The 110113-nt window shown below is 66.5% G+C and carries 121 protein-coding genes (2 of these 121 running past the window's edge); 41 read left to right on the forward strand and 80 right to left on the reverse strand.

Annotated features, from left to right (window positions below; translation table 11 throughout):
• The 16 genes from Tchl_RS13855 to rpsB all read right to left on the reverse strand — a co-directional run.
• Positions 1-496, reverse strand: the 5' portion of a protein-coding gene (locus tag Tchl_RS13855; protein WP_075148923.1) for a TrmH family RNA methyltransferase. It extends 311 nt beyond the left edge of the window; 496 of the gene's 807 nt are visible here — the first part of the coding sequence; its start codon is at positions 494-496; the stop codon falls past the left edge of the window.
• Positions 493-1131, reverse strand: coding sequence for a ribonuclease HII (gene rnhB / locus Tchl_RS13860; protein WP_075148924.1), 639 nt, complete (start codon positions 1129-1131; stop codon positions 493-495). Before rnhB ends, Tchl_RS13855 begins: the two co-directional genes overlap by 4 nt.
• Entirely contained in the window at positions 1128-2279 is a 1152-nt protein-coding gene (gene lpxB / locus Tchl_RS13865) for a lipid-A-disaccharide synthase (protein ID WP_075148925.1), read from the reverse strand. Before lpxB ends, rnhB begins: the two co-directional genes overlap by 4 nt.
• A gap of 13 nt (positions 2280-2292) precedes the next feature.
• Positions 2293-3063, reverse strand: a complete 771-nt coding sequence (gene lpxA, locus Tchl_RS13870) for an acyl-ACP--UDP-N-acetylglucosamine O-acyltransferase (RefSeq protein WP_075148926.1) — start codon at positions 3061-3063, stop codon at positions 2293-2295.
• Positions 3060-3494, reverse strand: a complete 435-nt coding sequence (gene fabZ, locus Tchl_RS13875) for a 3-hydroxyacyl-ACP dehydratase FabZ (protein WP_075148927.1) — start codon at positions 3492-3494, stop codon at positions 3060-3062. The genes lpxA and fabZ overlap by 4 nt, the downstream gene beginning before the upstream one ends.
• A gap of 9 nt (positions 3495-3503) precedes the next feature.
• A complete protein-coding gene (gene lpxD, locus Tchl_RS13880; RefSeq protein WP_075148928.1) occupies positions 3504-4538 on the reverse strand; it encodes a UDP-3-O-(3-hydroxymyristoyl)glucosamine N-acyltransferase in 1035 nt (344 codons plus the stop codon).
• Between the two features lie 12 nt (positions 4539-4550).
• A complete protein-coding gene (locus Tchl_RS13885) occupies positions 4551-5051 on the reverse strand; it encodes an OmpH family outer membrane protein (protein ID WP_075148929.1) in 501 nt (166 codons plus the stop codon).
• 35 nt (positions 5052-5086) lie between these two features.
• A complete protein-coding gene (bamA, locus tag Tchl_RS13890) occupies positions 5087-7447 on the reverse strand; it encodes an outer membrane protein assembly factor BamA (RefSeq protein ID WP_075148930.1) in 2361 nt (786 codons plus the stop codon).
• 8 nt (positions 7448-7455) lie between these two features.
• Complete coding sequence (gene rseP / locus Tchl_RS13895; protein ID WP_075148931.1) at positions 7456-8820, reverse strand: RIP metalloprotease RseP; 1365 nt, start codon at positions 8818-8820, stop codon at positions 7456-7458.
• Positions 8820-10019: a 1-deoxy-D-xylulose-5-phosphate reductoisomerase gene (ispC, locus tag Tchl_RS13900; RefSeq protein ID WP_075148932.1), complete on the reverse strand. Its 1200-nt coding sequence runs from the start codon at positions 10017-10019 to the stop codon at positions 8820-8822. The genes rseP and ispC overlap by 1 nt, the downstream gene beginning before the upstream one ends.
• Before the next feature lie 63 nt (positions 10020-10082).
• Positions 10083-10904 carry a phosphatidate cytidylyltransferase gene (locus Tchl_RS13905; protein WP_075148933.1) on the reverse strand — a complete coding sequence of 274 codons (822 nt, stop codon included), beginning with the start codon at positions 10902-10904 and terminating at the stop codon, positions 10083-10085.
• Entirely contained in the window at positions 10897-11682 is a 786-nt protein-coding gene (uppS, locus tag Tchl_RS13910; RefSeq protein WP_075148934.1) for a polyprenyl diphosphate synthase, read from the reverse strand. Before uppS ends, Tchl_RS13905 begins: the two co-directional genes overlap by 8 nt.
• A 49-nt stretch (positions 11683-11731) precedes the next feature.
• Positions 11732-12289, reverse strand: a complete 558-nt coding sequence (gene frr / locus Tchl_RS13915; RefSeq protein WP_075148935.1) for a ribosome recycling factor — start codon at positions 12287-12289, stop codon at positions 11732-11734.
• An 18-nt stretch (positions 12290-12307) separates the two neighbouring features.
• Complete coding sequence (gene pyrH / locus Tchl_RS13920) at positions 12308-13021, reverse strand: UMP kinase (RefSeq protein ID WP_075148936.1); 714 nt, start codon at positions 13019-13021, stop codon at positions 12308-12310.
• Between the two features lie 10 nt (positions 13022-13031).
• On the reverse strand, positions 13032-13928 hold the full coding sequence (gene tsf / locus Tchl_RS13925) for a translation elongation factor Ts (RefSeq protein WP_075148937.1): 897 nt from the start codon (positions 13926-13928) through the stop codon (positions 13032-13034).
• Positions 13929-14018: 90 nt separating this feature from the next.
• Entirely contained in the window at positions 14019-14774 is a 756-nt protein-coding gene (gene rpsB, locus Tchl_RS13930; protein ID WP_075148938.1) for a 30S ribosomal protein S2, read from the reverse strand.
• Positions 14775-15096: 322 nt separating this feature from the next.
• On the opposite strand from rpsB, the gene map reads away from it, so the two are divergent.
• Both map and Tchl_RS13940 read left to right on the forward strand, forming a co-directional pair.
• Positions 15097-15918 carry a type I methionyl aminopeptidase gene (gene map, locus Tchl_RS13935; RefSeq protein WP_075148939.1) on the forward strand — a complete coding sequence of 274 codons (822 nt, stop codon included), beginning with the start codon at positions 15097-15099 and terminating at the stop codon, positions 15916-15918.
• A gap of 35 nt (positions 15919-15953) precedes the next feature.
• On the forward strand, positions 15954-18530 hold the full coding sequence (locus Tchl_RS13940) for a [protein-PII] uridylyltransferase (RefSeq protein ID WP_075148940.1): 2577 nt from the start codon (positions 15954-15956) through the stop codon (positions 18528-18530).
• Positions 18531-18537: 7 nt separating this feature from the next.
• Here the strand turns inward: Tchl_RS13940 and Tchl_RS13945 are convergent, their stop codons facing one another.
• Together Tchl_RS13945 and Tchl_RS13950 are read right to left on the reverse strand one after the other, a co-directional pair.
• A complete protein-coding gene (locus Tchl_RS13945; RefSeq protein ID WP_075148941.1) occupies positions 18538-19044 on the reverse strand; it encodes a TIGR00645 family protein in 507 nt (168 codons plus the stop codon).
• Between the two features lie 8 nt (positions 19045-19052).
• The gene (locus Tchl_RS13950; protein WP_075148942.1) at positions 19053-19790 is read right to left on the reverse strand and encodes an S-methyl-5'-thioinosine phosphorylase; all 738 of its coding nucleotides are present in this window, start codon (positions 19788-19790) and stop codon (positions 19053-19055) included.
• A gap of 131 nt (positions 19791-19921) precedes the next feature.
• Between Tchl_RS13950 and typA the strand changes: the two genes are divergently transcribed.
• The gene (typA, locus tag Tchl_RS13955) at positions 19922-21739 is read left to right on the forward strand and encodes a translational GTPase TypA (RefSeq protein ID WP_075148943.1); all 1818 of its coding nucleotides are present in this window, start codon (positions 19922-19924) and stop codon (positions 21737-21739) included.
• Between the two features lie 151 nt (positions 21740-21890).
• On the opposite strand, the gene galU is transcribed toward typA, so the two are convergent.
• The 4 genes from galU to smc form a co-directional block, all read right to left on the reverse strand.
• Positions 21891-22793, reverse strand: a complete 903-nt coding sequence (gene galU, locus Tchl_RS13960; RefSeq protein WP_075148944.1) for a UTP--glucose-1-phosphate uridylyltransferase GalU — start codon at positions 22791-22793, stop codon at positions 21891-21893.
• Positions 22794-22869: 76 nt separating this feature from the next.
• A complete protein-coding gene (gene ligA / locus Tchl_RS13965; RefSeq protein ID WP_083945240.1) occupies positions 22870-24984 on the reverse strand; it encodes an NAD-dependent DNA ligase LigA in 2115 nt (704 codons plus the stop codon).
• Positions 24984-26069, reverse strand: coding sequence for a cell division protein ZipA (locus Tchl_RS13970; protein WP_075148945.1), 1086 nt, complete (start codon positions 26067-26069; stop codon positions 24984-24986). The genes ligA and Tchl_RS13970 overlap by 1 nt, the downstream gene beginning before the upstream one ends.
• 47 nt (positions 26070-26116) lie before the next feature.
• On the reverse strand, positions 26117-29746 hold the full coding sequence (gene smc / locus Tchl_RS13975) for a chromosome segregation protein SMC (RefSeq protein ID WP_075149742.1): 3630 nt from the start codon (positions 29744-29746) through the stop codon (positions 26117-26119).
• Between the two features lie 185 nt (positions 29747-29931).
• On the opposite strand from smc, the gene Tchl_RS18285 reads away from it, so the two are divergent.
• The 6 genes from Tchl_RS18285 to prmB all read left to right on the forward strand — a co-directional run bounded on the left by Tchl_RS18285 (position 29932) and on the right by prmB (position 35581).
• On the forward strand, positions 29932-30066 hold the full coding sequence (locus Tchl_RS18285; RefSeq protein WP_268810534.1) for a hypothetical protein: 135 nt from the start codon (positions 29932-29934) through the stop codon (positions 30064-30066).
• Positions 30063-31256, forward strand: a complete 1194-nt coding sequence (gene dapC / locus Tchl_RS13980) for a succinyldiaminopimelate transaminase (RefSeq protein WP_075148946.1) — start codon at positions 30063-30065, stop codon at positions 31254-31256. The genes Tchl_RS18285 and dapC overlap by 4 nt, the downstream gene beginning before the upstream one ends.
• A gap of 20 nt (positions 31257-31276) precedes the next feature.
• Positions 31277-32098: a 2,3,4,5-tetrahydropyridine-2,6-dicarboxylate N-succinyltransferase gene (gene dapD / locus Tchl_RS13985; protein WP_075148947.1), complete on the forward strand. Its 822-nt coding sequence runs from the start codon at positions 31277-31279 to the stop codon at positions 32096-32098.
• Between the two features lie 29 nt (positions 32099-32127).
• Positions 32128-33303 (forward strand): PilT/PilU family type 4a pilus ATPase, encoded by a 1176-nt coding sequence (locus tag Tchl_RS13990; RefSeq protein ID WP_075148948.1) that lies wholly within the window; start codon positions 32128-32130, stop codon positions 33301-33303.
• A gap of 60 nt (positions 33304-33363) precedes the next feature.
• Positions 33364-34512, forward strand: a complete 1149-nt coding sequence (gene dapE / locus Tchl_RS13995) for a succinyl-diaminopimelate desuccinylase (RefSeq protein ID WP_075148949.1) — start codon at positions 33364-33366, stop codon at positions 34510-34512.
• A gap of 130 nt (positions 34513-34642) precedes the next feature.
• Complete coding sequence (gene prmB / locus Tchl_RS14000; protein ID WP_075148950.1) at positions 34643-35581, forward strand: 50S ribosomal protein L3 N(5)-glutamine methyltransferase; 939 nt, start codon at positions 34643-34645, stop codon at positions 35579-35581.
• A gap of 155 nt (positions 35582-35736) precedes the next feature.
• On the opposite strand, the gene iscX is transcribed toward prmB, so the two are convergent.
• From iscX to Tchl_RS14055, 11 genes are all read right to left on the reverse strand, one after another.
• The gene (gene iscX / locus Tchl_RS14005; protein WP_075148951.1) at positions 35737-35931 is read right to left on the reverse strand and encodes a Fe-S cluster assembly protein IscX; all 195 of its coding nucleotides are present in this window, start codon (positions 35929-35931) and stop codon (positions 35737-35739) included.
• A 1-nt stretch (position 35932) separates the two neighbouring features.
• Complete coding sequence (fdx, locus tag Tchl_RS14010; protein ID WP_075148952.1) at positions 35933-36274, reverse strand: ISC system 2Fe-2S type ferredoxin; 342 nt, start codon at positions 36272-36274, stop codon at positions 35933-35935.
• Positions 36271-38139: a Fe-S protein assembly chaperone HscA gene (hscA, locus tag Tchl_RS14015; protein WP_075148953.1), complete on the reverse strand. Its 1869-nt coding sequence runs from the start codon at positions 38137-38139 to the stop codon at positions 36271-36273. Before hscA ends, fdx begins: the two co-directional genes overlap by 4 nt.
• Positions 38140-38156: 17 nt before the next feature.
• The gene (hscB, locus tag Tchl_RS14020) at positions 38157-38690 is read right to left on the reverse strand and encodes a Fe-S protein assembly co-chaperone HscB (protein ID WP_075148954.1); all 534 of its coding nucleotides are present in this window, start codon (positions 38688-38690) and stop codon (positions 38157-38159) included.
• Between the two features lie 10 nt (positions 38691-38700).
• Entirely contained in the window at positions 38701-39024 is a 324-nt protein-coding gene (gene iscA / locus Tchl_RS14025; protein WP_075148955.1) for an iron-sulfur cluster assembly protein IscA, read from the reverse strand.
• Positions 39025-39062: 38 nt separating this feature from the next.
• Positions 39063-39446 carry a Fe-S cluster assembly scaffold IscU gene (gene iscU / locus Tchl_RS14030; RefSeq protein ID WP_075148956.1) on the reverse strand — a complete coding sequence of 128 codons (384 nt, stop codon included), beginning with the start codon at positions 39444-39446 and terminating at the stop codon, positions 39063-39065.
• An 80-nt stretch (positions 39447-39526) separates the two neighbouring features.
• Positions 39527-40738 (reverse strand): IscS subfamily cysteine desulfurase, encoded by a 1212-nt coding sequence (locus Tchl_RS14035; protein WP_075148957.1) that lies wholly within the window; start codon positions 40736-40738, stop codon positions 39527-39529.
• Positions 40739-40758: 20 nt separating this feature from the next.
• Positions 40759-41955 carry a cysteine desulfurase family protein gene (locus tag Tchl_RS14040; protein WP_075148958.1) on the reverse strand — a complete coding sequence of 399 codons (1197 nt, stop codon included), beginning with the start codon at positions 41953-41955 and terminating at the stop codon, positions 40759-40761.
• A gap of 10 nt (positions 41956-41965) precedes the next feature.
• Entirely contained in the window at positions 41966-42448 is a 483-nt protein-coding gene (iscR, locus tag Tchl_RS14045) for a Fe-S cluster assembly transcriptional regulator IscR (protein ID WP_075148959.1), read from the reverse strand.
• A gap of 163 nt (positions 42449-42611) precedes the next feature.
• The gene (cysE, locus tag Tchl_RS14050; RefSeq protein WP_075148960.1) at positions 42612-43367 is read right to left on the reverse strand and encodes a serine O-acetyltransferase; all 756 of its coding nucleotides are present in this window, start codon (positions 43365-43367) and stop codon (positions 42612-42614) included.
• A gap of 164 nt (positions 43368-43531) precedes the next feature.
• Positions 43532-44272: an RNA methyltransferase gene (locus Tchl_RS14055; RefSeq protein ID WP_075148961.1), complete on the reverse strand. Its 741-nt coding sequence runs from the start codon at positions 44270-44272 to the stop codon at positions 43532-43534.
• A 109-nt stretch (positions 44273-44381) separates the two neighbouring features.
• Here Tchl_RS14055 and Tchl_RS14060 point away from each other — a divergent pair, with 109 nt between their 5' ends.
• From Tchl_RS14060 to Tchl_RS14080, 5 genes are all read left to right on the forward strand, one after another.
• The gene (locus tag Tchl_RS14060) at positions 44382-45194 is read left to right on the forward strand and encodes an inositol monophosphatase family protein (protein ID WP_075148962.1); all 813 of its coding nucleotides are present in this window, start codon (positions 44382-44384) and stop codon (positions 45192-45194) included.
• Positions 45195-45397: 203 nt separating this feature from the next.
• Positions 45398-47986: a DNA mismatch repair protein MutS gene (gene mutS, locus Tchl_RS14065; RefSeq protein ID WP_075148963.1), complete on the forward strand. Its 2589-nt coding sequence runs from the start codon at positions 45398-45400 to the stop codon at positions 47984-47986.
• Positions 47983-48753 (forward strand): spermine/spermidine synthase domain-containing protein, encoded by a 771-nt coding sequence (locus tag Tchl_RS14070; protein WP_075148964.1) that lies wholly within the window; start codon positions 47983-47985, stop codon positions 48751-48753. The genes mutS and Tchl_RS14070 overlap by 4 nt, the downstream gene beginning before the upstream one ends.
• A 159-nt stretch (positions 48754-48912) precedes the next feature.
• Positions 48913-49116, forward strand: coding sequence for a (Na+)-NQR maturation NqrM (nqrM, locus tag Tchl_RS14075; protein ID WP_075148965.1), 204 nt, complete (start codon positions 48913-48915; stop codon positions 49114-49116).
• A gap of 27 nt (positions 49117-49143) precedes the next feature.
• Positions 49144-49551 carry a CBS domain-containing protein gene (locus Tchl_RS14080; RefSeq protein ID WP_075148966.1) on the forward strand — a complete coding sequence of 136 codons (408 nt, stop codon included), beginning with the start codon at positions 49144-49146 and terminating at the stop codon, positions 49549-49551.
• A gap of 51 nt (positions 49552-49602) precedes the next feature.
• On the opposite strand, the gene dnaQ is transcribed toward Tchl_RS14080, so the two are convergent.
• From dnaQ to Tchl_RS14195, 24 genes are all read right to left on the reverse strand, one after another.
• A complete protein-coding gene (dnaQ, locus tag Tchl_RS14085; RefSeq protein ID WP_075148967.1) occupies positions 49603-50328 on the reverse strand; it encodes a DNA polymerase III subunit epsilon in 726 nt (241 codons plus the stop codon).
• A gap of 17 nt (positions 50329-50345) precedes the next feature.
• Positions 50346-50807: a ribonuclease HI gene (rnhA, locus tag Tchl_RS14090; RefSeq protein WP_075148968.1), complete on the reverse strand. Its 462-nt coding sequence runs from the start codon at positions 50805-50807 to the stop codon at positions 50346-50348.
• Positions 50808-51536: a methyltransferase domain-containing protein gene (locus tag Tchl_RS14095; RefSeq protein WP_075148969.1), complete on the reverse strand. Its 729-nt coding sequence runs from the start codon at positions 51534-51536 to the stop codon at positions 50808-50810.
• Between the two features lie 195 nt (positions 51537-51731).
• The gene (locus tag Tchl_RS18290; protein ID WP_075148970.1) at positions 51732-52247 is read right to left on the reverse strand and encodes a DUF4124 domain-containing protein; all 516 of its coding nucleotides are present in this window, start codon (positions 52245-52247) and stop codon (positions 51732-51734) included.
• A gap of 63 nt (positions 52248-52310) precedes the next feature.
• Positions 52311-52526, reverse strand: a complete 216-nt coding sequence (locus Tchl_RS14105; RefSeq protein ID WP_075148971.1) for a hypothetical protein — start codon at positions 52524-52526, stop codon at positions 52311-52313.
• Between the two features lie 32 nt (positions 52527-52558).
• Positions 52559-54571: a hypothetical protein gene (locus Tchl_RS14110; RefSeq protein WP_075148972.1), complete on the reverse strand. Its 2013-nt coding sequence runs from the start codon at positions 54569-54571 to the stop codon at positions 52559-52561.
• A gap of 3 nt (positions 54572-54574) precedes the next feature.
• A complete protein-coding gene (locus Tchl_RS14115; protein ID WP_157110119.1) occupies positions 54575-55987 on the reverse strand; it encodes a WD40 repeat domain-containing protein in 1413 nt (470 codons plus the stop codon).
• Positions 55988-55990: 3 nt separating this feature from the next.
• Positions 55991-56470: a hypothetical protein gene (locus Tchl_RS14120; protein ID WP_075148974.1), complete on the reverse strand. Its 480-nt coding sequence runs from the start codon at positions 56468-56470 to the stop codon at positions 55991-55993.
• Between the two features lie 9 nt (positions 56471-56479).
• Positions 56480-60436: a hypothetical protein gene (locus Tchl_RS18010; RefSeq protein ID WP_075148975.1), complete on the reverse strand. Its 3957-nt coding sequence runs from the start codon at positions 60434-60436 to the stop codon at positions 56480-56482.
• A 4-nt stretch (positions 60437-60440) separates the two neighbouring features.
• Positions 60441-60839 carry a hypothetical protein gene (locus tag Tchl_RS14130; RefSeq protein WP_075148976.1) on the reverse strand — a complete coding sequence of 133 codons (399 nt, stop codon included), beginning with the start codon at positions 60837-60839 and terminating at the stop codon, positions 60441-60443.
• Positions 60836-63514 (reverse strand): phage tail tape measure protein, encoded by a 2679-nt coding sequence (locus Tchl_RS14135; RefSeq protein ID WP_075148977.1) that lies wholly within the window; start codon positions 63512-63514, stop codon positions 60836-60838. The genes Tchl_RS14130 and Tchl_RS14135 overlap by 4 nt, the downstream gene beginning before the upstream one ends.
• 3 nt (positions 63515-63517) lie before the next feature.
• Positions 63518-64000 carry a hypothetical protein gene (locus tag Tchl_RS14140; protein WP_075148978.1) on the reverse strand — a complete coding sequence of 161 codons (483 nt, stop codon included), beginning with the start codon at positions 63998-64000 and terminating at the stop codon, positions 63518-63520.
• Positions 63997-64164, reverse strand: a complete 168-nt coding sequence (locus tag Tchl_RS17805) for a hypothetical protein (protein ID WP_157110120.1) — start codon at positions 64162-64164, stop codon at positions 63997-63999. Before Tchl_RS17805 ends, Tchl_RS14140 begins: the two co-directional genes overlap by 4 nt.
• Positions 64165-64683 carry a glycoside hydrolase family protein gene (locus tag Tchl_RS14145; RefSeq protein WP_075148979.1) on the reverse strand — a complete coding sequence of 173 codons (519 nt, stop codon included), beginning with the start codon at positions 64681-64683 and terminating at the stop codon, positions 64165-64167.
• The gene (locus Tchl_RS14150; protein WP_075148980.1) at positions 64676-64972 is read right to left on the reverse strand and encodes a phage holin family protein; all 297 of its coding nucleotides are present in this window, start codon (positions 64970-64972) and stop codon (positions 64676-64678) included. Before Tchl_RS14150 ends, Tchl_RS14145 begins: the two co-directional genes overlap by 8 nt.
• A 144-nt stretch (positions 64973-65116) precedes the next feature.
• Entirely contained in the window at positions 65117-65908 is a 792-nt protein-coding gene (locus Tchl_RS14155) for a phage tail tube protein (protein ID WP_075148981.1), read from the reverse strand.
• A gap of 15 nt (positions 65909-65923) precedes the next feature.
• Complete coding sequence (locus Tchl_RS14160) at positions 65924-66331, reverse strand: hypothetical protein (RefSeq protein WP_075148982.1); 408 nt, start codon at positions 66329-66331, stop codon at positions 65924-65926.
• Positions 66331-66645 (reverse strand): head-tail joining protein, encoded by a 315-nt coding sequence (locus tag Tchl_RS14165; RefSeq protein ID WP_075148983.1) that lies wholly within the window; start codon positions 66643-66645, stop codon positions 66331-66333. The genes Tchl_RS14160 and Tchl_RS14165 overlap by 1 nt, the downstream gene beginning before the upstream one ends.
• Before the next feature lie 2 nt (positions 66646-66647).
• A complete protein-coding gene (locus Tchl_RS14170; protein ID WP_075148984.1) occupies positions 66648-66848 on the reverse strand; it encodes a hypothetical protein in 201 nt (66 codons plus the stop codon).
• Positions 66849-66862: 14 nt separating this feature from the next.
• On the reverse strand, positions 66863-67876 hold the full coding sequence (locus Tchl_RS14175) for a major capsid protein (protein WP_075148985.1): 1014 nt from the start codon (positions 67874-67876) through the stop codon (positions 66863-66865).
• 14 nt (positions 67877-67890) lie between these two features.
• A complete protein-coding gene (locus tag Tchl_RS14180; RefSeq protein WP_075148986.1) occupies positions 67891-68268 on the reverse strand; it encodes a head decoration protein in 378 nt (125 codons plus the stop codon).
• Positions 68269-68280: 12 nt separating this feature from the next.
• Positions 68281-69636: a S49 family peptidase gene (locus tag Tchl_RS14185; protein ID WP_083945242.1), complete on the reverse strand. Its 1356-nt coding sequence runs from the start codon at positions 69634-69636 to the stop codon at positions 68281-68283.
• Complete coding sequence (locus Tchl_RS14190) at positions 69633-71327, reverse strand: phage portal protein (protein ID WP_075148987.1); 1695 nt, start codon at positions 71325-71327, stop codon at positions 69633-69635. The genes Tchl_RS14185 and Tchl_RS14190 overlap by 4 nt, the downstream gene beginning before the upstream one ends.
• A gap of 2 nt (positions 71328-71329) precedes the next feature.
• Positions 71330-71557 carry a hypothetical protein gene (locus Tchl_RS14195; protein ID WP_075148988.1) on the reverse strand — a complete coding sequence of 76 codons (228 nt, stop codon included), beginning with the start codon at positions 71555-71557 and terminating at the stop codon, positions 71330-71332.
• A 173-nt stretch (positions 71558-71730) separates the two neighbouring features.
• Here Tchl_RS14195 and Tchl_RS14200 point away from each other — a divergent pair, with 173 nt between their 5' ends.
• From Tchl_RS14200 to Tchl_RS18295, 3 genes are all read left to right on the forward strand, one after another.
• Positions 71731-72015, forward strand: a complete 285-nt coding sequence (locus tag Tchl_RS14200) for a type II toxin-antitoxin system HigB family toxin (RefSeq protein ID WP_075148989.1) — start codon at positions 71731-71733, stop codon at positions 72013-72015.
• 38 nt (positions 72016-72053) lie between these two features.
• Positions 72054-73268, forward strand: coding sequence for an ImmA/IrrE family metallo-endopeptidase (locus tag Tchl_RS14205; RefSeq protein ID WP_075148990.1), 1215 nt, complete (start codon positions 72054-72056; stop codon positions 73266-73268).
• 315 nt (positions 73269-73583) lie between these two features.
• Complete coding sequence (locus Tchl_RS18295) at positions 73584-73712, forward strand: hypothetical protein (RefSeq protein WP_268810549.1); 129 nt, start codon at positions 73584-73586, stop codon at positions 73710-73712.
• A gap of 47 nt (positions 73713-73759) precedes the next feature.
• Here the strand turns inward: Tchl_RS18295 and Tchl_RS18015 are convergent, their stop codons facing one another.
• From Tchl_RS18015 to Tchl_RS14265, 13 genes are all read right to left on the reverse strand, one after another.
• Positions 73760-74590 (reverse strand): Rha family transcriptional regulator, encoded by an 831-nt coding sequence (locus Tchl_RS18015; RefSeq protein WP_232311596.1) that lies wholly within the window; start codon positions 74588-74590, stop codon positions 73760-73762.
• Positions 74580-74780: a hypothetical protein gene (locus tag Tchl_RS17815; RefSeq protein WP_157110121.1), complete on the reverse strand. Its 201-nt coding sequence runs from the start codon at positions 74778-74780 to the stop codon at positions 74580-74582. Before Tchl_RS17815 ends, Tchl_RS18015 begins: the two co-directional genes overlap by 11 nt.
• A gap of 1 nt (position 74781) precedes the next feature.
• Positions 74782-75219, reverse strand: coding sequence for a hypothetical protein (locus Tchl_RS17820; protein WP_146060807.1), 438 nt, complete (start codon positions 75217-75219; stop codon positions 74782-74784).
• A gap of 83 nt (positions 75220-75302) precedes the next feature.
• A complete protein-coding gene (locus Tchl_RS14220) occupies positions 75303-76670 on the reverse strand; it encodes an ATP-dependent nuclease (RefSeq protein WP_075148992.1) in 1368 nt (455 codons plus the stop codon).
• A gap of 76 nt (positions 76671-76746) precedes the next feature.
• On the reverse strand, positions 76747-77127 hold the full coding sequence (locus Tchl_RS14225; protein WP_075148993.1) for a hypothetical protein: 381 nt from the start codon (positions 77125-77127) through the stop codon (positions 76747-76749).
• A gap of 306 nt (positions 77128-77433) precedes the next feature.
• Positions 77434-77727 carry a Mor transcription activator family protein gene (locus tag Tchl_RS14230; protein ID WP_160113144.1) on the reverse strand — a complete coding sequence of 98 codons (294 nt, stop codon included), beginning with the start codon at positions 77725-77727 and terminating at the stop codon, positions 77434-77436.
• A 10-nt stretch (positions 77728-77737) separates the two neighbouring features.
• Entirely contained in the window at positions 77738-80893 is a 3156-nt protein-coding gene (locus Tchl_RS14235) for a terminase gpA endonuclease subunit (protein WP_075148995.1), read from the reverse strand.
• A gap of 3 nt (positions 80894-80896) precedes the next feature.
• Entirely contained in the window at positions 80897-81592 is a 696-nt protein-coding gene (locus Tchl_RS14240) for a terminase small subunit (RefSeq protein WP_083945243.1), read from the reverse strand.
• 6 nt (positions 81593-81598) lie between these two features.
• Positions 81599-82456, reverse strand: a complete 858-nt coding sequence (locus Tchl_RS14245) for a ParB N-terminal domain-containing protein (protein ID WP_075148996.1) — start codon at positions 82454-82456, stop codon at positions 81599-81601.
• Between the two features lie 88 nt (positions 82457-82544).
• Complete coding sequence (locus tag Tchl_RS14250; RefSeq protein WP_232311597.1) at positions 82545-83336, reverse strand: hypothetical protein; 792 nt, start codon at positions 83334-83336, stop codon at positions 82545-82547.
• 17 nt (positions 83337-83353) lie between these two features.
• Positions 83354-83653 carry a hypothetical protein gene (locus tag Tchl_RS14255; RefSeq protein WP_075148998.1) on the reverse strand — a complete coding sequence of 100 codons (300 nt, stop codon included), beginning with the start codon at positions 83651-83653 and terminating at the stop codon, positions 83354-83356.
• 331 nt (positions 83654-83984) lie between these two features.
• The gene (locus Tchl_RS14260) at positions 83985-86393 is read right to left on the reverse strand and encodes a VapE domain-containing protein (protein ID WP_075148999.1); all 2409 of its coding nucleotides are present in this window, start codon (positions 86391-86393) and stop codon (positions 83985-83987) included.
• A gap of 42 nt (positions 86394-86435) precedes the next feature.
• Positions 86436-86948 (reverse strand): phage regulatory CII family protein, encoded by a 513-nt coding sequence (locus Tchl_RS14265; RefSeq protein ID WP_075149000.1) that lies wholly within the window; start codon positions 86946-86948, stop codon positions 86436-86438.
• Positions 86949-87153: 205 nt separating this feature from the next.
• Here Tchl_RS14265 and Tchl_RS14270 point away from each other — a divergent pair, with 205 nt between their 5' ends.
• The gene (locus Tchl_RS14270) at positions 87154-87465 is read left to right on the forward strand and encodes a hypothetical protein (RefSeq protein ID WP_075149001.1); all 312 of its coding nucleotides are present in this window, start codon (positions 87154-87156) and stop codon (positions 87463-87465) included.
• A 43-nt stretch (positions 87466-87508) separates the two neighbouring features.
• Here Tchl_RS14270 and Tchl_RS14275 read toward each other — a convergent pair whose 3' ends face one another.
• Both Tchl_RS14275 and Tchl_RS14280 read right to left on the reverse strand, forming a co-directional pair.
• Positions 87509-87757: a DEAD/DEAH box helicase family protein gene (locus Tchl_RS14275; RefSeq protein ID WP_075149002.1), complete on the reverse strand. Its 249-nt coding sequence runs from the start codon at positions 87755-87757 to the stop codon at positions 87509-87511.
• A gap of 28 nt (positions 87758-87785) precedes the next feature.
• Positions 87786-88142, reverse strand: coding sequence for a transcriptional regulator (locus tag Tchl_RS14280; protein WP_075149003.1), 357 nt, complete (start codon positions 88140-88142; stop codon positions 87786-87788).
• 78 nt (positions 88143-88220) lie between these two features.
• Between Tchl_RS14280 and Tchl_RS14285 the strand changes: the two genes are divergently transcribed.
• Genes Tchl_RS14285 through Tchl_RS14310 form a run of 6 tightly spaced genes read left to right on the forward strand, consistent with a single transcriptional unit; the run spans position 88221 to position 91482 of the window.
• Positions 88221-88703: a helix-turn-helix domain-containing protein gene (locus Tchl_RS14285; RefSeq protein WP_075149004.1), complete on the forward strand. Its 483-nt coding sequence runs from the start codon at positions 88221-88223 to the stop codon at positions 88701-88703.
• A 5-nt stretch (positions 88704-88708) separates the two neighbouring features.
• Positions 88709-89254, forward strand: a complete 546-nt coding sequence (locus tag Tchl_RS17825) for a DUF6932 family protein (RefSeq protein ID WP_146060802.1) — start codon at positions 88709-88711, stop codon at positions 89252-89254.
• A complete protein-coding gene (locus Tchl_RS14295; RefSeq protein WP_075149006.1) occupies positions 89241-90215 on the forward strand; it encodes a hypothetical protein in 975 nt (324 codons plus the stop codon). The genes Tchl_RS17825 and Tchl_RS14295 overlap by 14 nt, the downstream gene beginning before the upstream one ends.
• Before the next feature lie 57 nt (positions 90216-90272).
• Entirely contained in the window at positions 90273-90524 is a 252-nt protein-coding gene (locus tag Tchl_RS14300; protein WP_075149007.1) for a type II toxin-antitoxin system HicA family toxin, read from the forward strand.
• Positions 90521-91003 (forward strand): type II toxin-antitoxin system HicB family antitoxin, encoded by a 483-nt coding sequence (locus tag Tchl_RS14305; RefSeq protein WP_075149008.1) that lies wholly within the window; start codon positions 90521-90523, stop codon positions 91001-91003. The genes Tchl_RS14300 and Tchl_RS14305 overlap by 4 nt, the downstream gene beginning before the upstream one ends.
• On the forward strand, positions 90991-91482 hold the full coding sequence (locus tag Tchl_RS14310) for a hypothetical protein (RefSeq protein WP_075149009.1): 492 nt from the start codon (positions 90991-90993) through the stop codon (positions 91480-91482). The genes Tchl_RS14305 and Tchl_RS14310 overlap by 13 nt, the downstream gene beginning before the upstream one ends.
• A gap of 28 nt (positions 91483-91510) precedes the next feature.
• Here Tchl_RS14310 and Tchl_RS14315 read toward each other — a convergent pair whose 3' ends face one another.
• The gene (locus Tchl_RS14315; protein ID WP_075149010.1) at positions 91511-92131 is read right to left on the reverse strand and encodes a BRCT domain-containing protein; all 621 of its coding nucleotides are present in this window, start codon (positions 92129-92131) and stop codon (positions 91511-91513) included.
• Positions 92132-92255: 124 nt separating this feature from the next.
• Between Tchl_RS14315 and Tchl_RS17830 the strand changes: the two genes are divergently transcribed.
• The 14 genes from Tchl_RS17830 to Tchl_RS14380 all read left to right on the forward strand — a co-directional run bounded on the left by Tchl_RS17830 (position 92256) and on the right by Tchl_RS14380 (position 100277).
• Positions 92256-92420: a hypothetical protein gene (locus Tchl_RS17830; protein WP_157110122.1), complete on the forward strand. Its 165-nt coding sequence runs from the start codon at positions 92256-92258 to the stop codon at positions 92418-92420.
• Positions 92421-92426: 6 nt separating this feature from the next.
• Complete coding sequence (locus tag Tchl_RS14320) at positions 92427-92834, forward strand: antA/AntB antirepressor family protein (protein ID WP_075149011.1); 408 nt, start codon at positions 92427-92429, stop codon at positions 92832-92834.
• Between the two features lie 12 nt (positions 92835-92846).
• Positions 92847-93251, forward strand: coding sequence for a hypothetical protein (locus Tchl_RS14325; RefSeq protein ID WP_075149012.1), 405 nt, complete (start codon positions 92847-92849; stop codon positions 93249-93251).
• Positions 93248-93481, forward strand: coding sequence for a hypothetical protein (locus Tchl_RS14330; RefSeq protein ID WP_075149013.1), 234 nt, complete (start codon positions 93248-93250; stop codon positions 93479-93481). The genes Tchl_RS14325 and Tchl_RS14330 overlap by 4 nt, the downstream gene beginning before the upstream one ends.
• A 70-nt stretch (positions 93482-93551) precedes the next feature.
• Positions 93552-93812, forward strand: a complete 261-nt coding sequence (locus Tchl_RS14335) for a hypothetical protein (RefSeq protein WP_146060801.1) — start codon at positions 93552-93554, stop codon at positions 93810-93812.
• The gene (locus tag Tchl_RS18020; protein ID WP_198158956.1) at positions 93809-94876 is read left to right on the forward strand and encodes a DUF3310 domain-containing protein; all 1068 of its coding nucleotides are present in this window, start codon (positions 93809-93811) and stop codon (positions 94874-94876) included. Before Tchl_RS14335 ends, Tchl_RS18020 begins: the two co-directional genes overlap by 4 nt.
• Complete coding sequence (locus Tchl_RS14345) at positions 94873-95310, forward strand: hypothetical protein (protein ID WP_075149015.1); 438 nt, start codon at positions 94873-94875, stop codon at positions 95308-95310. Before Tchl_RS18020 ends, Tchl_RS14345 begins: the two co-directional genes overlap by 4 nt.
• Positions 95307-96113, forward strand: coding sequence for a ParB/RepB/Spo0J family partition protein (locus Tchl_RS14350; RefSeq protein ID WP_075149016.1), 807 nt, complete (start codon positions 95307-95309; stop codon positions 96111-96113). The genes Tchl_RS14345 and Tchl_RS14350 overlap by 4 nt, the downstream gene beginning before the upstream one ends.
• Positions 96091-96366, forward strand: coding sequence for an H-NS family nucleoid-associated regulatory protein (locus Tchl_RS17610; protein ID WP_327360405.1), 276 nt, complete (start codon positions 96091-96093; stop codon positions 96364-96366). Before Tchl_RS14350 ends, Tchl_RS17610 begins: the two co-directional genes overlap by 23 nt.
• A gap of 4 nt (positions 96367-96370) precedes the next feature.
• Complete coding sequence (locus Tchl_RS14360; protein WP_198158957.1) at positions 96371-96931, forward strand: 3'-5' exonuclease; 561 nt, start codon at positions 96371-96373, stop codon at positions 96929-96931.
• Entirely contained in the window at positions 96928-97140 is a 213-nt protein-coding gene (locus Tchl_RS18410) for a DUF4224 domain-containing protein (protein ID WP_075149017.1), read from the forward strand. Before Tchl_RS14360 ends, Tchl_RS18410 begins: the two co-directional genes overlap by 4 nt.
• Positions 97067-98038, forward strand: a complete 972-nt coding sequence (locus Tchl_RS14370; RefSeq protein WP_075149018.1) for a tyrosine-type recombinase/integrase — start codon at positions 97067-97069, stop codon at positions 98036-98038. The genes Tchl_RS18410 and Tchl_RS14370 overlap by 74 nt, the downstream gene beginning before the upstream one ends.
• 27 nt (positions 98039-98065) lie before the next feature.
• The gene (gene gloB, locus Tchl_RS14375; RefSeq protein WP_075149019.1) at positions 98066-98839 is read left to right on the forward strand and encodes a hydroxyacylglutathione hydrolase; all 774 of its coding nucleotides are present in this window, start codon (positions 98066-98068) and stop codon (positions 98837-98839) included.
• 10 nt (positions 98840-98849) lie between these two features.
• On the forward strand, positions 98850-100277 hold the full coding sequence (locus Tchl_RS14380) for a transglycosylase SLT domain-containing protein (RefSeq protein WP_083945246.1): 1428 nt from the start codon (positions 98850-98852) through the stop codon (positions 100275-100277).
• On the opposite strand, the gene Tchl_RS14385 is transcribed toward Tchl_RS14380, so the two are convergent.
• The 3 genes from Tchl_RS14385 to Tchl_RS14395 all read right to left on the reverse strand — a co-directional run bounded on the left by Tchl_RS14385 (position 100278) and on the right by Tchl_RS14395 (position 103478).
• Positions 100278-102317: an ABC transporter ATP-binding protein gene (locus Tchl_RS14385; protein ID WP_408646109.1), complete on the reverse strand. Its 2040-nt coding sequence runs from the start codon at positions 102315-102317 to the stop codon at positions 100278-100280. It lies immediately after the preceding gene.
• A gap of 203 nt (positions 102318-102520) precedes the next feature.
• On the reverse strand, positions 102521-103006 hold the full coding sequence (locus Tchl_RS14390) for an FKBP-type peptidyl-prolyl cis-trans isomerase (protein ID WP_075149020.1): 486 nt from the start codon (positions 103004-103006) through the stop codon (positions 102521-102523).
• Positions 102981-103478, reverse strand: coding sequence for a peroxiredoxin (locus Tchl_RS14395; RefSeq protein WP_075149021.1), 498 nt, complete (start codon positions 103476-103478; stop codon positions 102981-102983). Before Tchl_RS14395 ends, Tchl_RS14390 begins: the two co-directional genes overlap by 26 nt.
• 328 nt (positions 103479-103806) lie before the next feature.
• Between Tchl_RS14395 and lexA the strand changes: the two genes are divergently transcribed.
• Both lexA and Tchl_RS14405 read left to right on the forward strand, forming a co-directional pair.
• Positions 103807-104415 carry a transcriptional repressor LexA gene (gene lexA / locus Tchl_RS14400; protein ID WP_075149022.1) on the forward strand — a complete coding sequence of 203 codons (609 nt, stop codon included), beginning with the start codon at positions 103807-103809 and terminating at the stop codon, positions 104413-104415.
• 11 nt (positions 104416-104426) lie between these two features.
• Entirely contained in the window at positions 104427-104984 is a 558-nt protein-coding gene (locus Tchl_RS14405) for a hypothetical protein (RefSeq protein WP_075149023.1), read from the forward strand.
• A gap of 14 nt (positions 104985-104998) precedes the next feature.
• Here Tchl_RS14405 and Tchl_RS14410 read toward each other — a convergent pair whose 3' ends face one another.
• On the reverse strand, positions 104999-106801 hold the full coding sequence (locus Tchl_RS14410; protein WP_075149024.1) for a M61 family metallopeptidase: 1803 nt from the start codon (positions 106799-106801) through the stop codon (positions 104999-105001).
• 317 nt (positions 106802-107118) lie between these two features.
• Between Tchl_RS14410 and Tchl_RS14415 the strand changes: the two genes are divergently transcribed.
• Complete coding sequence (locus tag Tchl_RS14415) at positions 107119-107844, forward strand: HD-GYP domain-containing protein (RefSeq protein WP_198158958.1); 726 nt, start codon at positions 107119-107121, stop codon at positions 107842-107844.
• 134 nt (positions 107845-107978) lie between these two features.
• Here Tchl_RS14415 and Tchl_RS14420 read toward each other — a convergent pair whose 3' ends face one another.
• From Tchl_RS14420 to Tchl_RS14430, 3 genes are all read right to left on the reverse strand, one after another.
• Entirely contained in the window at positions 107979-109067 is a 1089-nt protein-coding gene (locus Tchl_RS14420; protein ID WP_012585352.1) for a DNA-binding protein, read from the reverse strand.
• Between the two features lie 267 nt (positions 109068-109334).
• The gene (locus Tchl_RS14425; protein WP_004355824.1) at positions 109335-109892 is read right to left on the reverse strand and encodes an ankyrin repeat domain-containing protein; all 558 of its coding nucleotides are present in this window, start codon (positions 109890-109892) and stop codon (positions 109335-109337) included.
• 84 nt (positions 109893-109976) lie between these two features.
• Positions 109977-110113: the end of a hypothetical protein gene (locus tag Tchl_RS14430; RefSeq protein WP_012585353.1), read on the reverse strand. It continues 241 nt past the right edge of the window; 137 of the gene's 378 nt are visible here — the last part of the coding sequence; its start codon lies beyond the right edge, outside the window; its stop codon occupies positions 109977-109979.

A 110113-nucleotide genomic window follows, 5' to 3' on the forward strand; every position in this document is an offset into this window, starting at 1 on the left:
ACTGCGCCCCCATCCCCGCGCGCAAGGCCCGCGGTGACCAGGCCTGGGTGCAGCCCGCGGTGAGCAGCGCGTGGCCGATGCCAGCCGCCGCCGCGGTGCGCAGGATGGTGCCGAGGTTGCCCGGGTCCTGCACCCCGTCGAGCACGATGAGATCCCCGCCCAGCGCCGGTGGCGGCACGGCGGGCGGCAGGTCGATCACGGCGAGCAGCCCGGAAGGGGCGTCGACCGGGCTGACATGGGCGAACAGCGTGTCGGTGAGCAGGATGCGCTCGGCAGCGGACGGCGCGCGCTCGAGCAGGGCGCGATGCTCGGCACGCAGCAAGCCGGATTCGGACACGATCAGGGCCTTCAGCGGCCAGCGCGCGGCGAGCGCAGCATCGACGAGATGGGCACCGTCGAGCACGGTCTCACCGGACTTGCGCCGCTCGCGCGCCGAGTGAGCGAGCGCGTGCAGGCGCTTGACCGTGGGGTTGTCGCGGGCGCGGATCGCCTTCACGGTGCCGGCGGGCTTCCCAGCAGCTTGCGCACCGGGGCGAAGCTGCGGCGGTAGAAGTCGGCGACGCCGTGCGCCTGCAGCGCGGCGAGGTGGGCCGCGGTGGGATAGCCCTTGTGCGCGGCGAGGCCATATTGCGGCCATTGCGCGTCGAGCGTGCGCATCGCCGCATCGCGTGCGGTCTTGGCCAGGATGGAGGCGGCCGAGATCGCCGGTTCGGTGGCGTCGCCCTTGACGATCGCACGCGCCGGGTACGGCAGCGCCGGGCAGCGGTTGCCGTCGATCCGGACTTCGCCGGGGGCGCCGCAGCGCCCCAGGTCGAGTGCCATCACCGCGCGCTGCATCGCCAGCAAGGTGGCGTGGAGGATGTTCAGGCGGTCGATCTCCTCGACGCTGGCTTCGGCCACCGCCCACGCCAGGGCGTGCGTGCGGATCAGCGGCGCGAGGCGGTCGCGGGCGGCTTCGCTGAGCTTTTTCGAATCGGCGAGGCCGGCGATCGGGCGCGCCGGATCGAGGATCACCGCGGCGGCGACCACCGGTCCGCACAGCGGCCCGCGGCCGGCTTCGTCGACGCCGCAGACGAGCACGGGCGCCTGGCCGGCGGCCGGCGGATCCGGAGCGAACAGATCCCGGGTCATGCGCCGGCGCCCTTCAGGTAGGGCAGGATCGCCGCCGCCGCCTTGGCCGCGGTGTCCTGGCGCAGGCTCAGGTGGAGCTCGGCAAAGCGCGCTTCGAGCGCGGCGCGGCGGCGATCGTCGGCGAGCCAGGCTTCAAGCGCGGCGGCGAGTTTTTCCGGCTCGGCCTCGTCCTGCAGCAGCTCGGGGACGATGCCCTCGTTGCACAGGATGTTCGGCAGCCCCACCCAGGGCAGGTAGGCCAGGCGCTTCATCAGCCGGTACTGCCACTTGCCGATGCGGTAGGTGATGACCATCGGCCGCTTGAGCAGCGCGGCCTCGAGGCTGGCGGTGCCGCTCGCCACCAGCACCACGTCGGCGGCGGTCATCGCCTCCACCGCCTGCCCGGGCAGGATGCGGATCGGCAGGTCGGCGGCCTGGGTGCGGCGGATGGCGTCGTCGAACAGCTGGCGCGTTTCCGGCGTCGCCAGCGGAACGAGAAAGCGCACCGCGGGGTTGCGCGCGAGCAGGCGGCGCGCGGTGCCGATATAGGTGTCGGCGAGGTTGCTCACTTCCGACTGGCGGCTGCCGGGGAGCAGCGCGACGACCGGCCCCGCGCCGTCCACCCCGAGCGCAGCGCGGGCGGCGGCACGGTCGGGCTGCAGCGGGAAGACGTCGGCGAGCGGATGGCCGACGTAGCTCACCGCCACGCCGGCGCGCTCGTAGAGGACGGGCTCGAACGGGAACAGGCACAACATGTGCGACACCGCGCGCGCGATGCGCTTGATGCGCCCGCCGCGCCAGGCCCAGATCGACGGGCTGACGAAGTGGATCGCCGGGATCCCGGCGTCCTTGGTCCGGCCCTCGAGCCAGAGGTTGAAGTCGGGGGCGTCAACGCCGATGAAGGCGGCCGGGCGCTCGGCACGGATCTGCGCCAGCAGCGTGCGGCGGATTGCGGACAGTTCGCGGTAGCGCTTGAGCGCATCGACGTAACCATGGACGGCGAGGCGCTCGCACGGCCAGCGCGCATCGAAGCCTTCGGCGACCATCTTCGGGCCGCCGATGCCGAAGAACTCGGCCTCGGGCAGGTGGCGGCGCAGCGCGCGGATGAGGTGGCTGGCGAGCAGGTCGCCGGAAGCTTCGCCGGCGACCATGGCGATGCGGATGGTCATCGCGTCGGGGCGCTCAGCGCACCAGGCCGCGCCCGGATCCGGCGATGAATTCGGCGAACGGCGCGGCTTCGGTATGCCCGGCGACGATCTCGGCGACGCGCGCGCGGGCTTCGTCGAGCGACAGGCCGGAACGGTACAGCGCGCGGTAGGCACGCTTGATCGCGGCGATGCCCTCGGCGCTGTAGCCGCGCCGCTTGAGGCCTTCGCTGTTGATGCCGTGGGGCTTGGCCGGATTGCCGGCGACGGTGACGAAAGGCGGCAGGTCCTGCAGCAGCACGGTGCCGACGCCGCAGAAGCTGTGCGCGCCGACGCGGCAGAACTGATGCACGCCGGTGAAGCCGCCGAGGATCGCCCAGTCGTCGACGTGGACGTGGCCGGCGAGGGTGGCGTTGTTGGCGAAGATGGTGTGGTCGCCAACCTGGCAGTCATGCGCGATGTGCACGTAGGCCATGACCCAGTTGTCGCTGCCGACGCGGGTGACGTGGGCATCCTGGCTGGTGCCGACGTTGAACGAGCAGAACTCGCGGATCGTGTTGCGGTCGCCGATCTCGAGCCGGGTCGGCTCGGCGTCGTACTTCTTGTCCTGCGGGCTGGCGCCGATCGAACAGAACTGGAAGATCTCGTTGTCGCGGCCGATGCGGGTATGGCCTTCGATGACCACGTGCGGGCCGATGCGGGTGCCGTCGCCGATCTCGACATGCTCGCCGACGATCGAGTAGGCGCCGACGCTGACGCCGGCCCCGAGCTTCGCGCCGGGGTGGATGAGGGCGGTGGGGTGGATCATAGGGTCTTCAGCGCGCACATCAGCTCGGCCTCGGTCGCGACGTCGCCATCGACGCGGGCCACGCCCTTGTACTTGTAGATATTGCGCTTGCTCTGGGTGATCTCGACGTCGAAGATCAGCTGGTCGCCCGGCACCACCGGGCGCTTGAAGCGGACGTTGTCGATGCCGGCGAAGTACACCACGGAGTTTTCGTCGGGCTTGACCCCCATGCTCTTGAACGACAGCACCGCAGCGGCCTGGGCCATCGCCTCGACGATCAGCACCCCGGGCATCACCGGGTGATGGGGAAAATGCCCCGGAAAGAAAGGCTCGTTCATGGTCACGTTCTTCAGCGCCTTGATGCGCTTGCCTTCTTCGATCTCGAGCACCCGGTCGATCAGCAGGAAGGGATAGCGATGCGGCAGGTACTCGATGATTTCGTTGATGTTCATGGTGTGGGTTCAGTCTGGTTTGCGGTCGTTCCGACCGTCGTGCCCGTGTTCGAGCGTGCGGACGCGTTCGGCAAGTGCGTCGAGGCGGCGCAGGTGGGAAAAATTGCGCACCCAGTCGGCGTGGCGCTGGAGCGGCACGCTGCCGGTATAGACCCCTGGCTGGGTGATCGACTTGCTCACCAGGGTGCCGGCGGAAATGACCACATCGTCGCAGATGGAAAGGTGGCCGATGAGGCCGGCCTGGCCGCCGATCATGCAGCGCGCACCGATCCGGGTGCTGCCGGCAATGCCGACGCAGCCGGCGATTGCAGTGCATGCGCCGATGTGCACGTTGTGGGCGATCTGGATCTGGTTGTCGAGCTTGCAGCCGTCGCCGATCACGGTGTCGTCGAGCGCACCGCGGTCGATGGTGGTGTTGGCGCCGATTTCGACGTCGTTGCCGATGACGACCCGGCCGACCTGGGGAATCTTGACCCAGCGCCCGGATTTTTCGCGGGCGAAGCCGAAACCGTCGGCGCCGATCACCGCGCCGGCATGGATGATGCAGTCGTCACCGACGACGCAGCCGTGATAAATGGTCACCCGCGGTGCCAGCCGCGTGCCACGGCCGATCCGCGTGCCGCGGCCGATGTGGCAGCCGGCACCGACGACAACGTCTTCGCCAAGTTCGACGCCCTCCTCGAGTGAAGCTCCAGGGCCGATTTCCGCGCTCGGCGGAACCGCGCAGGCCACTGCGGCAAGCGGATGGATGCCCGCCTGCGGCGCCGGCACGGGATTGAACAGCTGGGCGACGCGGGCGAAATACAGGTAGGGGTCGGGAGCAACGATGCGCGGCCGGTCGACGAGCAGGTCGCGCGCGTCCGGCGCGAGGATCACCGCACTTGCCGCGCTGCGTTGCAGCTGTGGCAGGTACTTGCGGTTGGCGAGGAAGGCCAGGTCGCCCTCCCCGGCCTGTTCCAGCGTGGCGACGCGCCGAACCACGACGCCGGCGTCACCGACCAGCACGCCGCCGAGCCGCGCCACCAGTTCGTCGAGACGGAACATGCGGGCGCGGCTTTACTTGGCCTCGGACAGGGCCTTGATGACCTTGTCGGTAATGTCGATCTTCGGGCTGGCGTAGACCGCTTCCTGGAAGATGATGTCGTAGCTTTCGCTCTCGGCGATCTGCTTGACCGTGCGGTTGGCCTTGTCCAGCACCGAGGCGAGTTCCTCGTTGCGGCGCTGGTTGAGGTCCTCGCGGAACTCGCGCTGCTTGCGCTGGAAATCGCGGTTGAGCTCGCCCAGGGTGCGTTCCTTGGTGCGCCGGTCGCCATCGGCCATGGTCGTACCGTTGCGCTCGAGTTCTTCCTGCATGGACTGCAGATCCTTCGCCAGGCGCTGCAGCTCCTGGTCGCGCTTCTCGAATTCCTTCTCCAGTCGCTGTTGGGCGCGCACGGCGGGCGCGGCCTCGCGCATCACGCGATCGGAATTGACAAAGCCGATCTTCGTTTCGGCGACGGCAGCCTGGGAAAAGCCGACCAGCGCGGCGGCCACCAGGGAGAGGGTGCGGACGTTCACTTATGCCTCCGGATGAAGCTTGATGTTGTAGTCGATCAAAACACGCTGCCAAGCTGGAACTGGAAGCGCTGGACTTCGTCTTCCGCTTCCTTTTTCAGCGGATGGCCGAAGCTGAACTTGAGCGGCCCGATCGGCGAACTCCACGAAAAGGCCAGGCCGGTACTGTAGCGCAGGTTGCTGAAATCGAGATCCTGTTCGACGAAACCGGTGCTGCCCTTGACCAGCGGGTCCTGCTGTTCGCCCCAGACGTAGCCCGCGTCGAAGAAGGCCGAGACACGGAAGGTGCGGTCCGATCCCGCGCCCGGCATCGGGAAGTAGAACTCGGCATTGCCGACGAGCTTGCGCGTGCCGCCGGTCGAAGTGATGTCGCCGTCGTTGTCGATGTAGGTCGGACCGACCGAACCCTGCTCGTAGCCGCGCACCGAGCCGATGCCACCGACGAAGTAGTTCTTGTAGAACGGCACGTCCTTGCCGCCGAACCCCTTCGCCCAGCCTAGATCGGCGTTGAGCATCAGCGCGTAGTCCCGTCCGATCGGGAACCAGTGCTGGTACTGGTAGCCGAGCTTGGCGTAACGCAGGTCGCCGGCGGGGACGGTGACTTCGCCATAGACGCGCTGATAGACCCCCTTGCGGGTGTAGATGACGCTGTCACGGCTGTCGCGCGACCAGCCCATCGTCAGCAGCAGGCTGCTGACCGTGGTTTCGCCGACGCCATCGGCGCCGCTGCAGCTGTTATCCCTGCAGAACTCCCGATAGAGGAAAGGGCTTTCTGCGTAGGTCGTGATCTGGGTCCGGTCTGCGGTCAGGCCGAAATTGATCTGGTCGTCTTCCGCGATCGGCCAGCCCAGGCGCAGACCGGCACCGGTCGACACCGTCTTGTACGGCGACACCGAGTCGAGTTCGGTCGGGTCGTAGGTGCGGTGGTACAGATCCCACCCGAGACTGACGCCGTCGACGGTGTAGTACGGGTTGGTGAACGACAAGGACAGGGTGCGACTGGATTTGCTCGTGTTCAGGCCGAGATTGAGCGCGTTGCCGCTGCCGAACAGGTTCTGCTGCGCGACCGATGCCGACAGCACGATGCTCTCCGAACTCGAGAAGCCGGCGCCCAGCATCAGGTTGCCGGTGGGGCGTTCCTTGACGCCGAAGTTCAGGTCGACCTGGTCGGTCGTGCCCGGCACGACCGGAGTTTCGACGTTGACCTCCTCGAAGAAGCCGAGGCGATCGATGCGGGTGCGCGAACGGTTGATCGCCGCCGCGTCGTACCAGCCGCCTTCCATCTGGCGCATCTCGCGACGGACCACCTCGTCGCGGGTTTTGGTGTTGCCGCCGACGTTGATGCGGCGCACATAGACGCGGCGACCCGGGTCGACGAACACGGTGAACGCGACTTCGCGCTTTTCCTTGTCGACTTCGGGGGCGGCGTTGACGTTGGCGAAGGCGTAGCCCTCGTTGCCGAGCCGGTCGGTGATCGCCTTCGTCGTTTCGGTGAGCTTTTCGCGCGAGAACGTGTCGCCGGGGCGGATCTGGGTGAGCGCCTGATACTCGGATTCGGGCAGCACCAGGTCGCCGGTGAAGCGCACCCCGCTGACGGTGTACTTCTCGCCCTCGGTGATGTTCAGGGTGATGTAGATGTCCTGCTTGTCGGGGGTGATCGAGACCTGGGTGGAATCGATGTTGAAGTCGAGGTAGCCCTGGTTCAGGTAGAAGGAGCGCAGGGTCTCGAGATCGGCCGACAGCTTCTGGCGCGAGTACTGGTCGTTCTTCGTGTACCAGGTCAGCCAGCCCGGCGTGGTGAGCTGCATCCGGTCGAGCAGGTCCTTGGCCTTGTAGGCCTTCGCGCCGATGATGTTGATCTGGCGGATCTTGGCCACCCCGCCCTCGTCCACCGCGAAGTTGATTGCCACCCGGTTGCGCTCGAGCGGTGTCACCGTGGTGGTGACGGTGGCTGCATATTTGCCGCGCGACAGGTACTGGCGCTTGAGTTCCTGTTCGGCCCGCTCGAGCAGGGCGCGATCGAAGATGCGCGACTCGGCCAGACCGACTTCGCGCAGTCCCTTCTTGAGGGCGTCCTTGTCGAACTCCTTGACTCCGACGAAATCGATCTGCGCGATCGCCGGACGCTCATCGACGACGACGACGATCATGTCGCCTTCGGTCTCGATGCGCACGTCGTTGAAGAAGCCGGTTGCGAACAGCGCCTTGATGGCTTGGGCAGCCTGGGATTCGTCGAAGGTTTCACCCACCCGCACCGGCAGGTAGTTGAACACTGTCCCTGCCTCGGTGCGCTGTATGCCTTCGACCCGGATGTCCTTGACTACGAAGGGATCGAACGCGAAGGCCGGCGCTGCGGCAAAAAGGGCCACCATGAGCCCGGGCAGGAGCTTGCGATTCATGCGGGAGTTCAGCCGGAAATGAGACGATTGATGTCGTTGTAGAAGGCGAATGCCATTAGCATCACCAGGAGGACAAGACCGATCTGCTGACCGATCTCCATGACGCGTTCCGGGATCGGACCGCCCTTGATGATCTCGACCGTATAATACAGCAAGTGTCCGCCGTCCAGCACCGGGATGGGCAGCAGGTTCAGCACCCCCAGGCTGATGCTGATGAGGGCGACGAACTTCAGGTAATGGCTCAGCCCCAGCTGCGCGCTCTGGCCCGCGTAGTCGGCGATCGTGACCGGGCCGGAAAGGTTTTTCCACGACACCTCTCCGGTGATCATGCGGCCGATCATCTGCAGGCTGAGCACGCTGGTTTCCCAGGTCTGGCGCACCGCTTTTGCCGCCGCCTCGAAGGGACCGTAGCGCACGCTGGCGAACATCGACAATCCACCCGGCGCCGGCTCGGCCACGGCGACGCCGATGCGGCCGATGCGCTCGCCGTTCTCGCTCGCCGCATCGGGGGTGACCAGATATTCCGCCTCTGCCCCTGCGCGCCTGACCCCGAAGCGCAGCGGCAGGCCGGGCGCCTGGCGCACTTTGAGCACCAGCTCGCTCCAGGCCGCGATGGGCTCGCCACCGATGGCGACCACCTCGTCGCCCGCCCGCAGCCCGGCCCGCGCTGCCGCACCGTCCTCGGTCAGGCGTCCGAGCACCGGCCGGATCAGCGGGCGCCAGGGTTTGAGGCCGATACGGGCGATCAGATCCTGGTCCTCGCCATCGATCGAGATCCCGGTAAGATCCAGCCGCCGGAAGGTCTCGACGTCTTCGAGCGTGCGCACCTGGAGCAGCACTTCGCGTTGATCGAGGGCATGGCGCAGCAGGACCCAGCGCAGATCCTGCCAGCTGCGCACCGGCTCCGCGTCCACCGCCACCACCAGATCGCCCTCGCGCACCCCCGCCGCGGCGGCGATCGCTGGCGTATCGGAGAGCGCGAGGCGCGGGCGCAGCTCGTCGGTCCCAACCACGAACAAGCCCCAGTACAGCACGATGGCGAGGAGAAAGTTCGCCAGCGGCCCGGCCGCGACGATCGCAAAGCGGCGATACACGCTCTGGCGGTTGAAGCTGCGGTGCAGCTCGGCCGGCGCGACCGGCGCTTCGCGTTCGTCGAGCATCTTCACGTAGCCCCCCAGGGGGAAGGCGGCGATCGCCCACTCGGTGCCGTCACGCCCGGCGCGCCGGACGTACAGCGACTTGCCAAAGCCGATCGAAAAACGCAGCACCTTTACCCCGCACCAGCGCGCGACGAGGTAATGCCCCATCTCGTGCACCAGGATCAGCAGGCCGAGGGCCAGAGCAAACGGGATCAGGTAGTTCAGCAAGGTCATCAGGCAGCCTGTCGTTGGCGGATCTCGCCGCGGGCCCATTCACGGCCGCAGGCGTCGGCGGCGAACACCGCCTCGAGCGAGTCGACCGCGAGCGCGGCGCTGCGTTCGAGGCAGGCGGCGATCACGCGGGCGATGTCGAGAAAACCGATGCGCCGTTCGAGGAACGCGGCCACGGCCTCCTCGTTGGCGGCGTTGAGCACCGCCGGCGCCGCGCCGCCCGCACGCAGTGCATCGAAAGCCAGCCCCAGGCAGGGAAAACGATGCAGATCGGGACGCTCGAAATCGAGCCGTGCGACTTCGAACAGGTCGAGCGGACGCACCCCGGCATCGATGCGCTCGGGCCAGGCCATGGCATGGGCGATCGGGGTGCGCATGTCGGGGTTGCCGAGCTGCGCGATCACCGAGCCGTCGGCGTACTCGACCATCGAATGGATCACGCTCTGGCGGTGGATGACGACCTCGATCATCTCGGCCGGCACACCGAACAGCCAGTGCGCCTCGATCACTTCGAGGCCCTTGTTCATCATCGTCGCCGAATCGACCGAGATCTTGCGCCCCATCACCCAGTTGGGGTGGGCGCAGGCCTGCTCGGGCGTGACCGCGGCCAGCGCCTCCGGGGCGGCGGCACGGAACGGCCCGCCGGAGGCGGTGAGCAGCACCCGGCGCACCCCCGCCGCCCGCGGCGCGCGTGCATAGCCGGCAGGCAGGGACTGGAAAACGGCGTTGTGCTCGCTGTCGATCGGCAGCAGGGTCGCGCCGCTGGCGGCGACCGCATCCATGAACAGCGCCCCGGACAGGACCAGCGCTTCCTTGTTCGCGAGCAGCACCTTCTTGCCCGCCCGCGCCGCGGCCAGGGTCGGGCGCAGCCCGGCGGCGCCGACGATCGCGGCCATCACCATGTCCGCCTCGGGGGCGGCGGCGATGTGCTCCAGCGCCCTCGCCCCACTCAGCACTTCGGTGGCGCTGCCGGCCGCGCGCAGCCCGGACGCCAGTTGTGCGGCCGCCTCCTCGTCCACCATCACCGCATAGCGCGGGGCGAACTGCAGGCACTGGGCGAGCAGCTTGCCGTGCTGGCGCTGGGCGCTGAGGGCGAACACCTCGAAGCGTTGTGGGTGACGTGCGACCACGTCGAGCGTGCTCTGCCCGATCGAGCCGGTGGCCCCCAGGAGGGTGAGGCGTTGAGGTGCGTGTTCAGCCATGGAAATGAGGCCTTGGAGATCCGGAGCGTCGTCGCTGCGCAGTGCCAAAAGCGTGGGCGGCGGTCAGCGGGCCAGCCACAGGGTGGTGAGCGCCACCAGCGGCAGGGTCGAGGTGAGGCTGTCGATACGATCGAGAATGCCGCCGTGGCCGGGCAGCAGGGAACCGCTGTCCTTGAGACCGGCCTGGCGCTTGAGCAGCGACTCGAACAGGTCGCCGATGACACTGAGCGCGGTCCAGGCGATGAGCGCCGCAGCGATCGCCAGCGCCCCGCCGGCGTGGTCCGCCCCGAGCGCGACCAGCACACCGAAGCCGAACAGCAGCACCGCGAGCGTCGCGCCGACCGCGCCTTCCCAGGTCTTCCCCGGGCTGATCGAAGGCGCCAGCTTGTGCCGTCCGAACGCGCGCCCGGAAAAATAGGCGGCGATGTCCGCGACCCAGACCACCGCCATCGTCCCCAGCAGCACCCAGGGGCCGAGCGCGCGCAACTGCATGAGCGCGAGCGCAGTCGGGATGAGCACGATGAATCCGACCAGCGAGGCGAGCAACGGGCGGGTGAAGGTCCATTTGCGTGCAAGCCAGGGCGGGACGACGAAAACCCAGAACAGGGCACTGATTCCGTACAGCGGAATCAGCAGGACCGCGCCGGCGGGCTCGCCCCGCCCCAGCCCGGTGACAAAGCCGAGCGCGGCGCAGGCGATCCCGAACACGATTGCGGTGGACATGCGCAGGGAGTACTCGAAGCGTGCCAGCCCGCCCCACTCCCAGGCGGCGGCGGCACAGACGGCGGCGCACAGCACCACCCAGCCGGCGGCGGGGAGCAGGAACACGGCCCCCAGCAGGCCGCCGAGGAGCAGGATCGCGGTGACAACCCGGTCCTTAAGCATGGGGCGCCTGTGGCTTGTCGCCTGCTGCAGCGAGCTGCTCGCTGGTGCGCCCGAAGCGGCGCTCGCGGCCGTTGTAGGACTCGATCGCCAGGTCGAGCGCGGTGCCGTCGAAATCGGGCCACAAGGTGTCGGTGAAATACAGTTCGGCATAGGCCAGCTGCCACAGCAGGAAGTTGCTGATGCGCTTTTCGCCGCCGGTACGGATGAAAAGGTCGGGCTCGGGAGCGAAGTGCATCGACAGCTCGCCGGCGAGTTCTTCCTCGCTGAAGCCTTCACCGCGCCCGGGATGGCGCGCCATCAGCCGCGACACCGCCTGCAGGATGTCCCAGCGCCCGCCGTAATTGGCCGCGACGCTCAGGTGAAAGCGGGTGTTGGCCGCGGTCAGCGCTTCGGCTTCGCGGATCACGCCGACCAGTTGCGGGTCGAAGCGCGACAGATCGCCGATGACGCGGAAACGGATGCCGTTTTCGTGGAGGCGGGCCACCTCCTTCTGCAGCGACTTGAGGAACAGCTGCATCAGGAAGGAAACCTCGTCGGCGGGGCGGCGCCAGTTTTCCGAACTGAACGCGAACACGGTGAGATATTCGACGCCGCGCTCGATGCAGCGCCGGATCACCGCACGCAAGGCTTCGACGCCGCGCGAGTGTCCTGCGACCCGGGGCATGAAGCGCTTGCGCGCCCAGCGCCCGTTGCCGTCCATGATGACGGCGACGTGGCGCGGCACCGAGGCCACCTCGGGAATGTCGCGGGTGGAGCTCTTGAAGCGTTTGCCACTCATGGTCCGCCTCCTGTTCGGCGCTGCCGGCAACCGTGCCGATGGACGCGGATCAGATCTGCATCAGCTCCTGCTCTTTCTGGGCGAGCAGCTTGTCGATCTCGGCGACGTGCTTGTCGGTGAGCTTCTGGATTTCGTCCTCGGCCCGGCGCTCGTCGTCTTCCGAGATCGCCTTGTCCTTGACCGCGTCCTTGAGCTGCTGGTTGGCATCGCGACGCAGGTTGCGGATCGCGACCTTGGCGGTTTCGCCTTCGTGGCGCACGACCTTGGTCAGGTCGCGGCGGCGCTCTTCGGTCAGCGCCGGCATCGGCACGCGCAGCAGTTCGCCCATGTTGGCCGGATTGAGGCCGAGGTCGCTGTCGCGGATGGCCTTCTCGACCTTCGCCATCATCGGCTTTTCCCAGCACTGCACGCCGATCGTGCGGGCGTCGATCAGGGTGATGTTGGCGACCTGATTGACCGGCACCATCGAGCCGTAATACTCGACCATGACGTGGTCGAGGAGGCCGGTATGGGCGCGGCCGGTCCGCACTTTGGCGAGATCGGTCCTCAGCGCCTCGACCGACTTCTGCATTTTCTGTTCGATGATCTTCTTGAGTTCGGGAATCATGCGCGCACTCTCCAGGGTTCAGGAATGGACCAGGGTGCCTTCGTCTTCGCCCATCACCACGCGCTTGAGCGCGCCGGGCTTGAAGATCGAGAACACGTTGATCGGCAGCTTCTGGTCGCGGCACAGGGCGAACGCGGTGGCATCGAGCACCGCCAGGTTGCGGCCGATCGCCTCGTCGAAGCTGATCCGGTGATAGCGCTGTGCGCTCGGATCCTTCTTGGGGTCGGCGGTATACACGCCATCGACCTTGGTCGCCTTGAGCACGATCTGGGCGCCGATCTCCGAGCCGCGTAGCGCGGCGGCGGTATCGGTAGTGAAGAAGGGGTTGCCGGTGCCGGCGGCGAAGATCACCACCCGGCCTTCTTCCAGATGACGGATCGCGCGGCCGCGGATGTAGGGCTCGACGACCTGGTCGATGCGCAGCGCCGACTGCACGCGCGCCTCCAGGTCCATGCGCTGCATCGCGTCGGCCAGCGCCATCGCGTTCATCACCGTCGCCAGCATGCCCATGTAGTCGGCAGTGGCGCGGTCCATGCCGGAAGCCGCGCCCTTCATGCCGCGGAAGATGTTGCCGCCGCCGATCACCACGCCGACCTGCACACCGAGCCGGGTGACTTCGGCAATTTCGGAGACGATCCGGCTGACGACGTCCTCGTTGATCCCATAGGCATCGTCACCCATGAGGGCCTCGCCCGAGAGCTTGAGCAGGATGCGCTTGTAGGCGGCGGACACGCTGTTCCCCTTACTTCTTGGCTGCGGCGGCAGCCTGTTCGGCCACTTCGGCGGCGAAGTCGGTGACTTTCTTCTCGATGCCTTCGCCGACCAGATACAGCACAAAACCCGCGACCGAGGCGCCCCGGGCCTTCAGCAGTTGCTCGATGGTCTGTTTGCCGTCCTCGGCCTTGACGAAGACCTGGCCGAGCAAGGTGACTTCCTTGAGGAACTTCTGCACCGTGCCTTCGGCGATCTTCTCGAGCATCGCGTCCGGCTTGCCGGCTTCGCGCGCCTTCTCGATGGCGATGCGGCGCTCGGCGTCGATCAGCTCCTGCGACACGCCGCTGGAGTCCAGCGACTTCGGCTTCGAGGCGGCGATGTGCATCGCCAGATCCTTGGCGAGCTGCTCGTCGCCACCGACGAGATCAACCAGCACGCCGATCTTGGCCCCGGCATGCACATAGCTGGCGAGCTGACCCTGAGCTTCGATGCGGGCGAAGCGACGGATGCTCATGTTTTCGCCGATCTTGCCCACCAGCGCGGTGCGGATCGCCTCGACGCTCTGACCGCCGATCTCGAGCGCGGACAGCGCGGCGACATCGGCCGGGTTCTTCTGCGCGACCAGTTCGGCGAGCTGTGCGGCGAGGGCGATGAAGTCGTCGTTCTTGGCGACGAAGTCGGTTTCGCAGTTCAGTTCGACCATCGCGGCGAGCTTGCCACCGGCAGCCAGAAAGGTGCCGACGATGCCTTCGGCGGTGACGCGGGCAGCGGCCTTGGACGCCTTGTTGCCGAGCTTGACGCGCAGGATCTCTTCGGCCTTGTCCATGTCGCCGGCGGCTTCGGTCAGCGCCTTCTTGCACTCCATCATCGGCGCGTCGGTCTTCTCGCGCAGTTCCTTGACCATGCTTGCGGTGATTTCCGCCATGCTAGCTCCTGAATATTCGTGTGTGGGGTATGCGGCGGGAAGATCGGGCCGCAGTGCAAACGGGGCCTCGCGGGCCCCGTGTGATCTGGATCAGGCCTGGTCCTGCGTGCCTTCTTCCTCGACCTCGACGAACTCGTCGCCGCCGGCATCGACGATTTCCTGCAGCACCTGGCTGCGTCCCTGGAGCACGGCATCGGCCACGCCGCGGGCGTAGAGGCGGATCGCGCGCGAGGAGTCGTCGTTGCCCGGGATCACGTAATCCACGCCTTCGGGCGAATGGTTGGTGTCGACCACGGCGACGACCGGAATACCCAGCTTCTGCGCTTCGGTGATGGCGATCTTGTGGTAGCCGACGTCGATCACGAACAGCGCATCGGGCAGACCGCCCATGTCCTTGATGCCGCCGATCGACTTCTGCAGCTTCTCGAGTTCGCGGCGCACGGTCAGCGCTTCGCGCTTTGACAGACGCTCGACCGAGCCGTCTTCCATCATCGCCTCGACTTCCTTCAGGCGCTTGATCGACTGCTTGACCGTCTTGAAGTTGGTCAGCATGCCGCCGAGCCAGCGCTCATCGACAAAAGGCATGCCCGCGCGCTGGGCTTCTTCGGCGATGATCTCGCGCGCCTGGCGCTTGGTGCTGACAAACAGGATGTTGCCGCGGTTGGCGGCGAGCTTGCGCGTGAACTCCACCGCTTCGTTGTACTTCACCATCGTCTTTTCGAGATTGACGATGTGGATCTTGTTGCGCTGACCGAAGATGTAGGGGGCCATGCGCGGGTTCCAGAATCGGGTCTGGTGGCCGAAATGGACGCCGGCTTCGAGCATCTGACGCATTGTGACTGACATGTGTGACTCCAAACTAAAAGGGTTGAGCCTCCGCCCTGCAGAGGGGATCGCGACATCCGGCGCGCTTTGCACGCTAGCGGATGCTGGTCCCCGACACGCCATCGACTGCGAAATGAAAGCCGTGCATGCCGCACTTTGCCTTCCCGCGCCGATGGACCCTTTCCTGCCGGGCGTGCGGATTTTGCCTGCCTGAGCAGACAAGCCGGCGATATTAACATGGCGTCAGCAGGCCACTCAAGGCTTGTGCCGCTCGGCGTTTGCCCACGCGGGGCGCTTGCGATAGCCTTGTCGTATTTTCCGCCCCAACCCAGAAGAACAGACAATGAGCATCACCATCAAGACCCCTGAAGAGATCGAACGGATGCGCACGGCCTGCCGCCTCGCCGCCGAAGTGCTCGACTACATCGCCCCCTTCGTCGTCCCCGGGGTGACCACGGCCGAACTCGACCGCCTGTGCCACGACTACATGGTCGATGTCCAGCACACCATTCCCGCGCCGCTCAACTACGCGCCTCCGGGCTACACCCCCTACCCGAAATCGATCTGCACTTCGATCAACCATCAGGTCTGCCACGGCGTCCCCGGCGGTAAGGCGCTGAAGAAAGGCGACATCGTCAATATCGACATCACGGTGATCAAGGACGGCTTTCACGGTGACACCAGCCGGATGTACCTGGTCGGCGGCGAAGGCAGCGCCAGCATCATCGCCCGGCGCCTGACCCACATCACCTACGAGTGCCTGTGGCTGGGCATCGCTGCGGTCCATCCCGGTGGCCGCCTGGGCGACATCGGCGCCGCGATCCAGAAGCATGCCGAGGGCAACGGCTTTTCGGTGGTGCGCGAATTCTGCGGCCACGGCATCGGGCGCAAGTTTCACGAGGACCCCCAGGTCCTGCACTACGGCAAGGCCGGCACCGGCCCGGAGCTGAAGCCGGGCATGATCTTCACCATCGAGCCGATGATCAACGCCGGCAAGGCGGCGATCTCCGAGCTGCCCGACGGCTGGACCATCGTCACCAAGGACCGCAGCCTGTCGGCGCAGTGGGAACATACCATCCTGATCACCGAAACCGGAGCCGAAGTGCTCACCTTATCCGCCCAGTGCCCGCCTCCGCCCGCCCTGGTTGCAGCCCGCTTCGGCTGATGTAACGCCCGACTGACCCGCCAGGGCCCACCCCGATGTACGACGCACTGACCGCTGCGCTGCAACCGACGGTGACCGCGGCAAGACGCCGGCTCACCGCGGGCATGGCCGCCCTGCGCGCCCAATACGAAGCCAGGCCGCAGACTGCCACGGTGCTCAAGGGACGGGCGCAGCTCGTCGACGCGGCGATCTCGACCCTGTGGGCGGCCTGCGCCATGCCGCCGCCCATTGCCGTGGTCGCAGTGGGGGGCTACGGCCGGGGCGAGCTGTTTCCCGCTTCCGATGTCGATCTGCTGATCCTGCTGCCAGGGCCGGCCGACGCCGATCTGCAGGTGCGCCTCGCCGCCCTGGTCGGCGCGCTGTGGGACATGGGACTGGAAATCGGCCACGCCGTACGCACGGTGGACGAATGCCTGGCGATCGCGGCGGACGACATCACCGTGCAGACCAATCTGCTCGAGGCACGGCTGCTCGCGGGCAGCGCGACGCTGTTCGACGAATTCTGCGAACGCTATCGCGCCGCCCTCGACGTACGCGCCTTCTTCAAGGCCAAACGGCTCGAACAGGAACAGCGCTACGCCCGCTTCAACGAAACCCCGTATGCACTCGAACCCAACTGCAAGGAAAGCCCGGGCGGGCTGCGCGACCTGCAGATGCTCGGCTGGATCGCACGCGCCGCCGGCCTCGGCCGCAACTGGCGCGACCTGGCGCGGCGGCGCCTGATCACCGGGGGCGAGGCGGGCGAACTGCGCAAGGTCGAGCGCTTCCTCCAGCATCTGCGCATCCGCCTGCACTACCTCGCCGGACGGGCCGAAGACCGCCTGCTCTTCGATCACCAGGAAAAACTCGCCGCGATCCTGGGGATCGAGGCCACCGCCACCCGCCGCGCCTCCGAAGTGCTGATGCAGCGCTACTACGTCACCGCCAAGATCGTGATGCAGTTGAATACCGTGCTGCTGCAGAACTACGGCAGCGTGATCTTTCCCGACCGCGGCGCGGCGATCGTGGTCAACGCCCGTTTCCAGGTCGTGCGCGAACTGCTCGACCTGCGCGAAGAAGACCTGTTCGAGCGCGAGCCGGCGGCCATCCTCGAATCCTTCCTGCTGCTGGAGCAGCGCTCCGAACTCAAGGGCATGAGCGCGCGCACGCTGCGCGCGCTATGGATCAACCGGAACCGGATCAACGCCGCCTTTCGCGCCCACCCCGGGCACCGCGCCCTGTTTTTGCAGATCCTCCAGCAAAAGCGCGGCATCCTCCATGCATTCCGGCGGATGAACGAATACGGCATCCTGTCGCGCTACATTCCGGCCTGGCGCCGGATCGTCGGCCAGATGCAGCACGACCTCTTCCACGTCTACACCGTGGACCAGCACATCCTGATGGTGCTGCGCAACCTGCGCCGCTTCACGATGGGCGAACATGCGCACGAATACCCGCTGATGACGCGCTTGATGATGGGCTTCGAGCGCCACTGGCTGCTATACGTCGCCGCCCTCTTCCACGACATCGCCAAGGGCCGCGGCGGCGACCACTCCAGACTGGGGATGGCCGACGCGCGCGAGTTCTGCGTTCATCACGTCCTGCCCGGGGAAGACACCGCGCTCGTCGTCTGGCTGGTCGAGCACCACCTGACGATGTCGCACGTCGCGCAAAAGGAAGACACCTCCGACCCCGAAATCATCGAGCGCTTCGCTGCCGTCGTCGGCGACGAGCGCCGCCTGGTCGCGCTCTACCTGCTGACCCATGCCGATGTGCGCGGCACCAGCCCGAAAGTGTGGAACGGCTGGAAGGGCAAGCTGCTCGAAGACCTGTTCTTCGCCACCCGCCGCCTGCTGCGCGGTGCCACCCCGCAGGAAGCACTCGGCCTCGACGACCGTCTCGAGGACGCCCGCAAGCTGCTGCGCTACCACGGCTTGCGCCCGGGCATCGAGGAGGCGCTGTGGGCGCAGCTCGACCCGGTGTATTTCATGCGCCACTCCGCCGAGGAGATCGCCTGGCATACCCGGGTGCTCTACCACCGCCCCCGCTCCGAGCAAGCGGTGGTGAAGGCGCGCGTCGCCGAGGGCGAGGACGGCGTGCAGGTGATGGTATTCACCCGCGACCAGAAGGACCTGTTCGTGCACCTCACCGGCCTTTTCGGGCGCATGGGTTTCAGCATTCTCGACGCCAAGGTGCACACCACTCGCCACGGCTTCGCGCTCGACAGCTTCATGCTGCAGGACCCTGGGCATGCGGCCTCGTACCGCAACATCGTCACCCTGATCGAACATGAACTGAGCGCCCGCCTGCAGCAGCCGGGGGCACCCGAGCGCCCTGCGCGCGGGCGGATGTCGCGCCAGGTCCGGCATTTTCCGATCACCCCCGAAGTCAGCATCCGCCCCGACGAGGCCGGCCGCCACTACGTGCTGTCGTTGACCGCCGCGGATCGGCCGGGGCTGTTGTTCGATGTCGCCTCGGTGCTCGCCGCCCATGGCATCCGCCTGCACACGGCGAAGATCGCCACCCTGGGCGAGCGCGTGGAGGACACCTTTCTGCTCACCGGCCAGGTGCTCGCGCAGGATGCCCAGGTGCTGAAGATCGAACGCGAACTGCTCGAGCACCTGCAGGTTTGAGGAATGCTCAGTGGCCCTTGCTCGCCAGGCGGTCCATCGCCGCGTAGAGCAGGCCGGATACGACGAAAGTCAGATGGATGCCGACCATCCAGCCAAGGTGCTTGTCGCCCAGGTTGGCGACGTTCATGAAGGCCTTCAGCAGCTCAATCCCGGAGATCGCCACGATCGAGCCGATCAGCTTGAGCTTCAGGTCGGAAAAGCCGATGTGCCCCATCCAGTCGGGGCGGTCGCGGTGGCTGTGCAGATCTTCCATCTTCGAGACGAAGTTCTCGTAGCCGCTGAACATGATGATGATCAACAGGTTCATGATCAGCGCGATGTCGACCAGCGACAGCACGCCGATGATCAGCTCGCCACCGCTGGCGGTGAGGATGCTGGCGAACAGGTGCACGATTTCCTTGCCGAACTTCACCAGCAGCAGCAACATCGCCAGCACCAGGCCGAAATAGACCGGGGCCATCAGCCAGCGGCTGGCGAACAGCACATGCTCGAACGCACTTTCCAGACGTTTCATGTCGACCCTCAGACCCGGCAAAGACATTCGAGCACGGCGCGCACACGCACCATCGACTCCTGCAGCACCACTTCGATATCGTCGAAGTGGATGCCGTGCTCGCTCGACGAGCGCCCCGCTGCGTAGTTCACCACCACGTTGATCGCCGCATAGGGAAGCTCGAGTTCGCGCGCCAGCACCGCTTCGGGCATCGCCGTCATGCCCACGAGTTCGGCGCCGTCGCGCTCGAAACGGTCGATTTCCGCCGCCGTCTCCAGGCGCGGCCCCTGGGCCGCGGCGTAGACGCCGCCGTCGAAGGCGCTGTCGCCGGCCACCGTCGCCGCGCACAGCAGCCGCTGGCGCAAGGCCTCGTCGTAGGGACGGGTAAAGTCGACGTGCCGCACCGGAGTGTCGACGCCATCGAAAAAGCTGCTCTCGCGCCCCCAGGTGTAATCGATGATCTGGTTCGGCACCACCAGCGTGCCCGGGGGCCAGTCGGCGCGGATGCTGCCGACCGAGGCCACCGACACGATCCCCTCGACCTTCGCCTGCTTCAGCGCCCAGATGTTGGCGCGATAATTGACCTTGTGCGGCGGGATGGTGTGGCCATGGCCGTGGCGGGCGAGAAAGACCACCGGCGCCTCGCACATCCTGCCGAACGTCAGTGCAGCGGAAGGCTCGCCGAAGGGCGTGCGCGCCACTTCACGGCGCACGTTTTCCATATTCGAAAGCTGCGTCAGACCGCTGCCGCCGATGATTGCGAGCATTGCGCGAAACTCCATGGAACGGGGCGGCGGATTCTATCACGGGCCCGTTCCCGCCCAGCTCGCCGAGAATTCATGCTGCAGCGCCGCAGCCCATGGTAGAATCCTCGCCCTTTCAAAGACTTCCCGCCTCCATGTCCCGCGCCATCCGCAACATCGCCATCATCGCCCACGTCGACCACGGCAAGACCACCCTCGTCGACCAGCTGCTGCGCCAGTCCGGCACCTTCCGTGAAAACCAGCAGGTCGCCGAACGGGTCATGGACTCGGGAGACATCGAGAAGGAACGCGGCATCACCATCCTGTCGAAGAACTGCGCGATCCAGTACGGCGACACCCACATCAACATCGTCGACACCCCGGGCCACGCCGACTTCGGCGGCGAGGTCGAGCGCGTGCTGTCGATGGTCGACAGCGTGCTGCTGCTGGTCGATGCGGTCGAAGGCCCGATGCCGCAGACCCGCTTCGTCACCCGCAAGGCACTGGCGCTCGGCCTCAAGCCGATCGTCGTCATCAACAAGATCGACCGCCCCGGCGCGCGCCCGGACTGGGTCATCAACCACACCTTCGACCTCTTCGACAAGCTCGGCGCCACCGAAGAGCAGCTCGACTTCCCGGTGATCTACGCCTCCGGCCTGAACGGCTTCGCGGTGATCAACGAGAACGACGAGCGCACCGACATGCGCCCGCTGTTCGAGGCCATCCTCGAGCATGTCCCGGCACCGGAAGTCGATGCCGACGGTCCACTGCAGATCCAGGTGTGCTCGCTCGACTACTCGACCTACATGGGCCAGCTCGGCATCGGCCGCATCAAGCGTGGCCGCGTGCGTCCGAACCAGGAAGTCGTCGTCATGTACGGCGAGGAAAACCGTGGCAAGGGCAAGGTCAGCCAGATCCTCACCTTTGAAGGCCTCGAACGCAAACCGTCGGAATTGGCCGAGGCCGGCGACATCGTGCTGATCGCGGGCATCCAGCAGGTCAACATCGGCGTCACCCTGTGCGACCCCGAGTGTCTCGAGGGCATGAAGCCGATCGCCGTCGACGAGCCGACGCTGACGATGAACTTCATGGTCAATACTTCGCCGCTGGCCGGTCGCGAAGGCAAGTACGTCACCAGCCGCCAGATCCGCGAGCGCCTGGAAAAGGAACTGCTCAAGAACGTCGCCCTGCGCGTGACCTACACCGGCGACTCGGACGTGTTCGAGGTCGCGGGCCGTGGTGAGCTGCACCTGACCATCCTGCTCGAGAACATGCGTCGTGAAGGCTACGAGCTGGCGGTCGGTCGCCCGCGCGTGGTGTACAAGGAAATCGACGGCGCCAAGTGCGAACCCTATGAACTGCTGACCGTCGACGTCGAGGAAGACCACCAGGGCGGCGTCATGGAAGAACTCGGCCGCCGCCGCGGCGAACTGCAGGACATGCAACCCGACGGCAAGGGCCGCGTGCGTCTCGAGTACCGCATTCCGGCCCGCGGCCTGATCGGTTTCCAGGGCGAGTTCCTCACCATGACCCGCGGCACCGGGCTGGCCAGCCACGTCTTCGACGACTACGGCCCGATGGCCGGCGCGATGGCCGAGCGCCGCAATGGGGTGCTGATCTCGCAGAACGACGGTGACGCCGTGGCCTACGCCCTGTGGAACCTGCAGGACCGCGGCCGCATGTTCGTGAGCCCGGGCGAAGCCCTCTACGAAGGCATGATCATCGGCGTGCATTCGCGCGACAACGACCTCGTCGTGAACCCGATCAAGGGCAAGCAGCTCACCAACGTGCGCGCCTCCGGCACCGACGAAGCCGTGCGCCTGATCCCGCCGATCGCGCTGACGCTGGAATCCGCGATCGAATTCATCGCCGATGACGAGCTGGTCGAGATCACCCCGAAGAACATCCGCCTGCGCAAGCGCCACCTGAAGGAAAACGAGCGCAAGCGCGCGGCCAAGGCCGCCGACGCCTGATCCGCGCAGGCTGCAGCTGAATGCGCAGAGGCCCCGCCGGGAACACCCCGCCGGGGCCTCTGTCCTTCCGTGCCCGCGGGCGGGATCGCGCTGGCGCCGATCCCGCGACACCGGAGCGCCCGAGTCGTCGGGCGCCACCGCCGGCGAACGGTTATTTCTTCTTGCCGCCGGCCGCTTCGCCACCGAAACGGCCGCTGAGATACTGCGCGAATTCAGCTCTGGTTTCCGGATGGCGCAGGCCAAACTCGATCGTCGCCTTCAGGTAACCGAGCTTGGAACCGCAGTCGTAGCGCACGCCGTCGAACTGGTAAGCGAGCACCGCTTCCTCCTTCAGCAGCGAGGCGATCGCGTCGGTGAGCTGATACTCGCCACCGGCGCCGGGCTTCAACGCGCGGATGTGGTCGAAGATGCGCGGGGTCAGGATGTAGCGCCCGACCACGGCCTGGGTGGTCGGGGCTTCTTCGGGTTTCGGTTTTTCGACGATGCCGGTCATGCGCTGCACCTGGCCGTGGTCGGTTTCGGTACTGACGATGCCGTAGCTGCGGGTCTCCTCACGCGGCACGTTCATGGTACCCAGCACCGAGCAGCGGTGGTAGTTATAGACGTCGACCATCTGCTTCAGCACCGGCTTGCCGTCCTTGTTGTCGAGCAGGTCGTCGGCCAGGATCACCGCGAAAGCCTCGTCGCTGACCACGTGGCCGGCGCACAGCACGGCGTGGCCCAGGCCGAGCGCTTCGGACTGGCGGATGTAGATGCAGTTGACGTCCCTGGGCACCGTCTTGCGCACGATCTCGAGGAGCTCCTTCTTGCCACGCGCTTCCAGTTCGGTCTCGAGCTCGTAGGCCTTGTCGAAGTGATCCTCGATCGAACGCTTGGTCCGACCGGTGATGAAGATCATGTCGGTGATCCCGGCGGCCACGGCTTCCTCGACCGCGTACTGGATCAGCGGCTTGTCCACGATCGGCAGCATTTCCTTCGGGCTGGCCTTGGTCGCGGGCAGGAAGCGTGTGCCCATGCCGGCAACCGGAAACACCGCCTTGGTGACCTTCTTCATTTTCATTGTTCTCCCAGAGTGAAAGATTGCTGCATTGCAGCGGGCACGATCCTGCGCCGATCCGCCCCCGGCCGCATCAGCCGTTCATGTCCGTTTCGTTCAGCAGCGCGCGCAGCCCGTCCTCGTCGACGATGGCAAGGCCGAGCGCCTGCGCCTTGTCCAGCTTCGAGCCGGCTTCGGCACCGGCCACCACGTAGTGGGTCTTCTTCGATACCGAGCCGGCGACCTTGCCGCCCCGCGCCTCGATCAGCGCCCTGGCTTCGTCGCGGCTGAGCGTCAGCAGGGTCCCGGTGAGGACGAAGGTCTTGCCCGCGAAGCCCCCCGCCAGCGCAGTCGCCGGCTCATCCTCCTGCCATTGCACGCCGGCGGCGCGCAACTGCTCGATGACTTCGCGGTTGTGCGACTCGGCAAAAAATTCGCTGATCGAGCGCGCCACGATCGGGCCTACGTCCGGCACCTGTTGCAGCGCATCGACGCCGGCGGCCATCAGCGCATCGAGCTTGCCGAAGTGGCGTGCCAGCTCGCGCGCGGTGGCCTCGCCGACGTTGCGGATGCCGAGCGCGAAGATGAAGCGCATCAACGTCGTGCTGCGGCTGTTCTCGATCGCGGCCAGCAGGTTCTGCGCCGATTTTTCGCCCATGCGCTCGAGCCCGGCGAGCGCGGGCACGTCCAGCCGGTACAGATCCACCGGCGTCTTGACGATGGCCGCATCGACCAGCTGATCGACCAGTTTGTCGCCCAGGCCATCGATATCCATCGCCCGCCGCCCGGCAAAATGCAGCAGCGCCTGCTTGCGCTGCGCCGGGCAGAACAGCCCGCCAGTGCAGCGCGCCGCGGCCTCGTCCTCGCCGCGCACGACGTGCGAGCCACACACCGGGCAGGTGGGGAATGCTTCCAGCAGCACGAAGCGCGGCAGCTCGTGCGTCCGGCGCTCGAGTACCGGCGCGACGACTTCCGGAATGACGTCGCCGGCGCGGCGCACGATCACCCAGTCGCCGATGCGCACGTCCTTGCGGTCGATCTCGTCCTGATTGTGCAAGGTGGCGTTGGTGACCGTGACCCCGCCGACGAACACCGGCTCGAGCCGCGCTACCGGAGTCAGCGCCCCGGTGCGCCCGACCTGGACCTCGATGTCGCGCAGCAAGGTCACCGCCTCCTGCGCCGGATATTTGTGCGCGACCGCCCAGCGCGGTTCGCGGGTCAGGAAACCGAGGCGCTGCTGCAGGGCGAGCGCATTGACCTTGTACACCACGCCGTCGATGTCGAACGCCAGCGTCTCGCGCAGCGCACCGATGCGGGCATGGAATCCGGCCAGGCCGGCGCCGCCCCGCACCACCTCGCGGTACCCACACACCGGCAGACCGAAGGCGGCGACGGCGTCGAGCACTCCAGCATGGGTCGGGGGCAGCGTCCATCCCACCGTCTCGCCCAGGCCGTAGGCGAAGAACGACAAGGGGCGGCGCGCGGCGATGGCAGGATCGAGCTGACGGATACTGCCGGCGGCGGCATTGCGCGGGTTGACGAAGACCTTGTCGCCGGCTTCGGCCTGGCGGCGGTTGAGGGCCTCGAAGTCGTCCCGGCGCAGGTAGATTTCGCCGCGGATCTCGAGCACCGGCGGCGCCTCGCCGCGCAGGCGCAGCGGGATCGCCCTCATCGTCCGGACATTGGCGGTGACGTCCTCGCCGGTTTCGCCGTCGCCGCGGGTAGCCGCCTGGACCAGCGCGCCGTGCTCATAGCGCAGGTTGATCGCCAGGCCGTCGAACTTGAGCTCGACCGCGTATTCGACTTCGGGATCGCCCTCCCCCAGGCCCAGTTCGCGGCGCGTGCGCACGTCGAACGCGTGGGCCCCGCTGGCCTCGGTGTCGGTTTCGGTGCGAATCGACAGCATCGGCAGCCGGTGACGCACCGCAGCGAACTGGGCCAGCGGGCGGCCGCCCACGCGCCGGGTCGGGGAGTCGGCGCTGCGCAGCGCCGGGTAGGCTGACTCCAGCGCCTGGAGTTCGCGAAACAGGCGATCGTATTCGGCGTCCGGAATGGTCGGCGCATCGAGCACGTAATAGGCATGGTCGTGGCGCGTGATTTCGGCGCGCAACTCGGCCGCACGCACGCCGGCCGCCTGCAGGTCGTCCTTGCCGGGCGCGGCGGGACGATCGTCGCGCGGCTGCACGTCACCGCTCGCGAATGAATCCATCACGCCGAGAACAGTCTCTGCGCCAGCGGGCTGCCGGGCGGAATGTCGTGCCGGGCCATGCGCTGCTGGAACTGCTCGACCTGGGCCCGGATCACCGCCACCGCATCGGTGCCGAACGGGGCGCGGTTGTCATCGACCACGCTGCCTTCGAGACGCTCGGCAAGACCGGATGCAGTGTGCATCAGCCGGTCGAAGGCTGCGACACCGTCGACAACGTGGGGCACGTCGATGACGAGCGTCAGCCCGCGGGTCACCAGCCGCGCCATGCCGTCCTCGGCGAACAGCTCGGGTTCGAGGTTGCCCAATGTAAACAAGGTCGCGCCGCCATCATCGAGCGCATGGAAGCAGCCATCGCTCGCCAGCCTGAGGCCGAACTGATCCGCCAGCTGGCGGACTTCACCGCCTTCGAACTGGCGCTCGCGGGCGACGATGTTGACCCCGATCTGGACGTCGACATCGGCACAGAAGCGGTCGAGTTCGGCGGCGTTGTGCAAGGTTTCGACACGTAGCGGCAAGCCAGGCGGGAGTGCCATCACGGCGTCGGCGACGCGCTGCACGCCACCAGTGAAACGCATGAAATCGGCCTCTCCGATCGAGCCCTGGCGGTCGACCAGCTGCAGCCCGGCGCAGAACCAGTGGCAGCCGCCCGTGCTGTCCGGCCCCAGTGCATGCCACTGGTTTTCGGTGTCGTTGAAGCCGAACCAGCGCACCGGCTTGCCGAGCCCGGCAAGACATTCGGCCTGGACCTGCCACAGCCGTTGAACATCGAGCGGCTCGATGACTTCCAGGTGGATCATGCAGTCGGCACGCGCATCGAGCAGGTTCGGCATCGCCGGTGCGCTGCGCTTGAGCGGGGCCTCGTTGAAGCGGCGCGGTCCGTCCTCGTCCGCCAGGCCGGGTTCACGCCGTTCGGCGGTGGCATTGGCGCCGATCTGCGGCTCGAGCAACACATCGCGATGCTCGGACTTGAAGGCACGCTCGGCCTCGCGCCGGTGCTTGCGCTCCTGCCACTTGTTGTAAGCCACGATCAGCACCACCACGGCGATGCCGGCACCGATCAAGGCGATCTGAAGTTCGCTGTCCATTGGGGTTCCGTATTGGGGTTCCGTTTTCCAGAATTGCCTTAAGTCTTTCAGGCTGCGGCTGGCTCGGCCAGGCGCAGCGCCTCTTCGATATCCACCTCGACGACGCGCGACACGCCCTGCTCCTGCATGGTCACGCCGACCAGCTGCTGCGCGAATTCCATCGTGATCTTGCTGTGGCTGATGAAGATGAACTGGGTCTGCAATGACATGCGTTTGACCATGGTGGCGTAGCGCTCGGTGTTGGTATCGTCCAGCGGAGCATCCACCTCGTCAAGCATGCAGAACGGCGCCGGGTTGAGCTGAAACATCGAAAATACCAGCGCGATCGCGGTCAGCGCTTTCTCGCCACCCGACAGCAGGTGGATCGAGGCGTTCTTCTTGCCCGGCGGCTGGGCCACGATCTGGACACCGGCGTCGAGAATCTCCTCGCCGGTGAGCACCAGTTCCGCACGACCGCCGCCGAACAGCTGCGGAAACAGGGAGCCGAACTGGCGATTGACGGTATTGTAGGTCTCCTGCAGCTGCTCGCGGGTCTCGCGGTCGATGCGCCGGATCGCGTCCTCCAGGGTGTCGATGGCCTGAACCAGGTCCTCGGTCTGGGCATCGAGATAAGCCTTGCGTTCCACGGCACGCTCCAGCTCGTCGAGCGCGGCGAGGTTCACCGCCCCGAGCTCGACGATTTCGCGCCCCAGGCGGGCCACTTCACGCTGCAGCACGGCTTCCTTCGGCGCGTCGGCGAGCAGCGGCGCGAGGGCGGCCTCATCGCCCTGCGCTTCCTGCAGGCGCTCGTCGAACTGGCCCGCGGCCAGCGCGGCAGCCTGCACCGCCAGGCGCAGCTCCGCGACCCGGGCGCGGACCGGAGCGGCCTCGTGCTCGGTGCGCAAGCGCATCTCCTCGCAGTCCTTGAGCGCCGCGCCGGCAGCTTCGAGTGCATCGCGGCACGCGGCGAGCGCGGTTTCGCGCCGACCCCGCAGGGCGAGCGCGTGCTGCAATGCGTCCGCGCTACGGCTGTCGGCAATCGCCTCCAGCTCGGCATCGCCGGTCTTGCGCTCGGCCGCGATCCGCGCCAGCTGCTCGCCCGCAAGCTGCTGGTTGCGGGTGATGTCCTCGAGCTTGCCGGCGCATTCACGCGCGGAAAACTCCGCCTCCTGCAACTCGCGCGCGGCGGCCTGCTCCAGCGCGCGCGCTTCGCGCAGCGCCTGTTCGCGCTCGCACAGCACATCGGTGGCAGCCTCCAGGCGTGCGCGCTGCAGTTCGGCCAGCTCGGCCGAGCGCGCCTGCTCGAGCTCGGCACGGGCGAAGTGTTCGCGCTCGCTCGCCTCCAGATGGACCAGGTCTTCGAGATCGCGGGCGAGCTGGCTGTGGCGTTCTTCGGCGCGGCTGCGTGCCTGGGCGAGCTTGAGCACTTCGACCTGCTCCGCATGGAGCCGGGCTTGCGTGCCCTGAATGTCGCGACGCAGGCGGTTGGCCTGCTCGTGCAAGGCGGCGGCGGCCGCTTCGGCGCCGAGCAGGGCGTCGTGGGCAGCGGATGCTTCGTGCTCGAGCGCGTGCTGCTCGAAGGCGAGGTGGTCGATTTCGCGCTGGCGCTCGATGACGCCGTGGGTGCGGCTGTCGGGGAGGTGATGAACCAGTGCCTCGCGGCTCAGCATCTGCCCCCGCGGACCGACCAGGCGCACCCCGGGCGGCAGTTCGGCACGGCGCGGCAACCAGTCTTCCAGACGCTCGACGGCATGGACGCCGGCGAGGAAATCGTCGACCAGCGCGCGCAAGGCGGGATCGGTCACCCTCACCAGCATCGCCAGCGCGCGCGGCAGCAGCCCACGCGCGGCGAGCGACGCTCCTGCGGCGGCTTCGCCGCTGGCGGGCGCCAGATCGCGCCCCGCGGCGCAGGCGAAACCGATCGCCAGCGATTCCGGCGGAGCCTCGTCGAGCACGGTGCGCGCCGCAGCCTCGGCGGCCGGCGCATCGTCCGCGACCAGGGCGGAAAGGCGCTCGCGCAGCACGGCATGGACGGCATCGTCCCACCCGGCCTCGACCTGCAGGTGCTTCCACAGCGGCGGCAGCGCGCCGAGGCCGTGGCGCTCGAGCCAGTCGCCCAGTTCGCCCTGCGACTGCACGCGGGCCTGCAGCTGGGCGAGCGCATCGTGGCGTGCGCGCGACTCGGTCAGCCGGCGCTGCCCCCCGCGCTCGTGCTCGAGCGCAGACGTGAGTGCCGCCTGGGCGGCGGGCAGGCGCAGCTGCACCGCGGCGAGCTCGCGCTCCGCGGCTTCGAGCACCTCCTGGATGGTTTCGAGGCCGGCTTCGCGCTCGGCGATCTCGTCCGGATCGGGGCCGACGATCGCCCCCCGCTCCGTTTCCAGGCGAGCGTGGCGTTGCTGCAGTGCATCGAGCGCACGCAGGGCACTGGCACAGTTGGCCTCCTCCACTCTCGAGCGCTGCTCGGTCTGCGCCAGTTCGCGCCGCGCCGCAGCCACCGTGGTGTCGGCGGCCTGGCGGGCAGCATCGAGCTCGGGCACGCGCCCGGCGATCTCATGATGCCGGGCTGCGGCCTGTTCAGCGCGCAGCGCGGCGTTTTCGGCGAGCGCTTCCCAGCGCCCGCGCTCGGTGCCGAGGCTTGCACTGCGCGCCTGCCAGTGGCCGTGTTCGGATTCGAGCTGGGTGCGGCGGGCTTCCAGGCGCGCGCGCGCTTCGCCGAGGTGGCGCAGCTCGGTTTCCAGCCGGGTCACTTCGGCACTGCTCGCGAGGAGCTCGCCGTGGGCGTGATGCACCGCTTCGGACGCTTCGAAATGCGCGCCGCGAGCGGTTTGCACCGCCGCCTCGAGCGCCTGCAGGCGAGCGCTGTCGGCCTCGATGCGCAGGCCGGCTTCGGTCAGCGCATCGACCAGGCGTCGGTGTTCGGCACGCGCCTCGTTGCGCTTGATCAGCCACAGCAGCTGCTGCTTCTGCACATGGGCGGCGTTCAGCGCATGGTAGCGGGTGGCAACTTCGGCCTGGGCTTCGAGATGGACGATGCGCTCGCCCAGTTCCATGCGGATGTCGTCGAGGCGGACGAGGTTGTCGCGCGCATCACGCAGGCGCCCTTCGGTTTCCTTGCGCCGCTCACGGTACTTGGTCACCCCCGCGGCTTCTTCGAGAAAGCCGCGGATCTCTTCCGGACGGGCCTCGATGATGCGCGAGATCATGCCCTGCTCGATGATCGCGTAGGCCCGCGGTCCCAGGCCGGTGCCGAGGAAGAGATCGATCACGTCCTTGCGCCGGACATGGGCATTGTTGATGTAGTAGGTCGATTCGCCGGAGCGCTCGAGCACGCGCCTGACCGCGATTTCGGCATAGCGCGACCATTGCCCGGCGGCCTTCCCTTCACCGTTGTCGAACACCAGCTCGACGCTGGCGCGCGATACCGGCTTGCGCGTGGTCGAGCCGTTGAAGATGACGTCCTGCATCGACTCGCCGCGCAAGGCCGAGGCGCGCGTCTCGCCCAGCACCCAGCGCACCGCGTCGATGATGTTCGACTTGCCGCAGCCGTTCGGCCCGACCACGCCGACCAGGTTGCCGGGAGTGAGCACCGTGGTCGGATCGACGAAGGTCTTGAAGCCGGCGAGTTTGAGCTTGGAAAGACGCACGAAGGGGAGGGCCGGGGAGGAAATCCGAAAGCGCGCCTGCGACACCGCTGCCATGGCAGGCACGGCGCGCATGATAACACCCTCCCCGAAGACAAACTTCTGCGCCCGGACGCCAATTGCAACGAAGCATTCGCACAGCCGCAGCGCTTCTCCAGCGACATGAAACATGCTGCAGCCCGCGGGGAGGTGCGATAATTCCGCGCCACCCAACGCCAACCACGCAGGACAAGGGAAAAACCATGCCGACCGATGTCGAAATCATGGCGCAGACCGCAGCGCTGCAAAAGCAGGCCGAAGCCATCCGCCAGCAGGAAGCGGGCGCAGTGATCGCCGGAACCCTTCTGATGGCAGCGGAGGAGGCAGGACAGCCGTGAATCCGAACCTCACCCGCCTGCAGACCTACCCGTTCGAGAAGCTGCGCGCGCTGTTCGCCGGCATCGAGGCGCCCGCCGGGCTGAAGCCGATCCGCCTGTCGATCGGCGAGCCGCAGCACCCGACGCCCGGCTTCATCCGCCAGACCCTGGCCGACAACCTCGGCGGCCTGTCGAGCTACCCCGCCACCGCCGGCAGCGATGCGCTGCGTGGCGCCATCGCGCACTGGCTGGAGCGCCGCTACGGCCTGCCGAAGATCGACCCGATCGGCCAGGTGATCCCGGTCAGCGGCACCCGCGAAGCCCTCTTCGCCTTCGCCCAGTGCGTGGTCGACGGCACCCGGGCAAATGCCAAGGTGCTGTGCCCGAACCCCTTCTATCAGATCTACGAAGGTGCCGCCTTGCTCGCCAACGCCGAGCCGGTGTTCATCAACAACCTGCCGGAAAACGATTTCGGCTCGGACTTCTCCGCCATCGACGACGCCACCTGGCGCGACATCCAGCTTGTCTATGTGTGTTCGCCCGGCAACCCCACCGGCCGCCTGCTCAAGCTCGACGAGTGGAAGACCTTGTTCGAGCTGTCCGATCGCCACGGCTTCGTGATCGCCGCCGACGAGTGCTACTCGGAGATCTACTTCGACGACGACGCCAAGCCGATCGGCGGCCTGGAGGCGGCGTGGCGGCTGGGGCGTACCGACTTCCGCAACGTGGTGATGTTCTCCAGCCTGTCCAAGCGCTCGAACGTGCCCGGCATGCGCTCGGGCTTCGTCGCCGGCGACGCGCGGATCCTGAAGGACTTCCTGCTCTACCGCACCTACCACGGCTGTGCGCTCGGCCCCGCGGTGCAGGCCGCCTCGATCGTGGCGTGGAACGACGAAGAGCACGTCGTCGAGAACCGCCTGCTGTATCGTGACAAGTTCGCCCGCATCACCCCGATGCTCGCCCCCTACCTGCCGGTTTCGCTGCCCGACGCCGGTTTCTACTACTGGGTGCGCACGCCGCTGCCGGACACCGAGTTCGCCCGCCGCCTGCAGGCTGAATATAATGTGACGGTCCTGCCGGGCAGCTTCCTCGCCCGCGAAGCCCATGGCGTGAACCCCGGCGCGGGCTTCGTGCGCATCGCCCTGGTCGCCGACCCCCATGAGTGCGTCGAAGCCGCCGAGCGCATCATCGATTTCTGCAAGAACCTTTGAACAAGAGAGAGACCTCCCCCATGCACGCTTTGCAAAACCTCATCGACGACGCCTTTGAAAACCGCGCCAGCCTGTCGCCGGCCTCGGCCCCGGCCGAGATCCGCCGCGCGGTCGAAGAAGTCATCGCCGGCCTCGACGCCGGCACCCTGCGCGTGGCCGAAAAGAAGGACGGCCAGTGGGTGGTGAACCAGTGGATCAAGAAGGCGGTGCTGATTTCCTTCCGCCTGCGCGACAACGAAGTGGTCAACGCCGGCGGGCTTAATTACTACGACAAGGTCGACACCAAGTTCGGCGACTACACCTCCGAGCAGTTCCGCAGCGGCGGCTTTCGCGTGGTGCCGCCGGCGGTGGCGCGCAAGGGCAGCTTCATCGGCAGGAACGTGGTGCTGATGCCGTCCTACGTGAACATCGGCGCCTACGTCGATGAGGGCACGATGGTCGATACCTGGGCCACCGTGGGCTCGTGCGCGCAGATCGGCAAGAACGTGCACCTGTCGGGCGGCGTCGGCATCGGCGGCGTGCTCGAACCGGTGCAGGCCGGCCCGGTCATCATCGAGGACAACGTCTTCGTCGGGGCGCGCTCGGAAGTGGTCGAAGGGGTGATCATCGAGGAAAACGCGGTGCTGTCGATGGGCGTCTACATCGGCCAGAGCACCAAGATCTACGACCGCGAAACCGGCGAGATCAGCTATGGCCGCGTGCCCGCTGGCGCGGTCGTGGTACCGGGCAGCCTGCCTTCGGCCGATGGCAAGTACAGCTTGTACTGTGCCGTGATCGTCAAGAAGGTCGACGCCCAGACCCGCGCCAAGACCGGCATCAACGAACTGCTGCGCGGCGCCTGAGCCACGCTTCGCGCCCGAGCCTGCCCGGCATGATCTTCGACAGTCTGTTCCAGCTGATGTCCGAGAAGAAGGCTTCGGACCTCTTCATTACGGCCGGCGCCCCGATCCACATCAAGATCCAGGGGCACACCCTGCCGATCAACAAGCAGGTGATGGACCCGCAGATGATCCGGCGCATGCTCGGCGAGGTGCTGACCGAAGCGCAGCACGGCACCTTCGAGCGCGAGCGCGAACTGAATCTTTCCTTCGGTCGCCGCGAGCTGGGCAACTTCCGCGTGAACGCATTCTGGCAGCGCAACTCGCCGGCGATCGTGGTGCGCTACATCCAGAGCGACATTCCCGGCATTCACGAACTCAATCTGCCGCCGGTGCTCACCGAAGTGGTGATGGACAAGCGTGGCCTGGTACTGGTGGTCGGCGCCACCGGCTCGGGCAAGTCGACCACGCTGGCGTCGATGCTCGACCACCGCAACCGCAACCGCAGCGGCCACATCCTGACCGTCGAAGACCCGATCGAGTACTTGTTCACTCACCGCAAGTCGGTGGTCAACCAGCGCGAAGTCGGAATCGACACCCTGAGCTGGAACGAGGCCCTGCGCAATGCGATGCGCCAGGCTCCCGACTGCATCCTGATCGGCGAGATCCGCGACCGCGAGACCATGCAGGCGGCGATTTCGTATTCACAGACCGGCCACCTGTGCCTGGCCACCTTGCATGCGAACAACGCCTACCATGCGCTGACCCGGATGGTGAACTTCTTCCCGCTGGAAAACCGCCAGCTGCTCTACCTCGATCTCGCGGTGGCGCTGCGCTGCATCGTTTCCCAGCGCCTAGTGCGCAAGCCCGACGGCCAGCGCGTGCCGGCGGTCGAGATGCTGATGAACACCCGCCACACGGCCGAGCTGATCGAACGCGGTGCGCTCAACGACATCAAGGAAGCGATGGAGCAATCGCTGGCGCCCGGCTCGCAGACCTTCGAGCAGGCGCTCCACCGGCTCTATGCCGACCAGGTCATCACCCTGGAAGAAGCGCTCGCCAACGCCGATTCGCCGAGCAACCTGAACTGGCTGATCAACAACACCCAGCAGGCGTCCGCCGATCTGCCGCCCCCCGCCGCCCGCTCCGGGTTGCTGACCGATTTCGAGTCGACCAACGCCGACGGCGCCTCCTTCCAGGAGTTCGTCCTCAACATGGACAACAACTGAGCCGCAGCGCACCGTGCGCCTGTCGCCGCGTCATCCCCCCATTTCCCCCGCCCCAACGCCATGCCCGATACCCCCACTCCAACACTCGCCCTGGCCTGCGAGCTGATCTCCCGCCCTTCGGTCACCCCGGACGACGCCGGTTGCCTGGCGCTGATCGCCGAACGCCTGCAAGCCCTCGGATTCACCTGCGAGCGCCTCGACCGCGCGGGCGTCTCGAACCTGTGGGCCCGCCGCGGCCAGGCCGCGCCGGTGCTGTGCTTCGCCGGCCACACCGATGTCGTCCCGCCGGGCCCGGCCGACGCCTGGCAGACGCCGCCCTTCGTCCCCACCCCGATCGACGGCATGCTGTACGGGCGCGGCGCGGCCGACATGAAGAGCTCGCTGGCCGCTTTCGTCACCGCGATCGAGCGCTTCGCCGCCGCCTGCCCCGACCACGCCGGCAGCATCGCCGTGCTGCTGACTTCGGACGAGGAAGGGATCGCCACCGACGGCACGGTCAAGGTCGTCGAAGCCCTGGCCGCGCGCGGCGAACGCCTCGACTACTGCATCGTCGGCGAGCCGACTTCGGTGAATACGCTCGGCGACATGATCAAGAACGGTCGCCGCGGCTCGCTGTCGGGCACGCTGCGGGTGAAGGGCCAGCAAGGCCATGTGGCCTACCCGCAGCTCGCACGCAACCCGATCCACGCCTTCGCCCCGGCGCTGGCCGAACTGGCGGCGATGCGCTGGGACGAAGGCAACGAGTTCTTCCCGCCGACCACCTGGCAGGTCTCCAACATCCACGCCGGCACCGGTGCCAACAACGTCATTCCGGGGGTGTGCGAAGTGATGTTCAACTTCCGCTTCGCCTCGGTCTCGAGCGCCGACGAACTCCAGCGCCGCACCTGCGCGGTGCTGGACCGCCATGGCCTGGAATACGAGATCGACTGGCACCTGTCGGGCAAACCGTTCATCACCGGCCGCGGCCGGCTGGTCGGCGCCCTGTCGGCGGCGATCCGCGACACCCTGGGGGTGGACACCGAGCTATCCACTTCGGGCGGCACTTCCGACGGCCGCTTCATCGCCGACATCTGCGCCGAAGTGGTGGAGTTCGGCCCGGTCAATGCGTCGATCCACAAGGTCAATGAATGCATCGCCATCGACGCCGTCGAGCCCTTGTCGGTGGTGTATGAACGCACCCTGCAGGCGCTGCTGGGCCGCAACACATGAGGTGTCTTTCCCGGCGAGGTGGCGCGGTGACCGGACTTGCCGCCTCCTGCCCTCCCCCCACCTCCTGGCCCCCTCTACGCAACCACGGCCGCACCCGCGGCACGATTGAACTTCCCTGCAGAGAGCACATATGACCGAACATGACCACAACGACGATGAACTGGAACACGAGCACGGCCCGCTCGCCGAACTCGTCACCGTACGCGACTGGCTGCGCTATGCGGTAACGCGCTTCAACCGCGCCGGCATTTTCTGCGGCCACGGCGTTGGCGACACCTACGACGAGGCGGTGTGGCTGATCCTGGGCAGCCTGGCGCTGCCGCTCGACCGTCTGGAGCCCTTCCTCGACGCCTGCATTCCCGGCGAAGAGCGGATCGCGCTGTTCGAGGCCATCGAGCAGCGCGCCGATGCGCGCCGGCCCACCGCCTACATCCTCGGCGAAGCCTGGCTCGGCGACTTCCGGTTCAGCGTCGACGAGCGCGTGATCGTGCCGCGCTCGTTTTTCGCCGAGCTGCTCGAAGACGGCCTGAGTCCGTGGGTGGACGCTCCGGAGGCGGTCGGCAGCGCGCTCGACCTGTGCACCGGTTCCGGCTGCCTGGCAGTGCTGATGGCGCACGCTTTTCCCCATGCCGAAATCACCGCCGCCGACCTGTCCGAGGATGCGCTCGATGTGGCGCGGCAGAACGTCGTCGACTATGGTCTGGAAGAGCGCATCGAACTGGTCCACAGCGACGTCTTCTCGGCGCTGCGGGATCGCCGCTTTGACTTGATCCTAAGCAACCCGCCCTACGTGACGGCCGAGGCGATGGACGCGCTTCCTCCCGAATACCTGCACGAGCCACGCATGGCGCTGGCCTCCGGTGAGGACGGGCTCGACGTCGTGCGCAAGTTGATCGCGCACGCCGCGCAGCACCTGAACCCGCGCGGCGTGCTCGCAGTCGAGGTCGGCCACAACCGGGACCTCGTCGAAGCGGCGTTCCCGGATCTTCCCTTCACCTGGCTGTCGTCGCGTGGCGGCGATGACATGGTGTTCGTGCTGAAGAAGGAAGAGCTGCCCGGCGCGGATTGAAACCTGGCCGAAAACCGGCGCGCCAGCTTGATTCGACCTCCCGTGCCGGTGGGGCGAGGCGGCCGGGCGGCGCGCCTGCTGCGCCACCGAATCGCGGCTTCAGTGCCGTCTCTGCCGCATTCCGCGCGCGGCCCCGGGAAGGGGCCTGATCCGGCTCAGGCGAGCTCGTCGATCCAGGCCTGCTGAATGCCCTCGAGGATGCGCTCGCCGCAATGCTTGGGGTCGTCGTCGAACTCCGGCAGCGCCATCACCCAGTTCATCAGATCGACGAAATTGACTTTCGCCGGGTCCGCATCCGGGTAGGCGTCGGTGAGCTGGACGGCAATTTCCTGAACGTCGGTCCACTTCATCTCAGTGCTTTCCTTCGCGGGCCATGTTGATGGTGTAACGCGGAATTTCCACGACCAGCGGGGTGTCGGCCACCACCGCCTGGCACGACAGGCGCGACTGCGGCTCCAGCCCCCAGGCCTTGTCGAGCAGGTCTTCTTCTTCGTCCTCTGCCGGGGTCAGCGAGTTGAAGCCTTCGCGCACGATGACGTGGCAGGTGGTGCAGGCGCAGGACTTCTCGCACGCGTGCTCGATGTCGATGCCGCCCTGCAGCAGGCTGTCGCAGATCGTGGTGCCGGGCGCGGCCTCGATCACGCTGCCGTCGGGGCAGAGTTCGACATGGGGAAGAACGATGATCTGGGTCATAGCTCGAGTTCGTCTACCTTGTGGCCCGCCAGGGCGCCGCGGATGCTGCTGTCCATGCGGCGGGCGGCGAATTCGTCGGTGGCACGCGCAAGGGCGTCGATGCCGGCCTTGATCGCGCGGTGGTCGCTGCCTGCACGCAGTTCCTGCAGGCGGGCGATGGCGGCATCGATCGCGGTACGTTCGCTGTCGGTCAACAGCGCGCCGTCCTTTTCCAGCGCGTGGCCGCAGGCCTCGATGACCCGGTCGGCCTCAACCTGCTGCTCGCGCAGGTTGCGCGCCATCATGTCGTCGTCGGCATGGTCGACGCTGGACCTGAGCATTTCGGTGATCTCGTCGTCGGACAGGCCGTAGGACGGCTTGACCAGCACACTGGCCTCGACCCCGGAAGACATCTCGCGCGCCGACACCGACAGCAGGCCGTCGGCATCGACCTGGAAGCTGACCCGGATGCGCGCCGCTCCGGCGACCATCGGCGGGATGCCGCGCAGCTCGAAGCGCGCCAGCGAGCGGCAGTCGGACACCAGCTCGCGTTCGCCCTGGACGACGTGGAAGGCCATCGCGGTCTGGCCGTCCTTGAACGTGGTGAACTCCTGGGCGCGGGCGATCGGCAGGGTGGAATTGCGCGGCACGACCTTTTCCACCAGTCCGCCCATGGTCTCCAGGCCGAGCGACAGCGGAATGACGTCGAGCAGCAGCCAGTCGTCCTGGTCGCTGCGGTTGCCGGCGAGGATGTTGGCCTGCATCGCCGCGCCGAGGGCGACGACCTTGTCCGGATCGAGGTTGGTGAGCGGCTCCTGGCCGAAATAGTTGGCCACCGCGCGCTGGATGTGCGGCATCCGGGTGGCGCCGCCGACCATCACCACGCCCTTGATATCGTCGGCCGCCAGTCCGGCATCGCGCAGGGCCTTGCGCACCGGGCTCAGGGTCTTCTGCACCAGGTGGCGGGTCATTTCGGCGAACTGCTCGCGGGTGACGACGAGATCCACTTCCTCGCCCGACCCCAGGCGCAGGTGGATCGGCGCTTCCTCGCACGAGGTCAGCAACTCCTTGGCCTCGCGCGCCTTCATCTGCAGGCGGCGGGCGTCTTCGAGCGACGGCGGCTCGATGTTGGCCTGATCGAGCACCCAGCAGAACAGGCGATGATCGAAATCATCCCCGCCCAGCGCCGCGTCGCCGTTGGTCGACAGCACTTCGAACACGCCGCGCGACAGCTTCAGGATCGACAGGTCGAAGGTGCCGCCGCCGAGGTCATACACCGCGTAGACCCCTTCGGCCGCATTGTCCAGGCCGTAGGCCACCGCCGCAGCGGTCGGCTCGTTGAGCAGGCGCAGCACGTCGAGCCCGGCCAGGCGCGCGGCGTCCTTGGTCGCCTGGCGCTGGGCGTCGTCGAAATACGCCGGCACGGTGATCACCGCGCCGACGAGCGGGCCGCCGAGGCTCGCTTCGGCGCGCTCACGCAGCCGGCGTAGGATTTCGGCGGAAACCTCGACCGGGCTCTTGACCCCTTGGACCGTGCGCAGGCGGACCATCCCGGCGCTGTCCTCGAAGTCGTAGGGCATGGACTCGATGTAGGCCACGTCCTTCAGCCCCCGCCCCATGAAGCGCTTGACCGAAACGATCGTGTTGCGCGGATCGGTGGCCTGTGAGCGGATCGCGCCATGGCCGACTTCGATGCGGCCATCGGCACAGTAGCGCACCACCGAAGCGAGCATGGTGCGGCCGCCCTCGTCGGGCAGGCACACGGCGATGCCGTTACGGACGGTGGCAACGAGCGAATTGGTGGTACCCAGGTCGATACCCACCGCGAGCCGGTGCTTGTGCGGCTCGGCGGAGAGGCCGGGTTCGGCGATTTGCAGCAGGGCCATCTGATGTCTTCCGTGCTCTAGTTTTCGAGGGCCAGCAGGGCCTCGTCGATTTCTTGCTGGAGTTTATCGATGAACATCAGCCGACGCACGGTGTCGGCTGCCGCTTCGTAATCGTGTTCATCATCGAGCTGCTGCCCGAGGTGGCTGCGAACCTCGCGCGCGTGATGCAGCAGGCGCCGGTGCAGTTCCTCGAGTTCATGCACCTCGGCAGCATCGCGCGCCTCCTCCACTGCCTCGCGCCACTCCATCTGCTCCATCAGGAACTCGGGCGACATCGCGGTGTTGGTTTCGAGGGCGGCGTCCACACCGGCCAGCTCGAGCAGATACTGGGCACGGTCGAGGGGGCGGCGCAAGGTGCGGAAGCCTTCGTTCACCCGGGTCGCCCACTGCATCGACAAGCGCTTTTCGGCGTCGGACAGGTGGGCATGACGGTCGGGGTGAACCTGCGCCTGCAGGCCGTGCCAGGCCGCCTCGAGGGCAGCCTCATCGAGCGCGAAGCTGCGCGGCAGCCCGAACAGGCTGAAGTAGTCGCCGGTGAGATCGATGCTCATCGCGACCGGCTCAGACGTTGAAGCTTTCACCGCAACCGCACTGATCCTTCACGTTCGGGTTGTTGAACCGGAAGCCTTCGTTGAGGCCGTCCTTGACGAAGTCCAGTTCAGTCCCCTCGAGATAGGACAGGCTCTTGGGGTCGATCACGACCTTCACGCCGTGACTCTCGAAGACCAGATCCTCGTCCTCGGTCTGGTCGACGAACTCGAGCTTGTAGGCCATGCCCGAACAGCCCGAGGTCTTGACCCCGAGACGGATGCCGACGCCCTTGCCGCGCTTGCTGAGGAAGTTGGAAACGTGCCGGGCAGCGTTTTCAGACAGAGTCACGCCCATGGTTGTTGCTCCTGTTGATCCTGTTCGGTAAGCGCCACTCAGGCGTCGTTCTTCTTCTTGTAATCGGCGACCGCGGCCTTGATCGCATCCTCGGCGAGGATCGAGCAGTGGATCTTCACCGGCGGCAGCGCGAGTTCTTCGGCGATCTGGGTGTTCTTGATCTCGAGCGCCTGATCGATGGTCTTGCCCTTGACCCATTCGGTCACGAGCGAACTCGACGCGATCGCCGAGCCACAGCCGTAGGTCTTGAATTTCGCATCCTCGATCACGCCGTCCTTGCCGACCTTGATCTGCAGCTTCATCACGTCACCGCACGCGGGGGCGCCCACCATGCCGGTGGCGACACCCTCCTCTTCCTTGCCGAAGGAGCCGACGTTGCGCGGATTTTCGTAGTGATCCAGAACTTTTTCGCTGTAAGCCATGATGTTTCTCCGCTTGGAGGTATTTCAATAATTAGACCGAGATACGCTGCCCCGGTGCCTTGACCGTGCGCAGGTGCCGCTCAGTGTGCGGCCCACTGCACCGCATCGAGATCGACCCCGTCCTGCACCATTTCCCACAGGGGGGAGAGTTCGCGCAGCTTGCCGATCTTGTTGCGCAGCAGTTCGACCGTGTAATCGACTTCCTCTTCGGTGGTGAAGCGCCCGATCGAGAAACGGATCGAACTGTGCGCCAGTTCGTCGTTGCGCCCGAGCGCGCGCAGCACGTAGGACGGCTCCAGGCTGGCAGAGGTACAGGCCGAACCCGACGACACCGCGATATCCTTGATCGCCATGATCAGCGACTCGCCTTCGACATAGGCGAAGGAGATGTTCAGGTTGTGCGGCACGCGCTGCCCGAGATCGCCATTGACATAGGTCGCCTCGATCCTGGTGAGGCCGTCGAGCAGCTTGTCGCGCAGCTTGAGGATGCGCGCGTTCTCCTCGACCATTTCCTCGCGGGCGATGCGGAACGCTTCGCCCATGCCGACGATCTGGTGGGTGGCGAGCGTGCCCGAGCGCAGGCCGCGCTCGTGGCCGCCGCCATGCATCTGCGCTTCGAGGCGCACGCGCGGCTTGCGCCGCACGTAGAGCGCACCGATGCCCTTCGGGCCATAGGTCTTGTGCGCGGAAAAGCTCATCAGGTCGACCTTGAGCTTGTCGAGATCGATGTCGACCTTGCCCGTGGCCTGCGCCGCATCGACGTGGAAGACGATGCCCTTCTCGCGGCAGAGCTCGCCGATCTCGGCGATCGGCTGCACGACGCCGATTTCGTTATTGACGAACATCACGGTCACCAGGATGGTGTCGGGACGAATCGCCGCCTTCAGCACCTCGAGGTCGATCAGGCCGTTTTCCTGGACGTCGAGATAGGTCGCCTCGAAGCCTTCGCGCTCAAGTTCGCGCACGGTGTCGAGCACCGCCTTGTGCTCGGTCTTGACGGTGATGACGTGCTTGCCCTTGCCCTGGTAGAAGTGGGCGGCGCCCTTGATCGCCAGGTTGTTGGACTCGGTCGCCCCCGATGTCCAGATGATTTCCTTGGCATCGGCATTGACCAGCGCGGCGACCTGCGCGCGCGCTTCTTCGACCGCCTGCTCCGCTTCCCAGCCGAAAGCGTGCGAGCGGCTCGCCGGGTTGCCGAAGTGCTCGGTCAGCCAGGGAATCATCTTTTGCGCCACGCGCGGATCGACCGGGGTCGTGGCCGAATAATCGAGATAGATCGGGAACTTCAGCATTACGTGTCTCCGCAGAGTCGTTATCCGTGTTCAGGGTTGAGGCCCGCCGACGGCCGGATCGCCACCGAGGCCAGATTCTTGAGTTCATCCACGACGCGGGCGAGGGCTGCGATGAATCGCTCGGCGTCGTCGGCGCGGGTATCCCGCCCCAGGCTCACCCGCAGCGCGCCGCGGGCGACTTCCGGCGCCACCCCCATTGCCAGCAAGGTGCGCGAAGGCTCGGGATTGGCACTCGAACAGGCCGACCCGCTGGCGCAGGCAAAACCGGCCCGGTCGAGCTTGCCGACCAGGGTTTCGCCTTCGATAGGCTCGAGGGCGAAGAATACCGTATTCGGCAGACGCGGCGCGCCTGCGGAGAAGATCCTCGCCCCCAGGCTCTGCAGCGCGCGGGCAATATCGTCACGCAACCCGGCCAGGCGCCCCGCCTCGGCATCGCGGCGGGCGAGGGCACGTTCGCACGCCACCCCGAAGCCGACGATGGCAGCGACATTTTCGGTACCCGAGCGCAGTCCCCGCTCCTGGCCGCCACCGGCAATCAGCGGCGACAATTCCACGCGCTTGTCCACCACCAGTGCACCTGCACCCAGGGGGCCGCCGATCTTGTGTGCAGACAGCGTCATCGCATGCACGCCCAGGGCGCGGAAATCGGATTCGATCTTGCCCAGCGCCTGCACCGCGTCGGTATGGAACCACGCCCCCACCGCCCGCGCCTGCGCCGCCAGGGCGGCGATGTCCTGCACCACCCCGGTCTCGTTGTTGGCCTGCATCACCGACACCAGGCGCGGCCGCTGTGCGAGCACCGCCTGCCAGTCGCCAACATCGATGCGCCCTTCGCCGTCGACCGCGATTTCATGCACTTTCCAGCCGGCCCGGCCGAGCTGGCGCGCCGGTTCGCGCACGCAGGGATGTTCGATCGCGCTGACCGCCACCAGGCCCGCTCTGAGCATGGCGGCAGCCCCTTTCAGGAACAGGTTGTTCGCTTCGGAGCCGCCGCTGGTGAAGACGATCTCGGTGGCGTGGGCCCCGACCGCGGCGGCCACACATGCCCGGGCTTCATCCACCGCCGCCCGCGCCTGGCGGCCATATTCGTGACGGCTGGAAGCATTGCCGAAGCGGGCCGGCTCGGCGCCGCCGAGCCAGGGCAGCATGGCCTCGCGCACCATCGGGTCGAGCGGCGTGGTGGCGTTCCAGTCGAGATATACCGGAGCAAAACCCATGCCTGCGCCTTCAGGCCACAGCGGCTTCGTGCACGGCAGCCATGGCGTGGCGCCGGATGTTCTTCAGCACGGCCACGTCGGGGTCGGGATGGACGCGGCGGTTGACCAGGGCTTCGAGGGTGACCGAATCCAGGTAGGCATACATGCGCTTGTTCAGATTGGCCCACAGGTCGTGGGTCAGGCAGCGATGATCGTCGTGACAGTTTTCCTTGCCACCGCACTGGGTCGCATCGAGCGGCTCATCGACCGCAACGATGATGTCGGCCACGGTGACGTTGTCCATCGTGCGCGCCAGGCGGTAACCGCCACCCGGGCCGCGCACGCTGCTGACCAGCTTGTGCCGGCGAAGCTTGCCGAAGAGCTGCTCGAGGTAAGACAGCGAGATCTTCTGGCGCTCGGCGATGCCGGCCAGAGTCACCGGCCCGTCGGCCTGGCGTGAAGCCAGATCGACCATCGCCGTCACGGCAAAGCGCCCCTTGGTCGTCAGTCTCATGCTTCCTCCTCGAAGGATGGTATGCGGCGGCTATTCGGCAGGCATCCGCTTTGCGGCGCGGCGCGAATACCCGAATTTTTCACTCGACTATACGTATTCCGACAAAAACGGTCAACTACTCACGAGACCCAGCCTGCTGCACCTCGTGCCATCGGCCCGGCACTCAATCGACCATTTTCGACAGCCGGTCGGGGTCGAAGTGGTCGGCCGACTCCGCGGTATCGTCGAACTTGATCCCTGCGCCCTCCAGGCGGGCAATGACGGCGTGCAGCCGGCGGTCGGTATCGACCGCGTGATCGAGCAGCCCGTGCAAGGCCTTGGCCACCGGATCGTCCATGTCGCGGGTGACGCCATAGGCGCTGAAACCGATCTGCTCGGCCTTTTGCTCGCGCGCGGCATCGCGCTCGGAATCGAGGATGCGCGCCGGATTGCCGACCGCAGTGGCCCCGCCCGGAACGGGCTTGACCACCACTGCGTTGGAACCGATCTTGGCGCCATCGCCGACGCTGAATCCCCCCAGCACCTTGGCCCCCGCTCCCACCACCACCCCCCTGCCCAGGGTCGGGTGACGCTTGGTGCCGCGGTACAGGGACGTGCCGCCCAGGGTCACACCCTGGTAGATCGTGCAGTCGTCACCGACCTCGGCGGTTTCGCCGATGACCACCCCCATGCCGTGATCGATGAACACGCGACGGCCGATCACCGCGCCGGGATGGATTTCGATGCCGGTAAGGAAGCGCCCCAGATGACTGATGAAGCGTCCCGCCCAGTGCCACCCCCTGCGCCAGGCAGCATGCGCCGCGCGGTGGAAGATCAGGGCATGGACGCCGGGATAACAGGTCAGCACCTCGAACGTGGAACGGGCGGCGGGATCGCGTTCGTGAACGCTGGCCAGATCTTCACGCAGGCGGCTGAACATTTTGTGGCGGGCTCCGGAAAAAGCGGGAAATCGGATCGATGAAATTCAAAATCGAGCAAAACGGGGAAAAGCGACAAGCATTGCGAAGCGCGCGGACGTTACCTCGGGCACTGAATTCCCGAGTATTTTAATCGACTTAAGCCGGGGAATTCAAAACCGCGCCCTCATCCGCGCCGCTTGGGGCGTTCGAACGTCGTCAGCATGCCGCGCAGGATCGCGACCTCCTCCTTTTCCAGGCGGACGCGATTGAACAGCCGGCGCATGCGCGGCAGCAGGCGCTTGGGGTTGGCCGGATCGTGGAAGCCGCTGGCGGTGACGACGCGTTCGAGATGCGCCATGAAGCCTTCGAAATCGGCATGCGTAGCCGGCTCGGCCTGGTCCCCGGGCGCGTTCAGCACTGCGGCGCCGAGCGCAGCCATGCGAAGCTCGTAGGCCAGCACCTGCACCGCCGCCCCCAGGTTCAAGGAGGAAAAGTCCGGATTGGTCGGAATCGTCACCGGCAGGCTGCACAGCCCGACTTCCTCGTTGCTGAGGCCGCTGGTCTCGTTGCCGAACACCAGTGCGACCCTGCCGTCGTCGCTGCGCGCGACCAGTTCGAGCGCGGCATCGCGGGCCTGCAGCCGCGGCAGCGACAGCTCGCGCCGGCGGGCGGTGAGCGCCGCCGAGAACACGGTATCGGCAAGCGCCTCCTGGAGCGAGCCGACGACATGCGCCGCCTCGAGCACGTCGCTCGCCCCCGAAGCCCGGGCCGTCGCCACTTCGTCGGGAAAGGCGGCCGGCGCCACGAGCCACAGGTCATGCAGCCCCATGACCTTCATCGCACGCGCGGCGGCGCCAATATTGCCGGGATGACTGGTGCGCGACAGCACCACACGGATGCGATCGAGCGCGAGGGGGCGATTCATATTAAAATTCCGCGCTTTCCGAATATTGCCGGGCTGCCTGCCCGGAACGTGTACCGAACGGATCGGTGCATCGTCGCAGGCCCCGCTTCTTTAACCGAGACCGCTCCGCATGCATCCCACCCTGAACATCGCCGTCAAGGCCGCCCGTCGCGCTGCGACCGTCATCAACCGCGCCTCGACCCAGCTCGATCTGCTCACCGTGCACGCGAAATCGCCCAACGACTTCGTCACCGAAGTGGACCGTGCTGCCGAGCAGGCCATCATCGAAGTGCTGCGCGACGCCTTCCCGGGGCACGGGATTCTAGCAGAGGAGTCCGGGGAACTCGGTCCCCTGAGCGGCACGGCGAGCGAGTTCAACTGGATCATCGACCCGCTCGACGGCACCACCAACTTCATCCACGGCTTCCCCCAGTACGCGATCTCGATCGCCCAGACCAAGAACGGGGTGCTCGAGCACGCGGTGGTCTACGATCCGGTCGCCAACGAGATGTTCACCGCCTCGCGCGGCAGCGGCGCCTTCCTCAACGATCGCCGGATCCGCGTATCGCGCCGCACCCGCCTGAACGAAGCGCTGATCGGCACCGGCTTCCCCTTCCGCCAGTTCGACCACGTCGACGCTTACCTGGCGATGTTCAAGGAACTCACCCGCAAGACCGCCGGCATCCGCCGCCCGGGCGCCGCCGCACTCGACCTCGCCTATGTCGCCGCCGGGCGACTCGACGGCTTCTGGGAAATGGGCCTGTCGCCGTGGGACATGGCCGCCGCCGTGCTGCTGATCCAGGAAGCAGGCGGCCTGGTGTCCGACCTCTCGGGCGAAGCGAACTTCCTCACCACCGGCAACGTCGTCGCCGGTGCCCCGAAGATCTTCGGCCAGCTCCTGCCCATCATCCAGTCCTATCGTCCGGCCAACATGCCGGCCTGAAGCGGGCCACGCTGCAGGAGCGGCGGCGCAGTACGCTCGAAAACCTGCGCTGAAAAACGGAGTGCGCACGACTGCGGAGACGCATGGACGCCAGGCGAGACAGACCAACGAGCGCCAACGAACAGCGAAGAATCAGTACCTTGGACGATAAATCACAGCGCTCGCATGGATTTGATGAGCACCAGATAGCGCAGCACACGCCGATGATGCAGCAGTACCTGCGGCTCAAGGCGGAGCACCCCTTCACGCTGCTTTTCTACCGCATGGGCGATTTCTACGAGCTCTTCTTCGAAGACGCCGAAAAGGCCGCGCGGCTCCTTGACATTACCCTGACCACCCGCGGCCAGTCCGGCGGCAAGCCGATCCGGATGGCGGGCGTGCCCTTCCACGCCCTCGAGCAGTACCTCGCCCGCCTGGTCAAGCTGGGCGAATCGGTGGTGATCGCCGAGCAGATCGGCGAGCCGGGCGCGACCAAGGGGCCGATGGAGCGCGCGGTGAGCCGCATCGTCACCCCCGGCACGCTGACCGACGCCGCACTGCTCGACGACCGCCGCGACGCCCTGCTGCTGGCGGCCAGTGTGCACCGCGGCGTGCTCGGTCTGGCCTGGCTCAACCTCGCCAACGGCGACCTGCGCCTCATGCAATGCGCGGCCGAGAACCTGCAGGCCCAGTTCGAGCGCCTGCGCCCGGCCGAAGTGCTGATTCCGGACGGCCTTGCGCTGCCGCTGCTCGACCGCCTCGCGCCGGCGCTGCGGCGCCTGGCCGACTGGCAGTTCGACGCCGAGACCGGCCTCCGCCTGTTGACTACGCACTTCGGCACCCGCGACCTCGCCGGTTTTGGCGTTACCGAGACCGGCACCGACGGCTTGCCGCTGGCGCTCGGCGCGGCGGCGGCGCTGTACGACTACGCTCAGGCCACCCAGCGCCAGACCCTGGCCCATGTCACCGGCCTCACCGTCGAACGCGAATCCGAATACCTGCGCCTCGATGCCGCCACCCGGCGCAACCTCGAACTCACCGAGACCCTGCGCGGCGAACCTGCGCCCACCCTGCTGTCGCTGCTCGACGGCTGCGTCACCAGCATGGGCTCGCGCTGGCTGCGCCATGCGCTGCACCACCCGCTGCGCGAGCGCGCCATCCCCGCCGCACGCCAGGCCGCGGTCGCGGATCTGGTCGGCGAAACCACCGACTACGGCATCGACAGCCGCGACGGCCGCCTGGCCGCAGCGGTGCGCACGGCGCTGCGCGGGGTCGCCGACGTGGATCGCATCACCGCCCGCATCGCGCTGCGCAGCGCACGCCCACGCGATCTCTCGGCGCTGCGCGAAAGCCTCGCGCGCCTGCCCGCGCTCGGTGAGGCCTTGTCGGCGTGCGGCGCGGCGCTGCTGCTCGAATTGCGTGCCGCGCTGGACATTGCCCCCGAAGCGCTGGCCCTGCTGCAGCGCGCGATCGCCACCGAGCCCGCCGCGATGGTGCGCGACGGCGGCGTGATCGGCCCCGGCTTCGACACCGAACTCGACGAACTGCGCGCGATTCAGAGCAATTGCGGCGAATTCCTCCTCGCCCTCGAGGCGCGCGAGCGCGAGCGCAGCGGCATCACCAACCTCAAAGTGGAGTTCAACCGCGTCCATGGCTTCTACATCGAAGTCAGCCGCGCCAACGCCGACAAGGTGCCCGACGACTACCGCCGCCGCCAGACGCTGAAGAACGCCGAACGCTACATCACTCCCGAGCTGAAGGCCTTCGAAGACAAGGCCTTGTCGGCGCAGGAGCGCGCCCTGGCGCGCGAGAAGCTGCTCTACGACCAGATCCTCGACGCCCTTGCCGGCCACATTCCGGCACTGCAGCGCATCGCGCGCGCGCTGGCGACGGTGGACGCGCTTGCCGCCTTCGCCGACGCCGCGCTGCGCAACGGCTACGTCCAGCCGCGCTTCATCGACACCCCCGGCGTGCACATCGCCGGCGGCCGCCACCCGGTGGTCGAACGCCAGGTGGACAGCTTCATCCGCAACGACGCCCACCTCGCCGCCACCCGCCGCATGCTGATGATCACCGGCCCCAACATGGGCGGCAAATCGACCTTCATGCGCCAGGTGGCGCTGATCTGCCTGCTCGCCCATGTTGGCAGCTTCGTCCCGGCCGAGGCTGCCGAGCTCGGCCCGCTGGATGCCATCTTCACCCGCATCGGCGCCTCCGACGACCTCGCCTCCGGGCGCTCGACCTTCATGGTCGAGATGACCGAGGCCGCCGCCATCCTGCACGGCGCCACCGCCCACAGCCTGGTGCTGATGGACGAGATCGGCCGCGGGACATCCACCTTCGACGGTCTTGCGCTGGCCTTTGCCATCGCCCGCCACCTGCTGGAAAAAAACGGCAGCCTGACGCTGTTCGCCACCCATTATTTCGAACTCACCCGGCTCGCCGCCGACTATCCGGAGTGCGCCAACGTGCACCTGGACGCGGTCGAGCACGGCCACCGCATCGTCTTCCTCCATGCATTGGAGGAAGGCCCGGCAAGCCAGAGCTACGGCATCGAGGTCGCCGCGCTCGCCGGCATCCCGGCAGGCGTGATCCGCGACGCCAAGCGGCGGCTGCGCGCCCTGGAGAACCGCGAGATCGACGCCGGCCCGCAGGCCGACCTGTTCGCCGCCCTGCCCGAGCCGGAGGACGCGCCGCTGTCGCACCCGGTGCTGACCGAGCTCGCCGACATCGACCCCGATGTGCTCAGTCCGCGCGAAGCGCTCGAGCGCCTGTATGCCCTCAAGCGCCTGGCCGGAGGCGCCACCGCATGAACCCACCGATCGACATCTCCGAACAGGCCGGCGTGCGCTACCTGCACTTCGGCTCCGACTGGATCCAGGGGGCGATGCGCATCCGCCGCCCCCATGCGCTCGAGCTCGCCTACACCCGCGAGATGATGGCGGGCCTGCTGCTGCGCGACGGCCTTGCCGCCGACGGCGGGCGCTGGCCGAAGAAGGTGCTGATCATCGGCCTCGGCGCCGCCTCGCTGGCGCGCTTCGTTCATCACCATCTGCCGCAGGCGCGCATCCGGGTGGTCGAGATCGCCCCCGCGGTGGTCGCCGCGGCACGCCAGTTCTTCAAGCTGCCGGCCGAGGACGCGCGCTTCTCGATCCACCTCGGCTGCGGCGCGCAGTACGTGCTGGAGCGGGACGAGACCTGGGACTACATCCTCGTCGATGGCTACGACCGCAACGCCCGCGCCGGCGCCCTCGACACCCTGCCGTTCCACCAGGCGCTGCATGCGCGATTGAGCGAGCGCGGCTTGATGGCGGCAAATCTGTTCGGCCGTGCGCGCGGCTACAAGGCCAGCCTGGAGCGCATCACCCATGCTTCCGGGGGGCGGGCGATCGCGTTTCCGTCCTGCGACAGCGGCAACGTCGTCGCCTTCGCTGCCGCCGGCGAGCCGATCGAGCGCAGCATGGATGAGCTGCGCCTGCGCGCACGCCAGCTGAAGGACGAAACCGGGCTCGACCTGGGACCGACGGTGACCCGGCTGGAACAGTCGGGCACGCTGTCCGGCGCGCGTCTACAGCTTTGAGACCGGCGGCCGTACCCGGCGATGACCCTGTAGCGATGCCGGGGACGATCCCGGTGTTGCTGCCGCCACCCCGCAGGCATGGTCAGAACGGCCGCGCTCGGGGTATTGTCCACCTGTAACAAGGGAGCCAGGCCGGCCCCTACCCGAGGCAGATGCAAGATGAACACTTTTCTGATCACCCTCGCCGTCGTCGGTATCGTCATCGCCGCAATGGCAATCGGCGTCATGTTCGGACGCAAGCCGATCGCCGGCAGCTGCGGCGGTCTGGGGACGCTCGGCCAGGATTGCGAGTTCGGCTGCAAGAAGCCCTGCACCAAGCGCCAGGCCCGCATCAGCGCCGCGAGCACCGAACAATCGAACTGAATCACACGATAAAAACCGGGAAGAACCATGCTCAGTTCCCTGCTCGTCAAAGACTACATGATCGGCGACCACCTCGCTTTCACCGCCCGGACCGACCTCCTCAAGGCGGTGCATACCCTGCTCGAGCATGGCTTGAGCGGTGCCCCGGTGGTCGATGAAAACAACCGCCTGATCGGTTTCCTGTCCGAAAGGGACTGCCTCAAGGCGGCGCTCGATGCATCCTATTTCCGCCACGAAGCGGGCGAGGTGCAGGAATTCATGAGCCGGGATGTGAGCTCGATTGCCGGCGATGCCAGCCTGATCGACGCCATCCAGATGTTCCTCGCCAACCCGCATCGCTGCCTGCCGGTCGTCGAAGGCTCACGCCTGATCGGCCAGCTCTCGCGCGCCGACATCCTCAAAGGGCTGGAAAAGCTGCGCCGCGACGGGCGCTGAACTCGCCGCCGGCGCAATCCGGCTGGACCCCGCCGCAAGCGTAGTACGCGATCAGGCCGGCGAAGCCTTTTCAGGCTCGGGCGGCAGCCACAGGCACAAGCCCTTGTTCGCCTTCGCGATCTCCCCCAGCACCGCCCGATGAGCCTGCAGTTCGGCCTCACTCGGGCGCAGCACCTTCAGCGGCGCGCGCGCAGTCAGCACCGCCGCACTCGCCGCATCGCCTGCCGCAGGCTCGTCGTCGAGCCCGATCATCAGGCTGTCCTGCCCGCGCGTCATCGCCAGATAGACTTCGGCGAGCAGTTCGGCATCGAGCAAGGCACCATGCAGTTCGCGGCGGGCATTGTCGATCGAGTGGCGCTCGCACAACGCATCGAGCGAAGCCTTCTTGCCCGGATTCTGCTCTTTCGCCAGCCTCAGGGTGTCGATGACGCCCGAGCACAGGGTGTTCAGCCGGCCACGGCCGAGCAGTTCGAGCTCGCAATCGAGAAAACCGACATCGAAGCTGGCGTTGTGGATCACCAGCTCGGCGTCGCGCACGAAGTCCTCGAAGGCTTCGGCGATGTCGGCGAACTTCGGCTTGTCGGCGAGGAACTCCTCGGTGATGCCGTGCACCGCGACGGCTTCGGCCGCGATCCGGCGCCCCGGGTTGATGTAGACGTGGAAATGCCGCCCGGTGAGGCTGCGGCTGAACAGTTCGACGCAGCCGATCTCGATGACGCGGTCGCCATTGCGCCAGTCGAGGCCGGTCGTTTCGGTGTCGAGCACGATTTGTCGCATGGGCAATGCTCCTTTTTTCAGCCTTCGACCACGGCGCCGGCCCGCCGCACCGCCTCCACGCCGCGACGGGCGAGGGCGTCGGCACGCTCGTTTTCCGGATGCCCGGCATGTCCGCGCACCCACAGCCACTTGACCTGGTGACGGGCGGCGGCGGCATCGAGCGCACGCCACAGGTCTTCATTCTTCACCGGCGCCTTCGACGCCGTTTTCCAGCCACGCGCTTTCCAGCCGTGGATCCACTCCGAAATGCCTTTCTGGACGTACTGGCTGTCGGTATGCACGCGTGCCGACACCGGGCGCTTGAGCGCATCGAGGGCGCGGATGACCGCCAGCAGTTCCATCCGGTTGTTGGTGGTATCCGGTTCTCCCCCCCACAATTCCTTCTCGTGCGAGCCAGCGCGCAGGATCGCGCCCCAGCCGCCGGGACCGGGATTGCCGCTGCAGGCGCCATCGGTATAGATATCCACTTCCTCTGTCATCTAATGCGTTTTCCTTGTGTCGCCGTTGCGCTGGGCAAGCGGTGAAAGTCTTTTCGAGTGAGCCTTGCGCCCACGCCATTGGGGCGTGATCAGGCGCATCCCATGGACCCGCTTGACCCCGTGCAGCAGGTAAGCCGCTCCCAGCACCGGCCACCAGCGCGCCCCCGCCCGATCCATGAAGCGCCAGCGCTCCAGCCATTGCGCACTGCTCACCGGCGGAGCAAAGCAGCCGCTGTCACTGCCCCGGATCTCGAAACCGAGCAGGTTGAGCCAGTCACGGATGCGCATTGCACTGCGGTACTGGCCATTCCACGGCGCCGTGCTGGCGCGGCATCCGAGCACACGGCGCAGCCCCCACAGGCTGACCGGATTGATGCCGGTGATGACCACGCTTCCCTCGGCCACCAGCACGCGCTCGACTTCACGCAGCACCTCGTGCGGGTGGCGCGAAAACTCCAGCACGTGCGGCAGCAGCACCAGATCCAGGCTGGCACTGGCGAACGGCAGTTCGAACTCGTTGGCCCGCACCTGCGCCCCCGCGAGCGGCGCGCAGTCGAAGCGGTGCGGCATCCGGTTCGCCCGCAGCAGGTCGATCCCGGGCAGGCCGACCTGCGCCGCGTTGTAGCCGAAAATGTCGGCCACGGTGCGATCCACCCCTTCCTGCTCCCAGCCGAGCAGATAACGCCCCTGCGGCGTCTGCAGCCAGCCCTGAAGATCGAGGATTGACATTGGCTCTCAGGTCCTCACAATTCAGGGATGAACATTATACGTCGCCAATTCGCCTAGAACCCGCGCCGTTACAGGCATTTAGCGTCCCTGCTGTCTAAAACTCGAAAACCCAGCAGCGGCCCTCAACCCCGCGTGAATACTGGGGCGATTTTTGAATTTTAGACAGCAAAATCGTGCTTTACCGCCCTCCCCCGCTCACTGCCCCATCATCCCCGCCCGCTGCTCTTCCAGCCGCTTGATCTCGTCCCGTATCCCGCGCATCCGCAGGTCGTAGCGGGCGACGGTGGCGTTCATTTCTTCGCTGATGCTCTGCTCCCACATCGCGCCGGCAAGGTTGTTGTTGGCGCGGTCCTTTTTGTTGCGCAGGGCCGCGAGTTCGCGGGTCATCCGGTCCTGCTCTTGCTCGAGGTCGGCGCGTTCGACGCGCAGGCGGCGGTCGAGCTCGCGCAGCTGGCGGGAGCGGACCATGTCGTCGACGGAGGCGTTGATCTTGTCGAGGGTGGTGGGTGCGCCGGGGGCGGGCGGGGTGCCGGGGCCGGCGGCGGGGCGGATGTCGAGGGGCTGGGCGTCGGCGGCGCAGGGGCGGTCGGCGAAGACGGTCTGGCCGTCGATGCGGCACTTGTAGATCTGGGCGTGGGCGGCGGTGGCGATGAGCAGCGCGGCGGGGATCGCGGCGGCGCGGAGGATGGGCAGGCGGGGCGCCGGGGGCATGGCGGCATTCTCCATGGATAGGCTGGAGGCATTCTACCGCGGCGGGCGGGGCGGGGCTGCGGGTCAGATTTCGATGAGTGTGACCGGCAGCGCGGGGGCGGGGCCTTCGAGGGCGCCGGCGCGCACGAACACGGCCTGGCCGAGTTCGGCCTCGCCGCGGGCGGCGATGAGGCTGCCGTCGGGGAGTTGGACGCGCAGCGGCGCGGTGGCGACGACGGTGCCGACGAGCAGCGGAGCGTCGGGGATGAGGGCGCGGAACTTGGCGTAGAGGTTGCTCATGGTCGGCGGGGCTGGCGATGGGGGAAGGTGGGCTAGAGGTGGGTTTCGAGCTCGATGGTCTGGCGCGCGGTGGGGAGCTGGGCGCGCACGGCGGTGCTGCGCACGAGGCCGGTGCGGGGGGTGCCGGCGTCGGTGTAGCGGATGAGCTGGCCGGGGGTGAGGATGCCGGTTTCGGGGAGGATCGGCAGGTCGAGGGTGATGCGTGCCTGGCGGCCGGTGTCGGCGAGGATGGCGCGGCCGCGGGCGCGGGCGGCGTCGGCGTGGGTGACGAGGGGGTCGGTGACCATGGGGGCGACGACGTCGCCCGCGGTGCCGGCGCGGGTGACCTGGCCGAGGATGCCGCCGGCTTCGGTGCCACTGACGAACACGCGGTTGTAGTCGGGGCGCTGCAGCCATTCGATGGCCTCGCGCACCACCGGGGCGCTGGGCAGGTCGACGTCGGGGGTGGCGGCGTCCCATTCCCACGGCAGCAGCGGGTAGCGCGGGAGAATGCGCAAGGTGTCGGTGAGCGGGTCGGCCTGGACGTAGGCGCCGGCGGCTTCGGCCAGGCGCTGGGCGTGGGCGATGTAGGGGCCGGTATGGTTGTAGAGCCCGGCGGGGACGAGCCAGTCGGCGGCCTGCCAGTCGAGCGTCCAGCCCAGCGACACACCGTTGTCGGTAAGGGCGTCGGCGAGCAGCTGCTGCGCGCTGCGGTCGCTGCCGTTGCTGCGGGTGACGATGGGGCTGTGGGGGTCGGCGAGCATGGCCGCCCTGCCCCGCCCGCTGATGCGCAGGCGCGACTGGGCAAAGCGGCGGTCGCGGGCGATGCGTTCGGCGAGCAGGCGGAAGGACTCGCCGTTGACGGTGGCGATGAGTTCGACCGGCTCGCCGGCGGCGATGGGTTCGACCATGGCGAGCTCGGCGCCGGGGATGGAGGCGTCCCAGCCCCAACTCCAGGAATCGGCGTCGATCTGCAGGGCGAGCGAGAGCGGCTCGAGCGGGGCGCCGTCGGCAGCGCGGACGAGGGAGACGGTGTTGATCACGATGTAGGCCTTTCGGACGGGGACGACGATTTGCCCTTCGGGCGGGGGGGGGGTGGGGTCTGTAGCCTCGCACGGGGGCTGCACGACGCGGCCGATGCCGAGGATGACCGGGCACGAGAGGTGTCTCGGGACGTAGTTCGGGTGGCACGGCCGCAGCGCGGTGGCGCTGAGCAGCGGCGCCTCGTAGCGCGGCCACCAGCGGCCGGGCGGCGGGGGGATCGCTTGTGTCCAGTCCTGCCGCAGCGGGACGAGGACGGGTACGCCGCGCAGCGCGTACTCCACGACCAGCACAAGCGCGTGCTTGGCCGGGGCGGTGCCGTGGACGGCGCGGAGGGTCTGCTTCGGCTTGCCGGTATCCGCCCACCGCTGCCGGGTGCCGGCCGACAGCGGGATGCCGTGCTGATGCCGTGCGCCCGCGTTGAGACGGGCGCGGAGCGTGTCGGCCCACCGCTGGCGGGTGCTGCCGCGGGTGCGCTCGCCGTGTTGGTGCGGCGCACTGGCGCGGTTGATGATCTGCGCCATGTGCACCGCGCGGGCGGACGTACCGACCGCGGCGGGCATGGCCTGTGCCGCGCGCGCGGCCATCGGCAGGCGGGTCGGCGCGGCGGACTGCTGCACCATCGCCGTGCCTGCGCGGGTTTGCTGCGCTGACTGCGAACGGGCATTCGCGCCCACGCCCACTGCGTCGGGCAGATCGAGGTAGTGCTCCGCACCCACTGCGGCCGACAGCGCCGGGACGACCACCGGCAGGTAGGCGGACGCGGTGCCGGTGGCGCTCGGGAGCGCGGTGCCCGTTGCCGATGCGGTGATCTGCGGCGCGGTGAGGGGCAGCGTGGCAGACAGCACGCCGATAGCATCCGCTCCCGTGGCCGGCGGTTCGACCGTGCTCGAGCACGGCAGCAGGGTCGCGCCGATATCGGGCGGCGAGTAGCCTTCGGCCAGCACCACCCGCGTCTGGACGAGCGTGTCCGTCAGCGGGGGCGGGGTGTAGGACTCGGTGAGGACGACCGGCGACTTGATCACGGCTTAGGGCGCGGGCGGCAATTCCACGGTATAGGGGCCGTGACAGACCGGCTCGCACCCGGCGCGCAGGTAGGTCACGTCGTAGGTGCCGGGCGGGACTTCGGCCGACCAGTCGCCGTTCGCGGCCGGGTAGACGCGCGTTTCGAGTTTGCGCGACGCCCACACGCGCACCACGACCTCGTCCGCCGGCCCGCCGCTGGTGGTCGTGACATTGCCCGACAGCGTGACCATCGTGCCGACGTAGGGGAGATAAATATCGGTCGGCGGGTCGCCGCCGGTGGTGGCGTCGATGCGGATGTTCAGCACCTCGTCGTCGTTACCGGCGGGGTTGCGGGCGATCAGCCAATAATCGTCCGCGTTGTAGCTCCTCACCTCGAGCTCGCCCGTCACCGGATCGCTCGGTTGCTGGAAGAACCGGGCGAAGCTCGGTCGATGGTGCACTTGCACCGTTGCCTGAATCGGGTTGCCGTTGTAATCGAACACTTTGAACTTGCGCGAATACCACGCAGAATCGGGGCGCCACGCGCAACCGTAGCCGGTGCCCGAGAGCGTCGGCGTGCCGCTGACGACCGTCCAGTCTGACGTTCGGATGACGCGCAGGTACGGGCTGATGCTGTGCGCAACGGCGAGATACTGCCCATCGGGTGAAAACGCGCAGCCGTAGCCGGTGCCCGAGAGCGTCGGCGTGCCGCTGACGACCGTCCAGTCTGACGTTCGGATGACGCGCAGGTACGGGCTGATGCTGTGCGCAACGGCGAGATACTGCCCATCGGGTGAAAACGCGCAGCCGTAGCCGGTGCCCGAGAGCGTCGGCGTGCCGCTGACGACCGTCCAGTCTGACGTTCGGATGACACGCAGGTACGGGCTGCTGCTGTACGCAACGGCGAGATACTGCCCGTCGGGTGAAAACGCGCAGCCGCGGCCGATGTTCGAGAGCGCCGGCGTGCCGCTGACGACCGTCCAGTCTGACGTGCGGATGACGCGCAGGTACGGGCTACTGTCGTACGCAACGGCGAGATACTGCCCATCGGGTGAAAACGCGCAGCCGTAGCCGGCGCTCGAGAGCGTCGGCGTGCCGCTGACGACCGTCCAGTCTGACGTTCGGATGACGCGCAGGTACGGGCTGCCGCTGTACGCAACGGCGAGATACTGCCCGTCGGGTGAAAACGCGCAGCCGCGGCTGATGTTCGAGAGCGCCGGCGTGCCGCTGACGACCGTCCAGTCTGACGTACGGATCACCCGCAGGTTGGGGCTGTTGGTGTGCGCAACCGCCAGATACTGCCCGTCGGGCGAAAAGGCGCAGCCGTTGCCGGGGCCCACCAATGAGAGCGGCACGGCCGCCTCGCCCCACGTAACCGTGTCCACGCCCGTTAGAAAATCGCCGGCGTCGTGCGCCGCCACCAACAAACTCGACATCGCTCAACCCCCGAAAGAAATGCTGGTGAGTCGCGCGAGCGACCCGTTGAACAGGCGCACCACCGGCAGCCCGCCCTCCTCGACGTTCGGCTCCATTTGCACCTCGCCGCCCGCGCCCGTCAGGCTCACGGTCAAATCCATCACGCGCACACCGGCCGGGTCGAAGACGGTGGCGCCCAGGGGCGCGGTGCCGGTGCTCGGGTCGGCGCCGGTCACGAGGGCTTCGCGCGGGGCGGTGACGACGAGCGTGATCATGGTGTTCTGCGGGTCGGTGTTGTCGACGTTGATCGTGCCGACCGCAGCGGTCAGGGGGATGGTGACGAGCGCAACCGCGGCGGGCGCCGTGGGGGTCTCGTTGTCGTAGAGTACGATGGTGCTCACGACCTCGCCGGCACCCGTGAGCCGGTCGAGGGTGGCTTGCAGCGCGGGGAGGCGGCAGGCTTGCAGCCGCTCCTCCGCGTGGTCGTTGGACAGGGTGGGCATGTCTAGTCCTTACGGGCGGTCGATGTTGCCGAGCGCGTAGATTTCCACGCCATCCGCCCCATCGCCGATCGGTTCGTCGGATTGCTGGATCGAACGGGCGATCCAGATGTCGGCCAGCGCGCCGACGGTGTTGATGCGCACGACGTTACCGGCCGACCACCCGCCGCCGTTTGCGGCAACGGGAATCGTCAGGTACGGCACGCCGCCGGTCCACGTCTCGGTCACTGCGTCCCAAATCCGGGTGCGCGGGTTGATCGGGGCGATGTCGGCGGTGAAGGGGCCGGAATACACCAGGCCGCGGCGCTGGCCGATGAGTTCGACGTTGGTGGTGGTGGTCCAGCGCAGAATCCAGCGTTCGGTTTCGGCGCCTTCGTTGGTGACTTCGATCGGGTGGGCGATGGTGTCGAGGGTGGCGGTGGCCTCGCTGCCCTTGAGGGCGTCGGTCCAGGTGCCGTCCCAGGTGGCCTGGTCCCACACCGCACTGACGCGGGCGCGGCGGTCGCCATGGATGAGGCAGGAGGCGACGAGCGATTCGCCGGCCGGGTAGTCGTGGGTGAGCGCGCGCGCCAGGGTGAGCTGGCCGCTGATCTGGGCGTCGGTGATCTGGCGCAGGTCGCCGACGGTGTGGCGCACCGTCACCGGCATGGTCATGCCCGAGACGTCGATGAAGGTGACGAGGCCGGTGGCGCGGTCGAGGGTGAAGCCGTCGCGCACGGTGGCGCCGGTGGCGTCGATGACGCGAATCCAGGCGATGCGGGTGCGGCCGCAGTCGACGGTGCCGCCGTTGGCGACCGTGGCCGGGGCGGTGGTGGCGGCGTGCATGATCATGACCACGTCGCCGGCGCGATAGATGGGGACGCGGCCGTCGGCGGGCAGGCGCACCGGGTCGATGCCGAGGATGCCTGCGTCGAGCGGCAGATAGGTGTAGGCGACGGCGTTGTAGCGGATCGAGCTGGGGTCGACCGGGCGGGCAATCCACACCGTGGGCGCGGGGTCGGGGCTTTGCGGGTCGTGTTCGGGGTCGGGGCCGTACTGGCCGAAGGCGAGCTGCACGGTGCCGAATTCGTAGTTGACCGCGCCATAGACCCAGCTGGCGGTGATCTTGCCGTCGGCGTCGGCGGTGGCGCTGATCGTTTCGCCGTCGAGGGTGGTGGCGGTGAGGTTGAGCGATTCGGGGGCGATCGGGGCCACCGGCGTGCGGAAGGCGGCGCCGATCGCCGGCTCGATGCCGTACTGGGTGAGGCAGGCGAGCACCTGCACCGCGCCGCTGCCGCCGGCGGGCCAGTAGTCCAGGGTGACGCGGCCGGCGGCGAGGTCGAGCGTGCCCACTTCGAGGCCGCTGCCGAGGCGGTCGGGGTTCATGACGATGCGGCTGCCGCGGGCGACGAACAGGCCGCCGCCCAGGCGGAAGGCGAGCGATCCGGCGATGACGGGGTCGCCGGTATAGGGGGCGATGTCGATGTTGAGGGACTGCGCCGGCAGGGTCACGGATTCAGAAGTGGGCACGGTGGAGGTGACGACGTACTGGACGCGGATGAGCGCGCCGTTGCCCCAGGTGTCGGTGAACACCTCGCTGCCCCAGCTGCCGGTGTCGGCGGTAGATTCGCCGCCCGAAGAGCCGCGGATGGCGGTGGAGGATGAGGCCGATTGCGCGCTGGCGCCTGCGCGGGCGTCTTCGCCCAGGTAGTTGAGGTAGATCGTCGTGTTGCTGCCCGCGCTCGCGCTGTTGGTGCTGCTGCCGCCTTCGGTTTCGAGCGACTGCGAGACGGTGCCGGTGGACACGATGCCGAAGCTGGCGGCGCGCACGACGTCGGTGGGGATGAAGTACACCTGGCCGGTGGCGTAGTCCACAAAGCCGGCCTGCGGCCCGTAGAGCGCGCCGGCACCGTCGTCGGTGCAGCGCTTTTGGACCGCGACGTTGCCCACGCTGGTGCTGGATTCGGATTCGGCGAAGCTGCGGGTGGCCTCGTTTTGCTTGATCGACTCGATGTCTTGGGTCGAGAGCTGGGACGAGGTGGTAGTCCCTTGCTCGCGGACCCGGCCATTTTTGTAGGTGGGGCGCTTCCAGGCATCGTTGGCGCTCAGGCTGGTGCTGGAGGAATAGGCCGCGCTCGAGGCGTAGTAGGCGACGTTGCCCAGGGTCTGGGTGGCCTTTTCGGTGGCGGTGCTGGTGCGGATCGTTTCCCACTCGATGTTGAGCGAGCGCGGCACGATCGGCGTTTGCGCAAGCTGCAGGGTGACGAAGCCGTTGCCGTCCTGGGTGGGGGTAAAGGTTTCGGTCACCAGGGTGGCGCGGTCGTAGGTGACCACCGGGGTGGTGCCGGGGTCGGGCAGCACCGCGGGGCGGAACCAGTATTCGCGGCGGGTGTAGCTGACCGCGCCGTAGCCGTCGCCGGCGAGCAGGTGGGCGCCGTCGTCGGTCAGGGTCTGAGTGAGGCCGCCGGCCTGCCAGGTGAGGGTGAGGCTGCCGGGGGCGATGGCGTGTTCGTCGAGCGGGTCGCCGATCACCCCGGACCAGGTGATGGGGGTGACGGCGCTGGTGTCGCGGATGGCGAGCGCGGCGCGGTTGGCCCAGCTGAACAGGATCAGGCTGCCGGCGTCGGGCAGCGCGCCGAGGGTGACGCTGGCGACCCCGGTGACGTAGGAGAGCTGCCCGGCGCCAAGCGCGGAGTCGGCGCCCACGAGCAGGCCGGTGCCGTCGTCGGTGAGCACGTACCAGTTGCCGTTGGCCATGTAGCTGACCGACAGCGCCCCCGGGGCGGGGGTGGGCAGCAGGGTCTCGACCCAGTTGAAGCGGCGGTTTTCGGCGGTGACCTGGCGGAACAGGGTGTTGGCCGCGGTGCCCAGGGCCACCGCCGGCAGCCAGCTTACGTCCGCGCTGCTGCCCACGCTGTAGCCGGGGGCGGCGTTGAACTGGATATCGCCGGTGGCATAGACGATGCTGCCCACCGCCACCCCGGAGCGCAGCACGGTGCCGGCGCCGTCGTCGGTGGTGCTTTGCGGGCCGGCAAGCGAGCCGGGCAGCACGCCGGTGGCCAGGGTGAGGCGGCCATTGGCGGCGAAGGAAAGGTGGGCGTCGGCCACGGTGGTGGTGATCGGCGCGGCGGCGGTGGGGACCATGATGTCGCGCTCGCCCAGCATCTGGTTGGCGAGCGCCGATTCGGTGCGCGCCGAGGGCACGAGCTTGGTATACATGCTCGCCGCGCGCACCACGCGATCGCCCACGCTGGCAATGGCCGACAGCGGCTGGGCGCCGTAGTAGCGCGCGGCGTCGGCCACCGTGGTGTTGCGGATGCGGGCGGCGGCGCTGTAGCTGTAGTGGGTGTCGTAGTAGCGGGGGCTGTGGCCGGCAAAGTTGTGGCGCAGGGCGTCGGACAGGCCCAGCGTCACCACCCAGCGCTGGAATTCGAGGTTGTTGCTGAGCGCGGCGTCGGAGAAGGTCTGCTCGACCACGTCGACGCTGGTGACGCGCACGTACTGTTCCTTCTCGGTGCTCAAGCCTTCGTTCTGGACGATGCACAGGGTCTTACCGATCGGCGGCAGGGCGGAGCCGACGCGCTGGATCAGGTTGATCGCACGCATCCCGGTGATGTGGTTTTCGTACAGGTAGCCGGGCCAGGTGGGGCCCTTGTAGAGGTAGGACTCGACCTTGTCGGCGGCCTGGGCGCGGGTGTCGAACGGGTCGTTGCTGGAAAACAGGGTGTAGCCCAGCGCCTCGTCGGCGGGCAGCGCGGTGACCACCGTCTTGGCGCCGCCGTAGAGGTCGGTGGACAGGGTGCGCACGGCGAGGAAGAGCTTGCGCAGGTTGAAGCGGCCGTAGGCGCGGTCGAGGTCGGAGATGTCCTCGAAGACGTTGTTCATGGCGCCGTCTTCGATCACGCGCCCGGTGGCGGCGCCGCCGCCTTCGGGCACGTCGTCCATGACCTGCGATTCGACGAAGACGATGTTTTGTTCCTGGATGGGCATGGGGTCAGATCTCAATCAGGCGAAGGGTGACGACATAGGGCCAATCGGCCGGCGGCAGTTCGCGGTCCCACACCTGACGGGCGGTGATGGGTTCGTCACCGGGGCGAAAAGCCACGGTGAAGCTGCGCCCGTCGGCGAGCGTGAGGGCATAGGTGGCTCCGGGTGCGGCGGCCTTGGTGCGCAGGGCGAGGACCTTGTCGCGGGTCATCCCCGACCAGCCGCGGGTGTCGTTGGCGGCGAGCGTGATGGGGCGGCCCGCCTGGCGAGTGGCGGCATCGATGACGAGGGCGCCGGTGAGGCTGTATTCGGATTCGGACGCGACCGGCGACCAGTCGAATTCGTCTTCCCAGATCATGCCGGCCGGGAGCGCAACGCCGTCGAGAGTGTGCGTGGGGGTGGTCATGCTCGGCTCATGTCGTTTTCAAGTTTGCGCAGCAGGTCGACCAAGGCGTCGGCGTCGGCCCGGCTGGCGGTATTGATGGCGGCCACGCGCCCGGCGCCGGTGCCGATCTCGACGCGGAAGGTGGTGACGGTTTCGCGCGGGGCGGAGCCGGTGACGCGGGGGTCGTTGGCATTGAAGCGGCCGGAGTCGTGCTCTTGCTTCATCTGCAGCTTGTCGAGCCGTTCGACGGTGTCCTGGAGCATCTTCGCGTAGCGCGGATCGAGCCCCGCCATGCGGCTCATGCTCTTGCCCTTCTGCTGCCATTCGGCTTCGATCGATTTGCGCAGCGCGAGGCCGCCGAGGCGTTCGGCGCGATCGAGCAGTGCGGTCTGGCCGTTGTCCATGCGCTTGTAGGTCTTGCTCCCGCCGCCGGGCGGCGGCGGTCCTCCCGGCGGAGTTCCCCCAGGCGCCGGCAGGCCGGCGATGGTCGCGCCGAGGACGGCGTACTTGGCTGCGGCAGCCTCGGCCTGAGCGCCGAGCTGGGCGGTGGCCGAGGCGGCGTTGCCCATGCTGCTGACGACAGCGTTGCCCGCCTCGTCGGCGGCGATGCGCACTTTGTACATGCCGGCTTCGGCTTTCAGGGCGGAAGACGCAACGCCGCCGTTGGCGGCGATGGCTTTTTCGGCGTAGGCGGCGAAGGCCTGCTGAAGCTCGCGCGGGGTGGCGGTGCCGCTGTTGCGGATGAGATCGAACGAGCGGCGGGCGCCTTCGGCCAGTTCGTTGAGCTTGGCCTGGCTGGTGACGCCAAGATGGTGGAAGGCCAGCTCCAGTTCGTCGCCTGTGGCGCGGGCTTCGGTGCCGGTGTTGCGCAACTCCTTCTGTATCTCGATCAGGATCTCGGTGGCGCCCTGGGTGTCGCCCGCGGAGATCAGGCGCTGGTACTCGGCACGCAGGTCGGCCACTCTGGCCTGCGCCTCCTGTGCAGCGCGCTGCTGCTGGGTGCTTGACTGCTGGGCCTTGGTGCCAAGTTCCACCACCTTGCCGGCGGAGACCTCCGCGCCGTCGCCCAGCGCTTCGACCTGGTCGGCGGTGAGGCCGGCTTGGCGTTCGACCTGGCCCAGCGCCTGGGCGGTGGCGGTGGCAGACTGGGTGGCGGTGGTGGTCAGGGCGGCCCAGCCTTCGCGCGCGGTAAGCGCGCCCTGGGTGGCGGCGTCGAACGCCTCCCCCGCCTTGCGCCCGAACGCTTCATGCACGGCGTAGGTGGCCTGGGCTTCGGCGCGCATGCTGGCGGCGGCGCTGGCAAAGCCGGCGGATAGATCGCCGAAAGTGATCTTGGACAGCCCGTCGGTGATCAGCGCGAGATCGGCGAGGAAGGCCGAGGCCAGCCATGACATGCCCTCCCCGAGCTTATAGACGGCGGCGAGCACGATATTGATCCCGGCCGACATCACCCCGTAGGCGGTCTGCAAGGTGTTGCCCGCGGTGCTGGCGTGCTGGCCGATGGCGGTGAAGATTTCGCCGGCGCGCGCGGCGAAGGCCTGCAGCGAGGCGGCGATGGCGGTGAAGTCGAGCTTGCCGACGAACTCCGCCACCCAGCGCCCGGCGGATTCGAACGCGGCGCGGATCGCGTTGCCGAACGCGGTCGCCGTGCCGTCGGCGACGAAGCCGCGCAGGCGCTCAGCGATGGCGTTGACCTGGCCCTTGAGGGTGTCGAGCACCGGAGAGCCGAGCTTGATCAGCAGCGCATCCCAGGCGCTGCCCAGGCCCTTGGTGGCGCCGTCGAGGTTGTCGCCCATGACCTGGGCGAAGGTGGCGGCGCTGCCGGCCGATTCGTCGAGCTTGCCCTTGAGCGCGTCGAGCGCGCCGATGCCCTGGTTGAGCAGCGCACGCAGCGCCGGGCCGGCTTCCTGGCCGACGGCGTTGATGGCCTTCTGCCCGCCGGGGCCGGCGGCGGCGAGCTGGCGCAGGGCCTGGTCAAAGTCGCCGGTGGTGATGCCGGCGGCGGCCAGTTCGCTGCGGAACTTGCTGGCCGGGTCGCTGAACTGGGCGAGGATGCTGTTGAGCGCGGTACCGGCGCGGCCGGCGTCGATGCCGGCGTCGGCGAACTTGCCGATCATGGCGACGGTTTGCTCGAGCGACAGGCCGAGGCTATTGGCCAGCGGTGCGGCGTAGCTCAAGGCCTGGGCGAGGCCGTCGACGCTGGTGTTGGAGGCGTTGGCACCCATCGCCAGTACGTCGGCCACCCTGCCCGCCTCGGCGAACTCCAGCCCCATGCCGTTGACGGCCTTGGTGACGTACTCGGCGGCGGTGCCCAACTCCACCCCGCCGGCCTGGGCAAGGTTGAGCACTGCGGGCAGCGCCTGCACCGCGTCGGTGGCCGACAGGCCGGACTTGGCGAGGTTTTCCAGCGCGCTGGCGGCTTCAACGCTGGTGTACTTGGTGGTGGCGCCGGCAGCTTCGGCGGCGCTGCGCAACTTGTCGAGCTCGGCACCGGACGCGCCCGAGGCGGCCTGCACCGCCGACATGGCGCTTTCGAAGTCGCGCGCGCTGCCGATGGCGTCGCCGAACAGGCGGGCGCCGAAGTAGCCGGCAATCGCCACGCCGACGGCGGCGACCTTGGTCTGCAGGCTGCTGAACACCGCCGAGGCTTCATCCTTGGCGGTGATGATGATGCGGGTGACGGGATTACGCGCCACGGCTCACTCCCCTGCCCGTGCAGACGTCTGCACTGCGCGCCACCACTGCTGCCAGCCGACTAGCTGGGCGAGTGCGTCCCGGCACTGTTCGTAGTTGGCGGCGACGGTGTCGAGGGCGGCAGCGTCTGCAACGGGCGCGGCGTCTGCAGCAGCCAGGCGGGCGGGGTCGGTGGGCTCGCCGGTGGCGGCGGCGTCGTGGAGCAGGCGCCAAGCAGGATCGAGAGTGCAGCGGCGAGCGGCAGGGAGTTCGACATAGCGGACGACCTCGCGGGTGATGGTGCGGTTTTTGGGGATGCGCTTCTGGCGCTCGGCCTCGAGGTCGGCGGCGAGGGCGTCGACGGTGCCCTGGCGGCGGACGAGCTCGCCGGCGTAGGCGAGCGCCTGGTCGCGCTGGGCGCTGGCGTTGGCGCTGCGCCCCATGAGGTAGGCGCCGACGTGGGAGGCGGCGAGCACGATGCACAGCACGATGACGGTGATCTGGGTCATCGCGCCCCCAGTGCGCGCAGGAACATGCGCTGCCAGGCGAAGCCGATGCGCAGGTTGGCGAGCCACAGGGTTTCGACCGCCTCCGACCAGCGGCAGGCGTCGGCGATCGGGCGGGCGTGGGCGGCCTTCCAGGCGGCGAGGTCGGTGATTTGGGCGGTCGGCATTCAGCCCTCCTGCTCGGCGAGGCACTTCGCGTGCCGTTCGAGTTGGCGCGTCCATACGCCCTTGCAGCCTTGCGGCCCCCAGTGTTGCGGCAGAGAGCAGTCGCGCCCGCCCTGCTTGCGCCACAGGAGCAGCGCATCGCAGGCCCCCCGGTAGTCCTGCGCCAGGATGCGGCGGCGCATGCTCGATCCGCTCCAGGCCCCGGTGCCGTACTGGTAGACGAAGTCCATGTACAGGTCGTATTCGCCCTGCGTGAGGCGGGCGCCGGGCAGCGAGCGCTGGAATGCGGCCTCTTCCTTGTCCACGTGCGCGCGCAGTGTCACCAGGGCGCGCACCGGGTCGGTGCGATCGCCCAGCTGCACCGGGCGGCCGTCGGCGTGGAAGGTCGAGCCGAAGCCGAGGGTGGGCCGGTCGCCCTTGGTCGGGGTCATCGCTTCGCCGACATAGCCTTCGGACACGGCCAGCCCGATCAGGGCGGCTGCGGACACGCTCAGGGAGGCGACCAGGGAGCGCTTAATCATGGCTGTAGGGGCAGTCGGCGATGTCGGCGCAGGGGCGGCGGCGGTCGAGGGCAACCGGCAGGGTGGCGCGGCGGCGGTCTTCGGCTTCGCCGCGCAGCACTTCCAGGCGGATGGCGTGCGCTTCGCGCTCGCGGCGATCGCGCCGGTAGTGGTAGACGCCGTTGAGCAGCAGCGTCGCCAGCGCGGTTGCGATGCCGATGAGGATGCCGAGGTCGGTGAGGGTGAGCGCGCTGACGATGGAGACGCCGCTGCCGGTGTAGCTTGCGGTGGTGACGATGCGGTCGGTCATCGGCGGTCCTGCGGGCGGGCTTGGGTTGGGCGGGCCGCGCACGCCGGGCGCGGAGAGGGCGTTGTGGGCATGGCGGCAGGGGTCGGCAGTCGGCAGGCTCGAGCGCCCTGCCCTGCGGCAAGGCGCTCTGGTCTGGCGGCAGGCTTATTCGGCGACCGGGGCGTCATCGAGGTAGATGGCGGCGCCGTTGGGCGGGGTGAGGACTTCGAGCTCGAATTCCATGGTCACGTACTCGGCCTCTTCGGCGATCACCGGCAGCTCACCGGCGGGCTTGAGGATGCATAGAGGCATGTAGTAGTCGCGGTTGGTGGCACCGGCATTGTCGGAAACGACGCGGATCGCCCCGCGCAGCTCGGAGGCCGCACCGGTTTTGATGCGCTTCCAGGATTTGGCAGCCTTGCTGTAGCTGACCTTGATGTCGCCCGCGACGATGCTGCCGGCATCGATGATCTGCAGGCGCCCTTTGACGAGGTCAACGGCGTAGTCGGTGCCGGCCACGTAGGTGGTGGTGGCGGTGCTGTCGGTAATGACGAGGCTGCTGATGTTGCGGTCGCCGGCGGGGTTGGTGTCGGACCGGCCGAGCTGGTAGAAGCGCCCCGGGATGACCGCCAGGGTGGCGGCAGTGACGGCGTCGGAGGTTTGCGAGACGGTTTCAACCTGGCCGGAAAGGTACTTGGCGAGGTTGTCGAAGGAGACGTTGTCGCAGGTGACGGTGGCGCTACGGTCGACCTGAACGACGCGGGAGTCGTCTTTCTCGCGCAAGCCGGTCTGGCTGGAAAAGTGTTCGAGCTTTTCGGTTTCGATGGCGATGGTGAAGGACGGGCAGTTACCGAATTCTTCCTCGCCGGTCAGGGCGTCGGTGGCGGCGTCACGCGGGTCCCAGTACAGGCGCCCGCGGGGGATCTGGTATTCGTTGCTGGTGTGGATCAGTGCCATGACGGGCTCCTGTTGTTACGGTTGCCCGTCGTAGCGGGCGGCGGTTTTGAAAATGAGGTTGTAGGCGACGAGGCCTTGGTCGGTGGTTTCGCGCTGGACCTGCTGTAGTTGCAGCCGCTGCCAGGCACGCCCGCCCTGGGTGCCGGGCGCCCAGTTGTGCAGGCTGGCCACCACGGCGGCAAAGGCGGCATCGAGTTCGCCCATGGCGGCCGTGCTGTACTGGGTCACCAGGTGCACGCCCCAGGCGACCCCTACCGCGACGGCGGTGTTGCGTGCGTCGGCGATGTCGGCGCCCTCGCACCGCACCTCGACGGCCGGCAACGGACGACGGGTGGTCTCGGCGGCGCTGCTGCGCACGGCCCAGCCTGAGAGGGCGGGATCGGCAGCGAGGCGGGCGAGGATGGGGGATTCGAGGGCGAACATCAGGCAGCGACCTCGCGCAGGGGGACGACGGCTTCGTGCCCGTCGGCGAGGCGGTAGGGATCGTCGGCGACGCGGTATTGCTGGCCGCGCAGGGTGAGGATGTCACCCGGCACAAGCGTGGCGTCCGCAAGCGGATAGCGCAGCTCGTAGTCCCCCACAATGGACGGGGGCGAGAGCGGATCGATGTCGGCGAGGCGGAAGATGGCAAGGAACTCGCCGCCCGTCGCCGGGGTGACGACGACATTGGAGAGCAGCGCGAAGGCGGCTCCGGTGAGCATGTCTTCGATGTCGGCGAAGGGGGCGGTGAGGGGCATGGTCAGGCGCCCTCGCCTTCGAGGCCGGCTTCGCCCTGGTCTTCGGCCTTGGGTTCGGCCTTGGGCGAGGCGGTGCGAACGGGCGTGGCGAATCCACGCGCGATGAGCGACTCGGCTTCGGCCTTGTCCTTCACGTCGATCTCGCCGCCGGGCGGGATGTCCCCCGCACCGGTGACGAGGGTGACTTTGGCGATGAGCTTCATGTCACCCTCCCCGATCAGCGCACGGTGGCGCAGAAGGACGCATTGACGCGGTACGGGACCGGCAGCGGCGCAGACTGCATGAGCAGGTAGCGCACAGCCGGGTCCTTCTCGAGCCAGGATTTGGGGAAGTACGGCAGCGCCTGGAAGCCGGCCTCTTCGTCCTTGATGGCGCCGAAGCAGCGCACGCCGTCGAGCTCCGGGCTGATGACGAGCACGGTGTAGTCCGGCAGGTAAGGGGTGACGGCGCCGGTGTCCGGGTGTTCGTACCAGCCGGTGTGCACCCAGATGTCGAAGTCGCCGACGTTGCCCATGTAGCGGGCGCCCTCGCCGGTGACGGTGGGGTTGAGCTGGTCGCGGCCGCGGAAGCGGTCGAGGAGCTTTTGCACTTCGGCGTCGGCGCTGAAGAGCTGCCAGGCCTTGAGATCCATTACCACGGTGTTGGCGGTGGCACCGGAGTGCTGCGATACGAGCAGCGACCACGTCTGCAGATCGTCCAGCGGCTTCACGCCGGATTCGCCCCAGCGCGCGGTGGTGGTGAGCGCCTTGGTCAGGTCGGCGTGGCGCTGGAAGTTCACCTCGACTTCGGGGTACTCGTCGCCCTTGACGACGACCTTGCCGGTGCGCAGGGCTTCGACAGCCATCACTTCCAGGCGACGGGTGAGCATGTCGATCTGGTCCTGCAGGTCACGGGCGAGCAGCAGTTGCTGACGCTGGGCGGGGCTGTATTCGCCGCCGATGCGCTCTCCGATGGCGCGCTTGAAGGGGCGCGAGGAATCGAACACCCGCTTGTCCTTGACGTAGGCGGGCTTGAAGGTTTTGGTGACGTAGCCGCGCGACTGCACCACCTTGCCGGCGACGATCGGCGCGACGAAGGGGGCGATGCGGCGCTTGCCGGTGTCGAGGTCGAAGTGGATTTCCTCGCTGTCCTCGCGCTGCTCTTCGCGGAAGAAGCTGTTGAGGAAGAAGGGTTGCGGCTCGGGCAGCGCTTCAACGACCCGGCGCAGGACGCCAATGGTGAAAATGTCCATGCTGATACTCCTCGTCAGGCGGCCATGGCCGGCAGGATGGTGATGCCCTTGGCACGCAGGCCGTCGCGGATGCTGGCGACGGTGTGGGCGGTGCCGAGGGTGAGTGCGTTGGCGTTGAAGTCGCCGCGCTCGTAGGCCAGCGCCTGCGTATCGGCGGCGGTGGCGTCGCAGGCCTCGGCCATGATCAGGTCGGGGGTCTGGCTGCCATCCAAGGCGGCGGAGAGGCTGAGCAGATACTTGCCGTCGTCGTCCTTGCCGATAACGGCACCACGCACGAGGTTCTGGCCGCTCTTGACCGTCACCTTGCGGGCGACCAGCAGATGCGCGTTACCCGCGATGAGCCCGTCGGGCGCATAAGCGCCTTCGGTGGCGAACTTGGCCTTGTAGTCCATGGCGATGCTTCCTTATTGGCGAGCGTTGCCGATCAGGCCGACGATGCTGGCGGCCAGGGCGGCTTCGGTGTTGTCGGGGGTGGCGGCGGCCTCGATGCCGGACACGCCGGGATTGGGTACGGCGGCCATCGCGGCGGCAAAGGCGTTGTTGGGCGCGGCCGCGACGGTTGCGGCCGCAGGCACCGCGCCCAGCACCGCGGTGGCCTGCTCGGTGGTCAGCCCGGTGCTGATGCACTGCAGTGCCAGCGGCGAGCAGGACGCGGACGGATGTGCGAGCACGGCGCCAACGCGGGCGCGCTCGGCCTGGGTGCCCTGCTCCACGCCTTCGGCGCGGGCGCGATCGATATCCGCTTGCGAGAGGCTCGGGGAGGCCGCCTGCACGGCGGCCGGGGTGGCGGGCTGCGTCGTGGTGCCCGCCTGGGGGGTTTCGCTCATGAGGGGTTCTCCTTGTTGAGCAGTGATGCGGGCGGACTGCCCGACGGGATGCGGTCGGGCACGAAGCCCGGCCAGTTCGGCGATGAGTTGATCGGTGGTGGCGATGCGGTCGGCCAAGCCGGCATCGATGGCGGCCTGGCCGCGATAGGTTTGCGCCTGGGTCTTGCGGACGGCCTCAGGGTCCAGGTGGCGGCCGTTGGCCACGGCGCTGATGAACATCTGGTGGAGGTCGTTGATTTCGGCCTGGAGGTCGGCGCGCACGCTGTCGGGCAGCGGCTCGAACTGGTTGCCGTCCACCTTGTGGTCGCCGGCGTAGATGTGCGTGACGCGGATGCCTTCCTGCGCCAGGGCTTGCGACAGATCGACGTGGCGCATGACCACGCCGATGGACCCGGCGTAGCCGGTGCGGGTGATGGCGAAGTGTTCCAGGCCCGCCGCCGCGAGGTAGCCGGCGGATGCGGCCAGCCCGTCGGCGATGCCCCACACGGGCTTGTTGCCGCGCACCTCACGCAGGCGGTCGTGGTACTCGAAAGCGCCTTGCGCTTCGCCACCGGGCGTGTCGAAAACTTGCAGCACGGCGTGTACGTCGGTGTCGGCCTGGGCCATTTCGAGCGCGGCGGCCAGGTCGTTGTAACCGAGGATGCGGTCGCTGCTGGCCATGACGAAGCGGCCGCGATGGGCCAGCACGCCACTGGCGTAGATGACGGCCACGCCGTCGATGATCGCGTAGCCGGGGCGGCGGTCCTTGTCTTCCACGCGGCGGGTGCTGAACAGTTCCGCCGGCAGTGCAGACGCCTGCACGGCGTGCGCCACCCCGGACAGGTCGGTATCGAGCAGGCGACCGCCCAGGCCGGCGATGATGGCGTCGAGCTTTTGCGGGTGGATGAGCAGCGGTGTGTTGAACACGCGCGCGGCAAGGTGCGGATACTTCATGACGTGACGGCCTCCTGGCCGAGCATGGCGAGGGTGTCGTGGTAGGCCGCAGCGCTGGCGGCGTCCGACGAGGGGCCGTCGTCGGCTTCGTCGTCGGGACCTGCAGAGGCGGTGTCGTCGCCCGCAGCTTCGGTGTCACGCCGGGTCAGACCGCTGCGGCGGGTTGCATCGGGGGCGGCGGTAGAGAGGCCACGCACTTCCTTCATCGCCTTCTCGATGGCCTGCTGGTCGAGGATCTCTTCAAAATCCTCGCCCTGCTCGGCGCATTCCTTTTCCAGCGTCGACAGCCCGGCGGCCATGCGCAGCACCACCGCCTGCACTTCCTTGACCGGATCGACCCAGCCCTTGCCGCCGAAGATGAATCGGGCCCGGCAGTAGGCGTAGCGGTTGCGGTAGAAGTCCGGGGCCTCGACCAGGCCGGCGTTGACAGCCTCTTCCAGCCACAGCTCGTACACGGCCTGCAGCCAGTAGTCCGACAGCCAGCGGCGGCGGCCATTGAAGTAGCGCCAGGCCTCGAGCAGCGCGGCGCGGGCACTGCTGTAGTTGCTCTTGCTGAAGTCCTTCAGCAGCAGCTCGTAAGGCAGGTTCATGCCGGCGGCGATGTGGCGCAGCGAGGCAAGCATGAAGGCTTCGAAGGCCGGGTTGGGGCGGCCGGGATTGAAGCTGGACAGGCGCGCACCCACCGGCAGCGGAATCACCGCCCCGCCCTGCAGCTTGCGGATGCTGCGGGCTTGGCGCACCGAGGTGTTCCATTGTTCGCGCACGCCCTCGGGGCTGTCGCCGAACAGCGCGGCGGCGGCATCCGGGCTGAGGTCGGATTCCAAAAAGGCGGCGACCAGGCTGTTGGCCAGACTGGCCTGCAGCTCGTTGTTCGCGTACTTGCCCGCCATATGGAACTCGCGCATCACCGCCGAGACGATGGGCTTGCCGCGGCTCTGGCCGGTGCGCTCCTTGTCGTGCAGGTGGATGACACGGCGCCGCCCCCAGGCGGTGAAGGCCGGGATGCGGGCCCAGCGCTGGGTGTGCGCGCTGCCCAGCCCGAAGCCTGCAAGTGCGTCAGCGGGGTGGCGTTCCAGCATGTGGTAGGCCACCGGGGCGCCGTAGTAGTCCTGCTCGATACCGGCGCGGATGTCGTCGCGGTGCATCATGCTGGTGGGTGTGCTGAGCCGGTTGGCATCCACCAGCAGCAGGCGGGTGTTCCAGGCGCTGCCGGAACGGGGCAGCCACAGAGGCAGGGCCAGGGCGTCGCCATCGAGCATGGCGCCACCCAGGGCCTGCAAGGTGAGGCCCAACAGGTTGAGCGTGCGGCCGGCATCACATTCGGAGGTGGCGGCCCAGCTGCGGAAATGCGCTTCGGTGTTGTTGGCCCACTCGCGGGCCTGCTCGCGCGTCCAGCCCAGCAGCCGGTAGTCGGGGATGGCAGACAGCTTGAGCACGCTGCCGACGATGTTGTCGCGCATCGTCTGCATGGCGCCGCCCATCAGCCCGTTGTTGCGGGCGAGATCGCGGGAACGCGCGGTGAGCGTGTCCAGGTCCGGCAGCAGGTCGGCATCTGCACTGCCGGCAACAGGATTCCAGTCGGCGGTGGCGAGATCGTACCCGGCGGACTGGTGTTGCCCGGCCAGCGCCGCACCACCCTGCCCCGCTTGGGTGCGGAGCGTGAGGTGAGGTTTGCCGGGCCGCCGTGCCATGCTCACACCAGGTAGATGGGCCGGTGGGCGTGAGTGCCGGCACGCACGTCGAGCTCGGCGCAGACCGCGGCGATTTCCTTGCGGATCTCGGCGGTGTGCTGGTCGAACTGGACCCGGCGGTCACCGCTGGCGGCGGTGGTGGCCTTGGTCAGGCGGTCGTGCAGCGACTGCGTGAGGGTGTCACGCAGCTGGTGGAGTTGCTCGACGGTGTGGTGGCTGTAGATTCCCATGCCGGCCAGAGTGCCGGCGGCGGGCGGAACTGTTCAGGTGAACAGTTCACCTTGACAGTTCCGTCAATTGGTTGGTCCGCACAACAATTTCAAACTTCCCAAAAAGGGAAATGTACTTGCGCGACAATACGGGAACGCTATAATCCGAACCAACAGGGAAACTAACGAACCTCATGCGACTGCTCGGCCAGATCCTGCTGGATGCCTTTAAGCGCACACATGCGGATGCGCGTCGGCCGCTGGATGCGTGGCAGGTGGACGTCGAACGTGCGCAATGGTCAGGCCCGCAGGATGTGAAGAACCGATACCCGAGCGCCAGTTTCCTGGCGGACAACCGGGTGATCTTCAACATCAAGGGAAACAGCTACAGGCTGGTGGTGAAGGCAAAGTATCAGAACGGGATCGTTTTGATCGAGTGGGTCGGCACACATGCAGAGTACGACAAGCAGGATTTTTGAACGACGCATGCCGACAATTGGGCGAGAGGGGAGCTGAAATGGATCAACAAGTACGGGTAATCAAGACGGAGCGTGAATATCATGCTGCGCTGGCTCGCCTATCGGCTCTCATGGACCAAGACATTGCAGCCGGGTCCGATGACGAAGCTGCGCTCGACTTGCTTGCAGTGGTCATTGCCGACTATGAGCGCACCAAGGTTGCGCCGGCCGTCATCGACCCCATCGATGCCATCTTGCTGGCAATGGACCAGCGAGGGTTGAGCAAGAAGGATCTGGAGCCGTTCATCGGCTCAATACCCAAGGTGTCCGAGGTGCTGGCACGCAAGCGGCCACTGAGCCTTTCCATGATCCGGAAGCTTCACCGTGCCTTGGATATCCCGGCAGACGTATTGCTGAGCGGCTCGGACAACGAAGACATCGACCTCTCCGAAACACCGCACTACGACTACAGCAAGTTCCCTCTGGCAGAAATGCTCGATCGCGGGTACTTCGGGAAGTTTGCCGGCGGGATCAAGCTCGCAAAAGCGAAGGCGGAAGAACTCGTACGCGGTTTCATGCATGGCGTCTCGCCCGACGGACCAGAGCCCGCGCTACTGCGCGCACCGCTCCAGCAGAGTGGAGCCCGGACCATGGACGAATACGCCCTGCTGGTCTGGCGAGTTGCCGTGCTGAAGAAGAGCCGCAAAATTGCCCTGACCGGCAAGTACAAGCCGGGTGTGATCACCACCGACTGGCTGCAGGAACTGGTCCGGCTTTCCGCCTTTGACAGTGGGCCTAAGCTTGCACAAGAGTACCTCGCCCAAAGCGGCATCGCGCTCGTGATCGAGGAGCATTTCAAGAAAACCTACCTCGACGGCGCGGCCATGCTTGATGGCGAAACGCCGGTGGTGGCACTGACGCTTCGCTACGACCGGGTCGACAACTTCTGGTTTGCACTGTTGCATGAGCTGGTGCACGTGCAAAAGCACCTGAACGCCTCGCACTTGTTCATCGCAGACAATCTGGATGACAAAACCCGCTCGAACGAAGAGGCAGAGCGGCAAGCCGATGCAGGCGCGAGCGAAGCACTTATCCCCACCAACGAGTGGGAGCAATCTGCCGTCAGAACCGTCCCGACAGCGGAAAACGCCCTTGCTCTGGCCAGAAAGCTACGCATCCACCCAGCCATTGTGGCCGGCCGCGTACGTCATGAGACCGGAAACTGGCGGCTGCTCACCAACCTTAAGGGCGAAGTTCGCAGGTATTTCGAGTAAGCATCATGGAGAAACGATGAACACCGCGCATGCACGCGGCCTCGAGTGATGCACCGCCCATTCGAGGCCAGCAAAGGAAAGCCCACAGTTCAGAAGCGTCCTGGTAAGACATGAACTGTGGGCCTAGGCGGTACAACTTGATGTGGTAGTCGAGCGCGCCAACGCTCTGCTGCCACCGGCACGGTGGTGAGGGCACCCCTCTGCCCCCCGCGACGCATACTCGCTTAAACAAGTAGTACCGCATGGTATCACGCGGTACTACAACGATGCATCGCGGGCCGGATATTGCCTTCGTTCCTTATATAGGACACGAACATGTCGGCACGTCTCATCCAACGCCGCAAGACCGTCCGCGTGCGCGCCTACGTTCGCACCCGCTTCGGCAACCGCGAACATGTGTGCGCACACTGGCGCTCGCATCCGGGTCAACTGACCCTGTTCTAAGCAGTACAAAGCCCGCCCGGGCTCCTTCTCGGGCGGGCTTTTTACGCCTATCCCTCCGGCCTTACATACACATACCGCCGCGCCCCCTTCGCCATGCGCTGTTTGCGCCAGCCCAGCCGCGCCATGATGTAGCCGAGGCGGGTTTGGGCGCCGTGAAAATCGCTGTGGCCGGGGGTGAGGCCGATGGCGCCGGACAGGATGTCCTGTGATTCGAAGTGGTTGCGGGCGGCCTGCTCGGGGGCGTCCAGCCAGGCGGAAACGCGGCTGGCGGTGCCGTCGTCGTGAGAAATGGCGCGCAGGCGGGTGTCTGCGCTGACGGCCGGGGCGCTGGCGGCAAGGTCGGCGTCGGTAACGCCGAGCTCTTCCATGAGGTCGATGCCGGTGTGGCGCAGGGTGGCGGCGTTGGCCGAGCGGGCCGCGTGGGCGTGGCCCAGGCGCAGCCCCTGTGCTGCGCGCAGCAGGCCGTTGAAGCTGCGGGTGGCCGCCACGATGTGATCGGCCCGGTGCGCCACCGAGGTGGGCAGGCCGGGTGCCGCTGCCACGCCCGCCGCCGAATCGCGCAGATCGAAGAAGGCCCGGACCAGCGCCTTCTTGAACCCGCGCACGATGTCGCTGTTGCGCATGTAGGTGAGCAGCAGCGTCGCCTGGGGTTCGTTGAGGAAGGCGATCTCTTGCCGCTGCGTTCCGCCTGCGGTTTCAAAGGGTCGGATTTCAAATCCAACCCTTCCGAACTCTTCCAGATCTTCAAGGTACTTCCGTACCAGCTTGATAACTGATGCGTGCTCAACTTCAGTGCCTTCGGCGATCGCAAGGCTCGTAGTCACCAGTTCACCAGCGCGCTCGATCACGATCTCTGGCATGTGCAGGTCAGGCAGCATTCTGGCCTCCGTTCGCATGCGAGCCACGCTTACCGGGGCGGCCGCGCCGGGGTGGTACCACGCCGGGAATCGAAGCCTTGAAGGCGGCAAAACACGCATCTTGCTGTGCGGCGAAGTAGCGGCCCCACTCCACTTGGCCGGCTTTATCGCGCAGCGTCCAGCGACCGAAGGGAGCGAGGTTGAGCGCCAAGTTAGGCATCGCCTTTCTCCGTGGCGAAAATTTCGTTCAATTCAGTAAGGCAGTTGACCAAATCGCTGTGAAGATGGTCTGCGCACACCTGCAGGGACTCTTTATTAAAATCTCCGGCATCGCCATAGCGCAGCATGTGACGCTTGTAATAAGCATTGAGCAACTTCAGTTCTGATGTTGATTGGCTCGACAAGAATGGTCCGCCCGCGTTTCGATCAACCTCAGCAACAAGAACCTCCAGATCATGACCGAAATCCTTTCGTAGGATTGGCTCGTACTTTCCATAGTCATGGGCTAATAGCAAAGCTTTTCCTATGCATTCGAGCCCTTGGCACAATAAATGTAGATAGACGAACCTGTGCCCTTCGTATGCTTTGACCAATCCGCCGGCCATGACAAAACTGCGGCCCTTTTCGTACATAGGAATGGTAATACGCACGCGAGCCCCCTTGCGATACCTAACGTAGAGGTAACCGGCGCGAAGCCGGATTTATCGGCGGAGCGTCCGAGTTAACCGCCATGTTAGGAGTTCATGTGCGTAGAAAGCGAGCCGAATAGTGTCTTAAGCTGCATTGCGTATTCTTCCTTGAGTTCCAATTTTTCGTTTAGCAATCCTTGAACCTCGTCCGTAGCTTTGCGCGGTGGTTTTGTGCGAATGTCCTTGGCCGGGATACATGCAAAGTGGAATTCCGGAAATTCGAGCGCCGCCTTATCCCGCTCTTCGGTCTTGTCTCCATCAAATAGGCCTGCCACCTTCTTGTATCCAAGGTCTTTAAGAATCCGACATAGATGCCGGATGTTGCTAGCGCCGCCAGCACCCCAGCCGAAAAAATTCCCTGTGATCTCTGCTTTTACCTGTTCCGCTACCCGTGGCAATAGCAGAACATCTTCTTGCCCTTCAGTCAGGATTATTTGATCTTCCTGAAAAAATAGCTCGCGCGCATCAAGACCAAACACGTGTGGGTTGTACAAGTTTCCCTCTGATAGCCGGCTGATTGAGTCTTTCGCTGCAGCAGAAACTTCGTAGATTATTGTGCCTTCGTCCCCTGTCGCCACACGAGCCAAGTGGCCACCATTTGAAAGTGCTTTGAGGTCGACGAAATATGGGGAATGGGTTGAAACAACAATCTGCCTATCTTTCGCAAATCTACACAGCAAGTTGGCAACTCTCTTTTGAAGGGCGGGGTGAAGAGAAAGTTCTGGCTCGTCGATTACGATGACGTCTCCAGGCTTCGAGTCGTAAAGGGAGTCGACTATGGAAAAAATGCTTACGATTCCTTCACCCATTCCATCACTTGAATGTGAGTCATCCCCGTTAAAGAACTTCAGAAAATACTGTCCTTGGTCGGACTGGTCTATCGACCACTCTGGCTTAAAGGTCAGAACTTCATGGAGGATTTCATTGAATGCCGTTTGATTCTTGAGCACTGTGAAAAGTCGGTACTCGAATCCGCTCAGCATCGATGAGCGTTGAGGTGTAAGAGTTGAGTTGTTTAGATGTTGCTCTCTGGAGTGCTCAGATCGGCCAAAGTAAGGATTGAATGCCCTGCGTGATGGAAGTACAAAGACGTGGAAATTAGAATCGACTCCTTCTTTCTTGGTTTCACTCGCGCCTTTCTTTATGGACTTAATTGTTTCCTCTTTGCCGTTGATAACGTATTTAATTCCAACCTCTTCAACGTTGGCGTTACGCGCTCCAACCGTAAAGCTTGGCGGTTGATGGCCTGCGCGAGCCTTGAGGCATTCCAAGATTGAAGACTTCCCAGCATTGTTTGGCCCCGTAATGACTGTTAAGCCGCTTCCGATCTCTCCGTTTGGAACGGAAAAATTTATCGTGCCGAGCGTCCTGAACCCCCGAAAACCCAAGATCTCCATTCTTGTAAGAGCCATGAGTTGTGTTAACTCCTAACGTGAAGGTAACCGGCCTTGCGCGGCTTTATGCGCAAGGTCCGTGTTGACCGAAAGGTTAGATTTTTTTTGCAACGACGATAATGCCCTCCGTGTAGCTATATCCGTAGCCGTAGCCGTAGCCCCAACCGCCGTTGGCCCCTGGACCACCTTTGGTTTCATATTTCCAGGAGTAGTTGCCGGAGGTGACGTCTGTCAGCGACATAACCTCAAAGCCTTGCTCGTTCAATTTGTCCACGGCAGCTGCGACGTCCTTAGCTAAACGCTGGCCGTCAATTTCACGATCAGACCAACCTGTTTGAACCCATTGCTCTTCCTTTCGGAAGACCTCCTTTTCACCGCCGAAGAATCCCTTCTTCGTTTCACCGGTAGGCACCTTGATGGTTTCAGCTTTTCCTATGGGTTTGAAAAATGCTTCTACAAAGACCACTTTGTTCATTGCGGCTCCTAAAAAAATCTAACTTTGTTTTAGGGCGACAGTTCTACTGCATAACATCTGAATGCCGGATAACATTTTTTGCAAGCTATTGTTTAGACGTAGAAAGCGCGCGAAAAGCACCATAACAAGGTAGGAAAAGCAGCTGCCGACGGCATAGCGGGGCTGCGACCCATCTAACACATAAGCGGTAAGCATACCGCTTCGACCGGATGATCGCTATCTGGATCGAATTTCAGCGGGTGGTATATGGCCGATAGTACCCTGCGGGCATCCGAAGCACGCTCAAAGGAGACATGGAGCCGCTACTCACCGCGCACTGGCAATCTGCCGCACCCACCGCACGCTCACCCCAAACTCCCGTGCCAGCACCGCCGCATTGCGGCCGGTGAACCGCCCCCGGATCTCCGCAATAACCCGCTGTCGGTCGCGGAGCCGGCGACGCGGCACGTAGATGTTCTCGCCGCCCAGGCGCAGCATGATGCGCTCGACGAACATGGCGGCCATGTCTTCGCAGGCCGGAATGCCGAAGGACTTGGCGACAGCGCGGGCTTCGTCTTCGATGACGGCGATGGGGTCGTCGTCGATGTCGTGTTCGTTCATGGTCGGCCTCTCAGTGCATGGGGATGGGGGCGAATAGCTCGTCGTCTGCATCGCTGGTGGATAGGTCGGCAGCGGGCAAGGCGACGGGGACGACAGGCTGTGCGCGAGGCGGCTGGGCGGGTGCTTGCGGGGCTTCGGCGTGGGCCTGTGAGGGCACAGGGGCGCTGAACAGATCTGGCGCGAGCGCGTCCCGCCACTTCTGCCACGTGCTGGCGGGGGTGGTGTGGTAGCCCATCGCCTGGGCCAGGAAGAGCACGATGACGGTGCAGTCGAGCACCTCGTTGCGGTGCCCGCTGGGGCATACCCAGCGGTCGGCCCAGCCGTGGGCCATGCGCACCTTGATGCGGTGCTCGGCGGTGAGCTGGTCGAACCATTCGGGCGGCAGGTGGCGGTTGAGGTGGATGTAGCCGGGGCCGGGTTGTTTGACCTGGTCGAGCCGGCCGTGGAGCAGATCCTTGGCGGTGTCGACGCAGATGCGCCAGAGCTTGACGCCGCGCTTGAGGGTTTTGCCGAAGGCGTTCACGTCCACCCAGCTGGGCTTCATTTTGATGGGGGCGCCCAGCGCCTGGTCGCCCTTGGTGGCGAAGACCTTGCGGGCGTTCATGGCGCGGCAGTAGGTGTAGGCCTGGTGCGTCCAGTTGGTGCCGCCGGTGTCGATGCCAACGGCGTCGATGGGCATGGCGTGGCCGTTGATGTGGCGGTAGGTGGCTTCGATGACGGGGTTGAGCTTTTCGAACCATTCCTGCTGCTGGGCCGGGTTGCCGTAGATGACGCGGTAGTCGATGGGCCACATCTCCTCGCCTTCGCCGATGGCCCAGGCGACGGCTTCCCAGCGGTCTTGCTGGGTGTCGATGCCAAGCAGGATCTTGCAGGCGCCCTGGGGGACGCGCTGCAGGGGGAGGTCGATGTCGGTGAGGGCGCGGGCACGCAGCAGGCTGGCGTCGGTGTGGTCGTATTCCTCCTCCCAGACGTCGGCGAGGGTTTCATTCTTGAAGCCCTGCATGGGGCCGCTGTCGCCGAGCTTTTGCGCTTTGCGGGCCTCGAGAAATTCGCGGACGATGTCGGGCCAGGCGCGCTGCGGGCTGTAGGCGGTCCAGACGTTGACGAAGGCGACGTGGCGCGGGGGTTTGCGCGGGGTGCCGCGGCTGTCGGTCCAGACCTTAGCGGTGTGGTTGTAGAGGTAGTCGCCGCAGCGGCTGACCCAGCGGCCGGCTTGCCAGATGGTGAGGTAGTCGGCCTGGGTGATGGGCTCGTTGCAGTGGGGGCAGACGTGGCGGACGGTGGCGGGGTCGGCGTTGTCCCACTTGAAGCCATGGCGGACGTCGGCCCCGCCCCACATGAGGGGGTGGTCGAGCTCGCAATGGGGGCAGTCGATGCGGAACTCCATGACGGCCTCGGCAGCCTGCACGCGGCGGCGGACGTGGCTGGTGAGCTTGTGGCGGGGGGTGGTGCCGAGGATGATCTTGGGAAACGGGGCGCCTTCCAGCCGGCCCTTGGCGCCGGTGACGGGGTCGATGGTCTTTTCGACGACCTGGTCCATGGCGTCGACTTCGTCGAGGATGGCCACGGCGATGGTGATGCGGCGAAAGCTGCGGGCGGCCTTGGCGCCGAGGTAGTGCTGCACGCTGCCACGGAAGCGCTTGAACTTGATGGTGTCGTCGTCGCGGCCGAGGCGGCGGACGGGGTCGAGCCCGCGGCAGATGTCGAAGGACGGGGTGATCTCGGACTTGACGAAGCTGTCGCGATCGTCGTCGGTGGGTTGCCAGATGGCGAGCTTGCGGCGGCGATGCGCGGCGTTGTATTCGGCGAAGCCGACGACGGTTTTGGTGTTGTGAGTAGGCACCATGGCCCGGGTGCACAGGAAGAGATGGCTTGGGCTGTCGACTTCGATGCAGCGCACGGGGACGCTGGCGATGGGTTGAACGCTGACAACGCGCCGGCAGTAGGTGATGGTGGGGCGTTGTACCTCGATTACGCGGTGGGCCTTGCGCTGCAGGTTGAAGGGGTTGATGGCCGGCGACGGTTTGAAGTTGACCCGGTATTGGTCGAGGTGATGCGCTTGCTGACGCATCCGACCGCGCAGGGTGGCTTTGAGGCCCAGCGAGACGACCAGCTCATACACGCCGTCTGCCAGTGCCTTGTTGGTGCTGACGAATTCGCACCGGCCATTGGTGCCAACGGTGCCATCGGAATCCATCAAGCCGCGCAGCAGTTGCAGGCGCTGGTTGCGCGAGGCTCGCAGGTAGATGGGCGGGATATGTTTGCTGCTGAGCAGGCCAAGCGCGCGGAACCGGGCGGCCCAGGGCGTTACGGCGCGCGGTTCGTCCCCGACATCGAGCAGGATGGTGGCGTTGTTTGGATTCCGTTGGTCGAGATAGCACACGCGGGCGTCGATACCTTCGGCACGGATGTGGTCGGCGGTTTCTACATCGCCCCGGTGTTGCGTGATGCGGGGCGTGACAAGGTGCCCGTCGCCCAGCCAGAGGCCGAGGGTGTAAGGCGGAATGGGCAGGTCTGCGTTGGGCAGCTCGAGCGCGGCGGCGTTTCTGATGCGGAGTTGGTTATAGCTCCAGCCTTGGGACTGGATTCGGGCCATCTGGCCGGTGTCGAGAATGCCCTGCGTGGTGACCTGACGCCCCCGTGGCGGGCGGCCAAAGGGGCGGGACTGGCTGGGGGATAGGAGGTATTCGAAGCTGACCCTGCTTTCGACCATCCAGCGGTGACCTTCGTCGGCAACGACTTGGGTGCCATCGCAGAAAGTAATGCGGTAGCAGGTGTGGTTGCGGTAGATGGGTGAGCAGTAACGCACGATACAGGGGCGCCCTGCTTCGTCGAACACGGTGTCGCCCGGCGCGAGGCGGCCCATGGTTGTCCATCCGCTGGGGGTGGGCACGGGGGTGTCGAGTGCGAGGGCGTACCCCACCCGCTTGGCCTTCTCGACGTTGACCTCCTCGATGTCGTCATTCGAGAAGGCGTCCATCCAGCCGATTTGGAACGGCCACGGCACGAACAGGCCGCGCTGGTGGCTGGATTCTTCGTCGAGGTCGAAGTGCTCGGCCGCCCAGGTGCTGTAGGCCACGGGCGGGTCGGCCTTGAGGGGCCGCAGGCCGGCTTCGATGGCGCGCTTGAGGGCGTCGAGGGTTTCGGTGGGCAGGCGGGCAGTCATGGGTCAGTCGGCCTCCGGTGAGGCGTCGGGGGTTTCGTCTTCCTGGATATCGAACGGGTCCAGGGCGTCGGCGATCAGCGAGGCCGTTTTGCGGACCATCTCGTTGCGAGCGCGAGCGACCTCGGTCATGACCAGGTCGCGCACTGGCTGCGGCAAGTCGGGGCAGACACGGTTGATGCCGGCGGGGATCTGGTCGAAATGGTCGACGGCAGACTGAGCCGCGTTCGAGAGCACGTCGGTGAGGACGTCGATGGGGGCGTAGGTGCCGCGGGCGACGGCGTTCTTGATGTCCTGCCCTTCGCGCTGCGAGCGGGCGAGCAAGGCGCGTTCGGTCGGCAGGTCGATGGACCCGTCAGCTGCGGCGCGGCCGGCGGCCTCTTCCCGAAGCTTGCGAAGGTAGCGGATGCGGATGTCGGCCAGGGGGACTTGCTTGTGGTCGAGGCCGAACTCGGTCAGCAGCTCGCGCAGGCGGCGGTCGCTGATATCCAGGTGCGCGGCGATCTCGGCCTGGGTGGGGGCACGCTCGACCCGCCCGGCTTCGTCGCGCAGGTGGCGTACATACGCGTGCACTAGCGGGGCGAGGTTGTAGGCGTTTTTGTCGACGCGCGGGATGACGCCCCGATCCACGAGCCGGCTCAGCTCGCCCGGCGTGAGGTCCAGCAGCCGGGCGGCGGTGTCGTGGTTGAGATGGCCTGACATGGCGGTTTAGCGTCCGCCTTTGGAGGCAGCACGGTCCAGTTTCTCGGCCGCTTTTGCGGCAGCCTTCGCGGCGGCCTCGGCGATCACTGCCCGCCGTTTCTCGGCGCGGTCAAGGCGCTCGATCTCCGCAATCAGCAGCGCAGCCGCTTTCACCAGGTTTCGGCGCGGCGTGCCAGGCTTCCACCACTCGGCCGGAAAAGGCCATTGAGACGGGCCATCGTCCTGCTGCGGGGCGCAGCCATGCAGCGCATAGCAGGCCGCAGCACGGGGCAGTTCGCCATCCTGATACTTGTCGTCGTGCGCAGGCGCCCAACCCTCGACCGCGATCTGGCGCTCGCGCTCGTTGATCACCTCTTCGACTGCCTCGACGCCACGGCGGCGCTTGACGACGGGAGCAGCTGGCGGCGCCTTATCTACTTCCGCCCCCTCCCCCAGCTTCGCCGTTGCCGCGCTTAGATTCGACAACGACGCCAGGGCATCTGCCCCGATACCGAGGGTGCCGAGGTCGAAGCCGTCATCCTTCAGCAAGGCCAGCTGCTGGGCCAGGACGGTTTCGTCCCATTCGCCGTTACGGGCGATCTGGTTGTCAGCGATGATGTACGCACGCTTCTGTGCCTCACTCAGCCCCGTGCGGCGCAGGCAGGGCACCGTCTTCATACCCGCACGAATCGCTGCCAGTCGGCGGCCGTGGCCCGCCAGCACCACATTACCTTCGTCGACGACGATCACGCCGTTGAAGCCGAATTGCTCGAAGCTGGCCACCAACTGGGTGATCTGCCCATCGCCGTGCTTCATGCTGTTGTCCGGATGGGGCGTAAGCGCCTCCGGGTCGATATGCTCAATGATGTCGTGCTGAGTTTTCAAAACCGGAACCCCCTTAGGAAGGTTGAAAAACAGTGGAAGCACGGGGTTCGAATTACCCGCGGGCGGATCACCCCGGAAGGACCCGCAGTCATGCCGTCACCTTGTCGAGTTCGGCCTGCAGCGCGGCCTCGATGCGTGGCCGGAACTCGCGTTCGATAGTCCGCTTGGCCACGCCGTAGAAGTCGAAGCGCCGTTCATACGACGCGCTCTTCACGAAGATCATCACCGGCTCGATGCGGCTGCCCAAGGCGTAGTTGGTGCGGCGGTAGATGCCGGGCTGCATCTTGTGGGTCGAGCCGCGACTGGACTGCTCCGACCTGACGAACGATCGGCGATCGCCAGCGCGGACGAGGAAGTACTCCCAGCCGGCGCGCTTCTTCGTGCCCTTGCGGCGGCGGTCTCGCCCCTTCACACCCATGTTCTGCGTCGAGCCGGCCACGCGCTCGGCGGCGTCGAACCAGGACAGGATCTGGCGGATCTCGCCGGGGCTGTGGTTGCCGTAGGCGTCGAGCTTGGCGCGCTCGCCGGGCACGGCCACCCAGCCGGCCGGGAGGACGCCCACGGCCTGCAGTGCTTTCTCGAAAGCCTTCTGCCTGCGACGGCTTGCGCCCTCGATCTGCGTCTGCAAGTAGTTGTCAGCGCGGTACCAGTAGCCGTCCTTGATCTCGACGCGGGCCTGCATCTCAGCCTTGTCCAACTTCACCTGGAAGCTATTCAGGGTCCAGCGGGTTGGGCGATCAAACACACGCCCCATCTCGCGCACCTCGGCATCCTTGACCTCGCGCGCGGCGTGGAGCAGTGCGCGCTGCGTGGCGATCTCGACGGCGCGCGGAGCTTCCTTGGCCAGACGGCCGATCACCTGGTCGATGTCAGACTTCACGCTTAACCGCGCAACCATCACCGCGCCCCCTTCCCAGCCAGTTCGCGCACCTCGCATTCCTCGCGTTCCTCACGCGCCTGGGCCCGCATCCGCGCCACGCTACCGCGCACGATCAGATCCCAGGCCGCGATCGCACCCGAGAGGTCGGCGAGCCATGCGGCCCAGCTCAGGATCATGTCCGGGTCGCCCTTCTCCACCGCAGCCTTGATCGCAGCGCCGATCTCCTTCTCGTCGGCCTCGCTCCAGTCGCCGCGCTGCTTGCGCACTTCGGCCACCCGTACGAAGTCGCCGCGCATCTTGTCGATTACCGTTTTCATCTCATCACCTCGTCACGCTTCCCTGCCCTGTTTCCCAGCCTTCCCAGCCTCAATACCGAGGTTGGGAAGCCAAAAGCCTTGCAATCCCTGCTTGTTCCCAACCTTCCCAACCTTCCCAACCTTTTTGTTCGGTGCGCACGCGAGCGCGCGCGGGGGCGTGTACGTGCCCCCGCGCCCTCGTACGCGCACGGGCGAGCACGCGTGAAGCGCGAGGCTGGGAACGTTGGGAAGGTTGGGAACCCCCAGCAACGGCGCGGGTTGCAGCTTCCCAGCCTCTGCGCAGAGGCTGGGAAGGCTGGGAACGGAGGGTGGGAAAACGCCCACGGCGCGATCAGAACGGCGCACAGCCACCCTCCCCACTCGCCGGTGGCGAAACCCGCGCCGTTGCTGCGCTGGCACGAATATCGCTTCTACCCTTGTTCATGCTCGGGGGCGTGTAGAGGCGGCGGCGACCCGGGTCAGCGGCGAGCCGATCCTCCACACGCCCGCAGCCGAGCTTGCGCAGGGTGATGCCGATACGCGTCACCACCGCAGGGGTGAGCTTGTCCGGCGTGAGATTGAGCGGACCTGCGGCTACGTCCGCCATGCTGAACGGCCCGGTCTGCTTATTGACCCACTCGTACAGGTAGTCCTCGAACGGCTCCGGCATACCCCGCTTGGCCTGCTCGGGGTTGAACAGCACTCGCTGCTCGTCGTGCGTCGGCCAGCAGCGTTCGCCGTTGCGGTAGTCGTACAACGCCTCGGCAAACAGCAACTCGCGCACGGCCAGCAACCCGTCGAGGTCGAACTCCCCCGCACACATCACCGGCCAGAATCGGCGTGCCCCGGTCACGTCCTTGAGGTATTCCTCCTCGTTGGTCGTCCCGATGAACACCGACTGGCGCGGTACCTTGATGATGCGTTTGCCGTACGGGGGGCGATACTCATCGTCCTGCCGGCTGAGGAAGGACTTCTGCTTGCGCTCCTCCGCCTTCATGAGCGAACCCAGCTCCGCGATCTCATAGACCCAGTGGCCGGGCAAAGCCATCAGCGAGTCCTTGTTGCTCAGATCGAGGTCGGTATCGGCAAACCAGTGCCAGGACAAGATGCGCGCGGCGGTCGATTTGCCCCGCCCCTGCTCGCCTTCCAGCACCAGGCAGTAGTCGAACTTGCAGCCGGGCTCCATCACCCGCTTGATCATGCCGCGCAGGAAGAACTGCCCGACGAAGCCCACGTACTCCGAGTGTTCCACGCCCAGGAAGTCGCTCAGCCAGTGCGCGTTGCGGCGCACGCCGTCCCACGGCGGCAGCGCCTCGAGCGCCTCGCGCACGGGGTGGAAGCGGTGCTTGCGTGCCAGCACCTCGACCGCCTGCGCCACGGTGCTCGCGCTGAACTCCACCCCCCACTTCCGTTGCAGCCAGATGGCCGTGGTGATGTCGAGCAGATCCGTCCATTCGCCGGCATCCGGCCCATTGCGCTCGCATGGAATCGGGCGGCGGAACTCGGTCTTTTCCGCGAACTCGTTGTAGCCGATCGCGCCGCGCCACTCGCGCATGCACGACAGGATCAGCTCGGCATTGGCCAGACACGGGCTGATGTCGCCCTTTTTCTGGAGCAGGTCGCGCTCCCACTCGTCGGGCGGCTCGTCGTCATCAGGGGGCGCTCCGGGCGCATCTTGCCCCGCCCCTGCGGGAGCTGTCATCGCGGCGGGGGCAAGGTCGAGGTGCGCACCGTCGGGCGCCGGGGGCATTGGCACGGCAGCAGCAGGGGCAACGGGCGGGCGATCGGCCTTTGCCGCGCGCGGTTTGCGCGCCTTGGCCTTGGCCCAGGGCGACACCCAGCCCGCCTCCTCCGCCAGCCCGAACACCGTGCCCAGCGAAATCTCCCTGGGCTTGAAGCTCGCCCAGCGCTTGGCTGTATCGTCTGGCCCCGCATACTTGGGGCTGCGTGACGACCACGCATCCCACACCATGTAGCCGGGGGCGCCGAGCTCGACCAGCGCATGCCCCACCTGTATCCACGTGTTGTATTCGTCGGGCGGCACAAAGCCCAGCGCCTCTTCGGCCAGCGCCACCGACTCCGCCCGGCTGCGCTGCCGGCCACCCACGGCCACAGGCGCAGATGCAGCAACCGGCGGCGCAACAGGCCCGGCAGGCGCTGCCGGCTTGCCCTTCACCGTCACGTACAGCCGGCGCAAGGTCGCTTGCGAGATCTCGCGCACATCCTCGGGCGCCCCGCTCCAGGCACGGCCGGTGAAGGTGAAATACTGCCGTCCGGTGAAGACCTCGATGCCCACCTTGTTGTTCTTGAAGGTGCGCACCTCGCCATCCGCCGGCGCGGCGCAGATGATGTGCACACCGGTGCCCGAGGGCGAATACTCGGTATAGCTGTCGCAGGCCTGGATGATCGACAGGCAGCGCTCGGCCACCTCGCCCGACCCGGCATCGATCATCCCGTCCAGGTCGATGCCCAACAGGCCATCGCCGGGCAGGAAGGCGAACCCGACGCCGTCGAAATCGCCCCGCCCGGCCGCTGCCAGGGCGGTGGCGAATGGCACCAGGTGCGAGCGGTCGCGCTCGCTCCCCTGCTCTTTCCACCGCCGCCCGCCATCGGCGTAGTACGGCATCTTGCGCGGCTTCTTCTCCGGCGTTTCGCCCGGCTCATAGCGCCACAGCAGCCACTGAGCCCGATCGGCGAGCGCGGCCGGTGCAGCGCCGGGCAGCGGATTACGCGCGCGGAATTCGGCCCGGTAGGCAGGCAAGTCTGCCCAGGGCAGCGGATCCGTTCCCCCCTGCATACCGAATCAGCGCGCCACGTGGATCGGATGCACCACGTCATCGACCGGCTTCACCTGGCTCTCGACCTCCTTCAGGAAGGCATACACCGCCCGCACCACCCGATTGCCGGCCACCCGCAGCGCCCCCACCTCGTCGACCGTGATGAGTCCATCGCGGCGCGACTCAGTGTACTCACGGGCCAGCTCGCCGAAGCGCGACATCATTTCCAGCTGCGCCTGCAGCAGATCCGCCTCGCCCGCCTCACCTATCGGCAGCGGCACGAACAACCCGCCGAACACCGCGCATTTGGCCTCGATATAGCCCGTGGCGCCGGTCTTTTCGGCAATCGCCGCGCCCATCGCGTCGGCCTCGTGGTCGGTCACGTCGTAGTTCGGCATCGAGTCGGAAAACTTGTTGTGCAGCACGCCCGGGCTGCGCCCGATCAACCGCGCCAGGGCGGCGATTCCGCCGGGGTAGTGCTTTGCGTCCGCGTGCAGCGCCAGAACGGGGTCTGCGCGGTCGGGAGTTGCGTGAGTCATCTTGTTATCCCCTCAGTCCACTTCTCGAAACACCACACCTAGACTCGCCTCAACCCCAGCGAAAAAAGAACGCCGGGCAGCACCTGCGACCCGGCGCGAACAGCCAAAGCGGCTGAGGGAGACAAGCATGCAAAACGGGAGGCACGCTCCATGCAGATAGAATGCGAGTTGTCACACAACACAGTCATCACCACAGGAGCGCACCATGAGCGATTACGAAACCGAACTACGCGAAGGCTTCGAGGAACTGCTCGAAGCCACCGAGCAAACCTTTACCGCGCTGGCCGGAATCCTTTCCGAACAAGCAGCGCCCGGATCCACGCTACGAGAGCTGCTGCAAGCCGAACAGGCGCTGAACCTGCAATTCGGCCCCAACGGCTTCCGCGACCGTTTTTTCCGGCGGATGCTCGTAAAAAGCTCTTCTGCGGACCGTCGGCGCGCACCAGGCGATGCAGCTCTGCAATCTCTTGTTGCCAGCGTTCTGACGCCTCGAGAGGACGATCCAGAGATCCACTGACACGCTGCACCCCGCCGCCCTCCGAAGTTTTCATTTCAATCATTCAGACCTCCGCACCAACGAGGCCGGCTTCGGCCATCGCCCTGGCGAACGGCACAACACGGCGCAAGGCCGGAAGCGCAGAAGCTTTCCAGTCGGCGCGGTTGGTCAGTACCAAGCTGCCGGCCGGAACGCGGGCGCGCCCGTCCCAGTCGTCGATGATCTGCGTGCAGCCGAAGTGGGCGGCGAGCGCTTGCGCGCTGCCGGTCTTGCCGCAGCCTTGCGGGCCATGGACGACGACGGTGCTGGGCATGCGATTACTCCTCAGTGGTTGTGCCGCGTCACGCGGCCTCATGGTTGTTGATCACGCCGCCGCCCTGCTCCGGCACGACGCTCTGTCCCGCTGCGGCGGTCGGCGATGCCGTATTCACCCCCTGCCCAGACGCGGGCAGGGGGCGGGGTCGAGAAGGTGGCGAGGGCTCCTGGGTGGAGCCGCGCAGATACGCCCAATCCACATCGGGACGCAGCTCTTCGCAGCGGACCTTGCCCGCGGTGAGCTTCTCGATCTGGATGCAGCGCTCGATCGTCGGGGGCTTGTTGTGCAGCCAGAAGGCCACGGTGCCCTGAGCCACGCCGAGCTGACGCGCGAAGCCCATCTGGGTCAGGCCAGATTCCTTGAGGTAGTCGGAGAGGGTCATAGTCGCACCAAATATTCGCAATGTCGTTAATCGTAATAACGACATTCTCGTTTGTCAAACTATTAGCACGCCCGTTAAATGCTGCGCATGAGCCAGACAACGAAGCGCCGCGCCCTTTCACCAGAAGAAATCGAGGACATCGATCGCCTCCGCGACCTTTTCGATAAGGAAAAGGAGGCGACTGGCCTTACACAAGCGCAACTGGCCGAGGCCTGCGGATGGGAGTCTCAAGGAACAATCGCCCAGTATTTCGGGAAGCGACTGCCGCTAAACCTCGACGCCGCCTTCCGCTTCTCGAAAGCCCTCGGGGTTCCGCTCGACGCCATCAGCCCGCGCCTTGCCGCAAAGGCGGTCGAACTGTTCGGCGCAACGATTGCCGGCCGGGAGCGACCCAAGACCTTCGAGGAGTTGCTCGCCCACTTCGCGCCCGAGATCGAACAGCTCCGGCTGACGGACACCGGTCGGCGGGCGCTGGCAGGCCTGGTCAGCGCCTACGAGCAAGACCCGGCCGCGGGCGACCGCCTCTCTAAAGCCTTGCTTGCCCTGGTTGGGCAGGAGTAGCCCGCGTGCTGCCACCATTCGACCCCTTTGCAGGCCACCTGCCGCCCGGATGGCACAGCGCAACCGTTGAAGGGTTCCGTCAACGGTGCGTAGACGAATTTCCACCGCACTTCCGGCGCGAACTGCAGCAGCCCGACGCACACCGAAAGCGGCTTTTCGAAGGGTATCTGAGGCTTCACGAAGCACTCTCCGAACTCAGCATCCCCACCGAGCAGTGGATCGGTGGATACTTTGTTTCCGGCGCCCCGGCGCCAGCCACAATCGAGCTTGTGAATTTCTGCGACGCCCAAGCCTACGAATCCCTACCAGCCGAACTGCGCGCCCTGATCCAGCGCTATTTCGATGGCGAACGCACGGCACAGCACTGCCACTGCGATTCGTACATGGTTACAAAAGGGCCGCCTGACCACCCCTGCAACGCCGACTACCTGAAAAAGCACAATTTCTGGCACAAGCGGCTTGCATACGACCGCGACAAGCGGCCGCGGGGCATCATCGGCATCACCATCGAGGCGGCACTGCCCGAGGAGGCAACCGATGCCGAGGCCTGACACACGCCCATGGCGAGAAGGGGTCGACCCCGAGCAGGCAGAACGCCGCCTGCGCTGGGCGCGCGAACTGCTAGACGATGCCGATGAGGCCATTCAGGCGCAGCAGCGCATCATCAAGCACGACGGCAAGCTCGAGGCGCACCTGCTCTCGCTCAACGCCCTGCGCAGCCAACAGCGGCAACTGCGCGGCGAAATCGCCGAGCTGATGCAGCAGCGGCAGTTCGAGTTCGTCGACTTCGCGCTGGACGGCCCCAAGTATTCGGGCCACCGCGCCAACGCCATGCACCTTGGCGCCTTCCTGCACGCGGTGCAGAAGCTGTACGCGCACATCAAGCATGGCAAGCTGGTGCGCAACGCCGGGCAACGCATTGCGCCGTCACTGCTCGGGCAATGCCAGCTCGACGTAGAAGCCTTTTTCCCTTCGTCATTCGGCGTGCGCTTCGTGGCACATACCGACAGCGACCTCGACGACGGTTACAGCGCCACCAACGAGGCTCTGGAGGCAACCTTCGACCTGATCACCGCAGAGTACCCGCTTGAAGTTGCCGAGCGCGTCACGCCCTGGGGCATGCGCCAATACCGCAACCTCGTGACGACACTGGTAAAGGCAGAAGCGACACCGAAGGTGCGCTGGGTTTCGCCGGAGGGAGATGAGCGCAGCTGGACCGCCGACCAGAACGCATTGCTCACCCTGCAGAATCGCCTGGTGGTGCTGCACCATGAAGAACCGCGCACGCTGGATGCTGTAGGGGTGCTCACCGGTGCCAGCCTGCGGCGCAGACGCTTCGAGTTCTCGGGTCAGCACCTGATCACTGGCACCACGCCAAAGGAACTGGAAGGAAAAGTGACAGAGTTCTTCGGTAAGCCATGCCGCATCGTGTACTCCGAGACGATCTTCTTCGACGACAGGACGGACCAGGAGAAGCGCTCACGAACGCTCATGGACATCACGCTACCATGAGACAATGAGCACGCGACTAAAGTTAGTTGCAACCGCCAGAACCTGAGGCATAATCTCGTGTCCAATAAAGCAAAACAGGTCGCACGACTTAGATCGCTACCCGCCGACTTCACGTGGGACGAAGCTACACGGCTGCTCAAGCTGTGTGGTTTCGAGCAGTTGAAGAGCAAGGGCGGGTCAGGCAGGAAGTTTCGCCACGGCTCCGGCGTCAAGTTCTTCGCGCACGAGCCACATCCGGAGCCGATTCTCAAGAAGTACGCGCTCGAAGACTTGATCGAAGCACTACAGAACGCGGGAGAGATTGAATGAAGGCAATTCTTGAATACAAGAGCTACCTTGGCTCCGCCGAGGTCAGCGTCGAGGACGGCCTGATTCACGGCAAGCTGCTCTACATCAACGACGTCATCAGCTACGCGGCGGAATCCCCCAAGGACATCAAGGCTGCATTCGAGGCTGCGGTTGACGACTACCTGGAGACCTGCGCCGAATGTGGCGACCAGCCAGACACGCCATTCAAGGGTAGTTTCAACGTACGTCTCGGCCCAGATTTGCACAGAGGGTGTGCGATGGAAGCCGAGCGCGCCGGCACAAAACTCAACGAATGGGTCAAGGGCGCGTGCGAGGAAAGGCTCGAGCGCGCCAAGAACCCGGCCAAGAAAGTCGAGATCAGCGTAACGAACCACCACTACGTTCACCCCGAGGCCGGCGTCAATGTTCAGGAGTTCGACGAGTCGGTTCCCGGTCCTCTTACGACCTTTTCGCCCGGGAGGACGGCATGGACGAACTAAAGAGACTCAAGTTCAAATCGGGGATCCCAACGATTGTCGAAGCGAGCTGCCGACGCAGCTTCTCGGCAGACGAGGCGCCCGAAGGCAGGGTGCGCACAGGGGTGGACGCGTCACTGGATTTTTCCGACGATCACCAGACGCTGCAGGTTCGACTCACCGTCACCACAAAAGGGATTGCAGAAGCGGGCAAAGACACTGCGTTCGAAGCCACTTGTACCGTCGAGTGCAGCTATGTCTTCAATCACCCCAGGGAGGAGGCTGATCTGGAACAGCGCCCCTTCATCAGAACATTCTGCGATCCCCTGTATCAGCGATCCGCGGCACTGCTCCAGGACCTGATCTGGCGGATGGGCTACAACGCGGTCCGGCTGCCACTGATGTTTCCAGAGGGAAATCGCGAACAAAAAGCCCCTGAACAGGCAGAACCGAAGCGGACGCGACGGCCAAGAAAGAAAGCTGCGGAAGCTGCCGTGAAATGAGATAACCCGCCCAATGGCGGGTTTTCTTTTAGCGCAGGCGCGCCACCCAGTGCGCCTCGGACACAATCGCGATACCCGCGCCGTCTTCGCAGTACTGTGCCGCCTTCATGATCTTGGTGCCGAAGCTGGAGTGGCGCCAGCACTCGGAGCCCACCGAGCCGATCACCAGGTAGTTCAACTTCTTGGTGACACCCTTCGCGGGCTCGCCACCCCGCGCCATAACCGCCTCGTGACACTCCGCGCGTGACCCGAACTCGAACACCCCGGTAAAGCAGAAGCTGCGTCCGGTGTACAGGATCTCGGGCGCAGGCGCCGTCAGCGGCAAGGTGCTCGGCACGGCCGCAACCCCCACGCCCGCAGGCGCGGCAATCTGCATCAGCAGGCCCAGCAGCTCTCCCGCTTCGTCCACATCCAGCACGCCATCGGCCAGCATCGCCCGCAAGCGGTCGTACAACACGCTGGCCGGCCAGGTGTCGAGACAATCGGCATTGGCGTCAAGCCACCCGAGGATGCCCTCGGCCTCGTTCTGCTCCACCACCCCATCCAGTAACGCCCCCTTCGCCAGGCCGACGAGTTCGTCGATCTGGCGCTTGACGATGCGATCGGCGTGGATCTGCCGCAGTGTGTAGTCGCTCAGTTCTCGCCCCATTTCTCCCTCCAAGACTCATGACGTACGGAAAAACGTAGCACGGGCGTGCAGCTACGAAAAATCACGTTGACAATATTCGCATTGCCGTTAAAATTTAAATAACAGCACTGCGAATATTATCAACGTGAAGCCAACCGCCACCAAAACCATCGGCGAGTTCCGCGCGGCGACGACTCATCTGCCCAATGACACCCCGCTGATGGTGGATACCGGCGGCGGCTACTCCGCACCCGAGTTCTACGTCACCGAAGAAGGCCTGCTGTTTGACCCTTTTCCGCAAGGAGATTAAAGCGCCATGCACCCGAACCTCACCTTCCGCACGATCACCCAGGCCGGCGCCGACTGTCACGGCATCGATGCACGCGAGTTGCACAAGCGGCTCGACAACGGCACCAAGTTCGCCGACTGGATCAAGCGGCGCATCGACGAGTACGAGCTGCAGGCAGGGCGCGACTTTTTTGATTCCTCAGATCTGGGTAATCAAAAGCAGAAGGGCCGCGGCGGCGATCGTCGAAGCATGAACTACCTGCTGACCGTTGCCACCGCCAAGGAACTGGCGATGGTCGAGCACACCGACCAGGGCCGCGCCATTCGCCGCGCGCTGATCGAGACCGAGGAGCGCGTCGCCCAGGGCAACACCAGCTGCCGCGCCGAATGCAGCCGCGCCGCGCTCAGCGTGGCCGGGTCGCTGATGCACGCCTGAGGAGCCGTCGCGATGCAAACGTCTGCACTCCCCGCCGCGCCCGCTCACACCCCCGGCCCCTGGCACTGGGACGGCTACAGCCTGCGCCCGGCTGCCCCAAACCCCGACCAGCACGCGGTGCACACCATCCTTGAAGCCGAGCACATCGGCTGGGGCTTTGTCGCCTCGGACCTCCATGCCGTGCGCCAGGAGGCCGACGCCAACCTGTCGCTGATCGCCGCCGCGCCACAACTGCTCGACGCCGCCCAGGCCGCCGCCGATCTGCTCACCCGGCAGAAGTGGCAGCCGGGCGACACGTTCAACCCCGAGGCGGTCGTGCTGGCCAAGCTCATGGACGCAATCATCGAGGCGACGATGCAGGCGGCGCCTGGCATGAACGGCCGTGAACTGACCGGACCCAAGGAGGCGGCGCAATGACCCCAACCCTAGACCAACGCGCGCTCGATCGCCTTGCACGGCAATGCGAACGCGACCTGAAGTTTCTGCGCCACTCCCCCCGCGAGCAGCGGGGGGTGCCCTTCGCCGACGAGGCCGAGCGGGCCGAGATCATCGACGCAGTGATCGGCAGTGCGGTGTTCTTCGCCTTCGCCGCAGCGCTGATCTGGTTACCCGAGCTGATGGCGCTGATCGAGCGCGCCGGCGCATGAGCGCCCGCCCTCCTCCCGACATGCCCATGCCTGCAGGGCCGATGCAGGCACCTGAGGAAACATGACCACGATGAGCACAGCAACTGAAGAGCAAACCGCCACCACGCCCGGTATGAATACCTTGCTAGCCGACGCCGTCGACGACGAGCGCATCCCGGTGACGGTGTGCATCACCCCGGCCGAAGCCGTGCGCCTGGAGCTACTGATCGCCGCCTACCGCGACCGCCACCCCGGCGCCGACGACACGCATGTGATCGACGCCATCTTCCTTGCCGGCCTCGCAGCCGCCGAACTGACCCTGTGCCAACCCGTCCCGGAGCCCACCGCATGAGCACCCGCAAGAAACCCGCGCCGCTGCGCGAGCAGATCGTCGCCTTCCTGAAGACGCACGACGAAGCCACGCTGAAGCAGATCGCCGCGTCGACCACCGAGCGCGACTTTCCCAGCCGCGTCATCACCGAGCTGAACAAGATGCGCACCGACGCCCTGATCGAATGCGCCAAGAAAAAGGGCAAGAACGAGCTGTGGTACTGGCTCGCCGCCACCGAACCCCAGCCGGAGGTGGGTAAAAACACCGGCAGCCGCGCATCGGTGCCCACATCGCACTCCGCCGAGGGCGCGGCCGTCCGCCCCGAACCCGCCCCGCAACCCACCGTGCAACCGGTGGCCGCGGTGGCGGAGGACGAACCGGCGGCAACGCCCGAGCAACCCACAGCGCCTCCGCTGCAGTACGACCCCCACGACGTGGCTTTCAGCCAGCCTGCGGCCCCGGCCAAGGAATTCCACCTGCTGGGCGTGCTCGCCGACATCCGCGCGGCGATCGGCGACAGCGGGCAGATCATGCTGGGCGAGCTGGCCGAACACATCCGCGCCATCCACGACCTCGGCGAGGCGCACAAGCGGGCCTGCATTGAGTGGGAAAAGACCATGATGGACGTCTTCGGCGAAGATGGCGTCGGCGATGTCGTCATGGCAATCGGCAAGCTGAAGGATGACCTGCGCGACGCGCACCTGGAGCTCGCCGTGATCCGCGAGTTGCTCGCCGGACGCATCGGCGGCGAGATCGACCCGAGCGACATGAGCGAGAGCGAAATCGCCCGCGCCGCGGCGCAGGTGATCGACCGGCATGACGACGAGCTTGTCGAGCAGGCGAAGACGATCATTGACCTGCGCGGCCAGCTCGATGCCGGCGGCGCCGACATGGTCAATCACCCGCCGCACTACCAGGGCAAGGTCGAGTGCATCGAGGCCATCGAGGCCGCACTCGGCGGCGAAGGCTTTGCCGCCTACTGCCGGGGCAACGCGATCAAGTACACCTTCCGTGCTGGCAGAAAAGGCGACGCCGCGGTCGATCTGGCGAAGGCGCGCTGGTACTTGGAACGGGTAGCGGCATGAAACCGCGCCGCGCCTGCTTCGCGCGCCCAACCTTCGTCGACATGATGAAGGCCTTCGGCCCGGTCGACGCCATGCTCGCGCGCCTGGCCGAGGGTTGGATCCACGAGATCCAGGGCGCGGCGGTGTTCCTGAACCCGCAGGACGGCGTGTGGTACGAGATCCCCGCCGCACTCGAGGGCTGGATCGCCCTGTGGGAGCGGCTGGACGCACGCCACCGATTGCAGCTCGACCTCGACCCGGTACGCAAGATCGTTGCCCGCCTGCGCTACAGCACGCCCATCCCCCCCGAGCTGGTCGCCCAGGCACAAGCCGTCGCCGACCAGTGCAAGCGCGCCTACCGCCGCATGGACCTCCACGAGGTCGGCAGCGTGGTGAAGACGCAGTTGATCGTCAACGAGGCCGAACAGCAAGGCCTGACGGAGAACGCAGCATGAGCCAGCTCAACCCCTTCCAGCTGCTCCGCCTGGAGCACCTCGCCCCCAGCCCGACCAACCCGCGCAAGCACTTCGAGCCGGACGCGCTGACGGACCTGGCCACCACCATCCGCGAGCACGGCGTGATCGAGCCCATCATCGTGCGCACGTGGCCGGACGAGTACGACACCCCGGCCGACCGCGACGAACGCCCGCTGTACGAGATCATCGCCGGCGAGCGCCGCTACCGCGCCTCCCTGCTCACCGAGCTGGAAGACATCCCCGCCCTCGTCCGCCACCTCGACACCCGCCAGGTGCTCGAGATCCAGATCATCGAGAATTTGCAGCGGCGCGGCGTGAACGAGCTCGAGGAGGCCGAGGGCTACGACCTGATGATGCGCAGCTACGGCTACACCGCCGACCAGCTCGCCGAGAAGGTCGGCAAGAGCCGCGCCTACATCTATGGCCGACTCAAGCTCACTGCGCTTTGCGAAGCCGCCCGCCAGGCCTTCCGCGAGGGCAAGCTCGACGCCTCCCGGGCGCTGCTGGTCGCACGGATCCCGGGTGCCAAGCTGCAGCAGCAGGCGTTGAAGGAGATCGCCGAGGGCTACGGCGGCCCTATGCCCTACCGTGAGGCCGCCCGTCACATCCAGAACCGCTACATGCTCAAGCTGAAGGAGGCGCCGTTCGAGACCGCCGACGCCTTTCTCCTGGTGACCGCCGGCGCCTGCACCACCTGCCCCCAGCGCGCGCAAGGACAAGGCGACGGTCGTCACCTACCGCCACCCGACGAACGCCGAGCTGACGTGGAGCGGCCGGGGTAAGAAGCCCGAATGGGTCGCGAACTACCTGGCCACCGGCGGACGCCTCGAGGAGCTTTCCACCGCTAACCAGGCTGCGCGGGCGGGCGATCAACCGTCGCTGCGGAAACCCAAGATCCAGGCCGCTGACGCGGCGAAAAAACCCAAGGAAAAGGCAAAGACCGGCGGCCGCGTAGCCGCGGCCGGAGGAAAGGAATCGGGCGCCGAGCCCGCCCCTACCGTTGCCCGAATACCCGAGACCTGCTGGAAGGAGTAGTGGCGTGGGCGTGAAGATCTACACGAACGTGATGCTGGACCTAGAAACCATGGGCAACGGCCCGGACGCCGCTATCGTGGCGATCGGCGCTATCGCCTTCGACCTTGAGGCCGGCGAGCTGGGCCCCGGCTACTACAACCGCGTCGACCTCGAATCCGCCGTGCAAGACGGCGGCGTGATCGACGCCAGCACCGTCACCTGGTGGCTCCAGCAAGGCGACGAGGCCCGCCAGGAAATCGCCCGTGCCGGCGGCCTGCCCATCGCCGTCGCCTTGGCGTCGTTCGCCGAATGGATGGGCCAGACGACGATCGAGGCGGAGGTGTGGGGCAACGGCGCCAGCTTCGATAACGTAATCCTGCGCAGCGCCTACCAGCGCGGCGGCCAGCCCGCACCGTGGGCCTGGTGGAACGACCGCTGCTACCGCACCGTCAAGGCGCAGCGGCGGCACGTACCCTTCGAGCGCATCGGCACCCACCACAATGCGCTGAGCGACGCCACCAGCCAGGCGCTGCACCTGATCAAAATGCTGCGACCGTCTGCGTTCATTTCAGGAGAACCGAGATGATCCTATCGAAAGATGAGCTTGAGCTGCTGACCGAGAGGCGGATTGCAAGTGCGCAGAAGCGTGTTCTGAAGGCGATCGGAATTCCGTTCCGCGAGCGCCCGGACGGATCTATTGTCGTATTCAAGGAGGACTGCCATGCGACCAAGAAAGAACGACCGCCATCTCCCAAGCTGCGTCTACCAGAAGCACGGAGCGTTCTGGCTCGTTAAGCACGGCAAGTGGATCCGGCTCGGCGCCGACTTCAGCGAAGCGATGGAGGAGTACGCCCGCCGGATGAAGCAGAAGATGGGCGGCATGGCGCAGCTCATCGAGGACGCGCTACCCTCGATCCTGAAGGACAAGGCCCCCTCGACGGTCAAGAAGTACCGCACGACGGCACGCTTCCTACAGGAGGCATTCGCCGATTTCGCCCCGCACCAGGTCAAGCAGAGCGACGTCGCCGCGCTGCGCCGCCATCTGATCGGCCAGGCCACCATCTGCAACCGCACTCTTTCCGTACTGCGGATGGTGTTCGACGTGGCGCTGGAAGACTGCATCGTCGACTTCAACCCCTGCACCGGCATCAAAACGGTGAAGCAACCCAAGCGCGAGCGCCGGGTCGAGCCATGGGAGTTCGACGCCATCAAGGCCCAGGCCGGGCCGCTGCTGGCCGTGGTGATCGACCTGTGCTACCTGACCGGCCAGCGCATCGGCGACGTGCTCAAGATCGCACGAGCCGATCTGCGGGACGAAGGCGTCTACGTCGTTCAGCAGAAGACGAAGGCGCGCGTACTGATCCGCTGGAACCCGGACCTGCGTGCCGCAGTGGAGCGCGCCAAGGCGCTGCATAAGAACGTTGCCGGAATGTATCTGCTCGGCACCAAACCGCCCGTTTACAATACCATCTGGCAGCAGTACAAGAAGGCGCGCGAGGCGGCCGGCATCCCCGACGTGGTGCTGCACGATCTGCGTGCGATGTCGGGCACCGAGGCCGAAGCCCAGGGCGCCGACCCGCAGAAACTGCTTGGGCACACGGACCGGAAGATGACCGAACGTTATCTCCGCGACAAGAAAATCACGCAGGCCGAAGGTCCGAGTTTTAGACAGTCTAAAACAAATCGAGGCTAGAACCCGCGCCATTACTGGGTTTCAGGTATGAACATTATCCCCCTTCCCGCCTTTCGCGATAACTACATCTGGCTGCTCCATGACGGCCATCACGCCCTTGTCGTCGACCCGGGCGATGCGGCACCGGTGGAGGACGCGCTGGCGCGCTATGGGCTGACCCTGTCGGCCATCCTCATCACCCATCACCATCCTGATCATGTCGGCGGCGTCGGCGCCCTGCGCGCCCGCCACCCGGTACCGGTCTACGGCCCGGCGGCCGAACATATCGAGGGCGTGGACCGGCCGCTCGGCGACGGCGGCGAAATCCGTCTCGACACCCCGGCGGCAGCGTTCCGGGTGATCGAGGTGCCGGGCCACACCGCTGGCCACATCGCCTTCGTCGGCACCGGCCCGAGCAACGGTGTGCTGTTCTGCGGCGACACCCTGTTTTCCGCCGGCTGCGGTCGCCTGTTCGAAGGCACCCCGGCACAACTGGCGGCCTCGCTCGCCCGTCTCGCCGCCCTGCCGGACGAGACCCGGGTGTATTGCACCCACGAATACACCTTGTCCAACCTCGCCTTCGCGCGCGCGGCCGAGCCCGGCAACGGCGCACGCGACGCCTATGCGCTGCACTGCGAGGCGCTGCGCGCGCGCGGCGAACCGACCCTGCCCAGCACCATCGGCCGGGAGAAGGCCATCAATCCCTTCCTGCGCTGTGCGCAGCCGGCGGTGCTCGATGCGCTGACCCGGGAAACCGGCACCCGGCCGGCCGATACCCTCGCCTGCCTGACCGCCCTGCGGGCCTGGAAAGACCGTTTCTGAGCCGGCTCCGATGCCTGCACGCCTTTCCCGCCCGGGCCTGCGCGCAGCATTGCGGACGGCTCTGCGGGTGGCCGTATGCACCGCCCTGCTGCAGCCGGCCGGCAGCGCAGGGGCACAGGACCGCCCCCTCCCCACGCCCGCCCCAGTCAGCGCGGCGAGCGCGACCGCCACCGTCCCGGACGAGGGCGTCACGCCCCCGGAACCCGCCGCGCCTCCGCCATCCGCGCACACCGGATCCTTCGTCGCCGAACGCGTATTGACGCTCGACCTGACCCGCGACGCCAACGATATCTGGGACCGCATCCGGCGCGGCTTCGGCATGCCCGATCTGGACAGCGAGCGGGTGATCGACCAGCAGGCCTTCTTTCTGAACCGTCCCGGATTCCTGAAGCAGGTATTCGCCCGTGGCGGACTCTACCTGTATTACATCGTCGACGAACTCGAACGTCGCGGCATGCCCACCGAGATCGCCCTGCTGCCAATGATCGAGAGCAGCTACAACCCGATGGCCTACTCGCCCGCCCACGCTTCCGGGCTGTGGCAGTTCATCCCATCGACCGGCAAGCACTACAACCTCGCCCAGGACAGCTGGGTGGACGAGCGCCGCGACGTGATCGCCTCGACCCAGGCCGCCCTCGACTACCTGCAACGCATCTACGACATGCACGGCGACTGGCACCTCGCGCTGGCTTCCTACAACTGGGGTGAAGGGGCAGTGCAGCGCGCGCTGCGGCGCAACGCCGATGAAGGCCTGGCGCAGGAGTACTCCCACCTGCGCATGCCGGAAGAGACTCGCAACTACCTTCCCAAGCTGCAGGCGATCAAGAACATCGTCGCCGAACCCGAGCTGTTCCATTTCGAGCTCCCCTACGTCGCCAACGAGTTGCACTTCGTCACCGTCGACGCGCCGGTCGGAGTGGACCTGGCAACCGCCGCCCGGCTCTCGGAAATGCCGCTCGATGAATTCCTCGCGCTCAACCCGGGCTTCAACCGGCCGGCGATCACCCTGCCCGGGCAAACCTTCGTGGTCCCCACCGACCGCGCCGAACAACTCGAGGAAGGGCTGGCCGAACTGGCCCGCAGCGGCAAGGGCTGGCGCATGCATGTACTGACCGCTGGCGAGGGCCTGGACGCCGTAGCCGTGCGCCACGGGCTGAGCCTCGCCCAGCTGCGCAAACTCAACGGCCTCACCCCGGCGAGCAAGCCGGGAGCCGGCCATGCGCTGCTCGTGCCCGACGGAGTCGAGCCCGAGGGGGCGCTGGAAGTCAGCCAGCTGCTGCCTTTCGCCGCGGCGGTGGCGCGTCAGCCGGGATTGAAGCTCGGATCCACCGACGCGCGGAGCCGTCAGCCGCAGCTCGCCCCCTCCGGATCCGCAGCCCGCGGCACTGCGGCCAGAACCGGCAGAAAACCACAGCGCCAAGCCGGCAGCCGGCACTGATCAGCCTCCTCGCCGTGGCCAATGGCAGCGCGCGCGATGCCCCCGGCCGAACTCGGCGACCGGCGGATAGCTGATCCGGCAGACGTCGGTGGCATGCGGGCAGCGGGGGTGGAAATGACAACCGGCAGGGGGGGCGAGCGGCGAGGGCAGATCGGCGAGGGTCTTCCCACCGGCAGGCGCCTCCAGCACATCGCCCCCCCCGGCCCAGCCTTCCCCGCCGCGGGCCGCGGCCACCTCGCCGTCGAGCCGCGGCACCGCCGCCAGCAGGGCCCGGGTGTAAGGGTGGAGCGGCGCCTTCAGGACGCGCTCGACCGGGCCTTCCTCGACGATCCGGCCGAGATACATCACCGCCACTTCGTCGGCCAGATATTCGACCACGGCCAGGTTGTGGGTGATGAACAGATAGGCCAGCCCATGTTTGCGCTGCAGATCGCGCATCAGGTTGAGCAACTGGGCCTGCACCGAAACATCGAGCGCGCTGGTCGGTTCATCGCACACGATCACCCGCGGCGACACCGCCAGCGCACGAGCCACCGCGATCCGCTGGCGCTGGCCGCCGGAGAACTCGTGCGGATAGCGCCAGCGCATGTCCGCCGCCAGCCCGACATGCTCGAGCAGTTCGCCGATCCGGGCGTGGCGGGCCTGGGCATCGGACTCGACGCCGAGCGCCACCATGCCCTCCTCGATGATCTCGCCAACCCGCATGCGCGGGTTCAGCGAGGCGAAGGGATCCTGGAAAACCATCTGCACCGTACGCCGCATCGACTGCAGGGCCGAAGCCGGCAGTGCGGTGATGTTCTCGCCATCGAGATGAAGCTCGCCGGCGGTGGGCGGGATCAGCTTCAGGATCGCCTTGCCCACGGTGGTCTTGCCACAGCCCGACTCCCCGACCAGCGCGAGCGTGCGCCCTGCGGCCAGATCCAGGCTGACGCCATCGACCGCCTTCACCTGGGCCACCGTGCGCTTGAGCAGGCCTTTGCGCACCGGAAAATGCACGACCAGATCCTTGACCTGGAGCACTGGCCGGGTGCTGTACGGGCGAGGGACAGCGACAGGCGGAACCGCTGTGTCGAGGCCGCGCGGCACGCTGACGCCTTCATACAGGTGGCAACGCACCGCCTGTGCCCCCACCGTATGCCAAGGCGGCGCCTCGTCGTCACAGCGGTCGAAGGCGGTCGGGCAGCGCTCGGCGAAGCGGCAACCGTGAAAACGCCGGTCGAGCGCCGGCACGCTGCCTTCGGGCGCATCCAGCGGGGCGCCACGCCGCGCCGCGCCGGGAAGGGCGGAAAACAGCTTGCGTGCATACGGATGCAGCGGCGTACTGAAAAAATGGGCGCGGCTACCGGTTTCGACCAGTTCACCGGCGTACATCACCCCGACCCGGTGCGCCATCCGCGCGACTACCCCGAGATCATGGGAAATCAGCAATATCCCCATCCCCCGCTCGCGCTGGATGGTGGCGAGCAGATCGAGCACCTGGGCCTGGATGGTGACATCGAGCGCGGTTGTCGGCTCATCGGCGATCAGCAGCCGCGGCTGGCCGGCCAGCGCCATCGCGATCATCACGCGCTGTTTCATTCCTCCGGAAAACTGGAAGGGGAAATCCTGCAGCCGACGTTCGGGAGCGGAAATGCCGACCGCCTCGAGCAGGCGGCAGGCGTCGTCATCGAGCGCCGCACCGTGCACGCCATGGCAGGACAGCGCCTCGGCGATCTGCGCTCCCACCGTCATCACCGGGTTCAGGCTGGTGGCCGGCTCCTGGAAGATCATGCCGATCTGCCCGCCGCGCACGCGGCGCATCGCCGACTCGGGCAGCGCCAGCAGATCCTCCCCCTCCAGCCGGACCGCGCCGCCGGCGACGCGACCGGCGTCGGGCAGCAGTCGGGTCAGCGCAAGCGCGGTCATCGACTTGCCGCAGCCGGACTCGCCGAGCAGGGCAAAAGTCTCACCCGCATGGATCTCGAAGCTCACCCCATCGACCGGACGGATCTCGCCCCCCTCCCGCCCGATCACCACGGCAAGGTCGGAAACCTGCAGCAACGGCACAGCCGACGACGCCGCTGCAAGGGGCTCGACAGAGGGAGGGGCAAGGGGTGGGGAAGAAGAAGCGTTCATGCCTTTGCCGAAAAGCCGGGTCAGTACGATGCGCTGCGCGCCCGGTGGCCGCCGCCGGGCATCGCGAGACCTCGGCGAAAACATGCATCCGGGCGCAAAAAGGGCCGCACACGCGGCCCTTGCAGTGCTCAGTGGTGATGACCGCCAGGGCCGTGCACATGGCCGTGGGTGATTTCCTCGGCAGTCGCCGGGCGGACTTCGGCAACGGTGATGTCGAACATCAGGGCCACGCCGGCGAGCGGGTGATTACCGTCGACCACGACCTTGCCCTCGGCGATTTCGGTGATGCGATAGACCTGGTCTTCCTCGCCATCATCGGAAACACGCTCGAAGCTCATGCCGATTTCGATGTTGTCCGGGAACAGCTTGGCGTCCTCGACCATGATCAGTTCCTCGTCGTACTCGCCGAAGGCATCGTCGGGCTGCAGCTTCACCTGAAGCGTGTCGCCGACCTTCTTGCCGTGGAGGGCTTCTTCCAGCATCGGGAAGATACCGTCGTAACCACCGTGCAGATACACCAGCGGATGCGCGCCGTCATCGATCACGGCTCCGTCCGGGTCGCGCACGGTGTATTGCAGCGTCACGACGCTATTCTTGACGATTTCGTTTTCCATTCTGTGATTCCAGTTCCTTGACCAGTTCGAAAACCGCAGCTGCATGACCGCGGGGCGTCACATCGTAGAGTGCGTGGCGAATCCTGCCCTGCTTGTCGATGATGAAGGTCGACCGCCGCACACCCATTTTCTTCACTCCGTCGACTTCCCGCTCCTGCCATACCTTGTACAGCCGGCACACCTCGGTATCGGCATCCGACAGCAGCCGGATCGACAGGCCTTCATCGTCGCGGAACTCGGCGTGGGTAAGACAGTCGTCCGGGCTCACTCCGACCACGATGCAGTCGTAGCGGGTGAATTCGTCTTCATGATCGCTGAAATCGGCAGCCTGAAGGGTGCAGCCCGGCGTCTTGTCACGAGGGTAGAAATAGAGAACCACATGGTGCTTACCGGCGGTCGATGCAAGATCGAACGTTTCCATGTCTGCATCCGGCAATGAAAAAGCGGGGGCGATGTCTCCGCTCTTCAGCATGATGTCTCCCTGATGTGGGTGGGATTCTAGCCGAGAGCCCCGGCGAACACTACCGGAACGGGCCGTGGGAGGGGGGCGGAGCGGAGGGTGCATGACGGCGTATCTCCCTGTGCTTGTCGACGCGCCGGTGCCATCTGCCGACACCGTGCTGAAGCAATAGCCCAGATTGCGGCAAGGCTCAAGACGCAGTGCATCAACGGACGCTGTGCATCGACGGCTGCGGTGCAGCACCCGGCCCCTCTCCCCGCCCTGGCAACGAGCCCGGGGCGGATTTCCCTTGCTCCGCCAGGAAAGCTGTTTAAAATTACAGCTGGATCATGGAGGCCCGATGAGCAGCCGCAACGAAACCCTCACTCCCCGCCAGCAGGAAATCCTCGACTTCATCCGCAGCAGCGTCGAATCCGAGGGCCGACCTCCGACCCGCGCCGAAGTGTGCACCGCATTCGGCTTTCGCTCGCCCAACGCCGCAGAAACCCATCTGCGGGCGCTCGTCGCCAAGGGCGCGATCCTGCTCGAGGAAGGCCGTGCGCGCGGCATCCGCCTCGCCGACGGACTCGGCCTGCCGCTGGTCGGCCGGGTTGCTGCCGGCAGCCCGATTCTCGCCGCCGAACACGTCGAGGCCCGCTATCAGCTCGATCCGGCCCTGTTCTCGCCCAGGGCCGACTATCTGCTGCGCGTGCGCGGCATGAGCATGCGCGATGCGGGCATTCTGGACGGCGACCTGATCGCCGTGCATCGCAGCAGCGAGGCACGCAACGGCCAGGTCGTGGTCGCCCGCGTGGACGACGACGTCACCGTCAAGACCCTGCAGCGCAAGGGCAGCGTCGTCGAGCTGCTGCCTGCCAATCCCGATTACGCCCCGATCGTGGTCGACACCCGGCACACGGCACTGGTCATCGAAGGCATCATGGTCGGCCTGATCCGCAAGGACCACTGATCACTGAACCCATGTCCGCCCCTGTCCTCCACAGCGCCGCTCCCTTGGCGGGAGATCGTGCCCGCCGCCGTGCCCTCTTCAATCTGCTCGTCGCGCTGCTCACCCTGCCGGCCTGCTGGCTGCTGTTTTCCCGGCTCGGCACAATCTGGCCCGCCGTCGCCACGATGGAAGGCGCGCCCTTCATGGCGGCAGCAACCCTGCTCGGCGCGGCGATGGCACTCGGCCCGCTGGCGGCAGCAGTCGGCTTCCTGCTCGCCGTATGGTTCGGGGTGGACAGCGTCTACCGCCCGCGCCGCCGGCCCTCACCCCGGCTCGATCGCCTCATCGTCGCGCTCGGCCTGCTGGTCTGGTTCGCTCCCGCTCTAACCGCAGCCGGCATCGCCGGCCAGGCCCTGGCAAGCGGTCGCATCCACTTCGTACGCCCGCCGCGTGACTATCTTCTCGCCACCGACCCGATCGCCTTCTGGCAGGGAGTCGGGTTCTGGCTGATCATGGCGGGCCTGTCCGGCTTCCTCGCCTGGCGCTACTGGCGCCCCCGGCTGTTGCCGGCAACCGCGGCCAGGAACTGACTCGAGCAACAGGCTCAGGCCCGTCCCAGCCAACCCTCGCGCAGCGCCCGCGCCGCCGCGCCGGCCCGCGGAGCGAGCTTGAGGCTGTATTTGTCCGTCGGGGCGGGCGCCAATACGAGCTCGAACTGCATCAGCTCGTCACGCCGGAACAGGTGAATCGCCACCCGTTCGCCCGCCCTGCGCCGCGCCAACAGCCCGTCCAGCCCTTTCGCGCTCAGCTTCAGCCCATCCAGTGCCAGCAGCACATCCCCGGCAGCAATGCCCGCCGCCTGCGCCGGCCCTCCGTCGAATACGTTGGCGACTTTCGCTTCGGCCTCTCCCGCCGCCAGTTTCAGGCCCAACCAGGGGGCCTTGCCTGCCGGCGCGGCCTCGAGCACAAGGCCGAAATCCCTTAACAGTCGCGGCAACGGTAGATCCCCGGTCCCCTCCACCGCAGCCTCCAGCCAGCGCGCCAGGCGGGAACCGAGCCGGGGCCCGCCGGCTTCGCGTACCGCGGCGAAGATCCCGTCCTCGGCCACCCCCACACCGCTTCGCCCATGCCGGGTCCACAGCAGGCGCATCACCGCATCCAGGCTGCAGCGCCCTGCACTGCCGGCGCGCAGTTGCAGGTCGAGGGCAAGCGCGATCAGCGCTCCCTTGGCGTAATAGCTGACGATGGCATTGGGCGCGTTCTCGTCCTGACGGTAGTACTTGATCCAGGCATCGAAAGACGATTCGGCCACGCTCTGGCGCAGGCGGCCGCTGCCGCGCATCACGGTCGACACCGTCTTGCCGAGCAGTTCGAGATAGTCTTCGACCCCGATCACGCCGCTGCGTACCAGCACCAGGTCATCGTAATAGGAGGTGAAGCCTTCGAACGCCCACAACAGCCGGGTGTAGTTCTCACGCCCGAGCTCGTAGGGGGTAAACGCGGCCGGCTTGATGCGCTTGACGTTCCAGGTGTGGAAATACTCGTGGCTGCACAGGCCGAGAAAACCCTTGTAGCCATCGGAGAGCCCTTCCATCCCCGTCCACGGCAAGTCGGCACGGCTGCAGATCAGCGCGGTCGATGCGCGATGCTCCAGACCGCCATAGCCCTCGCCCACCACCATGACCAGAAACACATAGCGCGACACCGGCGCGGGAGCGCCGAACAGTTCGATCTGGCAGGCACAGATGCGCGCCAGGTCGGCCCCCAGCCGGTCGAGGTCGCAATCGTGGCGGCCGCTGAGGACAAGGTCGTGACGCACGCCACCGGCATCGAAGCTCACGTTCGAGAAACACCCCATTTCGACCGGATGGTCGATCAGCTCCTCGTAGTCGGCCGCACGAAAGCGCCCGAACCCGAACTCCCGCGCCCCGCCCGGCCGTGCCGGAGGCAGCGCGGTCGCGAGCTTCCAGCTACGGTATTGCGCCCCCTCGGGAGCCTCGATCACCACCGTGCAGGGCAAGGCGGCACACCCATCGGGGGCAAGGAACACGCTGCTGCCGTTGAAAAAACCATGCGTGGCATCGAGGTGGGCAGAACGTACCGACAGATCCCAGGCATAGACCTCGTAATGCAGGGTCAGGCTCGTTCCCGAAGGCAGCGCCGCCACCTTCCAGCTGTGCTTATCGATTTTTTCCACCGCGCACGGCTTGCCGCCGGCCTCGGCACGGAGGCTGACAATGTTGCGCGCGAACTCACGGATCATGTAGCTGCCCGGAATCCATGCCGGCAGGCGGAACACCTGGCCGGACGCATCAAGCGTCCTTACCGTGCAGTTCACTGCGAACAAATGCGCCCCCAGATTGGAAGGGCGGATGTGGTATTCGACAACGGAAGGCATGGACGACATCAAGAAACTCTCTCTGGCACCGATTTGAACCCCACTTCCCTGAATGGCGACAGAATCCCGCGCGCAGGCAAATGGCCGACAAGGCTGCACGCTACTTACCACGCCACCGCCATTCCGTCGAGACACCTGCATCGCGCTCGATGCTTGCAGCAAACCCATGCGCAAGCCGGCTCGGGACCCCGGGCGCAGGATTTCCACTCCTTGTCTTTCAGTGTGAAAAAGCGCACACCCGGGGCACGCGCCCGGAAGTTCCGCCATCGACCATGGGCTATATTCGGCGTGGCGAGAAACTCCGGCCTCGCACACCGCCCATGCACATGCCCCCAGTCTCCCAGCCCCACCCGCCCTCCCTGCAGTTTTCCCCCGCGATCACGCTGGGCGATGACACGCTGCCGCCTGAAACCGCCGCGCCGTCTGGCAACGCCGATCCGGGCAAGACTTACCAGCAGATGTTCCGCATGGCGCAGGAGCTGCAGGATGTGGCTGCCGAACGCGATCGCGCCCAGGCTGCGATCGCGGATGCGCAGCACCAGGCCTTGCGCCGGCTGATCCTCCTCGCTGCGCTCAAGGACGGTGGCACGCCCGAGCACTGCCTGCGCGTGGGCGCGCTGTCGGCCCTCCTCGCACACGCCATGGGCCTGCCCGAAAAGCGCTGCGACATGCTCTTCGATGCCGCACCGCTGCACGACCTGGGCAAGCTGGGGATCCCCGATTCGATTCTGCTCAAACCCGGCCGCCTGAGTCCGGACGAGTGGCGCATCATGCGCGACCACCCCCTGCTCGGTGTCCGCCTTCTGGGCAACGCGGGTTCCCCCGTGCACGAGCTCGCCGTCGAAATCGTCCTCAATCACCATGAAAAATGGGACGGCAGCGGCTACCCGGCGGGCCGCCTCGGCACCAACACCCCGTTGAGCGCCCGCATCACCGCAGTGGCAGATTTCTTTGATGCAGTCACCTCCCTGCGCAGCGACCGCGCCCCTCTCGGCGACGATCAAGTGTTCCGCCTGCTCGAGTGCGCCAGCGGCACCCAATTTGGGGTATGACCGGGATGAAGGGAAAAACTGTACATATCCGCCGCAAACCGTTGTTTTGCAACAAAAGATTTTGGCTCCTGCGGCGCCGGGATGAAGCCAATATTAGGACTTTCGAGCTGTAAGCGTATGTTTTAAATGTTTAATTATGGTGCGGTGGGCGTTGCGGCTTTCTCGCCGACTCCCGCGACGTGGTCCTGTTTGCCGCTTTGTTTCCGGCGGCTGCCATGACGTAGAAGCTGTGCATGCATGTCCGCAATCACTTTTTCCTGTATGGATAAGGACGCCCGGGCGGCCCCAAGCTCGATTTCCAGGGCTTGACGACGTTCGGCCTGTTCGGCGAGCGTAGCTTCGACCACACTCTTGCCGCGCAGCAGATCCTCGATCTGCAGTTCCCGCTCCGCCAGGCGTTGGCCCAGCGCCTCGACGCGTTGCCCGGTTTCCTTGGCCACCGACAATTCGTCTCGGAGCGATCGCGCCTCCGTCTGAGTCTGGTGAAGCTGCGCATGGGCCTGCGACAACTCGGCCGCCAGGCGGGCGTTGTCCCGGCTGATCCCGGTCAGTTGATCCTGTTTGGTTCCGAGCGTCTGATTCAGTTGCCTCAGTTCGGCCTGCAGGTGCTGGGTCTGCTGCTCATGCTGGCGCTGCTCCTGATCGCGCTGTTCCTTGGCCGCCTGCCGAAAATGGTCCAGGGCTTCGCGGGCGTGACGGTGTTTGTCCTCCAGTGATTGCCGGTGCTGTTCGCCTTGCGCCAGTTGTGACTGCAGATCGGCAACCTGTTGCGCGGCCTGCGCGCGCTGCACGGTCTCCTGTTGCAGCGTGAGTGCCGTCTGGCGATGACGGTCACTCTCCTCGCTCAACAGGGATTCGGTATGCTGCAACTGGGTCTTGAGTGCTTCACCCTCTTGGCGCTGCTGCCGGAGCGCGTCCTTGAGTTGGGCAATTTCGCCGGTATAGCGGGTTTTTGCCTCCGCGATCCGGGCATCGGCCTCTTCGTGCAAGCGGCCGGCCAGCCTGCCGACGAGGTCCTGGATTGCCTCGCTCACGGCAACCTGTGTGCCGCCGGTTCCGCCCTCTTCCTCTTCGATCTCCTTTAAGTAGCGGTGAATCGTTGCCTTTGAGCCGGTATTGCCGAGTTCGACCCGAATGGCGTCGATCGATGGGTGTCGCCCCTGCGCGCGCAACGCGTCACGTGCCCGCACCACCTCGGACTTGTAGATCCCGCTTCTGGCCATCGCGACACCCCTGATTTTTACGTACTGTATTACATGGTACGCCTGTACATACTATTGTCAATGATCGTACGCGTATGAAAATGCATATTACGACACGGGATAATCGCGGATTATCACGCCTGTTGGCCACGTTCTGGGGCAAGAACGAGATTTTCGGTACAACTGCACCGGGAATGCGGTCAGTTCCGGGTCTGTTGCCAGGATCTTGCCTAGAGGTCCGCTGTTCCCGGCCCCGCGCGGCTGGCGAGCAAGGGTGGAGAGGCCGAATCAAATGCCCTCGTCCGAAGTCCCACGCAGGGCACGGTTTGGGCGCGGGCCTCGAGGCCCCTCCAAGATGGCAACGATGTCCTGTCGGCCCAAATTTTTTGCGAGCCAGAGCTCGTCGTGTCCGTCCGCATCGATTTGGTTCCGCTTCGCACCGCCGATCAGGAGATGCCGGACAACTGCTGTGTGCCCCTTGTAGACGGCCCAGAACAAGGGCCACTCCCCGTCCTCGTTCCGCACGTCTGGATTGGCGCCACGGCCGATCAGGAATGAAACGATGTCCGCATGGCCGTTGAAAGCGGCCCAGAAGAGCGGCGTCCATCCCCGACGATCGGGCAGGTCGACTGATGCGCCGTGCGCCAACAGGCCGTCAATAACGGCCCACCGACGGTGATATGCCGCCAGGAAGATCAAGCTGCACCCCTCGGTATCTTGCCAATCGGCGGGAAGTCCGTCCTCCAGCCATCTCAGCACTTCCGGGATCTTGCCCTGGCGAACCGCGTCGAGCAGTTCCGGGGCCACTCGATCGCGCCAGGCTTCGTGATGGACGTCGTCATGCATCGTCTTGGTCCTGACGAGGCGAACCCGGACCCTTGGGGCGTTGATCCGTCGCAACAATCCCTGGCGTCCCGCGCGACAGGCGCATCAATTGAAGTCCTTCTCGTCAGATGTTGATGAGCTGCGCTTCGGGATCGGTGCGTTGCAGTCCTTGAAGTTCACATACACCTTGTCACCGACCTGCAATTGCGCATCGGCAGGCAACTTTGCGGCGCGCGCGTACG

It is taken from the genome of Thauera chlorobenzoica, from assembly GCF_001922305.1.
In the GTDB taxonomy this organism is placed as follows: domain Bacteria; phylum Pseudomonadota; class Gammaproteobacteria; order Burkholderiales; family Rhodocyclaceae; genus Thauera; species Thauera chlorobenzoica.

Excerpts from the sequence above, each read along its gene's own strand:
- rnhB (WP_075148924.1), bottom strand. The coding sequence starts at position 1,131 with ATGACCCGGGATCTGTTCGCTCCGGATCCGCCGGCCGCCGGCCAGGCG.
- lpxB (WP_075148925.1), bottom strand. The coding sequence starts at position 2,279 with ATGACCATCCGCATCGCCATGGTCGCCGGCGAAGCTTCCGGCGACCTG.
- lpxA (WP_075148926.1), bottom strand. The coding sequence starts at position 3,063 with ATGATCCACCCCACCGCCCTCATCCACCCCGGCGCGAAGCTCGGGGCC.
- fabZ (WP_075148927.1), bottom strand. The coding sequence starts at position 3,494 with ATGAACATCAACGAAATCATCGAGTACCTGCCGCATCGCTATCCCTTC.
- lpxD (WP_075148928.1), bottom strand. The coding sequence starts at position 4,538 with ATGTTCCGTCTCGACGAACTGGTGGCGCGGCTCGGCGGCGTGCTGGTC.
- bamA (WP_075148930.1), bottom strand. The coding sequence starts at position 7,447 with ATGAATCGCAAGCTCCTGCCCGGGCTCATGGTGGCCCTTTTTGCCGCA.
- rseP (WP_075148931.1), bottom strand. The coding sequence starts at position 8,820 with ATGACCTTGCTGAACTACCTGATCCCGTTTGCTCTGGCCCTCGGCCTG.
- ispC (WP_075148932.1), bottom strand. The coding sequence starts at position 10,019 with ATGGCTGAACACGCACCTCAACGCCTCACCCTCCTGGGGGCCACCGGC.
- Tchl_RS13905 (WP_075148933.1), bottom strand. The coding sequence starts at position 10,904 with ATGCTTAAGGACCGGGTTGTCACCGCGATCCTGCTCCTCGGCGGCCTG.
- uppS (WP_075148934.1), bottom strand. The coding sequence starts at position 11,682 with ATGAGTGGCAAACGCTTCAAGAGCTCCACCCGCGACATTCCCGAGGTG.
- frr (WP_075148935.1), bottom strand. The coding sequence starts at position 12,289 with ATGATTCCCGAACTCAAGAAGATCATCGAACAGAAAATGCAGAAGTCG.
- tsf (WP_075148937.1), bottom strand. The coding sequence starts at position 13,928 with ATGGCGGAAATCACCGCAAGCATGGTCAAGGAACTGCGCGAGAAGACC.
- rpsB (WP_075148938.1), bottom strand. The coding sequence starts at position 14,774 with ATGTCAGTCACAATGCGTCAGATGCTCGAAGCCGGCGTCCATTTCGGC.
- map (WP_075148939.1), top strand. The coding sequence starts at position 15,097 with ATGAGCATCACCATCAAGACCCCTGAAGAGATCGAACGGATGCGCACG.
- Tchl_RS13940 (WP_075148940.1), top strand. The coding sequence starts at position 15,954 with ATGTACGACGCACTGACCGCTGCGCTGCAACCGACGGTGACCGCGGCA.
- Tchl_RS13945 (WP_075148941.1), bottom strand. The coding sequence starts at position 19,044 with ATGAAACGTCTGGAAAGTGCGTTCGAGCATGTGCTGTTCGCCAGCCGC.
- Tchl_RS13950 (WP_075148942.1), bottom strand. The coding sequence starts at position 19,790 with ATGCTCGCAATCATCGGCGGCAGCGGTCTGACGCAGCTTTCGAATATG.
- typA (WP_075148943.1), top strand. The coding sequence starts at position 19,922 with ATGTCCCGCGCCATCCGCAACATCGCCATCATCGCCCACGTCGACCAC.
- galU (WP_075148944.1), bottom strand. The coding sequence starts at position 22,793 with ATGAAGAAGGTCACCAAGGCGGTGTTTCCGGTTGCCGGCATGGGCACA.
- ligA (WP_083945240.1), bottom strand. The coding sequence starts at position 24,984 with ATGGATTCATTCGCGAGCGGTGACGTGCAGCCGCGCGACGATCGTCCC.
- Tchl_RS13970 (WP_075148945.1), bottom strand. The coding sequence starts at position 26,069 with ATGGACAGCGAACTTCAGATCGCCTTGATCGGTGCCGGCATCGCCGTG.
- smc (WP_075149742.1), bottom strand. The coding sequence starts at position 29,746 with ATGGCAGCGGTGTCGCAGGCGCGCTTTCGGATTTCCTCCCCGGCCCTC.
- Tchl_RS18285 (WP_268810534.1), top strand. The coding sequence starts at position 29,932 with ATGCCGACCGATGTCGAAATCATGGCGCAGACCGCAGCGCTGCAAAAG.
- dapD (WP_075148947.1), top strand. The coding sequence starts at position 31,277 with ATGCACGCTTTGCAAAACCTCATCGACGACGCCTTTGAAAACCGCGCC.
- Tchl_RS13990 (WP_075148948.1), top strand. The coding sequence starts at position 32,128 with ATGATCTTCGACAGTCTGTTCCAGCTGATGTCCGAGAAGAAGGCTTCG.
- dapE (WP_075148949.1), top strand. The coding sequence starts at position 33,364 with ATGCCCGATACCCCCACTCCAACACTCGCCCTGGCCTGCGAGCTGATC.
- prmB (WP_075148950.1), top strand. The coding sequence starts at position 34,643 with ATGACCGAACATGACCACAACGACGATGAACTGGAACACGAGCACGGC.
- iscX (WP_075148951.1), bottom strand. The coding sequence starts at position 35,931 with ATGAAGTGGACCGACGTTCAGGAAATTGCCGTCCAGCTCACCGACGCC.
- fdx (WP_075148952.1), bottom strand. The coding sequence starts at position 36,274 with ATGACCCAGATCATCGTTCTTCCCCATGTCGAACTCTGCCCCGACGGC.
- hscA (WP_075148953.1), bottom strand. The coding sequence starts at position 38,139 with ATGGCCCTGCTGCAAATCGCCGAACCCGGCCTCTCCGCCGAGCCGCAC.
- hscB (WP_075148954.1), bottom strand. The coding sequence starts at position 38,690 with ATGAGCATCGATCTCACCGGCGACTACTTCAGCCTGTTCGGGCTGCCG.
- iscA (WP_075148955.1), bottom strand. The coding sequence starts at position 39,024 with ATGGGCGTGACTCTGTCTGAAAACGCTGCCCGGCACGTTTCCAACTTC.
- iscU (WP_075148956.1), bottom strand. The coding sequence starts at position 39,446 with ATGGCTTACAGCGAAAAAGTTCTGGATCACTACGAAAATCCGCGCAAC.
- Tchl_RS14035 (WP_075148957.1), bottom strand. The coding sequence starts at position 40,738 with ATGCTGAAGTTCCCGATCTATCTCGATTATTCGGCCACGACCCCGGTC.
- Tchl_RS14040 (WP_075148958.1), bottom strand. The coding sequence starts at position 41,955 with ATGGGTTTTGCTCCGGTATATCTCGACTGGAACGCCACCACGCCGCTC.
- iscR (WP_075148959.1), bottom strand. The coding sequence starts at position 42,448 with ATGAGACTGACGACCAAGGGGCGCTTTGCCGTGACGGCGATGGTCGAT.
- cysE (WP_075148960.1), bottom strand. The coding sequence starts at position 43,367 with ATGTTCAGCCGCCTGCGTGAAGATCTGGCCAGCGTTCACGAACGCGAT.
- Tchl_RS14055 (WP_075148961.1), bottom strand. The coding sequence starts at position 44,272 with ATGAATCGCCCCCTCGCGCTCGATCGCATCCGTGTGGTGCTGTCGCGC.
- Tchl_RS14060 (WP_075148962.1), top strand. The coding sequence starts at position 44,382 with ATGCATCCCACCCTGAACATCGCCGTCAAGGCCGCCCGTCGCGCTGCG.
- mutS (WP_075148963.1), top strand. The coding sequence starts at position 45,398 with ATGATGCAGCAGTACCTGCGGCTCAAGGCGGAGCACCCCTTCACGCTG.
- Tchl_RS14070 (WP_075148964.1), top strand. The coding sequence starts at position 47,983 with ATGAACCCACCGATCGACATCTCCGAACAGGCCGGCGTGCGCTACCTG.
- nqrM (WP_075148965.1), top strand. The coding sequence starts at position 48,913 with ATGAACACTTTTCTGATCACCCTCGCCGTCGTCGGTATCGTCATCGCC.
- Tchl_RS14080 (WP_075148966.1), top strand. The coding sequence starts at position 49,144 with ATGCTCAGTTCCCTGCTCGTCAAAGACTACATGATCGGCGACCACCTC.
- dnaQ (WP_075148967.1), bottom strand. The coding sequence starts at position 50,328 with ATGCGACAAATCGTGCTCGACACCGAAACGACCGGCCTCGACTGGCGC.
- rnhA (WP_075148968.1), bottom strand. The coding sequence starts at position 50,807 with ATGACAGAGGAAGTGGATATCTATACCGATGGCGCCTGCAGCGGCAAT.
- Tchl_RS14095 (WP_075148969.1), bottom strand. The coding sequence starts at position 51,536 with ATGTCAATCCTCGATCTTCAGGGCTGGCTGCAGACGCCGCAGGGGCGT.
- Tchl_RS18290 (WP_075148970.1), bottom strand. The coding sequence starts at position 52,247 with ATGCCCCCGGCGCCCCGCCTGCCCATCCTCCGCGCCGCCGCGATCCCC.
- Tchl_RS14105 (WP_075148971.1), bottom strand. The coding sequence starts at position 52,526 with ATGAGCAACCTCTACGCCAAGTTCCGCGCCCTCATCCCCGACGCTCCG.
- Tchl_RS14115 (WP_157110119.1), bottom strand. The coding sequence starts at position 55,987 with ATGTCGAGTTTGTTGGTGGCGGCGCACGACGCCGGCGATTTTCTAACG.
- Tchl_RS14120 (WP_075148974.1), bottom strand. The coding sequence starts at position 56,470 with ATGCCCACCCTGTCCAACGACCACGCGGAGGAGCGGCTGCAAGCCTGC.
- Tchl_RS18010 (WP_075148975.1), bottom strand. The coding sequence starts at position 60,436 with ATGCCCATCCAGGAACAAAACATCGTCTTCGTCGAATCGCAGGTCATG.
- Tchl_RS14130 (WP_075148976.1), bottom strand. The coding sequence starts at position 60,839 with ATGACCACCCCCACGCACACTCTCGACGGCGTTGCGCTCCCGGCCGGC.
- Tchl_RS14140 (WP_075148978.1), bottom strand. The coding sequence starts at position 64,000 with ATGACCCAGATCACCGTCATCGTGCTGTGCATCGTGCTCGCCGCCTCC.
- Tchl_RS17805 (WP_157110120.1), bottom strand. The coding sequence starts at position 64,164 with ATGCCGACCGCCCAAATCACCGACCTCGCCGCCTGGAAGGCCGCCCAC.
- Tchl_RS14145 (WP_075148979.1), bottom strand. The coding sequence starts at position 64,683 with ATGATTAAGCGCTCCCTGGTCGCCTCCCTGAGCGTGTCCGCAGCCGCC.
- Tchl_RS14150 (WP_075148980.1), bottom strand. The coding sequence starts at position 64,972 with ATGACCGACCGCATCGTCACCACCGCAAGCTACACCGGCAGCGGCGTC.
- Tchl_RS14155 (WP_075148981.1), bottom strand. The coding sequence starts at position 65,908 with ATGGCACTGATCCACACCAGCAACGAATACCAGATCCCCCGCGGGCGC.
- Tchl_RS14160 (WP_075148982.1), bottom strand. The coding sequence starts at position 66,331 with ATGTTCGCCCTCGAATCCCCCATCCTCGCCCGCCTCGCTGCCGATCCC.
- Tchl_RS14165 (WP_075148983.1), bottom strand. The coding sequence starts at position 66,645 with ATGCCCCTCACCGCCCCCTTCGCCGACATCGAAGACATGCTCACCGGA.
- Tchl_RS14170 (WP_075148984.1), bottom strand. The coding sequence starts at position 66,848 with ATGAAGCTCATCGCCAAAGTCACCCTCGTCACCGGTGCGGGGGACATC.
- Tchl_RS14175 (WP_075148985.1), bottom strand. The coding sequence starts at position 67,876 with ATGGACATTTTCACCATTGGCGTCCTGCGCCGGGTCGTTGAAGCGCTG.
- Tchl_RS14180 (WP_075148986.1), bottom strand. The coding sequence starts at position 68,268 with ATGGACTACAAGGCCAAGTTCGCCACCGAAGGCGCTTATGCGCCCGAC.
- Tchl_RS14185 (WP_083945242.1), bottom strand. The coding sequence starts at position 69,636 with ATGAAGTATCCGCACCTTGCCGCGCGCGTGTTCAACACACCGCTGCTC.
- Tchl_RS14190 (WP_075148987.1), bottom strand. The coding sequence starts at position 71,327 with ATGGCACGGCGGCCCGGCAAACCTCACCTCACGCTCCGCACCCAAGCG.
- Tchl_RS14195 (WP_075148988.1), bottom strand. The coding sequence starts at position 71,557 with ATGGGAATCTACAGCCACCACACCGTCGAGCAACTCCACCAGCTGCGT.
- Tchl_RS14200 (WP_075148989.1), top strand. The coding sequence starts at position 71,731 with ATGCGACTGCTCGGCCAGATCCTGCTGGATGCCTTTAAGCGCACACAT.
- Tchl_RS14205 (WP_075148990.1), top strand. The coding sequence starts at position 72,054 with ATGGATCAACAAGTACGGGTAATCAAGACGGAGCGTGAATATCATGCT.
- Tchl_RS18295 (WP_268810549.1), top strand. The coding sequence starts at position 73,584 with ATGTCGGCACGTCTCATCCAACGCCGCAAGACCGTCCGCGTGCGCGCC.
- Tchl_RS18015 (WP_232311596.1), bottom strand. The coding sequence starts at position 74,590 with ATGCTGCCTGACCTGCACATGCCAGAGATCGTGATCGAGCGCGCTGGT.
- Tchl_RS14220 (WP_075148992.1), bottom strand. The coding sequence starts at position 76,670 with ATGGCTCTTACAAGAATGGAGATCTTGGGTTTTCGGGGGTTCAGGACG.
- Tchl_RS14225 (WP_075148993.1), bottom strand. The coding sequence starts at position 77,127 with ATGAACAAAGTGGTCTTTGTAGAAGCATTTTTCAAACCCATAGGAAAA.
- Tchl_RS14230 (WP_160113144.1), bottom strand. The coding sequence starts at position 77,727 with ATGAACGAACACGACATCGACGACGACCCCATCGCCGTCATCGAAGAC.
- Tchl_RS14235 (WP_075148995.1), bottom strand. The coding sequence starts at position 80,893 with ATGACTGCCCGCCTGCCCACCGAAACCCTCGACGCCCTCAAGCGCGCC.
- Tchl_RS14240 (WP_083945243.1), bottom strand. The coding sequence starts at position 81,592 with ATGTCAGGCCATCTCAACCACGACACCGCCGCCCGGCTGCTGGACCTC.
- Tchl_RS14255 (WP_075148998.1), bottom strand. The coding sequence starts at position 83,653 with ATGAAAACGGTAATCGACAAGATGCGCGGCGACTTCGTACGGGTGGCC.
- Tchl_RS14265 (WP_075149000.1), bottom strand. The coding sequence starts at position 86,948 with ATGACTCACGCAACTCCCGACCGCGCAGACCCCGTTCTGGCGCTGCAC.
- Tchl_RS14270 (WP_075149001.1), top strand. The coding sequence starts at position 87,154 with ATGAGCGATTACGAAACCGAACTACGCGAAGGCTTCGAGGAACTGCTC.
- Tchl_RS14275 (WP_075149002.1), bottom strand. The coding sequence starts at position 87,757 with ATGCCCAGCACCGTCGTCGTCCATGGCCCGCAAGGCTGCGGCAAGACC.
- Tchl_RS14280 (WP_075149003.1), bottom strand. The coding sequence starts at position 88,142 with ATGACCCTCTCCGACTACCTCAAGGAATCTGGCCTGACCCAGATGGGC.
- Tchl_RS14285 (WP_075149004.1), top strand. The coding sequence starts at position 88,221 with ATGCTGCGCATGAGCCAGACAACGAAGCGCCGCGCCCTTTCACCAGAA.
- Tchl_RS14295 (WP_075149006.1), top strand. The coding sequence starts at position 89,241 with ATGCCGAGGCCTGACACACGCCCATGGCGAGAAGGGGTCGACCCCGAG.
- Tchl_RS14305 (WP_075149008.1), top strand. The coding sequence starts at position 90,521 with ATGAAGGCAATTCTTGAATACAAGAGCTACCTTGGCTCCGCCGAGGTC.
- Tchl_RS14310 (WP_075149009.1), top strand. The coding sequence starts at position 90,991 with ATGGACGAACTAAAGAGACTCAAGTTCAAATCGGGGATCCCAACGATT.
- Tchl_RS14315 (WP_075149010.1), bottom strand. The coding sequence starts at position 92,131 with ATGGGGCGAGAACTGAGCGACTACACACTGCGGCAGATCCACGCCGAT.
- Tchl_RS14320 (WP_075149011.1), top strand. The coding sequence starts at position 92,427 with ATGCACCCGAACCTCACCTTCCGCACGATCACCCAGGCCGGCGCCGAC.
- Tchl_RS14325 (WP_075149012.1), top strand. The coding sequence starts at position 92,847 with ATGCAAACGTCTGCACTCCCCGCCGCGCCCGCTCACACCCCCGGCCCC.
- Tchl_RS14330 (WP_075149013.1), top strand. The coding sequence starts at position 93,248 with ATGACCCCAACCCTAGACCAACGCGCGCTCGATCGCCTTGCACGGCAA.
- Tchl_RS14335 (WP_146060801.1), top strand. The coding sequence starts at position 93,552 with ATGAGCACAGCAACTGAAGAGCAAACCGCCACCACGCCCGGTATGAAT.
- Tchl_RS18020 (WP_198158956.1), top strand. The coding sequence starts at position 93,809 with ATGAGCACCCGCAAGAAACCCGCGCCGCTGCGCGAGCAGATCGTCGCC.
- Tchl_RS14345 (WP_075149015.1), top strand. The coding sequence starts at position 94,873 with ATGAAACCGCGCCGCGCCTGCTTCGCGCGCCCAACCTTCGTCGACATG.
- Tchl_RS14350 (WP_075149016.1), top strand. The coding sequence starts at position 95,307 with ATGAGCCAGCTCAACCCCTTCCAGCTGCTCCGCCTGGAGCACCTCGCC.
- Tchl_RS18410 (WP_075149017.1), top strand. The coding sequence starts at position 96,928 with ATGATCCTATCGAAAGATGAGCTTGAGCTGCTGACCGAGAGGCGGATT.
- Tchl_RS14370 (WP_075149018.1), top strand. The coding sequence starts at position 97,067 with ATGCGACCAAGAAAGAACGACCGCCATCTCCCAAGCTGCGTCTACCAG.
- gloB (WP_075149019.1), top strand. The coding sequence starts at position 98,066 with ATGAACATTATCCCCCTTCCCGCCTTTCGCGATAACTACATCTGGCTG.
- Tchl_RS14380 (WP_083945246.1), top strand. The coding sequence starts at position 98,850 with ATGCCTGCACGCCTTTCCCGCCCGGGCCTGCGCGCAGCATTGCGGACG.
- Tchl_RS14390 (WP_075149020.1), bottom strand. The coding sequence starts at position 103,006 with ATGGAAAACGAAATCGTCAAGAATAGCGTCGTGACGCTGCAATACACC.
- Tchl_RS14395 (WP_075149021.1), bottom strand. The coding sequence starts at position 103,478 with ATGCTGAAGAGCGGAGACATCGCCCCCGCTTTTTCATTGCCGGATGCA.
- lexA (WP_075149022.1), top strand. The coding sequence starts at position 103,807 with ATGAGCAGCCGCAACGAAACCCTCACTCCCCGCCAGCAGGAAATCCTC.
- Tchl_RS14405 (WP_075149023.1), top strand. The coding sequence starts at position 104,427 with ATGTCCGCCCCTGTCCTCCACAGCGCCGCTCCCTTGGCGGGAGATCGT.
- Tchl_RS14410 (WP_075149024.1), bottom strand. The coding sequence starts at position 106,801 with ATGTCGTCCATGCCTTCCGTTGTCGAATACCACATCCGCCCTTCCAAT.
- Tchl_RS14415 (WP_198158958.1), top strand. The coding sequence starts at position 107,119 with ATGCCCCCAGTCTCCCAGCCCCACCCGCCCTCCCTGCAGTTTTCCCCC.
- Tchl_RS14420 (WP_012585352.1), bottom strand. The coding sequence starts at position 109,067 with ATGGCCAGAAGCGGGATCTACAAGTCCGAGGTGGTGCGGGCACGTGAC.
- Tchl_RS14425 (WP_004355824.1), bottom strand. The coding sequence starts at position 109,892 with ATGCATGACGACGTCCATCACGAAGCCTGGCGCGATCGAGTGGCCCCG.